At 41.8% G+C, this 115343-nt stretch carries 81 protein-coding genes, 1 tRNA gene and 1 pseudogene (2 of these 83 only partly in view); 39 read left to right on the forward strand and 44 right to left on the reverse strand.

Annotation, left to right across the window (positions count from 1 at the left end; all coding sequences use genetic code 11):
* On the forward strand, positions 1-126 hold the 3' end of the coding sequence (locus DWW52_RS08880) for a bifunctional 3-deoxy-7-phosphoheptulonate synthase/chorismate mutase type II (RefSeq protein ID WP_118715135.1). The gene continues 969 nt to the left of window position 1, outside the view; the window shows 126 of its 1095 coding nt (coding positions 970-1095); its start codon lies beyond the left edge, outside the window; its stop codon occupies positions 124-126.
* A 187-nt stretch (positions 127-313) separates the two neighbouring features.
* Here the strand turns inward: DWW52_RS08880 and DWW52_RS08885 are convergent, their stop codons facing one another.
* The 19 genes from DWW52_RS08885 to DWW52_RS08975 form a co-directional block, all read right to left on the reverse strand.
* Positions 314-1741, reverse strand: coding sequence for a TlpA disulfide reductase family protein (locus DWW52_RS08885; protein WP_118715136.1), 1428 nt, complete (start codon positions 1739-1741; stop codon positions 314-316).
* Between the two features lie 21 nt (positions 1742-1762).
* Positions 1763-3253: a RagB/SusD family nutrient uptake outer membrane protein gene (locus DWW52_RS08890; RefSeq protein ID WP_118715137.1), complete on the reverse strand. Its 1491-nt coding sequence runs from the start codon at positions 3251-3253 to the stop codon at positions 1763-1765.
* Positions 3254-3266: 13 nt separating this feature from the next.
* Positions 3267-6857 carry a SusC/RagA family TonB-linked outer membrane protein gene (locus DWW52_RS08895; RefSeq protein WP_118715138.1) on the reverse strand — a complete coding sequence of 1197 codons (3591 nt, stop codon included), beginning with the start codon at positions 6855-6857 and terminating at the stop codon, positions 3267-3269.
* A 103-nt stretch (positions 6858-6960) separates the two neighbouring features.
* Positions 6961-8103: a FecR family protein gene (locus DWW52_RS08900; RefSeq protein ID WP_158582533.1), complete on the reverse strand. Its 1143-nt coding sequence runs from the start codon at positions 8101-8103 to the stop codon at positions 6961-6963.
* A 65-nt stretch (positions 8104-8168) separates the two neighbouring features.
* Complete coding sequence (locus DWW52_RS08905) at positions 8169-8747, reverse strand: RNA polymerase sigma factor (protein ID WP_158582534.1); 579 nt, start codon at positions 8745-8747, stop codon at positions 8169-8171.
* Positions 8748-9179: 432 nt separating this feature from the next.
* Positions 9180-10985: an excinuclease ABC subunit UvrC gene (gene uvrC, locus DWW52_RS08910; RefSeq protein ID WP_199691976.1), complete on the reverse strand. Its 1806-nt coding sequence runs from the start codon at positions 10983-10985 to the stop codon at positions 9180-9182.
* Positions 10986-10989: 4 nt separating this feature from the next.
* Positions 10990-12606 (reverse strand): adenine deaminase, encoded by a 1617-nt coding sequence (gene ade / locus DWW52_RS08915; RefSeq protein WP_118715141.1) that lies wholly within the window; start codon positions 12604-12606, stop codon positions 10990-10992.
* 124 nt (positions 12607-12730) lie between these two features.
* Positions 12731-14614 carry a tRNA uridine-5-carboxymethylaminomethyl(34) synthesis enzyme MnmG gene (gene mnmG, locus DWW52_RS08920; protein ID WP_118715142.1) on the reverse strand — a complete coding sequence of 628 codons (1884 nt, stop codon included), beginning with the start codon at positions 14612-14614 and terminating at the stop codon, positions 12731-12733.
* A 2-nt stretch (positions 14615-14616) separates the two neighbouring features.
* Positions 14617-15045: an rRNA maturation RNase YbeY gene (gene ybeY / locus DWW52_RS08925; RefSeq protein WP_118715143.1), complete on the reverse strand. Its 429-nt coding sequence runs from the start codon at positions 15043-15045 to the stop codon at positions 14617-14619.
* Between the two features lie 6 nt (positions 15046-15051).
* Entirely contained in the window at positions 15052-15450 is a 399-nt protein-coding gene (locus DWW52_RS08930) for an ATP-binding protein (RefSeq protein WP_118715144.1), read from the reverse strand.
* A gap of 191 nt (positions 15451-15641) precedes the next feature.
* A complete protein-coding gene (locus DWW52_RS08935) occupies positions 15642-16832 on the reverse strand; it encodes a murein hydrolase activator EnvC (protein ID WP_118715145.1) in 1191 nt (396 codons plus the stop codon).
* A 1-nt stretch (position 16833) separates the two neighbouring features.
* A complete protein-coding gene (locus DWW52_RS08940) occupies positions 16834-17688 on the reverse strand; it encodes a DUF4292 domain-containing protein (RefSeq protein WP_118715146.1) in 855 nt (284 codons plus the stop codon).
* Positions 17678-19414: a tetratricopeptide repeat protein gene (locus DWW52_RS08945; RefSeq protein ID WP_233556790.1), complete on the reverse strand. Its 1737-nt coding sequence runs from the start codon at positions 19412-19414 to the stop codon at positions 17678-17680. The genes DWW52_RS08940 and DWW52_RS08945 overlap by 11 nt, the downstream gene beginning before the upstream one ends.
* A gap of 10 nt (positions 19415-19424) precedes the next feature.
* A complete protein-coding gene (gene dut / locus DWW52_RS08950) occupies positions 19425-19859 on the reverse strand; it encodes a dUTP diphosphatase (protein WP_118715148.1) in 435 nt (144 codons plus the stop codon).
* A 64-nt stretch (positions 19860-19923) separates the two neighbouring features.
* On the reverse strand, positions 19924-21405 hold the full coding sequence (locus DWW52_RS08955) for a lipopolysaccharide biosynthesis protein (RefSeq protein WP_118715149.1): 1482 nt from the start codon (positions 21403-21405) through the stop codon (positions 19924-19926).
* 565 nt (positions 21406-21970) lie between these two features.
* Positions 21971-22465: a D-glycero-beta-D-manno-heptose 1-phosphate adenylyltransferase gene (rfaE2, locus tag DWW52_RS08960; protein WP_233556792.1), complete on the reverse strand. Its 495-nt coding sequence runs from the start codon at positions 22463-22465 to the stop codon at positions 21971-21973.
* 1 nt (position 22466) lies between these two features.
* Positions 22467-22817 (reverse strand): aspartate 1-decarboxylase, encoded by a 351-nt coding sequence (panD, locus tag DWW52_RS08965; protein WP_118715150.1) that lies wholly within the window; start codon positions 22815-22817, stop codon positions 22467-22469.
* A 23-nt stretch (positions 22818-22840) separates the two neighbouring features.
* Positions 22841-23680 carry a pantoate--beta-alanine ligase gene (gene panC / locus DWW52_RS08970; protein ID WP_118715151.1) on the reverse strand — a complete coding sequence of 280 codons (840 nt, stop codon included), beginning with the start codon at positions 23678-23680 and terminating at the stop codon, positions 22841-22843.
* Between the two features lie 84 nt (positions 23681-23764).
* Positions 23765-24244, reverse strand: coding sequence for an arginine repressor (locus DWW52_RS08975; RefSeq protein WP_118715152.1), 480 nt, complete (start codon positions 24242-24244; stop codon positions 23765-23767).
* Between the two features lie 476 nt (positions 24245-24720).
* On the opposite strand from DWW52_RS08975, the gene carA reads away from it, so the two are divergent.
* Positions 24721-25809, forward strand: a complete 1089-nt coding sequence (gene carA / locus DWW52_RS08980; RefSeq protein ID WP_118715153.1) for a glutamine-hydrolyzing carbamoyl-phosphate synthase small subunit — start codon at positions 24721-24723, stop codon at positions 25807-25809.
* Positions 25810-25831: 22 nt separating this feature from the next.
* The gene (carB, locus tag DWW52_RS08985) at positions 25832-29041 is read left to right on the forward strand and encodes a carbamoyl-phosphate synthase (glutamine-hydrolyzing) large subunit (protein WP_118715154.1); all 3210 of its coding nucleotides are present in this window, start codon (positions 25832-25834) and stop codon (positions 29039-29041) included.
* A gap of 160 nt (positions 29042-29201) precedes the next feature.
* On the opposite strand, the gene DWW52_RS08990 is transcribed toward carB, so the two are convergent.
* Complete coding sequence (locus tag DWW52_RS08990; protein WP_118715155.1) at positions 29202-29969, reverse strand: RNA polymerase sigma factor; 768 nt, start codon at positions 29967-29969, stop codon at positions 29202-29204.
* Here DWW52_RS08990 and DWW52_RS08995 point away from each other — a divergent pair.
* The 24 genes from DWW52_RS08995 to DWW52_RS09110 all read left to right on the forward strand — a co-directional run bounded on the left by DWW52_RS08995 (position 29905) and on the right by DWW52_RS09110 (position 66921).
* A complete protein-coding gene (locus DWW52_RS08995; protein ID WP_118715156.1) occupies positions 29905-31068 on the forward strand; it encodes a FecR family protein in 1164 nt (387 codons plus the stop codon). The genes DWW52_RS08990 and DWW52_RS08995 overlap by 65 nt on opposite strands.
* Before the next feature lie 124 nt (positions 31069-31192).
* Entirely contained in the window at positions 31193-34621 is a 3429-nt protein-coding gene (locus DWW52_RS09000; RefSeq protein ID WP_118715157.1) for a TonB-dependent receptor, read from the forward strand.
* 16 nt (positions 34622-34637) lie between these two features.
* The gene (locus tag DWW52_RS09005; RefSeq protein WP_118715343.1) at positions 34638-36569 is read left to right on the forward strand and encodes a RagB/SusD family nutrient uptake outer membrane protein; all 1932 of its coding nucleotides are present in this window, start codon (positions 34638-34640) and stop codon (positions 36567-36569) included.
* Positions 36570-36590: 21 nt separating this feature from the next.
* Positions 36591-37880 carry a DUF4959 domain-containing protein gene (locus DWW52_RS09010; protein WP_118715158.1) on the forward strand — a complete coding sequence of 430 codons (1290 nt, stop codon included), beginning with the start codon at positions 36591-36593 and terminating at the stop codon, positions 37878-37880.
* Positions 37881-37883: 3 nt separating this feature from the next.
* On the forward strand, positions 37884-39368 hold the full coding sequence (locus DWW52_RS09015; protein ID WP_118715159.1) for a DUF4998 domain-containing protein: 1485 nt from the start codon (positions 37884-37886) through the stop codon (positions 39366-39368).
* 460 nt (positions 39369-39828) lie between these two features.
* A complete protein-coding gene (locus tag DWW52_RS09020; RefSeq protein WP_118715160.1) occupies positions 39829-40239 on the forward strand; it encodes a hypothetical protein in 411 nt (136 codons plus the stop codon).
* A gap of 55 nt (positions 40240-40294) precedes the next feature.
* The gene (locus tag DWW52_RS09025; protein WP_199691977.1) at positions 40295-42628 is read left to right on the forward strand and encodes a transglycosylase domain-containing protein; all 2334 of its coding nucleotides are present in this window, start codon (positions 40295-40297) and stop codon (positions 42626-42628) included.
* Between the two features lie 65 nt (positions 42629-42693).
* Complete coding sequence (gene radA, locus DWW52_RS09030; protein WP_118715162.1) at positions 42694-44058, forward strand: DNA repair protein RadA; 1365 nt, start codon at positions 42694-42696, stop codon at positions 44056-44058.
* A 165-nt stretch (positions 44059-44223) separates the two neighbouring features.
* The gene (locus DWW52_RS09035; protein ID WP_118715163.1) at positions 44224-44787 is read left to right on the forward strand and encodes an RNA polymerase sigma-70 factor; all 564 of its coding nucleotides are present in this window, start codon (positions 44224-44226) and stop codon (positions 44785-44787) included.
* A gap of 161 nt (positions 44788-44948) precedes the next feature.
* Positions 44949-46112 (forward strand): FecR domain-containing protein, encoded by a 1164-nt coding sequence (locus DWW52_RS09040; protein WP_118715164.1) that lies wholly within the window; start codon positions 44949-44951, stop codon positions 46110-46112.
* Between the two features lie 165 nt (positions 46113-46277).
* Positions 46278-49766 (forward strand): SusC/RagA family TonB-linked outer membrane protein, encoded by a 3489-nt coding sequence (locus DWW52_RS09045; protein ID WP_118715344.1) that lies wholly within the window; start codon positions 46278-46280, stop codon positions 49764-49766.
* 3 nt (positions 49767-49769) lie between these two features.
* Positions 49770-51326 (forward strand): RagB/SusD family nutrient uptake outer membrane protein, encoded by a 1557-nt coding sequence (locus tag DWW52_RS09050; protein ID WP_118715165.1) that lies wholly within the window; start codon positions 49770-49772, stop codon positions 51324-51326.
* A 25-nt stretch (positions 51327-51351) separates the two neighbouring features.
* Entirely contained in the window at positions 51352-51999 is a 648-nt protein-coding gene (locus DWW52_RS09055) for a membrane lipoprotein lipid attachment site-containing protein (protein WP_118715345.1), read from the forward strand.
* A gap of 11 nt (positions 52000-52010) precedes the next feature.
* On the forward strand, positions 52011-52553 hold the full coding sequence (locus DWW52_RS09060) for a hypothetical protein (protein ID WP_118715166.1): 543 nt from the start codon (positions 52011-52013) through the stop codon (positions 52551-52553).
* Between the two features lie 382 nt (positions 52554-52935).
* Positions 52936-53481 (forward strand): RNA polymerase sigma factor, encoded by a 546-nt coding sequence (locus tag DWW52_RS09065; RefSeq protein WP_118715167.1) that lies wholly within the window; start codon positions 52936-52938, stop codon positions 53479-53481.
* Between the two features lie 86 nt (positions 53482-53567).
* Positions 53568-54737, forward strand: coding sequence for a FecR family protein (locus DWW52_RS09070; protein WP_118715168.1), 1170 nt, complete (start codon positions 53568-53570; stop codon positions 54735-54737).
* Positions 54738-54885: 148 nt separating this feature from the next.
* The gene (locus DWW52_RS09075; protein WP_233556794.1) at positions 54886-58431 is read left to right on the forward strand and encodes a SusC/RagA family TonB-linked outer membrane protein; all 3546 of its coding nucleotides are present in this window, start codon (positions 54886-54888) and stop codon (positions 58429-58431) included.
* A 12-nt stretch (positions 58432-58443) separates the two neighbouring features.
* Entirely contained in the window at positions 58444-59985 is a 1542-nt protein-coding gene (locus tag DWW52_RS09080) for a RagB/SusD family nutrient uptake outer membrane protein (protein ID WP_118715169.1), read from the forward strand.
* Between the two features lie 11 nt (positions 59986-59996).
* Positions 59997-60971: a hypothetical protein gene (locus tag DWW52_RS09085; RefSeq protein WP_118715170.1), complete on the forward strand. Its 975-nt coding sequence runs from the start codon at positions 59997-59999 to the stop codon at positions 60969-60971.
* Positions 60972-60981: 10 nt separating this feature from the next.
* Positions 60982-62001: a TlpA disulfide reductase family protein gene (locus DWW52_RS09090; protein WP_118715171.1), complete on the forward strand. Its 1020-nt coding sequence runs from the start codon at positions 60982-60984 to the stop codon at positions 61999-62001.
* A 128-nt stretch (positions 62002-62129) separates the two neighbouring features.
* The gene (locus DWW52_RS09095; protein ID WP_370449495.1) at positions 62130-63857 is read left to right on the forward strand and encodes a S8 family serine peptidase; all 1728 of its coding nucleotides are present in this window, start codon (positions 62130-62132) and stop codon (positions 63855-63857) included.
* Between the two features lie 11 nt (positions 63858-63868).
* Positions 63869-64993: an aspartyl protease family protein gene (locus DWW52_RS09100; RefSeq protein WP_118715172.1), complete on the forward strand. Its 1125-nt coding sequence runs from the start codon at positions 63869-63871 to the stop codon at positions 64991-64993.
* Between the two features lie 15 nt (positions 64994-65008).
* Positions 65009-66277 carry a thioredoxin domain-containing protein gene (locus DWW52_RS09105; RefSeq protein WP_118715173.1) on the forward strand — a complete coding sequence of 423 codons (1269 nt, stop codon included), beginning with the start codon at positions 65009-65011 and terminating at the stop codon, positions 66275-66277.
* 383 nt (positions 66278-66660) lie between these two features.
* Positions 66661-66921, forward strand: coding sequence for a sigma factor-like helix-turn-helix DNA-binding protein (locus DWW52_RS09110; protein ID WP_158582536.1), 261 nt, complete (start codon positions 66661-66663; stop codon positions 66919-66921).
* A gap of 41 nt (positions 66922-66962) precedes the next feature.
* Here DWW52_RS09110 and DWW52_RS09115 read toward each other — a convergent pair whose 3' ends face one another.
* A complete protein-coding gene (locus DWW52_RS09115) occupies positions 66963-70193 on the reverse strand; it encodes a glycoside hydrolase family 2 TIM barrel-domain containing protein (RefSeq protein WP_118715175.1) in 3231 nt (1076 codons plus the stop codon).
* A gap of 111 nt (positions 70194-70304) precedes the next feature.
* Between DWW52_RS09115 and DWW52_RS09120 the strand changes: the two genes are divergently transcribed.
* From DWW52_RS09120 to DWW52_RS21250, 11 genes and pseudogenes are all read left to right on the forward strand, one after another.
* A complete protein-coding gene (locus tag DWW52_RS09120; protein WP_118715176.1) occupies positions 70305-70937 on the forward strand; it encodes a hypothetical protein in 633 nt (210 codons plus the stop codon).
* 242 nt (positions 70938-71179) lie between these two features.
* Positions 71180-72121: a DMT family transporter gene (locus tag DWW52_RS09125; RefSeq protein ID WP_118715177.1), complete on the forward strand. Its 942-nt coding sequence runs from the start codon at positions 71180-71182 to the stop codon at positions 72119-72121.
* A 62-nt stretch (positions 72122-72183) separates the two neighbouring features.
* Positions 72184-72747 (forward strand): RNA polymerase sigma factor, encoded by a 564-nt coding sequence (locus DWW52_RS09130; RefSeq protein WP_118715178.1) that lies wholly within the window; start codon positions 72184-72186, stop codon positions 72745-72747.
* Between the two features lie 50 nt (positions 72748-72797).
* A complete protein-coding gene (locus DWW52_RS09135; RefSeq protein WP_118715179.1) occupies positions 72798-73982 on the forward strand; it encodes a FecR domain-containing protein in 1185 nt (394 codons plus the stop codon).
* A gap of 123 nt (positions 73983-74105) precedes the next feature.
* On the forward strand, positions 74106-77438 hold the full coding sequence (locus tag DWW52_RS09140) for a SusC/RagA family TonB-linked outer membrane protein (RefSeq protein WP_233556796.1): 3333 nt from the start codon (positions 74106-74108) through the stop codon (positions 77436-77438).
* Positions 77439-77466: 28 nt separating this feature from the next.
* Positions 77467-78873 (forward strand): RagB/SusD family nutrient uptake outer membrane protein, encoded by a 1407-nt coding sequence (locus DWW52_RS09145; RefSeq protein WP_118715181.1) that lies wholly within the window; start codon positions 77467-77469, stop codon positions 78871-78873.
* Positions 78874-78882: 9 nt separating this feature from the next.
* Positions 78883-79593 carry a DUF4843 domain-containing protein gene (locus DWW52_RS09150; RefSeq protein WP_118715182.1) on the forward strand — a complete coding sequence of 237 codons (711 nt, stop codon included), beginning with the start codon at positions 78883-78885 and terminating at the stop codon, positions 79591-79593.
* Between the two features lie 34 nt (positions 79594-79627).
* Positions 79628-81103, forward strand: a complete 1476-nt coding sequence (locus tag DWW52_RS09155; protein WP_118715183.1) for a PKD-like family lipoprotein — start codon at positions 79628-79630, stop codon at positions 81101-81103.
* 11 nt (positions 81104-81114) lie between these two features.
* Positions 81115-83514 carry a TlpA family protein disulfide reductase gene (locus DWW52_RS09160; RefSeq protein WP_118715184.1) on the forward strand — a complete coding sequence of 800 codons (2400 nt, stop codon included), beginning with the start codon at positions 81115-81117 and terminating at the stop codon, positions 83512-83514.
* 66 nt (positions 83515-83580) lie between these two features.
* Positions 83581-83724, forward strand: coding sequence for a hypothetical protein (locus DWW52_RS20995; protein WP_158582537.1), 144 nt, complete (start codon positions 83581-83583; stop codon positions 83722-83724).
* Between the two features lie 370 nt (positions 83725-84094).
* A pseudogene (locus tag DWW52_RS21250) lies at positions 84095-84371 on the forward strand (BRO family protein); the annotation flags it as partial.
* On the opposite strand, the gene DWW52_RS21375 reads toward DWW52_RS21250, so the two are convergent.
* Genes DWW52_RS21375 through DWW52_RS09185 form a run of 4 tightly spaced genes read right to left on the reverse strand, consistent with a single transcriptional unit; the run spans position 84325 to position 90883 of the window.
* Complete coding sequence (locus DWW52_RS21375) at positions 84325-85209, reverse strand: TlpA disulfide reductase family protein (RefSeq protein ID WP_118715185.1); 885 nt, start codon at positions 85207-85209, stop codon at positions 84325-84327. The pseudogene DWW52_RS21250 and the gene DWW52_RS21375 sit on opposite strands and share 47 nt — an antisense overlap.
* 20 nt (positions 85210-85229) lie before the next feature.
* The gene (locus DWW52_RS09175) at positions 85230-86165 is read right to left on the reverse strand and encodes a hypothetical protein (RefSeq protein WP_148315344.1); all 936 of its coding nucleotides are present in this window, start codon (positions 86163-86165) and stop codon (positions 85230-85232) included.
* A gap of 9 nt (positions 86166-86174) precedes the next feature.
* Positions 86175-87584 carry a RagB/SusD family nutrient uptake outer membrane protein gene (locus tag DWW52_RS09180; RefSeq protein WP_158582538.1) on the reverse strand — a complete coding sequence of 470 codons (1410 nt, stop codon included), beginning with the start codon at positions 87582-87584 and terminating at the stop codon, positions 86175-86177.
* Between the two features lie 8 nt (positions 87585-87592).
* Entirely contained in the window at positions 87593-90883 is a 3291-nt protein-coding gene (locus DWW52_RS09185; protein ID WP_118715188.1) for a TonB-dependent receptor, read from the reverse strand.
* 539 nt (positions 90884-91422) lie between these two features.
* Here DWW52_RS09185 and DWW52_RS09190 point away from each other — a divergent pair.
* A complete protein-coding gene (locus DWW52_RS09190; RefSeq protein ID WP_118715189.1) occupies positions 91423-91833 on the forward strand; it encodes a helix-turn-helix domain-containing protein in 411 nt (136 codons plus the stop codon).
* 142 nt (positions 91834-91975) lie between these two features.
* Here the strand turns inward: DWW52_RS09190 and DWW52_RS09195 are convergent.
* The 19 genes from DWW52_RS09195 to DWW52_RS09285 all read right to left on the reverse strand — a co-directional run.
* Positions 91976-92048: transfer RNA gene (locus DWW52_RS09195), tRNA-Lys, on the reverse strand.
* A 73-nt stretch (positions 92049-92121) separates the two neighbouring features.
* On the reverse strand, positions 92122-92838 hold the full coding sequence (locus tag DWW52_RS09200; RefSeq protein ID WP_118715190.1) for a YebC/PmpR family DNA-binding transcriptional regulator: 717 nt from the start codon (positions 92836-92838) through the stop codon (positions 92122-92124).
* A gap of 102 nt (positions 92839-92940) precedes the next feature.
* The gene (locus DWW52_RS09205) at positions 92941-94212 is read right to left on the reverse strand and encodes a FimB/Mfa2 family fimbrial subunit (protein ID WP_118715191.1); all 1272 of its coding nucleotides are present in this window, start codon (positions 94210-94212) and stop codon (positions 92941-92943) included.
* Positions 94213-94325: 113 nt separating this feature from the next.
* Positions 94326-95240 carry a glutaminase gene (locus tag DWW52_RS09210; RefSeq protein WP_118715193.1) on the reverse strand — a complete coding sequence of 305 codons (915 nt, stop codon included), beginning with the start codon at positions 95238-95240 and terminating at the stop codon, positions 94326-94328.
* A gap of 47 nt (positions 95241-95287) precedes the next feature.
* The gene (locus tag DWW52_RS09215; protein WP_148315345.1) at positions 95288-96604 is read right to left on the reverse strand and encodes a hypothetical protein; all 1317 of its coding nucleotides are present in this window, start codon (positions 96602-96604) and stop codon (positions 95288-95290) included.
* Positions 96605-96903: 299 nt separating this feature from the next.
* Complete coding sequence (locus DWW52_RS09220) at positions 96904-97689, reverse strand: bifunctional 2-polyprenyl-6-hydroxyphenol methylase/3-demethylubiquinol 3-O-methyltransferase UbiG (protein WP_118715197.1); 786 nt, start codon at positions 97687-97689, stop codon at positions 96904-96906.
* A gap of 33 nt (positions 97690-97722) precedes the next feature.
* Positions 97723-98754 (reverse strand): AMP-binding protein, encoded by a 1032-nt coding sequence (locus DWW52_RS09225; RefSeq protein ID WP_118715198.1) that lies wholly within the window; start codon positions 98752-98754, stop codon positions 97723-97725.
* 3 nt (positions 98755-98757) lie between these two features.
* Complete coding sequence (locus DWW52_RS09230) at positions 98758-99804, reverse strand: o-succinylbenzoate synthase (RefSeq protein ID WP_118715200.1); 1047 nt, start codon at positions 99802-99804, stop codon at positions 98758-98760.
* An 86-nt stretch (positions 99805-99890) separates the two neighbouring features.
* Positions 99891-101252, reverse strand: a complete 1362-nt coding sequence (locus tag DWW52_RS09235; RefSeq protein WP_118715348.1) for a TlpA disulfide reductase family protein — start codon at positions 101250-101252, stop codon at positions 99891-99893.
* A gap of 16 nt (positions 101253-101268) precedes the next feature.
* Positions 101269-102408, reverse strand: coding sequence for a TlpA disulfide reductase family protein (locus DWW52_RS09240; RefSeq protein ID WP_118715201.1), 1140 nt, complete (start codon positions 102406-102408; stop codon positions 101269-101271).
* Positions 102409-102411: 3 nt separating this feature from the next.
* Entirely contained in the window at positions 102412-104061 is a 1650-nt protein-coding gene (locus DWW52_RS09245) for a PKD-like family lipoprotein (protein WP_118715202.1), read from the reverse strand.
* A 20-nt stretch (positions 104062-104081) separates the two neighbouring features.
* Positions 104082-104828, reverse strand: a complete 747-nt coding sequence (locus DWW52_RS09250) for a DUF4843 domain-containing protein (protein WP_118715204.1) — start codon at positions 104826-104828, stop codon at positions 104082-104084.
* Positions 104829-104838: 10 nt separating this feature from the next.
* A complete protein-coding gene (locus tag DWW52_RS09255; protein WP_118715206.1) occupies positions 104839-106299 on the reverse strand; it encodes a RagB/SusD family nutrient uptake outer membrane protein in 1461 nt (486 codons plus the stop codon).
* A gap of 11 nt (positions 106300-106310) precedes the next feature.
* The gene (locus DWW52_RS09260) at positions 106311-109667 is read right to left on the reverse strand and encodes a SusC/RagA family TonB-linked outer membrane protein (RefSeq protein ID WP_118715208.1); all 3357 of its coding nucleotides are present in this window, start codon (positions 109665-109667) and stop codon (positions 106311-106313) included.
* Positions 109668-110003: 336 nt separating this feature from the next.
* Complete coding sequence (locus tag DWW52_RS09265; protein WP_118715210.1) at positions 110004-111077, reverse strand: FecR family protein; 1074 nt, start codon at positions 111075-111077, stop codon at positions 110004-110006.
* A 61-nt stretch (positions 111078-111138) separates the two neighbouring features.
* Positions 111139-111693 (reverse strand): RNA polymerase sigma-70 factor, encoded by a 555-nt coding sequence (locus tag DWW52_RS09270; RefSeq protein WP_118715212.1) that lies wholly within the window; start codon positions 111691-111693, stop codon positions 111139-111141.
* 60 nt (positions 111694-111753) lie between these two features.
* Complete coding sequence (gene menB, locus DWW52_RS09275) at positions 111754-112575, reverse strand: 1,4-dihydroxy-2-naphthoyl-CoA synthase (RefSeq protein WP_118715214.1); 822 nt, start codon at positions 112573-112575, stop codon at positions 111754-111756.
* A 361-nt stretch (positions 112576-112936) separates the two neighbouring features.
* Positions 112937-114637 carry a 2-succinyl-5-enolpyruvyl-6-hydroxy-3-cyclohexene-1-carboxylic-acid synthase gene (gene menD, locus DWW52_RS09280; protein ID WP_118715216.1) on the reverse strand — a complete coding sequence of 567 codons (1701 nt, stop codon included), beginning with the start codon at positions 114635-114637 and terminating at the stop codon, positions 112937-112939.
* Positions 114618-115343: the 3' portion of an isochorismate synthase gene (locus DWW52_RS09285; RefSeq protein ID WP_158582539.1), read on the reverse strand. 417 nt of this gene lie beyond the right edge of the window; 726 of the gene's 1143 nt are visible here — the last part of the coding sequence; its start codon lies off the right edge, out of view; it ends in the stop codon at positions 114618-114620. The genes menD and DWW52_RS09285 overlap by 20 nt, the downstream gene beginning before the upstream one ends.

Genomic DNA, 115343 nt, shown 5'->3' on the forward strand with positions numbered 1-115343 from the left:
ATCCTTACCCGTGTTCTCGAAGAGGCGCGCAAAAACAACCTGAGTGAAGAACTTGTGGAACGGGTCTTTAAAGCCATCCACCAAGCCTCTATTGACAGGCAGACTGACATCATGAATAAACCATGATTTATTCTCTCGCCTTATCCAACAAACCGTGTTGCCGGATAGCCGAATAATTCTCCAACGCCCATTTCTGGCACTGCTCGATAGTGACCGTGTTCAACGAGTAATAGGACACGTCAAATACAAAACCGCCCCCTAATCGCTATATTCAACTTTTAGGGGACGGTTCTCAATGTGTAATAATCTCAGGTCATTTCAACTTGATCTTTTTCATACCGCTAAGACCTTGCACTTTTCTAGGTTTTGCCAACTGCTCTTCAATAAACGGTACTATCTTGCTATTGGAAGGCCGCATGGCATTGATCGTGATAATTCTACCATCTTGATCAAACATCATAAAACGAGGTATACCCACTACCATATATTCATTATACAGTTTATCTTTTAAAGCCCCGTCAACGATATATTGAGGCCACTCCGGCTTATCTTCATCAAGTTTCTTTTTCCATGCATCAACTTTACTATCGACAGAAACACTGACAAATAAAACTCGCGGATTATCCTTATACTGTTGGTATAGTTTCTCCATGTGAGGAATCTCTTCTACACACGGCCCACACCAGGTAGCCCAAATATCCATATAAACAAGCTTACCTCTCAAGTCTGAGAATTTTACCAGATTTCCATCCCGATCATGCATTTCAAAATCCTTAGCCAACGAACCCGCGGCAAGACTATTATCCTCTGATGGCAAGGGACGTGACTTTACGAAGGCCAAATGCGTCGGGTCTGTATTTATTCTATTGAAAATATCAACAAACTCTCTGGCATGCGCATTACCCCCACCCATATAGAACATCACGGCATAAAAATGAGAAACATTATTTTTAATCTCCTGATTTGTCACCAGTTCGTCCAAAATCAATAGCTTTCTAATAAATGATTTACTAGGGTCATCCCCAGCCTTGGCCCTGTTTTTTTCCTCCCAAGATATCCGTCTTTCCACCAGACCGGGGTATCCCAATGAAGCTTTTCGAGGGTCTTTCCTAAAAGTAACACTATCATTCAAATCAATTGATCTCATGAACTTGACATATCCGGGATCATCCAAGGTCAATTTTTTGTCACTTTTCCCGTATCCGATTTTACAAGAGATAACGTCTACATTCTTCTCAACCCGGTATTCTTCCACCAGATCCCGATCGCCTTTGATTTTATTCAGCATCCGGTCGAGTTCCTTATCCAGACGATCCAAAGAAGACGAAAATTCATCAAATGAATTAAATGTCTTTCCTTTAGCCCATCTGCGACCTGACAACTGATTTGCATGAGCGAATAAATAGGTATTAATATCTGTTCGGTCTCCGGCGAATTTTACTGTCGTCTCACCATTCTTATCTTTCGATACCTCCAATCGAACTTCCTCTCCTTTACCCACCAATACCGGAATCCGGATTTCATCAGGCATATTTATGGTAAACTTTTGGTTTTCATACCGGATCACCGGGTTAAAAACAAATGATCCGTCTTCCGCTATGCTAAGGGCCTCCCGGTCACAGCCTCCAATATTAATTTTTATTGTTTCGCCCTGATAATTATTAAATTTACCCTTGATTACCTGTGCGCTTATGGCAAATGCCCCAAGCAGCATAATACTTAACAATACTAACTTTTTCATACGTATTATAATTCTTCTTTATTATTTATTATCTAACCAATTTTCATTAAACACCAACACTTTCGGCGGAATCTGATAAACCAACCGGTCTTCTGTCAACGTGTAATTATTTACACCATCCGTGTGCGTGTAACCAGACTTCAAATCTTGAAAAAGCGGATCATTCCACAATCTCCTCATGTCAAACCAGCGAATTCCGGTCATCATATACTCCCGTAACCGTTCTTCCACAACAAAGCGAATCAATTTTTCCTGATTATCAATATCGTCAGGAATCACCGCCGTCTCTGCGGGCATCCGATGCCGACGAAAATATTCAAGATTCACACGTCCCTCGTTTTGTATAGAAAGATCGGTAGACCTGACCTGACATTCAATGAGCATCAAATACAGGTCAGTCATATCGGCCCCTAAACTAAAAGTTGTCCGACAAGGCAATCTTCTATATCCCTCCAAGGGAGTACCGGATGTAGCTTTATTCGAGAAAAACCTTCTTCGCAAATCATCCTCCCCGTATAAATCCATATACTCATCCTTCACAAAGAGCTTGGGTTGCCCTGTTGCGCTGGATATCGTACTGATCGCATACTGATAGTTGTAAATTACCTCTTTATTCGCACCGGTATTATTAGCAGGGAAACCGGAAGTCCAGGCATGGGGTTTAGAGGGATTATATCCCCATTGACTTATCATCTGATTGTAATCCCACAATTGAAGCCCGGTAGCATTAATTTCGGAGCATTTAAGTGCTTTCTCCAAAGCGATTCTCGCATTCTCGTAATCACCTTTCATCCAATAGGCTCTACCTAGAAAAAACCATCCCGCACATTGGTAAATCCGTAACGGATGATTCGTAGACTCAACGAGGTCGGGACAACTTTCTTCCAGTTCCTTGATGATAAAATCATAAACTTCTCGAACCGTATTCCTCTTCAGATTCTTCAAATTCATGTCTCCTTCTTCAATAATCGGAACACATAAATCTGAAGCTGACGTTGATTCATCATAAGGTTTTCCGAAATATTGTGCAAGAATCAAATACCTGAAAGCCCTGTTTACTCTAGCCTCAGCCTGAAGCTCCAACTTCCGTTTATCAGTCCCGCCCGTCGCATCCAACACGTCATTAATGATAACGTTGAAGGTATAAATTTGCTGATAAATCGAAGCCCATTCACAAGCATTATCTTCCTCGCTAAAAATCTTCCCCTCCCAACCGTAAGCCTGATTCATCTTGAAATCAAGGTAGGAGATCGAAGATTGTGTCGCGGTAAGTTCATCACTCATAAAGATATTGTAAAGAATATTCTCTCCCAACTTTGTTCCCAATTCAGTAACCAAAGAATAGGTAATCGAGGTTAACGTCGTGCTATTAAACATTCCATTGTAATGATCAATGGTTTCGGGAATATCTTTCCCCTTAGGTTTCAGATCCAGAAAATCTTTGCAACCTACAAGTAGCAGGATAGCACACGATATAACCACTAATCTGTAATGTACATGACTATATTTCATAGGCTTGCCTTATTTATTTAAAATTAACCGTAAGACCGAACGACCATGACGGGCCATACTTTGTTCCGCGCAATCCACTTCTGTATTGATGATATTCAGGATCAATCCCGTCATTATTAGCAGCAATCAACCATAAATTAGATGCTTGCGCCCGTAATGTAATCTTATCTGTATAAAGTTTATTACACAACCTTTTCGGTAACGAATACGACAAAGTAATATCACGTAATTTAACATAAGAAGCATCAAGTACGTTCACATCGGCAAACTCGTAAAAACTAATATTCCTTGACTTCGTTTGATTTTCAACCGATTTTGCAACATACTTCGGTACATCCGTAAATTCTTCATCCCCGGGTTCTCGCCAACGGTCCAGAAACTTTTTACTCACATTACGCGTCAGACGCCCGTACCAAAAATTATTTACATCACGACGCATCTTATGTCCGAAATTATACACGAACATAAACGACAAATCAAAACCTTTATAGGAGAAGTTATTCGTTAATGCTCCATACCATTTAGGTTGGGTGACACCAACAAATTTAACGGCTGCTTCGGTTAAGGATTCATCTTGATAATTAGAAATAATCTCTCCATCAGCATTGTAAACCTGAGGATTACCTTCATTACTCAAACCGGCCCACCGATATGCAAACAAACTATTACCCGCGTACCCTTCTGTATAGTCAAAATATACTTTCTTGCTTGCGGTCACTTTCCCGTCAATATTAAGCTTCAATACTTTATTGTAATTATTCGTCATGGTTAATGTTGTTCCCCAACTAAAATCTTGAGTAGTAATATTTCTCGTGTTAAGTGAAATTTCAAAACCCTGATTTTTCATATCACCGAAATTGGTATAAAAACTCTCCCATCCCAACGTTTGGTCTGTCGGTTTGGTAGCCAACAAATCAGTTGTCAACTTGTGGTACACATCAAGCGATAACGTTATCCGGTTATTGAATGCCACGACATCAATTCCACCGTTTATTGTCCTTGTTCGTTCCCAACGAATTTTATCATTTGCCGGGTACATGATCGCGTAACCAATCCCTAGCCCGGAAAACAGAGAACTCGTGTTTGATTCCAGAAGGTTATAGGGTCCTCCCTTGCCCGGTTTTGGAGAATTTCCACCTAGACCGTAACTAAACCGAAAATTCAAGCGACTCAGAAAATCAACCTGATCCATAAAACTTTCCTGTTTCAAATTCCAGGCAAACCCGACAGACCATATAGGCTTGAATTGAACACTGGGATCACTTCCGTACAAGTTCGACTGATCTACCCGGATACTTCCGTTAACCGTGTACTTACGGTCGTAAGTATATGCAACATTCGAATAGAATGAAACAAACCTCTTTTCGGTTTCACCTTGCGAGAATGTTTTCGTCTTCAATGTATTACGAGGAGTTCCGAAATTACTGTATACGGCACCCGAAATTCCATTCGTTTCAAGTTCCTTCTCATCGTAAGCCTGATAAGTTTGTGACTGCGGATCATATCCCCGTCGTGTACTTGAATTATTTGAAGAAAACGCCGATTGAATCTCCATTCCCGCGATAGCCGTTACCTGCGATTTATCCTGACCGAAAACATGATCGTAATTGAATTGATTTCTGATCGTCCAGTTTACCCCGTCAATATTAGACAACGTGTAAAGTCCCCCGGTCGTGGGAAGATAATACGTGGGCGCTGTTGTTGTCGGCGGGTTAGCCGGCTTGGTGAACCGTGCCAGCTCTATCCTGACTTTCGAAGAGTTTTGACTGTAAAATAACTCGCTCTTACTGTAATTCTGCTGGTATTGAAACCGACCTTCATACTTTAATCCTTGGGCTAGGTTCGCGACAATTCCCAAGTTTATCCGACCGTTGAACGATTTAGACTTATTAAATCCCTCTTTCATATCATCGAGCGGAACATAACTTAGGTCAAGAAGACTTTTCGTTTCAAGTTCTTCCTGATAATCCTTATAAAAAACAGTATGAGAATGATCAAGAGGATCACCCTGCTCGTCGGCTAACATCTCGTAAGGCAAAATAGAATTCACATTCGTATAGGACGGCATAATACCTATTTTCTTACTTTGCACGGAAAGATTTGTCGTCAGGTCAACTTTCAACCATTTTTTCAATTGAATATTATGTTTGAAATTAACCATGATCTTGTTGGTATTCGCCCGTTCTATATCCTGGTTATACTCGTAGCCGACCGATCCATAAATAGAATAAATATTGCTTGCCCCCGAAAAAGACAGGGTATGTTTCGTGAACAAGGCAGGTTGCATCAGGTATTTTTCAACCTGAGAACGATTATCCAACACCGCCAAAGCATTTAGTTGTCTGTCCCGTTCCGTCTCATCTATTTGGTTATTGGCACACATATACAGCGGCATTTCGTGAGGATAAACCAAAGCACCCCCGTTTTTGGTACTCACGCTCGACCAGGGATAACTGACCGGATCAAAAATTTCAACAGCCGACTTAATAATCTGAGCGCTATTCATAAGTCCCCTATAATCAAAATCAGGAAGACCTTTGTAAGTGAATGAACCGTCATAACTGATTCTAAGACGTCTATCTGCAAAATTCCCGGATTTAGTCGTAATCACGATTACCCCGTTAGCCGCTCTTGCTCCCCAAATAGAGGCGGATGTCGCATCTTTCAAGAATGTCACACTTTCAACATCATTACTATTTACAAGCTCTTCGATATTTCCCTCTTCCAACACAACCCCGTCAACAACAATAAGCGGTTCCCGCGAAGAATTAATTGAAGTAGTTCCCCTAATCAGAAACTTGTCTTCACCAATACCGTAATTTACACTGAGTCCTGGGGTAAGCCCTTCAAGAGTTTCAAGGATATTCCCCGTCAAGTTGGCCTTTCTTGACACCTCCTCACCCGAAACACGGGAAAACGAACCGGCACTTCTTTCCCTGGAAAGCGTCTGATAACCGGTAACCACAACATCCTCAAATTTCTGTATCTGCGCGGTCAAAATCACTTTATAGTTGTCTTTTTCTGAAACTTTCAGTTCTTGTGTTTGCATCCCTATAAATGAGAGAACAAATACCGGCTTTTCACCATTTTCCACGGGAATCTTAAACTCCCCGTTCAAATCTGTCGCGACACCTTTTTGTGAACCTTTAATCACGACATGAACTCCCGGCAACGGCAAACCACTTTCATCCGTCACCACACCCGTGATTAGTCGCACCGTTTTTACCGGTTGCTTAATTTCAGCCTTACGGATAATGACAACACTATCCTCAAAAACATAAGTCAACTTCAACGGGGCTAGAAACTCCTTCAAAACCTTGTCTAATTCCTTATTATCAGCCTTCAGAGACACTTTCCCTTTTGTTTCAATCAATTTATGATCATACAAGAAAACAACGCGAGCTTGTTTTCCTAATTCAGCGAAAATCTCCGAAAGCGGAGTATCCGTCAAATTAACCGAAACTTTAGTAGTCTGCGAAAAGGCAACCGAATGGACTGATAAAAGCGAAACCATCAGTAAAAAAAGCGATCGTTTCATCTTGATTAAAACTTTTCTAAAGGTCAATTCATCCCTCAACCTTTTTTTTCTTCGTTTTTTTTCCATAATTTTGTATTTGAGTATTATTACTTAGCAAATAACCTGAAGCGGCCAAGCAAAAAGGCTATTTTGCTGATTAAGCTTGCCGGGAAAATATTCCTTGGCAAGTTTATTTTTGTTTGACAATCAAATTTTTCCCATTCAAGTCAAATATTACATTGTTCGTATATTCAAATTTTTTAAGCAAACTCGTGAGACTATCATAACGAATAATCTTACCTGAACTTGTAAAACGCAACTCCTTGACAGATTCGTCCGCGTAAATCACATCCACATCATACCATAAAGATAACGTGGTTAATATATCCTCAAGCCTTGTATCGTTAAATTTATAGAAACCATTTTTCCAAGAAGCATATAATTCAGTATCCACATCCTCAATCTTTATCGACTTTGTCTCTTTTTCAAAAACAATTTGTTGTCCGGGCAAGACAATATGAGTATTACCAGAGCATTCCACTTCAATTTTCCCGTTAACAAGCGTTGTCCGGGTCGTTTTATAATCGGAATAAGCGTTGACATTGAAAGAAGTTCCCCGTACAACAATATTCATATCACTAGTCTTGACAATAAACGGTTTATCCGGATCGTGCGTTACCTCAAAATACGCTTCTCCTTCAAGAACAACCTGTCGGCTATCACCTGTAAAAGAGGTAGGATATTTCAAAGTCGATGAAGAATTCAGGTAAACTTTAGTTCCGTCTTCCAGCACAACGTTCCACTCCCCTCCTCTTTCCGTTTTTAGGGTGTTATATTCCACTCGTGAAGATTTACCTATATGTTGATATGTCAAAGTTTTATTACTAGATGAAACATTTATATGAGCTATTTCAGTCAAATTATTTTCTTTTACATCATCCAGATCCAACAAATTACCATCAGCCAGTTGTAACTGAACTTTCGGACACTCAACGCCATGATCCGAACCTACAGGCTCCGGACCATTCAAAAGCAAAGTAAAGAATGCAACGAGCATAAAAATAGCCGCAATCGAAGTTGATATCAGTATACGTCGGCGTATCATATTTTTACGTCTACGTCGTTTTAATCGTGATAATACAGTCACGTATTCCGATTTCCATTTTTCATATATTCCCTCGTCAAGGGAATATGAATCATAAGTTTTGATCTTTTGATACAACATTCTATGTTCATCCGATTCGGCCAACCATTCCGATAGCCTTTCCGCTTCCTGATCATTCAACGTTCCATCAAGACTTTTATTAATAATTATCCAATCTATCGAGTTCATCTTTGGGTTTGTTTGCATACATAATCCCAAAAACTCAAAAAGGTTTACAAATAGTAGCGATTTTTTTATTCCAAAAAATATTCCACGTATGCGCTAAATAAAACGAATAAAGCCGAGTCAGCGGCAAGTTGTTCTTTTATTTTCGATATAGCTCTATGTACCTGCACCTTAGCTGTATTTTCCGATATGGAAAGTTCTGAAGCAATTTCGCTAAATTTCATTTCTTTGATAAACCTCATTTTGGCTATCTGACGACACTTGTCCGGAAGATTTTCTATCGCAAGGTAAATTTTTTTCAACAACTCTTCATCGTCAATCCATTCAATCGACTCTGAATTCAATGTAGCCTCGACATAAAGAAGATTTCTACGATCCTCAACCTTCCGGTCCCGCAAATATTTCAAACAGGAATTACGAACAGATACAAATAACCAAGCTGAAAGATTACTCTGGGCAGACAATTTCCTGTTATTTTCGTATAAACTAATAAATACATCCTGAACAAGATCATGGGCAACTTCCGTATCAAAAACCATTCTCTCTGCAAAATGATGCAGCCGTTTGAAATAAATTTCAAACAACTGTTGATAGGCTGTCTCATCATTAGCCTTTAACCTTTCTATCAGAGTATTATTTTCATCCATGACATTGAAATACTCACAAAGATATAAAATTATCAAAAACGCACCACACAAAAAATCACACTTCTTATCCTTATTTTCACCTTTAACGACAAAAGTTGCATTATCTTGAACTACCACCCCTGTCCCCTCCTTACACAGGCAGGGAAACCGCTTGGTAATCATCCCTCCCTCTGTGTAAGAGGGAAATGGTAATTATTATTTATTTATTCAAAATCAACCGATTCTATCTTATTTCATCTTCGCTCTAACTCATGTTCAAAGCTTACATCTCTTCGTTATCTCTAGGATATACTTTCGATATACCTTCGTTCTATATAACAGTAATTTAAGAGTAGTATAACGAAAACATAACGAAGAGATGTAAGCTTATATAAATAGTAATTAATAAGTTACAACTACATTAAGAAAAAGAATATATGAAAACATGAATTTCTAGGAAGCAGGGGTATGAAAATAATTATACACGATCTTTGCTTTCGCCGGACCTATCGCTTTTACCAGTTCCTCCAGAGAAGCCTCTTTTATAGCATTCACCGTTTTAAAATATTGTAAAAGAGAGATTTCCGTCTTTTCTCCAATTCCTTTAATTTCGCTCAACACGCTGATTGTTTGCTTTTTCTCTCTTAACTTACGATGAAAAGTGATGCCGAAACGGTGCGCCTCGTCCCGGATATGCATCAATGTCTTTAATGCGACAGAAGTTTTTGCCAACAAATAAGGATCTTTATCTCCGGGATAATAAATCTCTTCCATTTGTTTAGCCAAACCGATGATAGGAACTCTTTCCAACAAATCCAACTTCCGCAAAGTTGCCACAGCCGAACTCAACTGCCCTTTTCCCCCGTCCACCACGATCAGATCCGGAAGCTCTCCTCCCTCCTCTAATACCCGGTGATAACGACGATACAGTATTTCTTCCATAGAAGCAAAATCGTTGGCTCCAATAACTGTTTTCACGTGGAAACGTCGATATTCCCGCTTGGCAGGTTTACCGTCAATAAACACAACACAAGAAGCTACCGGATTCGTTCCCTGTATATTAGAGTTATCAAAACACTCCATGCGATGCGGTAAACGAGGCAGCTTCAAGTCATTTTTTATCGTGTTTAACAGATCCAATTTCGTGTCTTGACGACGCAATCCGCGTTGACGTTCCCGATCCATTTTGAAGAATTTCACGTTCCGTTCAGACAATTCCAGTAATTGCTTTTTCTCTCCTCGCTGGGGAATAGCATAATTCATTCCTTCCATCAAAACGTCTGGATAGAATGGAACCAATACCTCTCTGGAATGACTATTCACCAACTGGCGAATCTCGATAATAGCGAAAGAAAGCAACGATTCCTTCGATTCGTCAAGTTTTTTCTCCAATTCAATAGTATGCACTTGATTTACAGCTCCATGTACAATTCGCAAATAATTCACGTAAGCATATTTCTCATCTTCCAAATAAGAAAATACGTCAATATCATTTATCGAAGTACTTACAATCGTGGATTTCGTCTGATGTGTCCGCAAAGCTTCAATCGCTTCTTTCATCTCTTGTGACTTTTCAAACTGAAGAGAAATAGCGTATTCTTTCATCTTCCGGGTCATGAAGTCAATCACAGAAGAAATATTTCCTTTCAAAATACTCCGGATTTGCGCTATATATTCCATGTATTCTTCTTCTTGGATATAGCCCACACAAGGACCTAAACAATTTCCTATATGATATTCCAGACATACTTTATATTTTCCACTATAAACAGCTGATTTATTGAGAGATAAATTACACGTTCTCAATTTATACAATGATTTAATCAAGGAAATCAAGGTGTTAGCGTATTTACCGGAAGTATATGGACCAAAATATTCGGAACCATTCCGGATAAATTTGCGGGTCGTAAAAACTCTTGGAAAAGTCTCTTTCGTGATACAAATCCAAGGATAGGTCTTGTCATCTTTCAGCAGGATATTATAGCGAGGCTTATATTTTTTTATCAGGTTATTCTCCAACAGCAGGGCATCTTCCTCGGTATTCACCACGATATATTTCAAATCTCGTATTTTCCGAACTAAAACCATAGTCTTGGAGGACTGGTTATTTTTCACAAAATAAGATGAAACCCTGTTTTTCAAATTTTTAGCCTTACCTATATATATAATTACTCCATTTGCATCAAAATATTGATACACTCCCGGACTTGTAGGTAATTTGCTGACCTTTTCTTTTAAACCAAATTCATCTTCTATCATAACATCACTTCACAAAATCAAACTTGTCAAAATCAAAGATTCCTTCCTCACCTATTTTTAATGACGGAATAACAATTAAAGCCATAAACGAAAGAGTCATGAACGGAGATTTCAAATCAGTTCCCATTTCTGCTAGAACTTCATTCAATTTCATATACTGGTCGGCCACTTCCCACCCGGATTTATTACTTATGATCCCTCCTATCGGTAAAGGTAGAGTATATAATTGATCTCCGTTATTCACTACCAACCCACCTTTCTCTTCAATTAATTCATTTATTGAACGCACTAAATCCGCATCTGTACAGCCTACTGCAATAATATTATGCGAGTCATGTGATATAGACGAAGCAAAAGCACCTCGCTTTAAACCTATACCCGAAATAAAACCCACCTGTGGTTTTGAATTAAAGTAACGGTTTAAGTAAACTATTTTCAATACATCCAAAGTTATATCCGACTGAAAATATTTAATACTATTTTCAATATGGAGTGTTTTTCGATCAGTCAGAATGCTATCAGGAATAATTTGAATACAGGGTATATCCCCACAAACATTCGTACAAATATCAATTTCGCTTATTTTGTCATGATGAAACACATTTAATAAAGGAACATCAACTATCTTACAATCCTTATTCATTCCTTTACTATACACTTCCTCCCCTTGAATAAAAGTAGAATCTATATCCAGAGAATCTATATCATTCAAAATAATAAAGTCTGCCGGATCACCAATATGCAATGTACCTATATCCAAATGATAAAAACGGACCGGATTGATACAAGCAATTTGCAATACATCAAAAATACCGAAGCCATCGGATAACGCTTTTTTTACTATTTTATTAATATGTCCCTTGTTCAATAAATCATCCGCATGTGAATCGTCCGTACAAAACATGACATAATCCGTGCTTGTTGCAATCAATGATTTGAGGGCTTCATAATTTTTTGCAGCACTTCCTTCCCGGATTATAACGTGCATTCCTTTCGATATTTTCTCTTCGGCTTCTTCTATTGTCGAAGATTCATGATCCGTTTCTATCCCGTGAACAATATATGAACTCAATGAATCACCTTTAAGTTCGGGAGCATGACCATCTATTTTCAAGTGATATTTCTTGGCAATTTCTATTTTTTCTATAATATCAGGATCATTATGAATCACTCCTGAAACATTCATCACTTCGGAAAGCATCGTGAACCGACCTGTACTTGCTAATTTTTCCGTGTCTTCTACCGATAAAATATGCCCCGGTTTATCAAATGAAGTAGCTGGAACGCATGACGGTATTCCCCAAAAGAACTTTAAAGGAGCCTTTTCTCCATTATCTATCATCAACTCCACCCCTTCAATACCCAAAACATTCGCAATTTCATGCGGATCGGCAACCACTCCTACCGTTCCATTCGGAATTACTAGTTGAGAAAATTCTGTGGGCATTAACATAGAACTCTCCACGTGAACATGAGCATCAATTAGTCCGGGAGATATATATTGATCATACGAATTAGAGTTTCTTTCTATAGCCACAATCTTTCCATCGGATATAGATATCGCACAAGGATAAAATTCCCTGTTATCTATGTCTATTAAATTTCCCTCTATAATTTTCATATCATTACTCGGTTTTATGTGACATTTTTTTACTCTACAAATCTCGCTTCGCAGCTATTTTCACTAGTATCATTTCAAAAGTGCCCTTCGCACCATTTTCAATGTTCCACGTGAAACATCTCCCCTATCGACCTAGTAAAATTAATAAAACATTAATATCAGAAGGCGATACTCCAGTAATACGTGAAGCCTGTCCAATTGTTTTCGGATTAATTTTTGTCAACTTCTGTCGAGCTTCATAAGAGAGAGAATTTATTTCCATGTAATTAAATTTATTCGCAATAACTAAATTTTCTAACCGATTCAATTTATCGGCAATCAATTTTTCTCTCTCAATATATCCGGAATATTTTATTAATACTTCAGCCGCTTCGATAATTTCTTCCCGCAAATTATTATCAAATACAAATTCTTTTAAAGAAGGAATCGCATCAACAATTTTAGGAATAGTCACCTGCGGTCTTGAAATAATATCGATCAATTTCAATTTTTGACGAATCGGTGAAGATTCCAGTTTTTCTAAAAGCGGATTAATCTCTTCAGGAGAAATACTAAAATTAGTAACAAAATCAATTAATCTATCTCTCTTTAAAATTTTATCTTCATACACCGCAAAGCGATTTTCTTTCACAAGTCCCAAAGAATACCCTAAAGGAGTTAATCGTGCATCCGCATCATCTTGTCGTAATAAAATTCGATATTCTGCACGAGAAGTAAACATACGATAAGGTTCATCCACCCCCTTTGTTACTAAATCGTCTATCAAAACTCCAATATATGCCTGATCGCGATTTAATACAAAATCTCTATTTTCATGAAGTGAAAGATGTGCATTTATACCGGCCATCAATCCTTGAGCAGCCGCTTCCTCATACCCGGTAGTTCCGTTAATCTGTCCAGCAAAATAAAGCCCCTTGATCAATTTCGTTTCTAAAGAGGGATATAATTGTGTCGGTTGAAAAAAGTCATATTCGATAGCATAACCCGGTCGGAAAATTTTTACATTTTCAAAACCTTCTACTTCACGCAAAGCCCGCAACTGAATATCCCAAGGCAAAGAAGAGGAAAAACCATTCAAATAATATTCAGTAGTTCTCTCCCCTTCCGGTTCCAAGAAAAGATGATGACTATCCCGATCCGAAAATGTATCCAACTTAGTTTCTATACTTGGACAATAACGCGGTCCAATACTTTTTATTGTACCGTTAAAAAGAGGACTATCATCAAAACCTTCTCTCAATATATCGTGAACGCATTTATTCGTGTAGGCAATATAACAAGGTCTTTTCTCAAGTGAATTCGTATACGCGAAGCTCAGAAAAGAGAATTTATGGAAATCATTATCTCCATCCTGACGTGTTAATTTTGAAAAATCAATACTCCGCCCGTCAATACGAACCGGAGTACCCGTTTTCATCCGACCTACCGTAAAACCGTATTCTCTCAATTGCTCGGATAAACCGTAAGTGGCAGGTTCTGAAATTCTCCCTCCGGGAAAACTTACCCGACCGATATGCATCAGACCATTTAAAAAAGTACCGTTAGTCAAAACAACCCGTTGTGCCGAAAAAGAGATTCCCAAACGAGTTTTCACCCCAACAACTTTATCTTTATCTAAAAGAAGTTCAAGAACATCATCCTGCCAAAGATCCAAATTATCGGTATGCTCTACCCTATCCCGCCATTCGGAAGAAAAAATCATCCGATCGCATTGAGCCCTGGGGCTCCACATAGCCGGCCCTTTAGAAAGGTTTAGCATCCGAAATTGAATCGTACTATGATCCGTCACGATACCGGAACCCCCACCCAGTGCATCTATTTCTCTGACAATCTGTCCTTTAGCTATACCACCCATAGCAGGATTACAAGACATTTGTGCAATCTTGTTCATATCCAAGGTGATAAGTAACGTCTTTGACCCCAAATTAGCGGCAGCGCAAGCCGCTTCACAACCCGCATGACCGGCTCCCACTACAATAACATCATATTCCGGCAGTAATTGTGACATAACTAGAGCGTTTTAAGCAATCCTAAGCAATAATTTTCATTCAAACGCATAACTCTCGCATCCTCGTCTGTTTTATCTTTATAACCTATTAAATGAAGCACCGAATGAACAATTACTCGATGTAATTCATCTTCATAAGTAGTATTAAATTCTAAAGCATTGGATTGAACTGTATCAAGACTAATAAAAACATCACCGGACAAAATTTTGCCCTCCCTGTAATCAAAAGTAATTACATCGGTATAATAATCATGATTCAAATACTTCCTGTTTACATCCAGTATATATTCATCATTACAAAAAATAAAAGAAATCGTGCCTAACCCAAATGAATAATCATCTGCAACAACTTGTAACCATTGTTTCACTCTTTCTTCATTAAAAAAATCAGGAATATCGCATTCCTCATTATAAAAAAGAAGTTCGCTCATTATATATTATAAATTGAAAACCATGGTCACCTGTGATCCTCCGTCTTCAAAAATCAAATCGTCAGAAAGCGTTTTCATTAAATAAAGACCACGCCCCGCATCTTTTTCTATATTATCCGGTAACGTAGGATCCGGGATATAAGAATAATCAAAACCCTCTCCCTGGTCCTTTACAGTCACAAACAAGCGCTTTTCTTCTTCATAAACCGAAAACTTAACATGCTTTGAAGAATCCAACTTATTTCCGTAAAGAATAGCATTATTAACGGCTTCAATAACACATAAACTAATCTTGCCGAACACATCCGGTTCAACATTGTAAACATCCGAGAAATAATCGATAAAGTTCTCAACTTTAACGATATTACCAATTTCTGAGGCAATCGAAAACTCTAATTTGTCCATCGCTTTTCAAATAATTTATATCGCACTTAGCAATCATGACCAAGTCTTTTTACTTATAAATATACTTACTATTTTCGCAGCTATAAAAAGCAGTACTCCCACAATTTACCGTCTAGCGAATGTAAGTAAAATATTTTTAAATACCAACCACCAATAAAGTATATTATTAATCTTGTAAAAATATTCATAATTTACCATGGCGTTAACCACAATTGTGGATTCAAATTGTCTTTATCCTTCCATACCTGAAAATTTAACGTACTATTATTACCACTACTTACAGCTAATCTACCAATTTTTTGTTTCACATTCACGGTGTCCCCCTTTTTAATAAAGATTTCCACCAAATTCGAATACACTGTCAGATAATTACCATGCCGCACAATTACAACGTTATTATCCCCTGGAATAAACATTATTTCCGTCACCACACCTTTAAACACCGCTCTAACATCGGCATTACGAGATGTAGTAATGGTAATTCCCGCATTATCTAACTTAACCTGTTTAAAAACCGGATGTACATTTACCCCGAATTTCTCCGAAACAAATCCCTGTTCCACAGGCCAAGGTAGCTTCCCTTTATTTTTAGCGAAATCATCGGAAATAAGTTTCTCTTCTGGTGTTAATTTATACGTAGAATTTTTACTTCCAGATTTTTTAGTCTGAGCAGCAATAAGTTTCTCTAATTCTTTTTTAAACCGTTCCCTGTTCTTTATTTCAATATTCAACTTACGAAGAAGTTCTTTTTCCTTTTTCTTTAAATCCGATATAGATTTATTTGCCTCGTTCTGCTCCTTGATCAACTGATTATTCTGGGACGTTATCTTAGACTGGGTGGCACTCTTTTGAGCCATCAACTTATTCAATTGATTATTAATGACAGTCAATGAATCATTAGTTTGCTCTATCAACTGAATTTGACGTTTGGAGTAATCCTGAACCTGTTCAAAATATTTATAACGGGCGTAAGCCTCGGCAAAACTAGAAGAAGAAAATATATAAATCAATTTATCCGACTCGTTTCTTTTTTTCCAAGTCTCGTAAACCATTTTAGAATAAAAATCCAACATACGTTGTTTATCCGACTCCAATCCTGATTTTATCACTTCATTTTCATTAATCTGACTCTCAATATACCTCACTTCATTCGTGAGAGATTCGATCATCTCTTTTCCCTTAACAATTTTTTGATTAATGATCGTGACTTTTTGTACGGTAGCCGATCTGTCATTACGGGCATTCTCTAGCAATTTATTCAAATAGGCAATTTCTTTCTCTGTCTTTTCATTCTTCTTTTTTATCGCATCAATCGATTGCGAATAAGAACATGCAAAAGAAAACAAGAAAATAAATACCAATATGTTGCGAAAAACACCCATGCTAATACATTCTTTTATATTTACTCGATATCTTGAAATTAGATGAAACTTCCACGTCAAATTCTAAACGATCGAAATTCAACTCCACTTCCCAATTAACCGTATCCGAAAAAGCTTTAAATACTATTTTTCCCGGAAATAGATGACCGTCAAAATCTTTTATTTTCTTGTATTGCACGCTCATTCCTACATTTTCTTCCAAATCTTCAATAGACACGGCATTTGGACGGAAACAATCCGGATTGATATGTATCTTTTGCAATACTAGAGAAAATTCTTTATTCTTTTTCCGTTTCTTATATAACTTCCTTAATTTTCTCCCTAAGGCTTTCTCCTCTAAAGTATACAAAACATAGTCACTATCTGTCTTGTCTAACTTATAGCGTCTACCTCTATCTACTTCCGTGGTACATGATTCAAAATCAAAGAACTGATTCGTAAGAATCCTTTGAAAACAATCAAAAGTTAGTCCTACATCAAAACGCTCTGCGAAATAACTATAATCCGAAATAAAATATTTCTTTTCCCTTGGACTTACAAATTTCACGCTATCGGGAGTCAATAACAACCTAGCCACATCCACTCCCAAAGGACCACTAACAGAAACCCAAATAAAACTATCTCGTTGTATTCTTAAAATAGCCTTCAAGTCATGGGAAGTTTTGTTATCCTTCAATGTTAAATCAACTTTCTTAGCGTATATTGTATTATATTCCAATTCATTGGAATTTATATTCTTGAATAATTTTCCTTCTGTTATATTCGGTAAATCCCTGTGATTTTCAACCACATGCTTCACAGACTTACACGACACCAAAGACAACAAAACCAATAAAACTACAAAACTACTTCTCATGATCTACCGATAAACCATTCTCTATCTTATTCTTTAAATCACCACAATCTTCATCACCCAACTCCAATGCTTTCTGCCACATTTTAACAGCTTCTTCCTTCTCACCATTCATATACAAAATATCGCCATAATGCTCGTATAAAACACCACTCGGATTCTTATCATTCTCTATCGCCGAACGAATATAAAATTTGGCCAGAGAATAATTCTTACGTTTAAATAATACCCAAGCGTAAGTATCCAGAAATGTCGAGTTATTCGGATCAGCACTAATCGCTATTGAAATCATTTTTTCAGCTTTATCCAAATGCTCGTCACGTAAAGAAAGATAATAACTATAATTATTCAACGTCATTATATCACCCGGATTTATCAATAAAGTGCTATCAAACATAGCGAAAGCCTCTTTTACATTCCCCTGTTTATAATAAGCCTCTCCCAAATAAGCAAATAACTGAGCTTTAATAGGTGAATTATCCGGAGCTAAAGCAAGTCCCTGTTTAAGATAATCCATTGCCTTAGTGTAATCGTTACGTATCAACAAAGGCAAACTGATCATGACATACGGCAACGGTTCGTTAGGAAAATAATTCAAACATTCCAACCCGCCATTATACATAGCAGCCGTGTCCTCCAACTGGTTATACATCATTAACAACTCTTCCCAAACCAGATAATTGTTCTTCTCTTTTGAAATAAGAAATTCCAATTCACCCCTACATTCTTCCAATCTATTCGTCCGTTTCAGAAAATCGGCATTCAAAGTTCTGACAGCTATATCATCGTGATATTTATCCAATAAAAGCTGAAGATAAGAGTAAATATGATCCAGTGAAAGATTCAATTCATTCTGGTTAACCAACAATTTCAACAAATATTGAACTTTCAACCCATTGTCTACCTTGTCATTCAATAAAGCTGAATGAATATATTTCTCGGTATTGAGCGTATCATTCTTCGTTCGATAATAATCAGCTAAATAAAGTTGAACAAAACCATTATTCGGATCTTGTTTTACAATCTTATTCAACAATTGAAGTCCCTTTTTCTCTTGATCATGTGATAAATACAATTCAGCCAATAAACCTAAATAATCCGTCTTTTCCGGGTATTTTTTCACGAGTTTCATAATCTCGGCCGAAGCATTCTTCACATTATCCAGTTTAGAATATAATTTAGCTTTCTCTATAATAACAGGTTCACTCACTCCAAACTGCTTCTCATAACGATTCAACACGTCTATCGCTTTCTCCCACTTCTCAACTGAAGAATACAAATCAGTTTCAATGATATAGAAATCTTCCCTGTCAGGATGCAACTTAATCAGATTGTCATATATTTTACAGGCCTCTTCAACCATTGATTTTTTCTGTAAAATATTAGCCAATAATAAATTATACCATATATTCATCGGTTCCAATTCCACCGCTTCCCGCATGAGTTGTAAAGGAAGATTATAATCATTACCAAGTGCTAGAATACTGGATAACTCGTAACGTACCGCCGCACTCTGGTTGTAAATCTTCATACATTGGTCAAAGTAAGCGATAGCCGACTTCAAATCCCCCAATATTTTACAACGAACACCTTCCATGAAAGCATAATCGAATTGTACTTTAGCTTCTCCTTCCAAAGTAGATACTACTGCTTTCTTCTTATCAGCAAAGACCTCAACGGTACATAAAAGCAATAAAATAATAAATAATGATCGACCTAGTTTAGTCATTATAAACGATTTATTGTTTACCCGTGTGACCGAAACCTCCTCCCCCTCTTTCAGTTTCATTCAACGTTTCAACCTCTATTAATTCCGCTTGTTCCACTTTATTTATCACCATTTGGCATATTCTATCCCCGTCATTGATCTGGGTTACTTCATGAGATAAATTCACCAGAATCACCCCGATCTCTCCCCTATAATCTGCATCAATCGTTCCCGGAGTATTCAGTAAAGTAATACCCTCGTTTAAAGCCAAACCACTTCTCGGACGCATCTGGGCCTCGTAACCATCAGGCAGTTCTATAAATAACCCTGTCGGAACAAGTTTTCTTTCCAACGATTTCAACATGATAGGTTCATCAATATTTGCCCGTATATCCATACCAGCAGACGATTTTGTCTTATATTCCGGAAGCGCATGCTTCGACTTGTTCACGATTTTAATCTTCATTTTTACTCTAAATTTGTGTGTTAATCACGCCATTACCTGCGTTTCATAAATTGCGCTAAGATAGCTATTTTTTATGAATTAACCCGTACATGAAACCTTTTGTCAATAAAAAACTCATCTCTCTTCTCACAAAAATATACACGAAGAGTACAAATAACGGTAAACGTGCTAAACAAGTTACCAAATTGTTATCAAATTTTATGTATCGACCGACAAAATAGAATAATAAACAAATCACAAAATAGAAAATGATCTTCGGTATATCGTAATTGATCTTATAAAAATGTCTTCCGAGGATAAATGATATAATTGTCATCACCAAAAAACAAGCGAATACTGAATAAGCGGAAGCCATGAAACCGATCTTCGGCAAGAATATGACATTTCCCGCAATCGTGATCACGCAGCCGATAATAGCCATATAAGCCCCGTATATCGTTTTATCCGTCAATTTATACCACAAGGATAAAGAATAATAAATTCCCTGGAACAAATTAGCCATAAGCACCCAAGGTAATATAACTAATCCGCTAAAGAATTCTTTATCCAGAAAATATTTCAACAGGTCCAGAAAATACATCACCCCTAGAAAAATCATTAATCCAAACCCAGTAAAATAAAGTAAAACATCCTCATATACTTTCTTTGAATCATTATTTTTGGCATAATTGAAAAAGAATGGTTCAAAAGCAAAACGAAAACCTTGCGTAAAAATATACATGATTAAAGCCAACTTATAACTAGCTCCATAAATACCAGTAATTGCCAAAGATGCTTCTCCTTCTCCCAATATTTTAGGCATCAATATTTTATCTCCTTGCAAATTTATAATACCAGCGACACTCACAATCAATATCGGATAAGAATAGTTCAGGATTTCTTTCAACAAAGAGAATGAGAAAATAAATTTAAACCTAAAGATATAGGGTAATAACATTAAAAACGTAAAAGTAGAAGCTATTAAATAGGAAACAAATATATAAACAACTCCCCCGTCAACCTGGTAAAAAGGAACTGAAATTCCTCTCTTTTCCAAAAAAGGACAGAGTAAATAGAAAAATAGATTCAGTCCTACATTAATCAATATATTCACAAACTTAATTACTCCAAAACGAAGTGCTTTACCCTCCATTCTCAATAAAGCGAATGGCAAAGTACTAATCACGTCTATAAAGATCGTTACAATCAATAAAACGAAGTAAATCGGGTGGTTTCCTATTTCAAGAAAATTGACTATTTGAGGAAGAAAAGAAAAAGAGAGTATTAAAAATATTGTAGACGTAAAAAGTAACGAACTAAGTAAGGTAGAAAAAACTTTATCTTTATTCTCTTTAGTTGCAAAGCGGAAGAACCCCGTTTCTGTTCCATAAGTCAACAATACAACTAATAAAGCAACATATCCCATTAAATTAGTAGATATCCCATTATCAACAGGTGAAAGTACCCTAGTATATAGTGGCACTAGCAACCAATTAATAAATCGTCCAAGTATCGTTGAAAAACCATAAATCACGGTTTCTCCCATAAGTTTCTTCAAAGGATTCATATATGCTCTCTTTTTATTACATGTGATTTATCTGACAAAAGTAACAAGTTCCAAACAACAATATCATATATATATTATCTTTTATTTTTTTAAAAAGAAATATGAGTATAATGATAGGCTGTGAGTTCTTGGTATAAAAATAATAGGATTCGTTTGTTTTAATCGTTATTCTATATAAAGAGAGGGGTTATTCACAAGTTATAAAGTTATTAATTATTGATAATGAGATTCTTTTTTTAGTTATCCACAATTGTTAGTAAAATGGACTTTGAAAAAGTATCCTGTGAAATTCATGAGAATTGATGTTAGTATTTTGTAGAAATGAATTGGAATAATTTGAACAACTATTCTTGCATTTTTTAATTCAATTATTACTTGAATTTGAAATTGAGAAATCAAAATAAAGTTATTCTTTTTAGTTCTTTTTTAATTCACAATGATTACACGAGATACTAACAGTTACTAACAATTGAAAATGGAGAATTGATAATTGAAAATTATTTGGGTATGGATAAAAAAAATAGGGAACTTTTGTTCCCTATTTATCTATTATATAAGGTTTTCCTTATTTCATTTTTTCTATGGTGGAAGTGGTTGAATAACCTTCTATAAAGTCAATCGTGACTACCTCTCCCCCTTTGTTTTTGACGATGTTATAACCGACAATATCCTCAGGTTTATAATCACCTCCTTTTACTAACACGTCCGGTTGAATGAATTCAATCAGATCACGAGGAGTATCCGTATCAAAAAGAATTACTTCATCCACAAATATCAGAGAAGCTAACAATAACGCACGGGCTTTTTCATCATTCACGGGTCTGGAATCACCTTTTAACCGTTTTACAGAAGCATCCGTGTTTAACCCGATGATTAATTTGGTACCTAGGGATCGGGCTTTTGCCAGGTATTCGATATGTCCTTTATGAAGAATATCAAAACAACCGTTCGTGAAAACAATTTTGTCATTCTTAAATTTCCACAAGTTTAAGATATTTGATGCTTCTTCTGCCGAGTAGGCGATTTTTTTCTCGATAAATGGTAAATAGTCCATGTTCATGTCAGATAAGTTTGTTAGTAGCTGTGTCTGGGAAAACGAGTGTTGGTTTGTGTGATTTAGCTTCCTCGAAATCCATGGAAGCATACGAGATGATAATAACAACATCACCCACGGCACATTTGCGTGCTGCCGGACCGTTCAAGCAAATAATACCTGAATTTCGTTCACCTTTGATGATATAGGTTTCGAATCTCTCACCATTATTAATATTCACGATCTGAACTTTTTCGTTTTCGATCATATTTGCCGCTTCTAACAAAGCTTCATCAATGGTGATACTACCTACATACTGAAGATTGGCTTCAGTAACGGTTACTTTATGAAGTTTAGATTTTACTACTTCTATAAACATCTTTGCGTTAGTTTGATATACGTTTAAAATACAATATTATCAATTAATCGGATTTTTCCGGCATGAACCGCTATACATCCGACCTTTACGTTGTTCTCTTTCCAATCCTGAATGGGCTTTAATTCCGTGTCATCCACGATTTCAAAGTATTCGGTTTCCAAATAGGGGTTTTTATTGATTTCGTCTACTACCCATTTTTTCAATTCTTCCACGTTCATTTGGAAAGTCAAGCGGGTAGCCTCGTCCAGTACTTTATGGATATGCGGGGCATTTTTCCGGTATTCCGGTTCGAGTAAGGTATTCCGGGAACTCATCGCAAGTCCGTCACTTTCGCGAATAATAGGACAGGGAACGATTTCCAGGTTGTAATGCAATTGTTTTACCATATTTTTGATGACGGCCACCTGCTGAAAATCTTTCATACCGAAATAGGCCCGGTGTGGTTGAACTGCATCAAATAATTTGCTTACTATTTGTCCTACCCCGTTGAAATGTCCCGGGCGTTTTGCTCCTTCCATAACGCTTTCCACGTATCCGAAATTAAAGACACGAGTATCTTCTTCCGGATACATTTCTTCCACACTGGGAGCAAATACGTAGTCGCATCCATTTTTTTCGAGTAAAGCGACATCTTTATCCAGAGTACGGGGATAACGTTTCAGATCTTCTTTATCATTAAACTGCGTCGGGTTGACAAATACGCTGACAACAGCTATATCATTTTCTTGCTTACATGCTTTCACGAGGGATATATGTCCTTCGTGCAGTGCACCCATCGTAGGTACTAAACCCACCGTTTTCCCTTCACTTTTCAACTTCTCGACAACGGTGCTTAATTCCGTTTTCTTAGTTATAATATTCATGCTTATATTCTTGAAAATACGGGGTGCAAGTTTACAAACTATTTTCGATATAACGCAAAATTGAAAGTTGAAAATTCAAAATGATTATTTAAATAGTGAATGAATATTGGCGTGTATAGACGAGAGAGCGTCCAGCAACTCGTTGTGGGAAACGCCTTCGCGCATCACTATAAGAACCGTATCATCTCCCCCGATAGTACCCAATACTTCAAAATAATTTTCATTATCAATAAGTACAGTCACAGCTTTTGCGTATCCCGGAAGAGTTTTCATTACAGCGATATTACCGGAGAAATCGATGCTTGATATAGCGTCTGTCACTATGGTAGAAGCTTTTTCATCGGCTTGCTCGTTCTGAATACTGTCCGGAATGATATATATGTAGCCTTTATCTTTATGAGGTATTTTAGCCACTCTCATAAATTTGAGGTCGCGTGATAATGTACTTTGTGTCGCTTCTACGTTTAACTCTTTCAGTCTGAATAATAATTCTTCCTGCGAACATATTTGTTCGTTTTCAATAAGCTTTCGAATGGCCAACAGGCGTTTCGTTTTATTTCTCATAGATGTTTATATTACACCTCACAAAGTTAGGGAAAATTGTTCTATATTCAATGAGGCTATAAAATATAAATGTTGACCGTTTTATGTCTGGCCTTCTATTATTATTCGAGAGTAATCGAGCCGTGGCCTATGGTTGGGCTATCCTTTCTCTTGATCAAGAACGTAACAACTACACATCACCAACATAGCATAGACACACATTTGGGTTTATGTTACGTTGGTGTCGTGTAGGGATTTCCTTATTGTTCCAGTGAAGCGATTGAGAAGAGATAGCCGAGGTAGATCTTATCTCAAAGAATATTTCATATAAACTTGGGTTTGGATGAAATTTAGACAGGCTCTTAAAGGATTAATTATCTTTGGGAAAACCTTAGTATTACTTTTAATATATTTTTCTCATAAATATGCTTTGTAAATTCATATATTCGCCATATTTTTGCATAAAATTTAATTTATAGTTGACTGATTGAATAAATATGCATGAATTAAAGAAAGCCCGTTTGGTTTTAGAGGACGGGACAGTTTACGAGGGAACTTCCTTTGGTTACGAGAAATCGGTGTCCGGGGAAGTTGTTTTTTATACGGCAATGACCGGTTATCCGGAGAGTCTTACAGATCCTTCCTATAAGGGACAGATATTGGTCCCGACCTATCCCATGATCGGGAATTACGGAGTCCCGGTAGATGACGAGCGAGACGGGATATCGAAGTTCTTCGAATCGGACAAAATCCACTGTAAGGCACTGGTCATTTCGGATTACTCTTCCCAGTATAGTCATTGGAATTCACAAAAAAGTCTCGGAGATTGGTTAAAAGAACAACAGATTCCGGGGCTTTTTGGTATAGATACCCGGGCATTAACTCAGAAATTGAGGGATAGTGGTGCTATGTTAGGTAAGATTCTGTTTGACGAGGAAGACGTGCCTTTTTATGACCCGAATAAAGATAACATTGTTGCCGAGGTTTCCACTAAGAGAGTTATGGAATATGGAAACGGGAAGTATAAAGTTGTCCTTGTAGACTGCGGTGTGAAGAATAATATCTTGCGATGCTTGTTAAAACGGGATGTGACGGTGAAACGGGTACCTTGGAATTATGATTTCACGAAGGAAAAATTTGATGGAATTTTCCTTTCGAACGGGCCGGGTGATCCTTCTCTTTGTGTGGAAACAATAGAACATATCCGGAAGGCATTGAAGGGAAACACGCCTATCATGGGTATTTGTTTGGGCAATCAACTAATGGCACGAGCAGCCGGAGCTTCGACCTACAAGCTTAAATACGGGCATAGAAGCCATAATCAACCCGTGATGAATCCGGGAGGAACCCGTTGTTATATCACCTCTCAAAATCATGGATTTGCGATTGATGAAAATACACTTCCTGCTGATTGGGAGCCGCTTTTCGTGAATGTGAATGACGGTACGAATGAAGGTATTCGCCATAAAAAGAAACCTTTCTTTTCAGCTCAGTTTCACCCAGAAGCGTCAAGTGGTCCGGTAGACACGGAGTTTTTGTTCGATAATTTTATTGAAGCGATGAAATTATCCAATAAATCAGTTTAGAATTTAAAATTTAGAATTTGAAATGAAGATAAAAAAGGTTTTGCTATTAGGGTCAGGGGCATTAAAGATAGGGGAAGCCGGGGAATTTGATTATTCCGGTTCGCAAGCATTAAAGGCTCTTCGGGAAGAGGGGATTTATAGTGTGTTGATAAACCCGAATATTGCCACGGTACAAACATCCGAGGGGGTAGCTGATAAGATATATTATTTGCCTGTCACGCCGGAATTCGTGGAGCAAGTAATCGAAAAAGAACGTCCTGAAGGAATTTTACTCTCTTTCGGGGGACAGACAGCGTTGAATTGTGGGGTGGCTCTATATAAATCGGGAGTATTGAAAAAATATAATGTACAGGTGTTAGGTACGCCTGTACAAGCGATTATCGACACGGAAGACCGGGAGATATTCGCGGGTAAATTGGCCGAAATAGATGTCAAAACGCCAAGAAGTATTGCGGCCAGTAATATGGAAGAAGCGTTTGCCGCAGTCGATAAACTGGGATTTCCGGTAATTATTCGAGCAGCATATACTTTGGGAGGTTTGGGTTCCGGTTTCTGTTCTAACAAAGAGGAATTGGAAAGATTGGCTGGTAGTGCTTTTTCTTACTCTCCTCAGGTTTTGGTAGAAGAATCGTTGAAAGGCTGGAAAGAAGTTGAATATGAAGTAGTAAGAGATAAGTATGATAATTGCATCACGGTTTGCAACATGGAAAACTTCGATCCGCTGGGGATTCATACCGGAGAAAGTATCGTCGTGGCTCCTTCACAGACATTAAGTAATAGCGAGTATCATAAATTGAGATCAATAGCCATAAAGATTATCCGTCATATCGGGATCGTGGGAGAGTGTAACGTGCAATATGCCTTGGACCCGAATTCAGAGGATTACCGGGTGATCGAGGTGAATGCCCGTCTCTCTCGTTCCAGCGCGTTGGCATCCAAGGCAACTGGCTATCCATTGGCTTTTGTTGCCGCGAAGTTAGGTATGGGATATGGTCTACACGAGATCAAGAATTCGGTAACTAAGGTAACGACAGCTTGTTTTGAACCGGCACTGGATTATGTGGTATGTAAAATACCGCGTTGGGATTTGAATAAATTCGAGGGGGTTTCCAAGGTGATCGGTTCTTCCATGAAGAGTGTGGGAGAGATTATGGCGATCGGGCGTTCTTTCGAGGAAGCGATTCAGAAAGGTATCCGGATGATCGGGCAGGGAATGCACGGGTTCGTGGGGAATATTCTAAAAGCGAAAGATATTGACGAGGAACTGGAGAACCCAACGGATGCCCGGATATTTGCCATAGCGGATGCTTTTGATAAGGGGTATAGCGTGGAGAAAATTCATGACTTGACTAAAATAGACCTTTGGTTCTTACAGCGTTTGGAGAATATCCACTTGTTGAAAGAAGAATTACTGAAATTCGATAAAGAAACGGATGTAAGCGAGTGCCTCTTACGGAAGGCAAAACAATATGGATTTTCGGATTTTCAGATCGGACGGTTGACCGTGAAAAATGCTTCGTTGTCACATCACGAGAAGATGTTGCGAATACGGGAATATCGGAAAAAATTGGGAATACTTCCTTGTGTGAAACAGATTGATACGTTGGCAGGTGAATATCCGGCCATGACGAATTATTTGTATGTTACATACAACGGGACAGAAAATGACGTGAAATACGAGCATGACGGACGTTCCGTGATCGTGTTGGGTTCCGGGGCTTATCGTATCGGTAGTAGCGTGGAATTTGATTGGTGTGGAGTAAGTGCTTTGAATACGATTCGAAAAGCCGGTTATCGTTCAGTCATGATCAATTATAATCCTGAAACGGTGAGTACGGATTATGATACTTGTGACCGTCTCTATTTTGATGAACTATCTTTCGAGCGGGTAATGGATATTGTTGAATTGGAGGAACCGAAAGGAGTGATTGTTTCCACGGGAGGACAGATCCCGAATAACTTGGCCATGCGGTTGTACGGACAGCATGTGAATATACTGGGAACTTCTCCCGAATCTATTGACCGAGCAGAAGATCGTCAGAAATTTTCTACCATGTGTGACGAGTTGGGTATTGATCAGCCACGCTGGAGTGAATTAACAAGTATAGAGGACATTTATCGTTTCGTGGATACCGTGGGCTTCCCCGTGTTAATTCGTCCTTCTTACGTGCTCTCAGGGGCTGCAATGAATGTGGTATCGAATAAAGATGAATTGTTGCATTTTCTGGAACTGGCAGCAGAGGTTTCGAAGGATCATCCGGTTGTCGTGTCCGAGTTTATCGAGCAGGCCAAAGAGGTGGAGATTGATGCCGTGGCGCAGGAAGGCGAAATTAAGGCTTACGCGATCAGCGAACACGTTGAATTCGCTGGAGTTCATTCGGGGGATGCCACGATTGTGTTTCCAGCACAGAAACTTTATGTGGAGACGATTCGCCGGATCAAGAAGATTGCCCGTTCTATTGCGAAAGAGTTGAATATATCGGGTCCTTTCAACATGCAATTCTTGGCAAAAGATAACGATATTAAGGTGATCGAGTGTAATTTACGGGCTTCGAGAAGTTTTCCTTTCGTGTCAAAAGTATTAAAATATAATTTTATTGACATGGCTACCCGGATTATGCTGGGTGAAAAGGTGGAGGCTTTGAATAAGTCGGTATTCGATTTGGATTACGTGGGAGTAAAGGCTTCACAATTCTCTTTCGCCCGGCTTTTAAAGGCCGATCCGGTGTTGGGTGTGGATATGGCGTCTACGGGGGAAGTGGGTTGTATCGGGGAAAATTATTACGAGGCGATACTGAAGAGTATGCTTTCTGTGGGACATCGTATCCCGAAGAAAAATATACTGATCTCTTCTGGTCCGACTCGCTCTAAAGTGGAATTAATCAATTCAACCCGGATGTTGATAGAAAAGGGATATAACATTTACTGCACGGAAGGAACGGCCAAGTTCTTTAAAGAGAATAATATTGATACTAAAATTCTTTACTGGCCGGATGAAGATAAGGAACCGAATATCATGGAATATTTGCATGACCGGAAAATTGATCTGGTTATCAATATCCCGAAAAACCACACGAAAAGGGAGTTGGATAATGGTTATAAAATCCGTCGTGCTGCCGTGGACTATAACATCCCGCTGATCACGAATGCCCGTTTGGCTAGTGCCTTTATTTACGCTATTTGTAAAGTTGATCCCACGGAGATTGCGATCAAGAGTTGGGATGAATACTAGAAAGTTAAAAGTTTAACAACAGTGTAAAGTTGTTTCTGTGTAGTTAAGAATCTCATGAGTGTTTTTAGTATGAAAAGGGACTGTCTGTCAGGAGAGTCCCTTTTCATGATTAAAATTGTCTTTTGGGATTTTATAGTTATTGAATCATGTGATTTTAGGACTACTGCATCATGTAAAAATCTATGAGAAGGTAAAAGAAAAGGAGATCGGTCGGGACATGAAGTGTTTTGTCCATGTCGGATCTGATTTTGGTATAGGCTTTTTTGATGTTTTTATGAATTTGGGAATAAGTTACGTTTAATTCGTCGGATATTTCCGAATATTCTTTTCCTTCCAATTTCATTTTTATAATCTGTTTTTGCAAATCCGATAAGTTTTCCATGCTTAGGTTCAATCGTATCAACAGATCGTCGTATGTTGTGTCGTATTCAGATGTCGTACTGAAAATCAAGGATTCAAAGTATTTCAAATTGTTACGGTCGATTACGTTTTTATGCCTGAGAAAACTGATACAACGGTTTTTCGTCATGGCTAAAAGATAATGTTTCGTGTTTGTTTCTTCCGGCAGCGTTTTATATTTCTCGAAAAAATTGATAAAAACATCCTGAACCAGATCTTGCGCTTCATCTGAGTCCATAATATAGTGGTAAGCAAAGTTATATATATCACTATAATAGCATTTGAAAATGTTTTCAAATTCTCTTTCGGACATTTTTAATGTTATTAAATTCCTTATTTTCTGACAATATGAGCAGAACAAATATATGAGATTATATTTTAAATGGAAAAAAATAAAAAAAAAATGACAGAAGGGGGACCCATTTTTCGAGATATGCGTCTTTTGTATAAAAAGATATAATTTTATGCAGGTAGATTGGAGTAAATTATTTTCGTATATAAACAAGGGTGCGGATAGGGACACGATCATAGAGGTCGAGAATTGGAGGAAGAAAGATGTTCGAAATGAAGATTTTTACCGGCGGGTATGTGACTATTATAAGAATAGTCCGACTCACAACGAGTCTTTTTCCGAGGAACAGTTAACGGAATTCTACTCGAAGATGCAGAAGAGTAGAAAACGTAAAAATCAGCGTGTTTTATGGCGTCGGATGACAGTTGCGGCATCAGTGATATTGTTGCTTTCGTTGGGTACCTGGTTGTATTATGATACGAATATTTTTGAAGAAAAGAAGATGCAGGTTGCCATGTCCGGTTATAATAATACTGAATCGGTGATTGTGGTAACTGGTGACGGGAATAAATTTACCATGGGACAATTGAATCCGAAAGTAGCTCGGCAGGTTTCCGAAAATAAGTTAGCTTATTCGGTATCTGATTCTGTCGAGACATTGGATACGGCGAAAATAGAAAAACAAATTCAGTATCACACGATTATTGTACCGAGAGGAAAAACTTTTGAAGTTGTTCTGTCGGACGGGACTTTTGTATTGCTTAGTCCATCAAGTGAATTGACCTATCCGGTGCAATTTGATGCTTCTTTTACACGTGAAGTGACTCTTCAGGGAGAAGCTTATTTTGAAGTAACAAAATCTTCTAATCGTTTCGTGGTAAACACGAATCATATGAAATTGCAGGTATACGGAACTACCTTCAATGTCCTTTCGCGGAATGATTCACCCGATGAGGCTGTTTTGTTGGAGGGAGTTGTTGGAATCACTCCTACAAACTCGTTAAACGGGAAAGAGACGGTGCTTCGTCCCGGAGACAAATCTTCCGTGGATCAATCGGGACTGGTTTCGGTCGTGCAATCGGATTTGGCGGAATATATTGCGAAACGCAACGGTTATATTCTTTTTAACGGGAAGACAATAAAGGAAATTATTCACACCCTTGAATTGTACTACGATGTTGATTTTATAACCAAAAATACAGTTTTGGATAAAAAGGAATATGTGTTTTCTGTGAAACAGGATGTATCGCTTCGTGATGCATTAAATATGATAGAGGGCGTTTCGGATGTCAAATTTGTAATTGACGGGAAGGAGGTGAAAATAACGTCAAGATAAAGTAATCCTTTAAAAATAAACAAGATGCCCATGTATTTATGAGCATCCTGGAGTTAAATTAATGGTTCAGATATTTTCGACACATATGAACCGATTAATTACATTAAATATTTAAAACAAAGTTATGAAAAAAAATTTACTATTTCACAATGGTGGTGGTTCTTTCTGTAAGTTGTGCCTTGTGGTATGTTTGCTGTTAGGATTTACGAATGTCCATGCTCAAGATGTTACTTCTAAAAGAGTTACGCTTGATCAGAGGAATACTCCATTAATTGATGTATTATTAGAGATTCAGAAACAAACGGGAGTTAACTTTGCCTATGAGAAGGCACAATTGGAACAATTTAAGCCGGTAACAATCAAAGTTCAACAAACAACCTTAAAAGAGGTGTTGGATGTAATTTTTAAAGATTCGGGTTTTACTTACAAGATCACGGGGAATAATATAGCTATTGTCCGGCAACAAGAAGTAAAGAGTACACCGATGAGTACAATTAGTGGTAAGGTTACTGATGATAAGGGAAATCCTATTCCTGGGGCAACTGTAATTATTCATGGAACGACTCAAGGTGTTGCTACTGATATAGATGGTAAATACACGCTTACCGTGAGGCCGGATGATATATTACAAATTTCTTTCATCGGTTATAAAACGGAAACAGTGCCGGTTAAAGGGAAAACACGGCTAAATATAGCGTTAAACCCCACGGCGGAAAATATAGAAGAAGTGACTGTCGTGGCTTTCGGAACACAGAAGAAAGAAAGCGTAGTATCAGCGATCTCTACCGTTCGCCCGATGGATTTGAAATCTTCAAGCAGTGATTTGACAACGAGTTTTGCCGGTCGAATCCCCGGTATGATTGCTTGGCAGACAGGAGGTATCCCGGGAGCGTTGACGGAAGAGGAGATGAACACGAAATTTTATATCCGTGGTATTACTTCTTTTCAAACGGGAGCGAATATAGATCCGTTGATATTGATTGACGGGGTAGAATCTTCCAAACTGGATTTGTCGCGTATAGCTCCAGAAGATATTGAAACTTTTTCCGTGTTGAAGGATGCATCAGCCACGGCCATGTACGGTGCGCGTGGTGCGAATGGCGTAATTATGGTGACCACGAAGAAAGGAGAAGAAGGAAGTGTTTATGCTTCAGCTCGCTACGAGGCTGTTTTTTCTATGCCAACGAAAGAGATTGACGTGGTAGATCCGATTACGTATATGAGAATGTATAATCAGGCTGGAGTCGGACGTGGTCAGTTATCAACACCCAAGTATAGCGAGGAAGTCATTAATCGTACGGCTTCCGGTAAATATCCTTCCTGGGTTTACCCGGCGAATGACTGGTATAATCTCATGTTTAAAAATTATAATGTGAATCACCACGCTGGGATTAGTATTCGCGGAGGATCAAAAGTGATTCAGTATTATACTTCCGTGAATTACGTCCGGGATATGGGTATGCTGAAGACGGATAAATTGAATGATTTTGATTGTAATATTTCGAATAATCAAACATCATTCCGTGCGAATTTAAATATTGACTTGAAAGCCGGTATTAAATTATTGATCAATTCATCGGCAACGTTAGATAAATACCATGGTCCATTAACCAATATGACTGCAGCCTATGGTTTGGCTTTTGCGGCTTCTCCAGTGGATTTCGCTCCTCTCTATCCGGGGGATAGTTATTATAATTGGCCGCATTTACGCTTCGGAACAACGGAAGCTAGTGCAACCAATCCATACATGTTGTTGCACCAAGGATATACGGAAAGAACGCGTTATTCGACAAGTAACCGGGCTGAATATATTCATAATTTGTCATCGTTGCTTAAAGGGCTTGAATTGCGGGCAAGCGTATCCTGGGTTCAATCCGGTTATTATACTACCTCTTTCGCGACTAGTCCTTACAAATACAGTTTGCTGAATTATGATTTTGAAAAAGGAACGCATACCTTGCGTGCCATAAATCCTGAATACTCTGTTCGTACTTTGTCGGTCAGTGATAACTCTTCAACAACACAAACGCAGGTAACTTATGAAGCTCGTCTCTTGCATACGGCCGCTTGGAAAGATCACCAGACTTCATTGACCGGGGTATTTCAAATGCAGGAGAAGACGTTCACCCCGATTCAAAGTGTTCTGAACGGTATGCCTCAACGAAATTTGACATTCTCTATGCGTGGTAGTTACGGATACAAAGACCGTTATTTTATTGAAGGTAGCTTCGGGTATAACGGATCGGAGCGTTTTGCCGAAGATAATCGAATGGGATTTTTCCCGGCTGGGGGGGTGGCTTGGGTGGCTTCGAGTGAGCCTTTCATGCAATCCATTTCAAAATGGCTTTCCTATTTGAAATTCAGGGCATCTTATGGTCAGGTCGGTAATGACGGTATCGTGTCAACCCCGCGTTTCGTATTCTTACCGACAATAGAAAGAGCGTCAACCAAATATCAAGATCCACAACCGGGCGGTGGAATGAATTATTACCGTTATCTTATTTCCGCTTACACCAACAATGACATTCAATGGGAAATTGCCGAGCAGCTTAATTTCGGAGTGGAGACCAAAATGTTCGGTGGAATTTTGGAATTTACGTTGGATGCATTTCAGGAAATACGCCATAATGTGATCGGTACGAGAACTACGCTTCCTTCTTCAGCCGGAGTGGAGATTGCTCCTTTGGATAATATCGGAAAGTCTCGTATGAGAGGAATCGATTTTTCAGGAAAAATACAACATGCTTTTTCAAAAGATCTTTGGATGATTTTGAATGGGACATTAACGTATAGTAAATCGGTTTACAAAGAAATCGAAGAGGCTACGGGTAAACCCGATTGGCAACGCATGAAAGGACAGGAAATATCCCAACAAATCGGTTATATCGCCGAGGGGTTGTTTCGTGATCAGGCAGAGATTGATAACTCCCCGACCCAGGGTGGGGACGTGATGCCCGGAGATATACGTTACCGGGATTTGAACGGAGATGGAGTGATTAACGTGGAGGATGCCACCCATATCGGTTTTCCGGAAACTCCACGATTGATTTACGGGTTCCAAGGATTTTTCAACTACAAAAATTTGGAATTTAATATCGCCTTCCAAGGATCGGGTAAACGTTCGTTCTTCATAGATCCCAAAAAAATCTCTCCATTTTCCGGGAATAATGCCATGTTACAAAAAATTTGTGATTCGCATTGGTCAGAAGATAACATGAGTAGCAGACCTTTTTGGCCGCGCCTTTCAACAAAGAATATTATAGCACATAATCCTCAAGAGGATTGGTATAATTCCAATAATGCGGAAGTACGCAAGAGTACTTATTTCATGCGGGAATGTTCGTTTTTGCGTTGCACGCAAATGGAACTGGCATATAACCTGCCCCAGACGTTGATGAATAAGTGGAAATTGCAATACGTGAAACTTTTTGTTCGGGCTAACAATCCGTTTATGATTTCAAATTTCAAAGTTTGGGATGTGGAGCTAGGAGAGAATGGATTTAATTATCCGATACAAAAGAGTTATACAGCTGGTTTAACATTTAGTTTCTGATATTATGAATATAAAAATGAAATATTTGAATTTTGCGACAATCCTTTCATTACTAATCTTAAACGGTTGTAATTACTTGAATGTCGTACCCGAAAACGATATTGAAACGATAGAGACAATATTCGAGAAACGTGAACAGGCAGAAGATTGGATGAAAACATGCCATGTGTTTTTAACGGCACCTGTGACTTCGGTTATGTCTAGTCCTGCTTTTACGGGAGCCGATGAGGTGGTTGCCGGAGAATATGTTAGGAATCAGTATCCTGCCTTTGAAGGATTCTTTATAGGGGATGGTCTGCAAATGTCACAGGAGCCTTATGGCAATGTATGGAAGAACACTCAGTTTTATGCTGCTATCCGTTATTGCAATGTCTTTTTTGAGAATATCGGCCACGTTTATAATATGGAACAGGTTGAAAAAAATATCTGGACGGCAGAGATTAAAGCGTTAAAGGCTCATTATTATTTTGAACTGATGCGTCGTTATGGACCGATTATTTTGGTTCCGGAAAATATAGATGTTAATGCTGACGTGGAGAAAATGCAATTGCCGAGATCTCCTATCGACAGTTGCGTGAATACTATCGTGCGTTTGCTGGATGAGGCCATACCTGTTTTGCCTCCTTTTAATCAAAAAGACATGTCGCACAAGGGGTACTATTGTAAAGAAGGTGCGGCAGCTTTAAAGGCTCAGACGTTGTTGCTTGCTGCTTCCCCCATGTTTAACGGGAATAAGAACTATGCGAATTTTGTCAATAAAGCGGGAGAACATCTTTTTAATTCCGAGTATGACCCGGAAAAATGGAAGAAGGCGGCAGAAGCAACCGAGGAGGCTATCGATATCGCTTTACAGAACGGGAAAAAATTAGTGGAAGGAAATATAAAAGCAACCACGTTGCTTAGTAAAATGGCAGATATTGAATATTCCGTATTGGCGAGAAATTTCGAACATGACGAGGCTTTGCAAATGTTTATGCCGCAAATGTCTAGCACTTCTACATTCTGGTCTTTTAAAACTTTGCCTTATTTCCGAAGTACGGATCCCGACTATGCAACTTCAAATCAAGGGTGTTTCGCACCCAGCATGAAAATGGTGGAATTTTATTACACGAATCATGGATTACCCATAGAGTCGGATAAAGAATGGTCTTATGGTGCCCGTTACCAGATGGGGAAAGAAATTGCTCCGGATTATAGGGATGTAGTTCCTTTGAATATGGATGTATTGAATTTGCATTTAAGACGGGAACCCCGTTTTTATGCTCATATCGCTGCGGACCGTTGTTACTGGCAGATGGGACCGAGTACCACGGATTTAACATTGGTTATGGCCTATCAAGGGGAAAGATTCGGTACTCAGTCTACTGTAATCAATAATTCCGTGCCGCAGAATTTGACCGGTTATTGGATGAAAAAAGGTACCTACACAAACGTAAAGCCGGCTCGTTATGGTGCAGATGGATTAAACGGGAATGTTGCCATTGTATGGCGTTTGGCGGAGCTTTACTTGATGAAAGCCGAGGCTTGGAATGAATATTTGGAAATTCCTGATTATGAACATGTTTATGCGCCATTAAATGAAATACGCAAACGTGCAGGTATCCCGGATCTCGAAACTTCTTGGATAAGTTATTCCAATGAGCCGAATAAAATAAAAACGAAGGCAGGAATGCGGGAAATTATTCGCCGGGAATGGAACATCGAGTTTGCATTTGAAGGAAGACGCTTTTGGAATTTACGCCGTTGGTTGACTGCCGAGCAGGAATTGAACGAACCTCTATACGGTTGGAATATTTTAGGAAATAGTGCCGAGGTATTTTATAACCATTATAGTGAACCTGTTCCTGTATGGAAAAAACGCGCTTTTGCAGCTCCGAGAGATTATTTGTTCCCTCTTCGGGCCGAAGAAGTTTTGAAAACGAATTGTGTACAGAATCCCAATTGGTAATGATCAAGTTAATACGTAATTATGAGAAAATATATTTATTTATTATGCATATTCGCATTGTTTTGCTCATGCGAAAAGAGCGATAACGTATTCAAGGTTAATATTTCACAAGAGAATATACGCCAGATTCGTCCGGTTCCGGGAGGGGCAGTTATGTACTATACTTTGCCTTCCGATCTGGACGTCATGGCGATCCGGGTGCGTTATAAGGATGATTTCAAACAGGAAATCATGCGGGAAGGAAGTTATGCGTGCGATTCATTGCTTTTGCACGGATTTAACGAGGGACGTCAAGGTGTAGAGGCTGTTGTAACGCTTTGCGATCGGAATGGAATTGAATCAGAACCGCTTAAAATTACTTTTGATACGCAGGATTCAGGGCCGTTTGCTTTTTTCAATGAGCTTAAGGTAAAATCGGGTTGGAACGGTTTTTCGATTTCATACAACGTACCGGCAGGAGGGAAGGGAATGGCACACGTGTTTTATGTGGGAGAAAATCCATTGACCCAAGAACCGGACACGTTACTAGTGAAGAGTTTTTCTTTTAAGGCCGGGAAGGATAGCTTGAATTTGAAAACACAACAGGAGGCTTTGGCTCATACCGTGATTGTGCGGACGGAAGATTTCCGGGGATACACGGTAAAACAGCAAATATGGCAAGATGTGAAATCATACAATACGATGAAATTGGATACGGCATTATTTGTGTATTCAGATCCTGAGGGGCTTGGTATAGAAGATAAGACAAACGCCATAAGTAAGAATTATCTGTTTGACGGTGATTTAAAAGGTTTTACGAGTATGGGGGGAACCTCAAATTATATGGGAACTTATATTGCCGGTCCTAACTGTTTTGGAAAAACGTTGTTTGAACTCGATTTGAAAGAGGCAAAACAATTGGCGGGAGTGCGATTTTATACCATATTGAATTTGAGTCGTCCTTTCTTTGGAATTTTTGCTAATGCCTATGAAAACAGAGTACCTTGCGACATCACAATTTATGCCTCGAATGATCGAATTGATTGGGATGAGGTAGGACATTATGACGAACCGAGTGATTTGGATTTCGATTTAAGATGGGCTGCACGTTGCAAAAATAGTAAGTATTTGGATATGGCTTATTCTACTGAGTTGGAAGTGCAACGGGCTGATCCCTGCTATTTATCCATTGATTTCCCGATTATGGAAAAACATTATCAATACGTGAAAGTTGTTGTCAACAAAACTTTTTTTGCCGCAAATGATAATGATTATAATACGGCCCAACATGTGACGTTTCATGAGTTTGAACTTTATGTAGGAAAGGAGTAAATTATGAAATTCAAGATACATTTATTTTTACTATTTGCTGCTTGCTTGGCAATCGGCTGTGAGGATTTGGAAGATACGTATAAGGATTATGCCGGAGACGGGGCGATTCGTTATTTAGGGAAAGCGACGGGTGTATCCGTGCATCCCGGATGGAAACGCCTGTTAGTGAAATGGACGAACAGCGTGGATCCCGCGATTGTCAATGTAAAAGTGCAATGGAATTTGAACGGGGTACGTAAGGATACGTTGCTTGCAAAAGATGTTTCGGAATGTAATATTAAAAATCTGGAAGATGGGAATTATGAAATATCGGTTTTCGGTGTTGATAAGAATGGCAATACTTCCTTGTCTTTGCCCTCGTACGCGAGACCATATACGGAGGAACATGAGGTGATTCGTTCTTTTACACGAGTGGTATCGAAACACGCATATATAAAGGATCGTTTGATCTTGTTTTTTTCAGATTGGCAGAATAATGTTGATTCGGCTTCGTTGAATTATTACACACCGGAAGGAGAATTGGAGCATATCGAGTTAACGGCTGATTTTGTAAAAAATAATAAATACTATTTGTTGCCGAATGCCATTGATCCGACGAAAGAGATTTCGGTTTACAGGAGAGGTCGTGTGGAGGGGTGTGAGGATTTAATTACATTTGATCCGTATATTCTTTTGCATGAAAAATTTTACACAAGTGATTTTAAACAATGGGCAAAAGAGAAATACGGACAAAGCGAGATCACGGATGAGTGGATCAATTCGTTGGATGAATTCGAATTCGATTATAATCTGAATTCTTTTGAAGATTTGTTGAATATGCCTCAATTAAAAACTCTTATCTTGGGGAAAGGGCGATATATGAATGTCGTGCAACAAGATACGGCTTATTCTAAGTTACTCGATATGGAACGTTCTTTATTCACGCTTGATGTCTTGCATGAATTGAATCAGTTGACCGTACACCGTTACAGTAAACATTATTTTCCAAAAGAAGTTCCCGCTTACCTACAAGAAGAGGGTAATAAAAATACCCCTCCTACCGTGGAATTTATGGATGAAAAAGATTGGACGTACCGATGTTTAGAAGATGAGGATAGTAGTTTAGGAGACCTGTTCGATGGTGATGCTGAAACGTTTTGGTATCCGGGAATGAAATCTACGGCACCAGGAACCTATACGATAGAGGTGGATATGCAAGAGGTTAAAAGAATTTCCGGGGTACGGGTTCTGCAAAATTTATTTACCCCTAGAGACCAATTAAGCCGGAGTTTTATGCCCGATGTAATAAAAATTGAATACTCTTTGGATAAATTGCAATGGAGAAGTGCAACTCACGTGGAAACAAACACGATAGGCGTTAGCAATGGAGAAGCAACTTACTTGGATTTCAAAGAGGTTACTGAAGCTCAGTATTTGAGATTTACGCTTTATGATCAAACTTACAGAACTTTTTTTGGCATAAAATTGGCAGGATTAGATGCATATTAATCATGCATCAAGCTATTTTTATGGGTTAATAATCAGAGATTTGATATGAAGAGATGAAAAATAACATTGTTGGATGCGTGTAAAGTGGAGGGAGGCAAGGAATTTTCTTGCCTCCCTGTCTATTGTTCAACTAGTATGGGTATAATAATGTAGGATAGCTCCATCCATATGAGTTCCTTCGTGTGCGAAACAGTCATCCCTTAGCTGAAGTTGAATTTGTCTAGATCATGTCCGGATGGTAAATGTGCGGTGAAAATTGTCTTCTATTGGGTATCTTCAATATAAAATTAACAGAATACAGAGGGGAAAATTGAAGTTTTCTACTCCCCCAAAAGAATTCTTTAAAAGCATTTTATAAATTTGTGCTTGCTTGTTGACTCTACATTATAACGTCATACAGTATTTTCTATTACTTTTGTTTTGAATGCGGTACAAAAAATGAATAGATAAATTGACAAATATGAAGAATAAGAATTTACGAAAGATTCTCTACGTGTGCGCTGTTTTAGTTTTATTGGTGCTCGGAATATATGTCTGGATGAGATCGTCGGGGGGTGGTATTGTTGAGGAGCAGACGTTTACGATCCACGGAAAACAGACGGAGACTTTCGTGTATAATACGAAAACGGAAACACCGAGAATGCTTCACGTGAAGGTGGAGGGAGAATTGGATTGCGATGCGATATTGGTTATAAAAGAGGACGGGGAAGGTAACAGCGTGCGCTTCCGTCGTTCTTTTCCTTTAAAAGCGGGAGAATTGAAGGATCGGGATTTTCAGACATCGTGGACACATTCTGGGATGATTATTGAATTCAAGGCCAATGACTGCGTGGTAAATAATATAAAGATTGTCATAGGGGTGGAGAAGTAATCCCGGATATAGATTTATTTTCTAACTTTGCAAGTTGAAATTAAAACGAATGCAGATGCTAAAAAAATATTGGAAAGACTTTGCCATTTTCTGGGGGCTGTTTATTGTTTTTGTCTTGGGAATATTTTTCTTTTTTTACTTGGTTTCGGCCGGTAAATTAGGTTTTATGCCCACGTTCGAGGAGTTGGAAAACCCAAACAATAAATTTGCCACGGAGATTTATTCTGAAGACGGGAAGATTATAGGAAAGTATTTCGAGGGGAGTGAAAACCGTCGATATATGGATTATCATGATATTCCACAAAGTGTTATTGATGCTTTGATTGCCACGGAGGATGTGCGTTTCTATGATCATAGCGGTATTGACGTGCGCGGGCTGTTCCGCGTGGCTAAAGGAATGGTGACCGGGAATTCTGCGGCCGGAGGGGGGAGTACGATTACTCAGCAGTTGGCAAAGATGCTATTTCCGCGGGAGGCCAATCAGGATTTCGTGGAATTAGCGATGCGTAAATTCCGGGAGTGGGTGATTGCCGTGAAATTGGAAAAAAGTTACACGAAGGAAGAGATCATCACGATGTATCTTAATAAGTTTGACTTTTTGAATTTGGCTGTGGGGATCAATTCTGCGGCTAATATTTATTTTTCGACAACTCCTGACTCGTTACGGGTAGAACAAGCCGCGATGTTGGTGGGAATGGCGAAGAATCCTTCTCTCTTTAATCCGGTACGTCGCCCGGACAAGACTTTGGGACGTCGGAACGTGGTGTTGAGTCAGATGTTGAAATATGATAAGATTTCTCAGGCTGAATTCGATTCTTTGAAAGTATTGCCTTTGGGATTGGATTTCCATAAGGAAGATCATAAGGAAGGTATTGCGACTTATTTCCGTGAATATCTGCGTTTGTATATGACTGCTTCAAAGCCGGAGAAAAAGAATTATAGTCGGTGGAGTAAAGATCAATACGCGGTAGATTCATTGGCTTGGGAAACGAACCCGCTTTATGGGTGGTGTAATAAGAATCTAAAATCGGACGGTTCACATTATAATATTTATGCAGATGGGTTAAAGATTTACACGACATTGGATTCTCGGATGCAGAAATACGCGGAAGAGGCTGTAACAGAACATTTGGGTGGTACTTTGCAACCGACTTTTATGGCCGAGAGAAGTAAAAAAGCTCATCCGCCTTTTTCAAATGATTTAACGGTGGCCGAAATTGATGAAATCTTGAATACTTCTATCAAGCGAACAGAGCGTTATCGTTCCATGAATAAGGCTGGTAAGAGTTTTCAGGAGATAAAGAAAGAATTCCAGAAACCGGTTCCCATGTCTGTTTTCACGTGGAAAGGTGTACGGGATACGACCATGACTCCATTGGATTCGTTGAAACATTATAAATCATTCTTCCGTGCCGGATTTATGGCGATGGAGCCTTCAACGGGGCATATCAAGGCTTACGTGGGTGGCCCCGATTACCGTTATTTCCAGTATGATATGGTAAGTACCGGAAAGCGTCAGATCGGATCGACCATTAAACCGATTCTCTACACGTTGGCCATGCAGGAGGGGCTGGGGCCCTGTGATAAGGTGTTGAACGTGCAGCAAACTTTTGTTTTGCCGGATGGAACAACTTGGACTCCTCGAAATTCTACCGATAAACGGGAAGGGGAGATGGTGACCTTGAAGTGGGGATTAGCGAATTCGGTGAATAATATTTCCGGTTGGGTGTTGAAACAATTTACCCCGGAAGCTGTCGTGCAGATGGCTCATCGGATGGGTATAAGTAGTTTTATAGACCCTGTACCTGCTATTTTCTTGGGTTCCTCGGAGGTTTCCGTGAAAGAAATGGTCGGGGCCTTCTCGATATATGCCAATAAGGGAGTTTATAATGCACCGACGATGGTAACGAAGATCGAAGATAAATATGGAAACGTGTTAGCTAATTTCTACCCGGAATCTCATGAGGTAATTACCGAAAATACAGCTTTCTTGATGGCAAATTTGTTGCAGGGAGTCGTGAATGAAGGTACGGGTATTCGTTTACGCTATCGCTATAAGTTTACTAACCAGATAGGAGGAAAGACGGGTACAACTCAGAATCACTCGGATGGTTGGTTTATCGGTATTACTCCCGATCTCGCCGGAGGAGTATGGGTGGGTGCGGAAGATCGTTCTATTCATTTTCAAAATTTAGCAAATGGTCAGGGGGCTAGCATGGCTCTCCCGATTTGGGCTTTGTTCATGCAAAAAGTGTATGCCGATAAATCCCTTGCCGTTCCGCAGCGTGATTTCGAAAAACCTAATGGTGTGAATAAAGTTCTTGATTGTGCCGACGACCGAGAAGGCGTGGTCACTGAATCCGATTTCGCAGATGAAATTTTTGATTAAAAACAACCAAATTGAATATTGAGAATTAATCATTTTCAATTTTCAGTTTTCAATTTTCAATTGTTATGGCCAAGTCGAAAACGATATATGTTTGTCAAAATTGTGGGGCAAAAGAATCAAAGTGGGTAGGAAAATGTTCCACTTGCGGGGAATGGAATAGTTTTGTGGAGGAGGTGGAAGTTTCCGTGAAGGGAAACCGGACGGCATCTATCGTGGGGGGAAATTCTTCAAGACCCTTGCGGTTATCGGAGGTGAAAACCAATGCTGACGAGCGTATGGATACTGGTGACGGGGAGTTAAACCGGGTGTTAGGAGGAGGTATCGTGCCGGGTTCTATGATCCTGTTGGGAGGGGAACCGGGTATCGGTAAATCGACCTTGGTCTTGCAGTTTGCTTTACACAATCGTTGTGGGAAAGTACTTTACGTGTCAGGAGAGGAAAGTGTATCGCAGATCAAAATGCGGGCGCAGCGTTTGGGAGCCGAGAATGACGATTGTTTGTTCCTTTCGGGGAATTCACTGGAAACCGTGTTGGAACATTCCCGTGCGTTAGAACCTAAATTGTTGATTATTGATTCTATACAAACCTTGGCGACGGAGAGCGTGGATGCTATTCCGGGTAGTTTGTCGCAAATCCGGGAGTGTACGAATGTATTATTACGTTATTCCAAAGAAAATACGATTACCACGATTCTGATCGGGCATATCACGAAAGACGGTCAACTGGCAGGTCCCAAGATTCTGGAACACATGGTGGATACTGTGTTGCAGTTTGAGGGGGATCAACAACACATGTACCGTATTTTGCGATCCATGAAAAACCGTTTCGGATCAACATCCGAAATCGGTATATATGAAATGTTACAGTCCGGGTTGCGTCAGGTGGCTAACCCCTCCGAATTATTATTATCCAACCATGATCAGGATTTAAGTGGCGTGGCCGTTTCTGCTACTATGGAAGGCGTTAGAACTATTTTATTGGAAGTGCAGGCATTGGTAAGCACGGCGGCTTACGGAACGCCCCAACGGTCGGCAACGGGCTTTGATACGCGACGATTGAATATGTTACTGGCGGTACTGGAAAAACGGGTTGGATTCCGCTTGGCGGCGAAGGACGTATTTCTGAACATAGCCGGGGGAATCCGGGTGAGTGATCCGGCTTTGGATCTGGGGGTTGTTATGGCGGTACTCTCTTCAAATATTGATGCCTCGATACCCACAAGCACGGTGTTTGCCGGAGAAGTAGGTTTGTCCGGAGAGATTCGTGCGGTCAGCCGTATAGAGCAACGTATCTTAGAGGCTGAAAAACTGGGTTTCCAACAAATATTCGTTCCGTCAGGAAATAAAAAAGCTTTGACCAAAGTTCCCGCTCATATAAAAGTAAAGTTTGTTTCTCGTGTAGGAGATATTTGCAGGGAATTATTCAGTTAAAAATTTTATTAGATTTTTCGATATACCGACAACGTATTTTGTAATTTCTTAATTGTTTCGTTGGTAATTTTTTTATTGGTATGAGTTTGATTGTTGGTATGAATTTGTATTTTGTTTCTTGATAACAATACTTTATATTTGTCGGAGATCCAATGAAAGAGTAGTATGGATATTTCAGAAGACAAATTTATCCGGCAAATTAATGCAAAAGAGGTTGATGCGTTTCGGATTTTATTCGAGCGTTTTCATAATTATCTGGTGTTGTATGCCATGAGGCGTGTTCATTTACGGGAAGTGGCCGAGGATATGGTGCAGGAAGTATTCGTGGCGATCTGGGAGAGTCCGAAGAAATATAATTCTTTCCATGGATTCCGGGCTTTTCTGTATGATTCCGTGCAGAATCGGTGCTTGGACTACCTGAAACATAAAGCTGTAGAAAATCGCTATGTCGCTTATAGCTTGGCAAATCGGGATGACGAAAGCGAACGGGAATATAATCTGATGCGAGAAGAAATTTACCGGGAATTGTACATTGCAGTTAAAGAGTTGCCCGATCGCTGTCGGCAAGTTTTTGAATTGCACTTACAAGGTAAAAAGAATGAAGAAATAGCCGAGTTACTATCTCTTTCCGTGGAGACTGTCAAGACACATAAAAAGAATGCCGTTCGTTTTTTAAAAGAACGATTGGGTAATTTATTTTTTTTACTGGTTATGGTGAAGGTCATTTAAGAGCCTGTTTAGATTTTTTGTCAGACATACCCTTGTCTGAATTTCATTCAAGTTCATTATTGCGACTATTGAGTGAAAATGGAATAGACTCTAAAATTTTTCATTTTCGTTTACCCCTTTTTCAGGGTCTTGTCGTATGTGGTGCAAAATGAAGAAGCACTATGAATATTTTTGATGAAAGAATAGTTCGATTAATTCGGCTTTATTTGTCGGGAGCCTTGTCCGAAGGGGAACGGCAGGAGTTGGAGCTATGGATTGATCAGAATGATGGAAATCGTCGGTTTTTCGAGGATATGAAACAGGGTAATCGATTTGCAGAGGAGTTCCCGGAGTTTTGTCAGATTGATATGGAAAGAGGTTGGGTGCGGTTTGAACAGCACATCCGGCAAGAGCGTCGTAATTCGTGGAGGCGAGTTTTGAAGTATGTGGCAGCGATTGTTGTTCCCGTGGCGATCGGATTTTCTATTTGGTTATTGAATCGGGAAGAAAAGAATAGTATACTACCAATAAGTGAAATGATCGAACCGGGACAAGTAAAAGCGACTTTGGAACTTCCGGGAGGAAAAACATTAGCTTTAAAAGATATGAAACAAGGGGAGATAGAGGTGGATAAGGGATTGAAAGCCATGCAAACGACCCAAGGGTTGGTGTACGATAGTACGGTTGTCTTGAACGTGGAAGAATTGAAATTCAATACGTTGAAAATTCCCCGGGGAGGAGAGTTCCGGTTAACCTTAGCCGATGGAACCCGGGTAATATTGAATTCTGCCACGCGCCTCAAATATCCCGTGGCATTCGGGCAACGGGAACGAAAAGTCTATTTGGACGGGGAGGCTTATTTCGAGGTCGAAACGGATACTACCCGGCCTTTTTACGTGGTGATGGATAGGATACAAGTACGGGTTTACGGTACATCATTTAACGTGAACACACATCAGGAGAAAGGGATCGAGACGGTTTTGGTGGAAGGGAAAGTTGGAATTAAAACATTTGCTGCCGGGGAGTACGTGTTGAAACCGGGAGAATTGGCCTGCTTCGATAGGAAGAGCGGGACGGTCGAGATTCGGGATGTGGATGCCCGGCAGTACACGGCTTGGACAAGAGGAATTTTCACGTTTGAGGAGGAGACATTGGAACAAATTATGGCAACGCTTTCTTTGTGGTATGACGTGGATGTATTCTACCAGGTGGAGGCCGTCAAGGAACTTCATTTCTCCGGACACTTGGAGCGGTACAAGGAAATTCGGAATATTCTGGATGCGATTACCGAAGCTACGGGGGTGAAATTCTCGATAAAAGAACGAACGATTATCGTTTCACAATAAAAAACGGAAGGTGTTGTAGCACCCTCCGTAAGTTTAACCACCCATAAGTCTTATTGGAGTGAGACTGATGGATAAATAATTTAAACTCTCAATTACAAAAGTATGGAAAAAAATCGAATTTGCTTTCGATCCCCTTTGGGATGGAAGCACAAATTTTGGATGATTATGAGATTATTTCTCTTTTTAATGTGTTTTTTCACGTTCTCACTTTCGGCGAACACGTTTGCTCAACAAGAGCGTGTCAGTCTGAATATGACGGGAGTTACCGTGAAAATGTTGTTGGATGAGATTCAGCGACAAACAGATTTGCATTTTATTTTTAATACCGAACAGACAAATCAATTAGGAAAAGTATCTGTCGATGTAAAAAATGAAACCGTTGAAAATGTGTTGAAACGTCTTTTTGAAGGTACGGATTTGACGTATAGTTTCCGGGATAACATTATCGTGGTGAAACGTCGGGTAGAGTCAGCCGTGCGGCAAGATATGTTTCAGATAGTGGGAAAAGTGACCGACGAAAAGAAACAACCTATGCCGGGAGTGACGGTCAGGTTGGAAGGTTCAACTGTTGGAACGGCAACCAATAGCAAGGGTATATTCACGTTAATGTTACCCGTTCGAAAAGGAGTGTTGGAGTTTTCTTTCGTGGGCTATAAAACTCAAAAAGTGAGTTTTACGGAAATCACGAAGGATACGATCCGGGTGATGATGAAGGAGGATATACAGTCATTGGATGAGGCCGTGGTTGTGGCTTACGGAACAACCAACAAGAGGGAAATGACGGGAGCTGTTTCGGTAATCAAAGCGGATGAAATAAAAGGCATTCCCTCTCCCAGTATAGCGAATTTGCTACAAGGGCGTGTTGCGGGTATGGATATTACGAATATGTCAGGGGCCCCCGGTGGAGGAGGTACGGCCATCGTTATTCGAGGCTATAATTCTTTGGATGTGGAACAGAATAGGAGATATTCCAATCCTTTGTGGGTTGTGGATGGTGTTCCTTTGAATTCGTTTACTTCTCCCATTACCGGAACAAATCTTTTGGCAGATATCAATCCGGATATGATCGAATCAATTCAAGTGTTGAAAGATGCTTCTTCCGCGGCAATATACGGGTCTCGGGCTGCGAATGGAGTTATTATCGTGACAACCAAAAAAGGGCGTCAAAATCAGAATGCAACGTTTTCTGTAAATATTTCGCAGTCTTGGAATATATTACCGGAGTTGCCCACCGTAACTATCGGAAAAGGGGAACGGGATTTCAGGTTAAAGGCTTTAAGAAGTGGGCCTTCAAAGGCTTATCTTGATCCGGAAACGAATCGTTATAAATATCCGACTTCCAACCGGGAAGTATTTGATACGAAAAGAGGTTCTTATGATTATTTTTTCACTCCAACAAGCTATAATAGTAATGGACTCGTGCTACAAGACAGTTTGAATTCGTTTTACAATAACGCGACAAATTTCTTCCCGATCTATTATGAAAAGGGAAAAATTACAAACGCGAATATCCAGACTTATGGTGGTAGCGATAGAATGTATTATGGAATGGGGTTAGGCTATTATGATGAGTCGGGGGTATTACGAGGGACAGGGTTCAATAGAATTGATTTGAACGCGAATATGAATGTTATCCCCGTCCGGAAATTGAATGTCGATTTACGCTTAAATGCCACGTTAACGAACCGAAAGCGGGGGGAGAAAACACAAGGAATGGGATCTGCGCCTATCGTGGAGACGGTGCCGGGTGATCCTTACGAGTTAAGTTCGCTCAATCCCGGGGAAGGCTCCGCGGTTTGGAATGATGTTTTAGAAAAATTGAAAGGAACGAAAGAAAAGAATCGTTCCGTTCGTATCCGAACGAATTTCAAAATAGGATATGATGTTCTTGACGGTTTAAATCTATCGACTTCGTTAGCCGCTGATTATTCGATTCATCGTAGAAATTATTTTCAACCTTCCTATCTGGATGAGCATGGTTTTTCACAAACGGTTGGAGAAACAGGAATAAATCTGATGGTTTTAAACGAGAATTTATTGACTTATCAAAAGACGATCAAGGAAAATCACAACATTAATGTGGTAGCTGGTTTTTCTTATCAGTATGATCAAGTGGAATATAATGGCGGAAGTGCTCAAAATTCTCCTAGTGACAAAATTTATTATTCTCGTCCGGGTTTTCCTGTTTTGGGTGAATTGAATTATGGATATTACTCGGAAACAGTGGCTTTCCAACGTTATATTTCTGATATGGAAGAAAAAACTCTTATTTCTTATTTCGGACGTTTGGAATATAATTACAAGAAGAAATATCTGCTTTCTGCCAGCTTCCGTCGGGATGGAAGTTCTGTTTTTGGGAAAAACAACAAATGGGGAACTTTCCCTTCTGTCGCTGCCGGGTGGACTTTTACCGAGGAGAGTTTTATGAATCGTTTTACGGATTGGCTTTCTTTTGGAAAATTTCGGGCAAGTTGGGGACGATCCGGGCAACATTTCGAGCAATCGTTTCTAGCTTTAGGCTTGATGGAGTCCGGTAATGCACATCAAGGGAATTCAACCTTGGAACCCGTGTGGGAAGGAGGTTTGTATAATGATGATTTGTCTTGGGAAGAGACCGATCAGTATGATTTCGGGTTAGATTTGGATTTGTTCAATTACAGGTTAGGAATCACGTTCGATTACTATTATCGCTACACCGATAAATTACTTTGGGCTGTCGATTTACCCGGGAACTATAATGGGTATACGGGTCAATGGCGGAATGCCGCGGCGATATCCAACGAGGGAATCGAGCTGTTGATAAAATACGAGATATTGCGAACTCCCAATTTCTATTGGAAAGTATCTGTAAACGGGGCAAGAAACTGGAATCGTTTCGAGAAATCGTATAACGGGAAAGATATTTCCGTGGGAATTATCGGTAAGCCGTTGAATGATATACACGCATTCCCGACAGCGGGTTTTATCAATAAACAGGATGAAATGCCGTTGTATTTCAATACGCAAGGGGTAGGACAATATTTGTATTTTGATATTCGTACGGACAATTTCTATCAACCGGGAGACTATAAATTTATAGATACGAATGGTGATGGCAAAATATTCTTTGATGACATGGTTTACATGGGTAGCGCCCTCCCGACAATAAGCGGGGGGATTGTCAGTGAATTCAGGTGGAAAAATTTTGATTTGAATTTGTCCATGAGCTACCAGATCGGGCGGCACATGGTTAATACCACTTGTAAAAATTCTTTGGCAACGAATGATAATACCAATTTATTACATCCTTTATTGTTGAACCTGAATAAAATTACATTTTGGAAAAACCCTGGGGATAATCATGCCGATTATGCACGGTTACAAATAGATAATAACACGATGATTTATTCCGGAATGGTAATAGATCGTGAAGTCGAAAAGGTCAATTTGTTAAAACTGAAAACGTTGACCATCGGGTATAACCTGCCTGATGTTGTCATCCGTAAATTAAAGCTGGGACAGGTACGTTTGTTTGTTAGTGGTGAGAATTTATTGACATTCTCGAATTATTCCGGTATTGATCCGGAAACGGTTGATATAAGTACGGGGATGGATTACGGGAAGAATTATCCTTTGGCTAGAAAATACACGCTAGGTCTAACTGTAAAATTTTAAGTTATGAAATATAAGATACTCGTTTTTATTTCGTTCCTGATCATCCAAATCGGATGTAAAGAAGCGTTAGATATTGAACCGGAGAGTTCTTTGACGTTTAAAAATGCGCTGAACACGCCCAAAGATTTTGAGTCGGCTCTTAACGCGACGGATCATGCCGTGAAATACATGATTTGTAATTTCACGGGTGAAGATCCGGGGAATCAAGTGCAAAAAGGTTGGTATGTAGATGAAGTTATGAAAGGAACGTATTTGGAAATACTTCAAAATAACAGTCCGGAATATATACTTAATTTGAATTGGAAGCCGTTTTATGAAACAATAGCCTTTGCCAATGTTGTTCTGCACAATGCGGATGGAAGTGGTATTTCAAAAGAACGACGTGACATTTATAAAGGACAGGCTTACTTTTATAAAGCGTTGGCCTATCTTGAATTATTGCATATCTGGGGAGATTGTATATTAATTCGGGATGACGTGGAATTTTTGCCAATCCCTAAATCTGATTGGACGGAAGTAGCAGATTATGCCATTGAACAAGCGCAGAATGCGGTAGACTTGTTGCCTGAATTCGAGAAGGTAACAGATTGGCAAGGAAATGCTCCTCGTTTTAAATCAACTCCCTGTAAAGGTGCGGCAAATGCTCTTCTTGCCCATCTTTGCGCGTGGAAGGCAGGAGGGAAGTATTATTCAAAGAATCAAGACTATGACGAGAGATTATTATGGGAACGTGCAGAACAAGCCTGTAGCCAGGTGATCGGTTCCGGGACATATCATCTTGTCCCCAACGCGGAAGCTATATGCACGGATGCTTTAGTCGCTAATAGTCAGGAAAGTGTATACGAGACGGTATTCAAGGATTTCTGGAATGAAAAAGAGGGATACATGAACGGGGCGGCTGACATGCTCTCGATACCCGGTTATTTTTATCATTGCTATCCTTTGCGGGCTGAATTCCCGGCTTCTTTCATAAAATATATAGGAGTTTGGATATACAACTCCACGGTAAGAGAGATGTATTCGGGTACGGATGAAAGGAAAAATGCTTTTTTCTATAAATTGGATGAAATGGATAAACCGGAATATGGGGGATACGCTTTCCCGAATAAATGGCGATTACCGATGGTTGAAACTTCCGGGCCGAATAAAGGAATGACGTTGAATATTAATCAAAATAGAGTTTGGTGGCGTTTAGCCGATATTTATTTGTTGAGAGCGGAATGCCGTTCCCGGCTTGGAGGTGAATACATTGCTGGTGCTATTGATGATTTGAATGAAATTCGAGAGCGTTCGAAAGCAAAACTATACGATGCAAGTGAGTATGCCGGGGATCTGAGGTACGCTATCTTTAAAGAACGGGAAAAAGAGTTGATCATGGAAGGACAACGCTATTATGATATTATCCGGAATGGCTACGTGCGTACGGAATTAGAAGGTGGGTTCAGAACGCTAACGGATCAGGATCTTATAGATGGAGCCCTTTTTTGTATGATTTCTAAAAAGGCATTCAGCCAGAATCCCTTGTTACGGCAAAACACGTATTGGCATAATCGTAAATAATTCATGAATGTATAAAGATTTGAACATGAAAAATATATTGTTATTTATTGGGATCATGCTTGTTCTTGCTGCATGTGACACGAAGCAGACGGTAATTGATACAGGAGTTTCAAGCCCGTATTTTGATGGAACGATGATGGAATATTTGCGTTCGGACAAGTATAATTGGGAGTTAACGGTTGAAATGATAGAACATGCCGGATTGACAGACCTTTTTGAAGGAACCGTGGATACGTTGCCCGAGATTACTTTTTTCGCACCTCCGAGTTATTCTATCCTTCGCTTTCTGTGGGAATCTCAGGAGAAGGGGGATGCCGAGAGTTATTATGAAAAAGTAGAAGATATTCCCGTTAAATTATGCCGGGAATTTATATTGAAACACGTGGTGAAAGGAAAACACCTTAAAGAAAGCATCGGGTTTAGGAATATGTCCTACTATATCAACGAGGAAGAACAAGACGGAGGAACAAACTTCACTTGTTTGAACGGGAATCGTGTTATTGCTTATCTGCAAAGAGAATCTTATGCTGGTGTTGCAGATGCCGGGGCGATAACAATGTATCTTTTTTCATGGACAGCAGATACTTACGTTCCGCTCGCTTCTCCTGATATTCAACCGTCTAATGGTGTTGTCCATGCGTTGAATTATGGCTATGATTTTGGTAATATTTAAGTAAAAAGATTATGAAAGTGAAGATTATATCGCTATATCTCGTCTGTTTTTTGAGCATAGTAATGATGAATTGTCAGGATATAACAGTGGGTTATCTGATCACGGAATATGCAAGTTATAGCATTGACACGATGGTCGTGAAAAAAGACCTTGACGTGACTCCTCCCCACGAAGTCCCTAACCCTAGGTATGAAATGTATATAAGTATGGGATTAACTCCTGAACAGATCGCCGACAGGTATAATATTTTTCCTACTATGCTGGGAGGAGAAGGAGAGGATTATGAAAGGGTGTTACGTGATCAACCGTGGGTTAGTTCTGCCATCGAGGGGATCGAAGGAACTCCCCCGATTATTGTTACTATAAAATCAATAACTTCGGAACAAGGTGACGTGGAAAAACTCAAAGCGTGTCTTTCTGTCCGGGGGAACGGGATGTTTCAGGTTCCTGTAAAAAATGAAGTTCCTGTGGGACGTTATAAAATTTCGCTAACCTTTACAAATGAAGGGCGATCTCACGACGTGAACGATTGCTTCACGATCATCGTGAAGTGATTATATAATGGCCAACAACCGGTGTGTCGTTAGAAGGAGAGGCGGTTCGTGTAAAACTGCCTCTCTTGTTTTGATTTTTCATCCCGAACGAAAGGTGGTCGGGAAAAAATAAAGTGTTCCCGAGAGTACGCAACCACGATAACAATCGTTCCGCAACCGTCCTGTCCGGAGGTAGTCCGTACTTATTCGGGAGTTGTACTGGACTTGTTACCTGTCTTGTGCCTCACTTCTATTTGTTTGCTTCTTGTTTTTACTAAGAATTTTTTATTTTTCTGAAACGTGTTTATTAAGTAATTATAAATCGAAATTGTTATTACCTTTGGCATAATTCGCTACTTGGTTTGTGATTTTTTCCTTATAATTGCAAGGTAAAATGTAACGTGTGAATTGGAAAACGCAGATATTAACAGATTTTCAACGAGGAAAATTGAAATCCTTCTACCGGGATGTATACCCGGGATTGATTTTGTATGCCTTGAAATATCTGGGGGAGGAGAACGAGTTTTTGGCCGAGGATTGCGTGCAGAACGCTGTTTTTAGTGCCTGGGAACGGAGGGATAAGTTCGAGTCAATTTACACGTTTAAATCTTTTCTTTATACTTCAATTAAAAACGAAATTGTCAGTATCCACCGGAAAAATTCAGCCCGGGAACGTTATGTGCAACAATTGGAAAACGACTCTTTTTTCCGTGATTCTGTTATTGATCAGGAAGCTCAAACGTTGTTGTATAGTGCGATTGAGAAACTACCTGAAAAAGCGAGAGTCGTTTTCGAAATGAGTTTCATAGAGGGATTGAAGAACACGGAGATTGCTGAAAAGTTGGAATTATCGGATAGCTCCGTGAAGAAATATAAGGCAACAGCCTTGGATTTTTTACGGGAACGTTTGGATCCGTCTTTATTTATGTTCTTGTTTTCAGGGCTCTAGTATTTTTCTTGAAAAAAGTTCACTTTTTAATTACCCCTTTTTGACGGGATTGCGTTATAGGGGAAATTTTGAAAAATGACCGTATTATGACACATGAAATGAAGGAATGGTATCGAATAGCCGGATTGTTAGTCCGACAACGGGTAGGACAGATTACCGGGGATGAACTTCGGGAGTTGGAAGCATGGAAGGAGGCAAGTCCGGAAAATCAAGTGTTGTATGATCGTTGGCAAAATGAGGATTTTTTGGAAGTGGGTTATGAGAAATTCAAGAGTGTTGATCGTGAGAGTGCTTTGCAGGAAATGGAAAAGCGGATAGCGTATAAACATCGAAAAGGATTGAGATTACGTGTATTGCGTTGGAGTGTTGCGGCTGCCGTGGTGGTCGTGGCCGCACTAAGTAGTTTGTATTTATTTGAGAGATCGAATGAACGGATTGTTCCGGCACAAGAATCGATCGCCTTGATGAAACCTCAACGGCCTGTGTTAAAACTAGATAATGGAAAGACGATGTTGTTGGATACCCTGGAAGGAAATTTTGAGGAGGCCGGGGTTTTGGTGAAGAAAGCCGGAGGATCGACCCTTTCTTACATGGCTGAAAATACGGGTGCGGAAATGAAATTGGCTTATAACACGATCGTGGTTCCCAAGGGGGCCGAGTTTGATCTGGTGCTGGCTGACGGAACGCAGGTTTGGTTGAATGCCGATTCTAAATTGAAGTATCCGGTAGCTTTCGGGAAGGATCAACGAGAAGTGGAACTGGAAGGAGAAGGATATTTTAAGGTCGTGAGAGATGAAAAGAGACCTTTCCGGGTAGTTGCGAAGGGGCAGACGGTAGAGGTATTAGGCACAGAATTTAACGTGGATGCCTATCCGGGAGAGGTAAATGTTTATACAACTTTAGTAAACGGGAAAGTCAAAGTTGATGTCGAGGGGAAAATCGTAGTGCTTGACCCGGGAATGCAATCCGTGGTCAGTGACAAGAATGTGTATACTCGTAAAGTGAACGTGGATGAGGTGGTAAGTTGGCGAAACGGGATGTTCGTGTTGGAGGATCATACTTTGGAAGAGATCATGTCGAAGTTGGCTCGTTGGTATGACTTTACGGTTTTCTATCAGAACATATCGTTGAGAGGGGCTACTTTTAAGGGGAAAATTCCCCGTTACGCTTCTTTCGAGTCGATTTTAAATATATTGGAAAAAACGGGGGACGTGAAATTTAATGTTAAAAATAAAATTATAACTGTTTATCAATAAATAAAAAAGGGGAATTTGGTCGATTCCCCCTTTACAAACATCTGTTGGTCGCAGATGCATGTTTAATGTAATACTTTACAAATGTATGAAAAAAAAGAGTATGAAGGGTAATCTTCGTGGGAGAAGATTGCGAAAAATTCTGTTAGTTATGACATTAAAAATCTTTATTCTGTTGTGTGCTTTCGGTTCTGTAAGTGCGATGGGATATTCACAGGATCAGAAGATGAGTGTAAATTTCCATGACGAGATGCTTGGAAACGTGCTGGAATTCCTGAAAAGTAATTCGGATTATGAATTCGTTTACCGGACGGAGATTTTAGGAGATACGAGGGTGAAGAACTTGGAATTGACGAATGTAACATTGAAAGAAATTCTGGATATTGTGTTACGCCAGAATGGATTTGATTACGAGATTGTTGATAAGGTCGTGGCGATTCGTAAATTGGCGATGACTCAACAAAAAAAAGAAATCAAGATTTCAGGAAAAGTGACGGATGAACGAAAACAACCGATGCCGGGTGTGACCGTTATGGTTAAAGGATTAACCGTCGGAACGGCAACGGATAAAAACGGGAACTACGTGTTGAGATTACCGGAAATGAAGGAGCTTATCCTGATATATTCTTTCGTGGGAATGGAAGCCCGTCAGGTGAAGTATACGGGACAGGACACGATTAACGTGGTACTGAGAGAAACGGTGAACGAAATGGACGAGGTGACCGTGGTGAGTACCGGGTATCAGAGCGTGAATCGTAGGGATATGGTGGGGTCCTACACGACGGTAAAGGCGGAAGATATCATGATGCCCGCCTATGCCAATATCGACCAGATGTTACAGGGACAGGTGCCGGGAATGATCGTGTTGAATTCCAGTGCTCGTGCGGGTTCCAGTCCGAAGATTCAGATTCGGGGAACTTCCACGTTACTAGGTAATCAAGATCCTATTTGGGTGGTGGATGGAATTATTCAGGATGATCCGATTTCCATTAATGCCAGTTCTAACATGGCGCAGGATATGCGGGAGATTATTGGGAATCAGGTTTCTTGGTTAAATCCGAATGATATTGAGACGATTACTGTGTTGAAAGATGCTTCTGCCACGGCAATATACGGTTCCCGGGCTTCAAACGGTGTTATCGTGGTTACGACGAAAAAAGGGAAAATGGGACGTATGTCTATTAATTATTCCGGTAATTTTTCGATCGCTCCTCGTCCGAGGTACAAGGATTTTAACTTGATGAATTCGCAGGAACGAGTCAAATTCAGCGAGGATGCATTTGCTGCGGGGATGAGGTATAAATTTGATCCGATAAAACAAGTTACTACTTATGAGGGGGCTTTGAAGATGTTTCAGGATGGTGAAATCACTGCAGACGAATTTATCCAGACGCATAATCACCTGGAGACGGTGAATACGGATTGGTTGGATTTATTAACCCAAACTTCTTTTGGACACAATCATAACGTGAGTGTTACCGGGGCGTCGGATAGGATAAATTACGCCCTTTCCGTGGGGTATAATTCAAATGATGGTCAGGAGAAGGGAAATAGTTCCGAGCGTTTGACCGGTCGGGCTGCCATAACATTGAATTTGCGTGATAATATTCGAGCAAATTTTACGATAAATGGGACTACCGGAACGAATAAAGGATTTAATGGTGTTAATCCTTTGAACTATGCTTTGACGACAAGCCGTTCTATTGCGGCATTCAATGAAGACGGAAGTTATTCTTATTATCGGAAAAAACTCGATTACAAATATAATAAAGAAGTGGAGTCTATAGGTTATAACGTGTTGAACGAGTTGGAGAACACGGGTTCAGAGGTGAACACGGGTAGTTTAAGATTGAGTTTTGATTTTCAATGGAAAATATGGAGTTGGCTGACTTATCAGTTTACCGGAGGGTACTCGTACAATACCACGAATAGCGAGTCTTGGGCATTGGAGCGTTCTACTGCTATTGCAGAACAATACCGGGGATATGATTACGGTTCCGTGGATGCCGAGGATCCGTGGTTTAGCGCAGCACTTCTTCCGTTCGGGGGAACTTTGTTCAGTTCTGCCGCCACGGTGTCCTCGTATAATGTTCAGAATAAATTGATGTTCTCGAAGTCGTTTAACGAGAATCATCGGTTGAATGCTATGGTGGCAATAGAAACCCGTTCAACTAAAAACAAGAATGACCAAAACATGCGTTATGGATACGTACCCGACCGAGGTAATTTGGTTGTTCGTCCTACACTACCAGATGATTTTGTTCCCGTGGGTGGTGGTGCGGTTATGAATGGTTTCGGGGTATTTGAAGATTTGTATAATGGTAGAAGTGCCTTAAGTGAAAAGACGGATAATTTCTTCTCTGTTTTTGCAACATTGGCTTATTCATTGAAAAACAGGTATGTTTTTAATTTCAATGTGCGTAACGATGCATCCAATCGTTTCGGGCAGAACACGAATAAACGTTTCGACCCGACTTATTCTTTTGGGATATCCTGGCGGATGAGTGAGGAGGCATTTATGCGGAATCAATTAGTGTTGACAAACGTCAATTTGAAAGCCACGTGGGGTATTCAAGGAAATGCTTTGACGAACCTCAGCCCGGATTTGATTTTGAATCAAAAGGGTGTGCTGGGTATGTTCAACGAGTATTATTCGACCATTAATTCTATTCCTAACCCGAATCTTTCTTGGGAACGTACGCATTCGTGGAATTTCGGTTTGGATTTGCAATTCTTTAATAAGGTGAATGCCAATGTTGATTATTATATCCGACGTTCCAATGCTATTATTTCCAAGGATATTCCTTATGAAAATGGGAAGAACACGATGTCTGTCAATGGCGGTATTATCTATAACAAAGGTATCGAGTTCACGATTTCTTTTACCCCAGTAAACACGAAGAATTTCGGAATCAATATGAGTGTGAATTCTTCCAAGAACTGGAATTCTGGAGGGAAGGTAGATAAAGAAGTAGCAAGTTTGGGCTCGTTTCTGAATGGAGATAGTGAACGGATTTTGAAAAAGGGGTATCCGTTGGGAAGTATGTGGTCATTTGATTTTGCCGGTTTGAATCCTGAGAATGGTCGTCCGATGTTCAATCGTATTATGTCGAAAGAGGAGTACAATGGGGATATGACCAGTTTCTTGAAATATTCCGGGCAGAAAGATCCCTATTTTACAGGAGGGGTGAATTTGAATATCCGTTATCGTTCTTTTACGTTGGGGACGTCATTTTCTTTATTGCTAGGAGGAGTTGCTCGGTTGAAGTCTCCGTATAGTGATTTGGAGCATGGGATTTATATGCCGGATGCGGATAAGAACCTTAATCGGGATTTATTGAAACGATGGCAACAGCCGGGGGATGAGGCTCACACGAGTATTCCGGGATTCGTGATCGGGGGACAGGATTACACGATGGCTATACCGATAGATGCTAGTTACAAGCTTTTTAACGCTTATGCTAACTCGGATGCGTTGACTGTTCCACGGTCATTCCTGCGTTGTCGGGGGGTGAACCTGAGTTGGAGGTTGAATAATGAAATGGCGAAAAAGGCCGGGTTAAATAGTTTAACGCTAACGGCATCTGTGAATAACTTGTTTGTTATCGCTTCCAAACGATATAACGGATTTGATCCGGAGATGCCGGATCGGGTGATGCCGAAGACTTATTCGATAGGAATTAATGTTGGTTTTTAAATACTTCGATGTATGAAAAAGATATTATTTAATATGATTTTGCTCACGAGTTTATGTGCCTGTTCGAGTTTTCTGGAGCCGAATTCACCGAGTGAATATGTACCGGAAAGTGTCGATGCATTGAACGAGATGTTATTGGGGGATGCTTATCCACTAGCAACTTCCAGTTGTTTGTTCAATCTTCACAATGCTTTTGATGATGATATTGAGATGAGTGAGGATTTTATTTTGCAAACTTCTTCTTATGGTATTATCGGTTTGCAGTATATTTATTCATGGGATCCTCAAATGTTTGATTTGTATCCAGGACAATCTGCTGTTTTGCAATGGAGCACCTATTATCAACATATTTTGGGGACGAATGCCGCATTGGATTATTTAGATGATGTGAAGGGTTCTATCGAGGACAAAGCCTACGTGGCAGCCCAAGCTTATGCATTGCGTGCTTTCTTCTATTTTAATTTAGTGAATCTTTTCGGTGAACCGTACAATTATAATAAAGATGCTGATGGAGTTCCTTTGAAGTTAACAAGTAGCTTATCGAGTAGTTCCGAGAAACGGGAGACAGTTGCCAAGGTGTACGAGCAGATCGTTAAGGATTTGAATGCGGCGGAAGAGAATTTTCTAGCTTTATCGGCTGATCGGCAGGGTAAAGTCGGTTATCGGATTAATTTACCTGCCGTGCAATTGCTTCATGCTCGCGTGTGTTTGTACATGGAAGATATGGAAGGAGCTGCCAAATATGCGAAAAAGGTAATTGATAACTGGGGATACGAGTTATATGATTTAACATCATTCAAGAAGGATACGACAATTGTTGTCGGAAAGAATGCTTCTTATCCTAGCTATGTCTCGTTGGATAATCCGGAAACCATCTGGGTATACGGGAATGCGGCTGATTTTAATGGAATTATTGGTGCTCAGGACAAAATGGAGAACGGAACCACGTATGCCTATTTTGTAAATGCTTCCCGGGATTTAATTACTTGTTACGAAGATGAGGAGGATTTGCGGAAAACGTTGTATCTCGTGGAAGAGTTACGGGGACCCCTAGGCGCAAAACCTGAAGAACTTAAGTTTGCCGAGGGACATTATCTCCCGTGGAGTAAATGTGTTATGCAATATAATAACAAGGTAAAATCTGGTACGGAATACGGAATGTCTTTTCGTCTATCCGAGGCTTACCTGATTTTGGCGGAGGCCGTGTATGCCACGGATGAAGTGTTGGCGTTAAAGATGATAAATGAGTTGCGTGAGAAACGATATGCAGAAGGTGCGGATTATGAGGTACACTATTCTGGTGAAAGTTTGTTGAACTTTATTCGAGAAGAACGTCGCCGAGAACTTTGTTTCGAGGGGCAACGATGGTTCGATTTACGCCGTTACGGGATGCCGAGTTTCGAGCATCGCTGGGTTGAGTATGGTGACAATTTGGGAAGTTACGTGATCGAGGAAAAGGATGCCGCATATACATTGCCAATCCCTACCGAGGTGATAAATCGTAATTCGGCATTGAACCAGAATAAATTGACAACAACGAAGACATTACAATAAAACGAAGGATTATGAAATACAGGTATATTTTTAGTTTGATATTTTTGCTCGCAATTCTTGTTGCTTGTGACGATGAAAAGAAATTATATCCCCGGAGCGAAGATGCTTCTAGTATCAGTCGTTTTGAATTTCCGCAAGGAAATAATCCTTGGGATCAGGATTTGGAGGAAATTGCGAATACTTTTGGAACAATTCCTATATACACGGCTTTCGATACCTTGGATTTGAACCAAGCATGGTCGGGGACATATACGATAAAATATCGCGGAGAAGCGTTGAATGACGAGTATGCGGTGTTTTACACGGATTTTTTCAAGAATCATGTATTCGGTTTCCTAAAACCGGAATTATGTAAGGGGGTGTTACCTAATTACATTTATTTGGTGGATGATCTTCGTCAGTTGGGTTCTTATACTGGTGGTTTTGTTCCTTTAACTTGTTATTGGGACGGATTGGATTTTTGGGCATTTTCTTTTCGGGCAAAGGAAGAAAATCTTGCCTATTTGGATTATGGAAATGGTTTGATCATAAGGCCATTCAAACCTTATGATTTGCCGAAAACTCCGTGGGAGTACAAAATGCGACGTACTGTTATTTTGCAAAATATCATGGTAAAGATCGTTAATAAAAATAAGGTCGTGGTCCCGGCAGAATTTCAATCGGGAGGGGATTTCGATTACTCGAAAAAATACAGTACCGTTTCCTCTGCTGACAATTATTTCATGAAACTTGGGTATCCCGGGAATATGATAAAGACGGCTTATAATTTATCAAATCCTTCGGGCACATTGACTGCTAAGTCTACTTTTATCAATTACCTGCAATTGGGTTTGCGTTATACGCGGGATTCCGTGTTGATTAAATACCCGCAGGATAAATATCCGTTGATTATCAAGTATTATGATATTACGGTGAAATATATGCAAAGTAAGTACGATTGGGATATAACCAAAATGGCCGAGTGGCCTGTAATAAAAGAAGATTAAAAGGGTGTTTATGAAATTGTTCGTATTAAGTTTATTCATGTTGTTGACGTTAAGCGTTTCAGCGCAGTTTTCCCTTGAAGGGAAACTGCGGACGCTACGTCCGTTGACAATAAAGGTGAGTGATCTTGCCGGGAATGTGATCGTAGCATGTCCGGTAAAGAGTGGTAAAGAGTTTAAAACAAAACCGATACATATTAAAAATGATCTGTATGTTGTTCATTTCGGAGATTATACGGAAAGAATTATTCTTTCGGATACTCCGGTGAAGATCAATGGCTTCTTGGATGATCTACAGCCTGATAATAGTACCTTGGAATTTGAGGGGATCGATCAACACCTGAAATATCTGGAGATTGAGGGGGCATGTTGGGAGGATGGAAAAAGGTTTAGACGAGATATATTTAAAAGTTATGCCGAGAATGATGCCACGTTGAATCCGGTTGTACGTGCTACTTTAGTACACGAGAAAAAGTCACTTCTAGGATTGGATTACGAGACTTACAAAGGGATTTTAGATCGAATTCCGGAGGATAAACGGGAAGCTGAGGTCGTGAAATTCTTGGTGCGAGAGGTCGCTAATCGGGCGAAGTATGCGTTAGGTCAGGAAGCTTATAATTTTACTTTCGTGGATATGGATGGAAAGAATGTGAGCTTGACTGATTTCCGGGGAAAATTCGTGTTGCTTGATTTTTCTGCTTCTTGGTGTGGAGGCTGTCGGGCGGAAGCGAAAAAGCTGGTATCAATTTATGATGAATTAAAAGGGGATGATCTGCTGATTATCACCGTATCATTAGATAACCGGGAAAAGGATTGGCGAAGAATGGTCGAGGAGGATAAACTGCCTTGGATTTCTTTGTGGAATAGCGAGGGATTCACGAAAGGAAATAAACAAAATGTAATACAATCTGCCTACGGTTTCTACCAGATTCCTTTTATCGTTCTGATTGGTAAAGACGGTAAACTTATTGCCCGTGATTTAAGAGGTGAGGAAATAAAAGAAGCAATAGAAAAAGCCAGAAAAACAAATTGATTTTAAATTTCTGTCGCACAAGACGATTGAAATTATTTAAAAGTTTTGGGTTTAGGGGATTTTCAATTCTTTATTTTCAATTTTCAATTGAAATAGAGTTCGTTTTGTATAAAAAATAATAAACTGTAATGATGAAAAAGTATTTTACAATCTTGATGATTAGCGTGTTTGTCGTTATCGGCGGTATGGCAAAGGCTCAATTAGTGAAGCAAAAAGCGAAAGTTGAAGAGAAAAAACAGTCAGATCGGGACTGGGTTAATAGTTCTTTTGAAAAGGATGGAGTGTACGGAGCTTGTGTGAATGATGCTTACGAGTTTTTGAAGGGGAAAAAAGCAAAAGTAAGACCGATAGTTGCGCTTATTGGAACCGGCGTGGACCTCGAACACGAGGCATTAAAAGCAAATGTATGGAAGAATCCAAAAGAAAAACCGGACGGAAAGGATAATGATAAAAATGGATACGTGGACGACGTGAATGGTTGGAATTTTATCGGGGGAAAAGATGGAAGAGTAATGTCATTGGTGAATCGGGAGGGGGAACGCGAGTTTCTCCGGTTGAAAGATAAATATGGGGACATTATGAAAGATGGGGATAAATACTATACCTATACCGAGGGCGAGAGAAAAGAGTGTGCCGCTCCTGAAAACATGGATGAGTTTAATTATTTTAATACCATGGTCCGGGAGGAATCTCGTTTGTTACAGGCTAATGGAGCCGTGAATTCGGGATACAATTCTCAATATTATATGAGATTGTTTGATCAAGAGGTTCGGGCAGCTTTTCCCGATAAGAAAAAGTTCTCCATTATGGATATTATGGAAGCGTGTCGACCTAAAACATCCCCGGATTTGACAAGTCGTTCCGTATTATTGGCCGCATTGCAAATGAGAGCAGGGATGATAAAGGATAGCACTTGGGAATCGAATCGGAATGCTTTTTTAGCCGAGAGCTATATAACGGATTTGAAAAAGAAATATGACCGGGCTTTGGAAAGGTACGGGGTTGACGGACGTCAAGAGATTGTCGGGGACAATTATTTGGATATAAATGATAATAAATACGGGAATAACGTGTTGTTGACGGCAGATGCTAAAATCGGGACCATGATCGCTGGTGTTATTGCCGGACAACGCGGTGTGGAAGGACGCAATAACCCGATTGCAGACAAAGCGGAAATCATGACATTGGTGGTAGAAGCCGGGGGAGGAGAACCTTATTTGAAAGATATGGCTTTGGCGATCCGTTATGCTGTGGATCACGGGGCTTCTGTCGTGGTGTTGCCGCAGCAAAATTCGTTTTATCCGGAGAGCCAGAAGGTATGGATGAGCGAGGCGATTCGTTATGCTGAAGAGAAGGGGGTATTAGTTATTGTTCCGGTTCACGAGATGTCCCGTGATTTGAGTGAGAGTACGTTTTTCCCGAATCGTTGGATGGACGGGGGAAAAGAGTTTACCAACCTGATGACGGTAGGGATGTCCGATAAAAACGGAATGCCGTCCGTGAATTCAAACTTCGGGGCAAAGGAATTGGATATTTACGCACCAGGGATGCAGGTGTTTTCAACTTGCACCGGAGATACCTATCAACTCGGAAATGGAGTTCCAATGGCTTCGGCTACGGTAGCCGGGGTTGCAGCGTTAATTAAAACCTATTACCCGAAATTGACCGGTAGTCAGATTCGTAATATCCTGTTGGAAACAGTAACTTCCAGGAAAGGCGTGGAATTGGAGAAAAATATTTCGAGGAATGGAAAAAACGTCGTGGATATGTATCTTTTTGAGCAATTGTGTTTGTCCGGTGGTATCGTGAATGCCTTGGAAGCGATTAAGGCTGCGGATAAACTGAATAGTAAATAAATCAGGGAGATATGAGATATTGGGTAATCATCGTATTATTCTGCGTGATGACATTTCCGGCTATGGCCCAGCAACATCAGGCTGAACTGCCGTATCGGTTAGTCGGGGGAAAGATGATCGTGGAAATGAAATTGAATGGAACACTTCGTTCTTTCATTTTCGATACGGGGGCTTCTCGCACCACGTTGACTAGTGAACTTTGCCGGGAGTTAGGATTGAAGGTAAGGGATTCGTTGTCAGTCACGGATGCGAATGGTCACAAGGCTTCCTATCCGTTGGTTTGGATTGATGAAATACAAACTCCCGATGATGTGTTTAGATTCAAGAGTGTGGCTGCAATGACGTTACCGGAGCCGTCACCTTTGGCTTGTTTTCCCGTTGACGGGTTGATCGGAAGCGATTTATTTAAACAACTGATCGTGGTTATTGACGGCAAGAAAAAGACGGTAACAATCACCACGGCGGAGAAAGAATCAGCGATATCACTTCGGAAAATGGCTAATTTCACGCAGGCAGGAATGCCAATCATATCGATTCAAGCGGGAAGTGGACATAATATTGTTTGTCTGTTTGACACGGGGTGTCCGAGATTCCTTTCATTAAAAAAGAGTGATTTCGAAGCATTGAAATCCGGTTCGGCTTTCGAATTCCAGTCTGAGGGAAGCACCGTGGGGTCTATCAGCGTGGGGGGGGCCTCTGCAACGAAAGTTGCACAACGGGTAAGTTTCCCTTTGTTGTCGATCGGGGGAACGAAGTTCAGGAATGTTATTGCGGAGACTGCCACACCACCTTACACGTTATTAGGGGTGAAATTATTGGATTATGGTAAGGTGACACTTGATTATCCCCGTGCCCGCTTTTATTTCGAGCCGTATAAGCCGGAGAATGATTTCATGGAGAGATCTCATGACGTGGGGTTACAGGTGAAGGACGGAGATCTTGTGGTTGCTGCCGTGTGGGGAGCAATGAAAGATGTGGTGGAGATGGGTGATAAGGTGATTAAAATCAACGGGAAACCTGTTGGGAGATATGATTTTTGCGAGAGTATCCTGAACGGAATACCGGAGTTGAAAGCAAAAAAGAAAACAAGATTAACGATTCAAACCCGGCTGGGAGAGAAAGTGATTGTTTATTAAAATTTAAACGAAAAAATGAAGACAAGATTATTTGTATGGCTCTTGGTGACGTTAATGCCTTTGATGTCATGGGCTCAGACCAAAAATACCGTTTCCGAAGTAAGGGATTATCGGGAAATAGACGGAAAAATAATTATAACTTGTATTGCCAATGGTGTAGAGGCTGATTTCGTGTTGGATCTGGCCGGACAAACGGCAGTTCTTCCCGAGTACGTGGAAAAATTAGGTATTGATCCGGAGAGTGAAGGTAAGCTTCCCTATTCTGACTTTCAATTTAAGAAAGTGCCGACTTCTAAAGTAGTGTCTATAAATTCTCTTTCTTTCGGGAATAGTGCTTTTGGTAATGGAGTTGCCACTTTTGTATTGAATGATGAACCCTATTTGCGAGAGTTGGGAGTTGCCGGGATCGTGGGAGGCTCTCTTTTCAAGGGGGTGGTTTTGACGATTGATTCCCGTCGGAAAAAGATTACGATGTCTCAACCTTATCGCCCCGCTTACATGAAACTCGATCATCGTGCCAATGCCAAATTGTTACAAGGAGTGGGGATGGAATGTCCGGTGACGATTGACGGGATGACTTTTTCCTGTATGTTGGATACGTGGAATCGGGGTTTGGTGGAGTTGTGTGAAGTTGATTTTGCTGGGTTAAACGGGAAGGACAGCGAAGCCGTGTCGGTTTATAACGGTTATGATAAAATCTTGGTATCAAGCCCGGTGAAAGTAGTAGGGCAATGTGATTTTGCGAAGAAGTCTTTCAAAGAAGTAAAAATCCCGATGAATAGTTCTCTTGTACGCTCTGTTGTGGGTACTGATTTGTTAAAACATGGAATTCTTTCTGTTGATTACCTGCGTCAAACGATCTATTTTCAACCCTTTGATCTTGTGGAAGTGAAAGATGATGCCATCGAGAGTCAGGTGGTTGTGGAACCCGGTAAATTAAACGAGATTACGGGCGTTTATTTCCGAGAGAATATCCATGATTACAAGAAGGGGACGGATTTTATTTTCAAAGGAGATAAGCCGGTAGTCATTGATTTTTGGGCTTCCTGGTGTGGCCCTTGCAAGAAATTACTTCCCGTGATGGAACAATTTGCTGAAAAATATAAAGATCAGGTAATCTTTCTGAAAGTAAATGCTGACAAGGAAAAAGAATTGTGTAATATGTTTCATATAAATGCTCTACCGACCCTATTCTTTTTACCCGTGAACGGGAAACCGATTGTTGAAATTGGTGCAGACCCAGTGAAATACGAGCAAATCATAAAGGAACGGTTATTGAAATAATATTGAGGATATGTAAGTGAAAATGTGTGGATGTTAAAATTTATAAGACATTGAAAAATAAAGAAGTATTGTTTTAATTGTTTATGAAGAGAGTGTGGTAAAAGAATTTCGGGCTTTTAACACACTCTCTTTAGTTTGTAGCGTGATGTGTTTGTGATCTAAAATTCATGAAATCAATGAAGTTATCTCACGATCATTTTCTTGTTTCTTGGAATTTATTGTTTCCCGGAGTGATAAAATCTATTATCCGGGATGTGTGACTCCTAGTATTTCCCTATTTTGAATCTTGGATAGAATGTTTTATATTTGTCATCAAACCGATATAGGGGTAGACAAAGAGATTTTATCGCCAACCAGAAGAAGAGAAAGAAAGGACATTTATTTTGATACGGGAAGAAATCTACCGGGAATTATATGTAGCTATACAAGAATTACCAGAACGTAACCGGGAAATATTTGCGTTATACGTGTTAGGTAAGAATGACGATGAAATTGCTGAATCGTTATCTCTTGACGAGCATGTCGTGCATGAGTATAAAAAAGAGGCTATTCATTTTTTGAAAAATAGATTGGGGAATCAATTTTATTGGTTTCTATGGATGAAAAATATACAAATTGCTCGTTTGTTACTCAATGACGTGTAAAAAATATGCTGGGATTACTTGATTAATCCCAGCATATTTTTCTATTGTAGATATTGATAAGCCAGATGATTATAAATTTCTAGGTTATTCTTGATCGGAATAACCGTGAAATTCCAATCGTAATCTCGATCTGCCGGAAGTCTGTATTGCGGGTAGGGTTGTGATCCCCAACTATCATCTCCGGCAACACCCATCATCCGGTGATCCACGCATACTTCCACGAAATTCCGGGGATAGATGTCGTTGATATGTGTCTGTTTGGGTTTACGATTTTTGGCTTTATCCGGATCGTGAGACTCGTCTTTCGTGAAATTTTGCCATTGATACGCCCGGTTGGATTCTTCCGAATCGAAATCTTCAACCCGGTTACGGGAAACGTTGAACTCCATGAAGTTCGAGTCGGCAACGAGTAATAACCCTTTTCCGGTTTTATCCATGAGTGCTAACCAGCGCACGTCCGTCTTGTGCCCGTTCTCTTGTGGACGCACGTAAGGCACGTACTGCTGTTCGGCCGTACTCTTGTAGTACCCGACCAGTGTTCCGTTCTTGCGGTCACAATAATTCTCCTCTGGGCCTCGTCCGAAATACTCGAGTTGGTTCATGTCAGCCGGGATTCTGAAGCGGGCTCCGATACGGGGAAGTTCCGGGGCGTTCGGCTGTGCTTCCAGGTGACAGGCAATGTGAAGCATTCCTGACGGGTAAAGCGTGTACGATACATGATATCTGCTTCCCGTCTCCTGCAATCTGTAAGTAATTGTCAGGTTCGTGCTGGTCGTGGAAGCGGATGTTCTGATGCCTGCAATCTTGAAATTCTTGCTTGCCTGTTTCCAGCCTTGCATGCGATTGGGCATACCGTTCCCGTAATCGTTATCCGTTGGGCCTCGCCAGAAATTGGGTTGGAAACCGAAATCTTCGGCTATGTATTGGATGCCGTTCACCTGGTATGAGGTTACGTACCCTTTTTGCTTGTTGAAAACAAAATCTACTGCCGGGCCGGAGATGTGAATATCCGATCCCTTCTCTTCCATGGAGAGTGTTTTCTCCGGGGTAGCCCGGAACACCGGGTTCGGCGTGTATTCCGGGAGTTTGAATTGTTCGGAGGCCACGATATACCCTGCCGGGATAGAAACGGTGGCTTGTTTGGTTTTCACGTGAATATTCAGGAAATACTCGGTCCCGGGTTTATTCCTTATATTCCGCAGGGGAATCGTGAGTTGCCTGTTTTCCCCGGGGGCCAGATTCACCGTGGGTAGTGTTCCGGTGTGTACGGTTTCCGTGTTGGCCAGTATGACATATTCGATCGTGTATTGATTCAGGTTCGTGAAATCGTACCGGTTATCCACCCGGAGGATTCCCTTCTTCAAATCGACAGGTTGGAACCACACGTATTGGTACGCTTTTTTCACTTCGGTAAGGCCGGGATGCGGTTCCCGATCGGGACCTACTAATCCGTTGCACAAGAAATTCCCGTCCGAGGGAGCGTCTTTTCCGAAATCTCCGCCATAAGCCCAGAAGGGAACACCGTTCTCGTCTTTTATCAATAACCCTTGATCGATCCAGTCCCAGATAAAACCACCTTGCAGGTTGGGATAGCGATAGATCGCATCCCAGAGATCCATGAAATTACCCGTGCTATTTCCCATGGCATGAGCGTATTCTGACATGATGTAAGGTCGATCCGTTTGCGAGTTTCCCCATCTTTCGAGTGCGTCCAGCCCCGGGTATTGCGGGCAATAAATATCCGTGTTCCATTCGAGCAAAGCTCTTTCGTATTGCACGGGGCGGGTGGTATCTTGCGATTTCAACCAGTTGTAAGTCATGTAAAAATTGTACCCGTTTCCGGCCTCGTTTCCTAGTGACCAGAACGTGATACAAGGATAATTTTTCGAGGTTTCGTACATGTTCATAGTTCGATCCATGTGAGCGTTCAGCCACGTGGGATTATTTCCTAGCGTGCGGCCTTTGCGAAGGTCGTATCCCATGCCGTGAGATTCGATATTCGCCTCGTTGCATACATAAAATCCGTACTCGTCGCAAAGTTCATAGAACCGCCTTTGTTGCGGGTAGTGACAACAACGTATGGCGTTGATATTATGTCGTTTCATGTTGTCGAAATCTTTACGCATATCCGCTTCGCTAAGCACGTGTCCTGTCTGTTCGTTATGTTCGTGGTAATTAGTTCCCTTGATCAGTACGGCACGACCGTTTACCAGGAATTGATTACCTCGGATTTCCAGTTTGCGGAAGCCTACCCGGAAAGGAATAATTTCGGCCGTTTTTCCCGGTTGCTCAATACGGATAAAAAGTTGATACAAGTTTGGGGTTTCGGCCGTCCATGCTACAACTTGAGGTATTTCTGCGTCGAAATGAACGGTTCTTGTCGAATCTATTTTAATCGTGCGATTCCCTTCCGCCACGCGTGTGCCCGAGGGATTTTCCAGTTGATAGGATACAGTGACCTGTCCCGGTTGCTGTGGATTGGCGTTTGTTAGACATAAATCCAGCCCGAAAATCCCGTTTTTATACGTGTTGTCCAAGTCTTGACGGATTGCGAAATCCCGAAGATACACGGGCGACTGGGCGAACAGGTAAACGTCTCGTTCGATCCCGCTGATCCGCCAGAAGTCTTGGCATTCCAAGTAGCTTCCCGTAGTCCAGCGGTATACTTCGAGGGCAATCAAGTTGCGTCCCGGTTTCAGGTAGCGGGTAATATTGTACTCGACTGCAGCTTTTGAATCTTCGCCATACCCGACTTTTTTTCCGTTCACGTAGAGATAACAACCGGATTTTACTGCCCCGATATGCAGGAAAATTTCCTTCCCGTTCCATTGTTCTGGGATCTCGATATATCTCCGGTAAGAACCCACGGGGTTCTCTTCCGGCAAAAGGGGAGGTTGCGGGTTACGGGGACAAAATTCATAAGGGTGGTTCGTGTAGAGCGCGACCCCGTAACCGTTGGTTTCCCAGTTGGCCGGAACCTCGATTTCTCCCCAAGAAGAATCGTCAAAATCTGTTGTATAAAAATTTACTGGGCGCTTTTTGTATGTGGGTACCCAGTTGAATTTCCATTTCCCGTTTAAAGATTTGTAATTGGCTGATGTACTAAAGTCGTTGTTCCGGGCTTTACTGACATCGCTGTAAGTCATGAATGCCGTTCTCGGATACTCTTTCCCGACAAAGGGTGTGGTCTCATCTTGCCATTCCGGCTTTACTTGCATGAAAGCTGTGGAACAGATTAAACAACAAATAATCGTGGAAAATAGTTTTTTCATTTTGTATGAGATTTGATATTTTGTGGTCTAAAGATAGTAGTTTTTTGTTAAAATAGTAAAAAGTACTAATGATTTTTTCAACACGTGTGTTATGTCTATAAAATATCAGAAATGGAAAAGAGACTATTGGAGTTATTGGCATTGGCATTTCAAGACGAATTGTCTGAAAATGAACGGGAAGAGCTGGATTTGTTGTTGCGTGAGTTTCCAGAATACCGCGATATGGCCAAGAAGTTACAATTCTCTCGTGAGCATGTGGACGAGTTGGAACTGGTCGGAACGATCCGGGTTGAAGAGAAATGGCAGGAATTGCGGAAGAAAAATAAGCGATCACGGAGTCGAAAAATGCTTTTTTTCTCCATTGCCAGTGTTGCTGCCATGTTATTATTTGCGGTAGGAATATCGTTCCTGCTTTTTCCTTCTTCTGAAATGGAAGTTATTCCGGTCGCCCGGAAACAGGAACCGAAAAAAGTCACCCTTGAATATGCCGATGGAAAAACGTTGACCCTGGATGTAAAATCTTTAATCGTGGAAGGAAAAGGGAGAACTACGGATAGTATCATTACGGGCGAGCTTGAAAACATGGCAGCGAAAGAAATTCGGTTAAATAGATTGTTTGTCCCGAAAGGATGCGATTTTTCCTTGATTTTGACGGATGTGGCTGATGAATTGAATGTTTCCGTGAACACGGTTCGGTCACACATGTATATGGCTATCGCCACGTTGAAGAAGTCGTTGAAATAACTCGAATCAATACATGGTTTTGAATCAGTTTTATTTCGGGATGAATCCCGAAATACTTGTCACGTGGTAATATAATGGCATTGCCCTGTAGATGAAAGTTATAAATTCAAATAGTGTGACTGTCGTTACACTTACCCGTGACCGGTATCGAGTTGTCAAGTCTGGTGCGGTTGTAAATTTACTTGAATCCACGAATCAGGTAAGAATAAATGGTTTACCTTTGACGGCCAAATGTGATAATTATGAATACAAAAACGACAGGATATGTTTTGGGAGTAATCGCGGCAGCGACTTACGGGATGAATCCTTTGTTTGCCCTTCCCTTGTACGAGGCGGGTATGAATCCGGATTCGGTTTTATTTTTGAGATATTTATTCGCTATCCCGGTATTGGGGATCATGATCAAGGCGAGGGGACGTGATTTTAAATTGAAGCGCAAGGAGATTCTCCCGTTGATGATCATGGGATTACTGGTGGCACTCTCTTCGTTGACCCTGTTCCAGAGTTATAATTACATGGAGGCCGGAATTGCGTCTACGTTGCTGTTCGTTTACCCGATCATGGTGGCTGTGATCATGGCGCTCTTTTTCAAGGAGAAACTGACGATGCAAACGATTTTGTGTATTTTGTTGGCGTTGGGGGGGATAGGTTTGCTTTATAAGGGAGAGGACGGATCAACGTTGAGTTTGACGGGAATACTTCTGGTTGTGGTTTCGGCCCTTTCTTACGCGATTTATATTGTAAGTGTGAATCGTCCCGTTCTGAAGGATATTGCGACGCTTAAGCTGACGTTCTACGTGTTGGTTTTCGGTGTGATGCTGTTTTTTGTCCGGGTGGATTTCGGGGCAAGCCTGCACGTGGTCGATACTTGGTATTTGTGGGGTAATATCATTGCTCTTGCGGTCTTCCCGACGGCCGTGTCGTTTCTTTGTACCACGCAGGCCATTCAATACATCGGTTCGACTCCCACGGCTATCCTCGGAGCCTTGGAACCTTTAACGGCTGTTTTCTTCGGGGTAACGGTTTTCGGGGAATCTTTGACTCTCCGGTTAATTTGCGGGATCGCCATGATCATTTCGGCGGTAACTCTTATTATCGCGGGAAGTAATGTCACGATCTATCTGGTTCGTTTCAGAAAACTTTTCCCGAGGTTGCCGATCAAGAGGAAAGGAAAACGTGAGTAGTGTGATATCGGTTTTCTGGATTAATTTTTATCTTTGTATCATTAAATGGAAAATAGGATGAAATGAGTGTGTCCGATTCGGAGATATTAATTGCCTTTCAAAGGGATATGAACGAGGGGGGGAAATTGCTATTCCAACGCTATTATAAACCGTTGGTGCTGTTTTCCGGCTCGATGCTTGATGATTGCAGTTTCCCGGAGGATATCGTGCAGGAGGTGTTTTACCATTTTATCAAGAATAACGCTTATCGACAGTTGACACCGGAGGCTTTGAGTACTTATTTGTTCCGATGCGTGAAAAACGCTTGTTTAAACAAGATTCGGGACCAGAAGGAATTTGCGCAAGCTGAATTTCTGAGGTATGATGCCGTGGAGGAGGAGGCGATGACCGTTTCCCAGGAATTAATCAAGGCTATTCGGCAAGCGATTGAGGAGTTGCCGCGGAAGACTCGGATGGTGGTAGAGGCTATTGTTGTTGAAGGAAAAAAATACAAGGAGACGGCCGAAGAATTGGGCGTCTCCGTGAATACCGTGAAGACTCTGTTAAACGGTGGTTTAAAACAATTGCGTCAACAATTCCCTGATTCCCTTTTACTGTTTTTTTTCGTGGAGAGAAATAATTTTTGAAAAAACTTTCAAGAGTTATTCACCCATTTTTCAATTCCCGTGTTTGTCTTATGAAATATGAAGACAGATATGACATGATGGATAAAAATGAAAAAGAAATACGAATCCGGGAGTATCTTTCGGGAGAATTAAGCAAAGCGGAGGAACGGGAGTTCAACGAGTGGCTTGATGGGGATGCGGATGCTCAACGGATTTTCAAGGAGCGGGTGAAGCAGTATCATTTGATCCGTTGGACGGAACGATGGGAAGCAATAGATGACGAGATGGCTCGAAAACGGGTTGTGGACCGGGTGCGTCGTCATCGCTGGCGGGTTGGATTTATGAGGTATGCAGCCGTGATTGCCGTGATCGTGGTGACCGGGTTAACGATTTGGAACTGGCCGTATCGGTCGACGGGGTCTGCCGCTTTGACTCTTGTTTCTGTTCCTGCGGCAAACGTGCCGATTCTGAAATTGGCTGATGGGAAGGAGATCCCGGTTTCCCCTCGAAACATGGAGATCATTCGTTCCACGCAAAGGGTTGATATTCAACTGGCTGATTCCGGGAGATTGGAATACGTGGCAAAGTCTGACCCGGAGGCCGGGCAAGTGGAGTACAATACTCTTGTTGTTCCGCGGGGATGCGAGTTCAATCTTGTCTTGGCGGATGGGAGCCGGGTGTGGTTGAACGCGGGGAGTTCGTTGAAATATCCTGAAACTTTTTCGGGGGATGAACGACGAGTTTACTTGGAGGGGGAGGCTTATTTCGAGGTAGAACATGATGAACGTGCTCCTTTCATCGTGAACACGGAGGCGATGGATTTGCGGGTTCTCGGAACGAGTTTTAATATAAAGGCTTACAATGACGAGAATATGGTTGTCTCCACGCTTGTTACGGGAAAAATCAGGCAGGAATTTCCGGAAGTGGGTAAGAATATCACGTTGACGCCCTCACGTCAATCTATATTCGATCGTGTTTCCGGGAAGCTGGAAACGCATCAAGCCGATGTTCAGGCGGTTCTCGCTTGGAAAGAAGGTAAAATTATCGCGAATGACGAGCGGCTGGAAGATATTTTCCGGCAATTGTCTCGTTGGTATGATTTTAAGGTGGTGTACACTCAGCCCTCACTGAAAGATGTCCGCTTTTATCTTCATTCCAACCGGTACGCGGAAGTACGTACGATACTGGAACATCTCCAGACGACGAAAGGAATTCATTTCACTTATGCGGAGAATACAATTTACGTGAGTCAATAAAATAAGGAGATGCCCTCACATCCCCTTACCTGTTAGCCCCTCAGCTAACACTTGTATTAATTTAATAATAAGCTAAACAAAGTTATGAGAAAAAAACGGAAATTTCAACAAACGTTGAGAAAAATGAAACTACTTGCGTTATTTATGCTTTTGGGTTTTTGTACCTGTCATGCTACTATTAGTGCTCAGGAGGCTCGTATCGATTTGAAAATGTCTGATGCGGCGTTAAGTCAGGTGTTTCGAAGTATAGAACAGTTGACGGAATATATGTTTATCTATAAATCCGAGGACGTGAAAGCTGTCTTGCATATCAACGTGGATGTGAGGCAAACCATGGTGCGAGATGTTTTGGATCAATGTCTGGAAAATACGGGGTTGTCGTACCAGTTTAAGGATAAGGTGATTATTATTCAAAGGAGTACGACCGAGCCGGAAAAGAAAGGGGTACGGATCACGGGAAAGGTGACGGATGAAAAGAAGGAGCCGTTGCCGGGAGTGACGGTGATGATCAAGGGTACGAAGCTGGGGACCGTGACGGACGTGGACGGGAAGTATGCCTTGACGGTTCCGGAGGGTAATAATACCCTGGTGTTTTCGATGGTCGGGATGAAAGATAGAGAAGAGGTGATCGGGAAACGGACACAGATTGACGTGGTGTTGGAGGAGGCGGTAAGTGAGCTGGAGGATGTCGTGGTAACGGGGTACTACACGCGGGCGAAAAATAGTTTCACCGGTGCCGCCCGGACGATCACGGCAGAGGAATTGCAGATGGGGGGAAATCAGAATATCTTGACCGCTTTGCAGAATGTCGATCCTTCGTTCATGAAAATAGAGAATAATTTGGCCGGTTCGAATCCGAACGTGGTTCCCGAATTCCAGATCCGGGGAGCCGGGAGTATTGCAGGGATGAAGGGTGAATACGAGGGTAACCCGAACACGCCGGTATTCATCGTTGACGGGTTCGAGACGACGGCCGAGAAAGTGTATGATATGGATCCTTACCGGGTGGCTTCTATTACCTTGCTAAAGGATGCGGCGGCAACGGCAATTTATGGCTCGAGAGCCTCTAACGGGGTGGTGGTTATCACGACGAATGCTCCGGCTAGCGGTAAGATGCAGGTAAGTTATAATGCGGATGCCTCGTTTTATATTGCCGACCTGAGTGATTATAACGTGTGTAATGCGGAAGAGAAATTGGCTATAGAGAAAGCGGCAGGGATGTACACGTCTACGGCAGTGAATTCTCAACTTACGTTGAATAAATGGTATAACGAGAAACTGGCGAATATAAAAAGGGGGTATGACACGTACTGGCTGGATAAGCCATTGGATGCCGTTGCCGTTGCTCACAAGCATTCGTTGCGTTTGGATGGTGGTAACGAGAATATCCGGTACGGTATCGAGTTGGGATATAGCAACACGCCGGGGGTGATGAAAGAATCCGGGCGTCGTCGTTTAGCTCTGGGAATGGAGTTGCAGTATATTTACAAGAATTTGACTTTCAGGAATAATTTGACTTATTCGAACGTGAAGGCGATAAATTCTCCTTACGGGTCTTTCAGCGTTTACACGAAACGTAATCCTTACGTGCGGTATAAAGATGATGACGGTAATTATATTTATAAGGTGGATAAGTATATCCCGATCGGTGGTGGCGGGTTAGGAAAGGATTATTATAATCCGTTGTATAATACGACGTTGAATACGAGGGATGAGGAGAAATATAATGACGTGACGAATAATTTCGGGATCGACTGGACGGTCATGGATGGATTGCGTTTGAAAGGTAGTTTTTCGTTTACGCACCAGAATACTTACGAGGACAATTTCAAGCCTGCCAAACATACGGATTTTGCTACTTACGACGATGATAATTTCGATCGTCGGGGAGCTTATATCGGAACACGTGGAGAGAAGTATAGTTATGATGCCAGTTTGGTAATGACTTATTTCTACCAGATGGAGAAACATGTGCTTAATGCTAATTTGGGTTGGAATCTTCAGGAGAGCGTGACGAGGCAATTCACGGTGAAGACGGAAGGATTCCCGAACGAGAATCTGGATTATATCAGTTTTGCGACGCAGTACGAGAAAGCCGGTTCGCCTTCCGGGGATGAGTATACTTCGCGTTTGGTGGGTTTCTTGGGAAATTTGAATTACAGCTATGATGAGCGTTATTTGCTGGATCTTTCTTTTCGTGAGGATGCGTCTTCCCGTTTCGGTTCGGACAAGCGATGGGCACCGTTCTGGTCTGTGGGTTTAGGATGGAATTTGCAAAACGAGGGTTTCCTGAAAGATGTAACTTTTATCAATCAGTTGAAGATACGCGGGTCGTACGGTTTGACGGGTAGCCAGAATTACAATCCTTATCAAGCGATGACGACTTACAAGTATTTAACGGGTGAGCGTTATCATCATACTGTGGGTGCCGAGGTAATGGCCTTGGGAAACGAGAAGTTAGGATGGCAGCGCACGTTGCAGCAAAACTATGGATTGGATATTGATTTGTGGGATGAGCGGATCAATTTTACGGGGAACTACTACGTGAAGTTATCCAAGGATGTATTGACTGCCGTGACTTTACCGCCCTCTTTGGGATTTGGTTCCTATATGGATAATTTGGGTGAGGTGAAGAATTACGGGTACGAGTTGAGTTTACGTGTGGCATTGTTGAAGAATCCTTCGAAGCAATTGTATTGGAGCGTGAACGCGACGGCTTTGCATAACAAGAATAAATTAATGAAGATTTCCAATGCTTTGCGTGCTTATAATGATGATCAGGATGAGGATACGATGTCCGGCTCCAAGAGTAAAGAGTCTAATCGGCCTAAAGTGCGTTATATCGAGGGGAAATCGATGAATTCTATTTGGGTGAATCAGTCATTGGGGGTAGATCCCGCTACCGGGTACGAGTTGTTTCAGGCTGTAAACGGGGATATTGTGACGACCTGGAGCACGGATAATTACGTGATTGGTGGATGCACGGATTCGGATTTGGAAGGTACGTTCGGGACTAATTTGGCCTGGAAAGGATTTCAGTTGAACGCGATTTTCCGTTACAATTACGGGGGGCAGGTTTACAACCAGACATTGGTGGACAAGGTGCAGGATGCGGATTTACGGGAGAATGTCGATCGCCGGGTATTCGAGGATCGTTGGCAAAAACCGGGAGATAAGGTGATGTTCACGCGACTTATCGGTGGAGCTACCGCAAATGTGACGAGTGTAACGAAGCCAACGTCTCGTTTCGTCGAGGATAATAATTGGTTGGAACTGTCAACCTTGAACGTGTCGTATGAATTCAAGATGGACTGGATGAAAAAAGTGGGGTTAAAGCGGTTGAAAGCCTTGTTTTATATGAATGATGTATTCCGGGTTTCGACGGTGAAGCAGGAAAGGGGTATTGATTACCCGTTTGCCCGTAATTTTAGTATCGGTTTACAAGCCCGGTTTTAGTTGTTTACGAAATTAATAGGTCTGAATTATGAAATATAGAATAGTAAAATATATTGGGTTGGCAGGTACCCTTTTGTTGGGTGGTTGCAGTGATTGGCTGGATGTGGATCCGAAGTCGCAGATAAAACAGGAGGTTTTGTTCGAGTCGGAATCAGGTTTTCGGGATGCGTTAACCGGTATATACACGGTTATGGCAAGAACGCAAATGTATGGAGGGACCGAGACGATGGGTTTTCTGGATATGGTGGGGCAGGTGTACACGGAGGTTTCGATTGATTATGCGGATGCTCTAAACTATGATTATGAGGCAACAAAGATTGAAAAATGTATTGATACTATTTGGCGGGGAAATTATAATGCGATAGCAAATTGTAATCATATTCTTGCTAATATTGATGGGCGGAAAGATGTTTTCAGTAGCGGCGTGTACGAGGCTGTGAAAGCGGAGGCTATGGCGTTACGGGGATTCTTGCATTTTGACTTGTTGCGGGGATTTGCCCCGTCGTATTTAAGAGGGGCGAATCAGGCAGCAATTCCTTACGTGGAAGAAGTGACTAATAAACCGGTGGCTCAATTGACGGTCGCGGAGGTGATTGATAAGGTGATCGGTGACGTGGAGACGGCACGGAAACTGATCCGAGAGGTGGATCCGATCGGACCGACACGCGATTCGTACACGGAATCGGGCTACGAGACGGAGGATTATATCCAGGGTGACGGTTTCTGGTTGTACCGGAAGTCCCGTTTGAATTATTACGGTATGACAGCGTTACTGGCACGTGTGTATTTGTATAAAGGGGATAAGACGAAAGCTTTGGAATGTGCAAAGGAGGTTATCGATTCGAAAAAGTTTGCTTTGTTGGAGGAATCACAATTGCTACAGGATAAGACGTGGGGGTATTTATGTAGTGAAAACGAGTATATATCTTCCTTGTACGTGTATAATATGGAAGAGGGGCGGTCGGACGTGTATTTTGGCGAAGAAAGTTCCGTGAAGTGTCATATATCCGATACTCGTCGGACCAGCGTGTTCGGAACACCCGGTGTGGATATAGATTGGCGGAACCAGAATATGTTTTTCTTGAAGACCGGGGAGGCCAAATCATATATCGGTAAATACAGGGGTGTGAACAGGATTCCTTTACTGAAATTGTCGGAGATGTACTTGATAGCCGCGGAAGCTTCGGGGGATAAGAGTTATTTGCAAACGTTACGTGATCACCGGGGATACGTGAATTACCCGTTGGAGGAGAATTGTGATCTGGCCGCGGAGATCGAGGCGGAGTACCGGAAAGAGTTTATGGCGGAAGGACAGTTGTTCTATTATTATAAGCGGCTTGATTACATGACTTTACCGGATATGGGAGTTGTGATGACCGGCAATTACGTGTTCCCGATGCCGGATGATGAAATTGAGTTTGGTGATATTAAATAAAGCGGAGTTATGAAAAAATTATATTATATTTTCTTATTGTTGATTGCCTTTGGAAGTTGTAAGGATAACGCGGACTATCCTTTCACGGGGAAGGATGCGGTTTATTTCCAGTTGCAGGCGGAAAGTTATTATTGGACAAAGACTTTGGACAGTATCGTTTATTCTTTTGCCGGTAAGGGGGTTGATCAGGATACCTTGTGGGTGCGGGTGAATTTGGCCGGGGAAGCCGCACGGGAAGGCCGTCCGGTGATCGTGGTGGTGGATGAGGAAAAGACGACAGCGGAAGTGGGTTTACATTACGAGGCTTTGAAAGCGGAGTACGAGTTGCCCGGTGATTCGGTATACGTGAATATTCCCGTGATTATTTATAATAAGGACGAGGCATTGGAAAACAAACAGGTGGTCATCACGCTTAGCTTGAAACCTTCGGAGGCGCTGGAATTGGGGATTACCGAGCGTTTGAGTTGCCGGTTGCTTGTTTCCAACATGTTGGGTAAGCCGACTTACTGGGAACAGACCATCAAGTATGATTTCGGGGTTTATTCCCGGCGGAAACACGAGTTGTGCATGATTGAATTGAAACGGGATTTCCCGGTGGAATCGAGCGAGTATTCCGATCAGCGTTCGATGTGGCAAGTGTACGGGGCTTATATGAGTGATTATTTTAAGGATAATTATCCGGTAAAAGATGAGAATAACGCTGTTATAGAGCCTTGGTGATTTATTGTGTAACTTAGTAAATATGAAAGTATAAATGAAAAGAATATATTGTTTGTTAGGGTTTATTGCCTGTGTCTTTTACGCTTGCCTGGAGGATAAAGGGAATGATATATATAGGGAATTGAACGATGTTACTATCGAGAGGATCAGGGATACGACGGTAGAACAATTCACGCGCTTGCAGGTTACACCGAAGATTACGGTGCGTGACGGAGATTTTAACCCGGAGAATTACACTTATTTGTGGCACATGTATATTACTTATGGTGCCGGTAATCCCACGAGTTCTGATACACTCTCTTTCGAGAAGGATTTGGATGTGGAAGTCACGAGTATACCGGGGGAATATTCGCTTATTTTCGAGATGACGGATAAGAAAACGGGAATACAGTATGTTTCTGACAGATGGGCGCAGGTTACGGTGGTTAATTCTTATTCAAAGGGGATGATGGCCTTGAGTAACGTGAACGGGGAGGCTAACGTGACCTTCGTGAATGTTGTCGGTTCGGTGGTAGAGGATGCCTATCGGAAAGTGAATGGGGAAGTCGCCGGAAAGAATCCGACGGGGGTCCGTTATATAACAAGTATGATCTCGGGAGCGGAAAAGATGGTGGTGATCATGACGGATGACGAGCGGGGCGGAGTTGTGGTAAAACCGTTGGATATGTCGTATGTGATGGATTTTAAAGATATGTTTTATTTCCAGCCGGCGGTTGTGAAGCCACAGTCTTTCGGTACGCATAGTATTACTCTTTATGAGTACGTGAATAATAATGGAATCATTTACCGGAGAGGGAATCGGGAAAACGGTTATCCGAAATACGGGGTTGCCGTGAAGGGAGATTACGAGAAGATCGCCCCGTTTGATTTCTTTTTTTCAATGGTTAATTACAGGGCTTATTTTTATGATCAGGGGAAAGAGCGTTTTATTTCCATGAAATGCCCCTTGCAGTATGATGAAATTATTACTTTGCCGGATGACCTGACCGGGGAGTTTAATCCGAATAGTGTGGGTATGCAGATGGTGTGGGGTGGATTGTTCGGTAACGAGTATTCTATGAGTAACGGACGAGCCGTGATGATTGACGACGCGGGCGAGCATTACATGCTCTCTTTCGAGGTGGGTAAGGATAAGGACGACAACCCGCAGTTTTCTCCCAAGAGGAAGAGACAGTTGTCTCACCCGGGAGGTAAGGAAGCACGTACTTTCACGACCTCCCAGAAGGCTAATTTCCTGTATTACGGTTATGCCGGGAAGATTGCTTGCGTTAGTTTCGACACGGGAAATTTGTTGATGGAATATGAAGTAGGGGGAGGAAATGTCGATTATATCGAATGCGACCAGGTCGGGAATACCAACCAGATGTGGGTTGGTGTCAGTGACGGTTCGGGAGCCAAAAACTCGGGTTCTATCGTGGTGTTGGAGATGAGCACGGATGGTTCGCTGAAGGAGGTTGCCCGGTACAAGAATGTATGTGGGAAAGTGGTCGATTTCGAGTATAAAAAATAATCATTAAAGAGATGAAATATAAATTGATATTATGGGCCGCACTGTTGTGCGGTTCCTTATTTCGGGTGAATGCCCAAGGGGTGGATTTTCGCGATCTGACATTCCAACAAGCGTTGGAACAAGCCCGGAAGGAGAATAAACTGGTGTTTATGGATTGCTATACCAGTTGGTGCGGGCCTTGTAAGAATATGTTGAATAACGTGTTTACTTTGCCCGAGGCAGGAGAGTTTATGAACGCGGCTTTTGTCTGCGTGAAGTTCGATATGGAAAAAGGGGAGGGGATAGAGTTGCGAAAACAATTTCAGGTGCGGGCTTACCCGACATTTTTTATGATTCGTCCGGACGGAACCGTACAACATCGGTTGGTTGGAGGTAGTCCGTGGGAACGTTTCCGAGAACGGCTGGCGAGAGGATTGAATGAAAAGACTTCTTATTATTATCTGGATGAGTGTTATCGGAAGGGGAAACTTTCACCCAAACAATATTCGCAGTACGTGCAGGCCTTGAAAGATGCCGGTGACGGTAAGCGGGTTGAAGGTGTTTGTCTGGAAATTTTCGGGAAATTAAGCGATAAAGCAAAATGTCGTGAAGAGAACTGGTTTTTATTCGAGCAGGATATGAAGCCGGCAGATATTCGTTTCGAATATTTGATTGATCACAAGGATGATTTCGATCGGAACGTGGGGAGAGAGGTCGTGGATGGGAAAATTAATTCGGTTTATTCGGAAGAGTTGGCCCGTTTGAACAGTTCCAAAGAAAAAGAGTGGCCAGAGAGAATCGGGGGAATCGCTGTTCAGTTGAAAAAGATTGATTTTGAGGGAAAACAAAAGATCGAGAATTTACTGGATTACGAGGTCGCCTATTTGAGTAAGGATGTTGAAGGGGTGTTGAAGAGTTTAGAGGAACATGGGCGTGATTTTCCCCAATATGTTGTGATGGATTTGGTTTTCCAGTTCGGTTTTGTCCTTCGGGAAGGTACAAATGAGCAATTGGCCCGGTATATCCGGCTGGGACGTCAGAGTGAAGAACGGGCTCTTTCTCCTCAGATGGCACAGTTAACACGAGAATACATGGATCGTTATGAAAGTGAATTGAACGATCGGTTGACTTACGCGGGAATATGTGGTAAAGTGACACGGGAGAGAATGGACGAAGTGCATTTGTATAAGGTGGAGGACGGGAAGGAAAGCCTGATCGCGACCTCGAAAGTGAGCCGGGACGGTTGGTACGGGTTTACTTTCCAGCCGGAGCGGAAAGGATTCTACACGGTCGGTGGAAAAGAGAGTCTGAACCGGATACGTCTGTACATGAAACCGGGAGACCGGGGGGAAGTGAATTTCCCGGAAGATACGATCGTGATCACGGCTCGTAATACTCCCGAGAATTTGTTGTTGGCTCGTTGGGAATCCCTGATGATTCCGGTGCGTGAAAGGACAGATAATCTTAAATACGCGTTGTTCGATTACCGAGATTTTTTCCCTTATTTTATGGATTTTCTTCCCCGGGCACGGGAGTTTCAAGAAAAGATTACTTTTCAGGATGAAAATTTCAGTCGTTTAGTCCGGCAGACGGTGGATTTCGATTTGGATTATTATGCTTTCCGTATTCTGAATGCCCTGAAGGCGGGTAAAGATACTTATAAGCCGAGCCGTCCGACTCCTGCCGATTATCCGGTGTATTACAAGACGATTGTGTCCAAAAATAAGTTATCGGATGCTTCGGTATTGGAACAACCGTACGGGTATGATTATTTACAGCGGTACACGACGTTCGCGTTGGGGGGTGAACGGGTGAAAACGACTTTGCCGGAACGTTTGGAATGGTTGTCTGACGGGGCGTTGAAAGCCGAAATTATACTTTGGTATGCAGAACGTTGCAAGACTTATGACGAGTATATGGCTATTGTTCGGGAATACGGCGATTACTTGACGACGGTGAACCATCGTGAGCGAATGAATGCGGTATCGGCCAAATTATACCAGGGGAAACAAGGAGAAAAGGCGGCTGATTTCACCTATCCCGACCGGAATGGTAAAATGGTTTCTTTGTCCGATTTTCACGGGAAAGTAGTGGTGGTGGATGTTTGGGCTACTTGGTGCGGACCTTGCAGGAAAGAGGTGCCCTATTTGGTGAAACTGGAAAAGGAAATGGAAGGAAAAGATGTCGTCTTTATCGGGGTTTCCGTGGATGAGAAAAAAGACTACCAAAAGTGGCTCGACGTGCTGGATCAGGAAGGTCTGGCGGGAGTACAATTGTTTGCCGGAGGTTGGGCTCAGATCGTGAAAGATTATAAAATTAAGGGAATCCCTCGTTTCATGGTATTCGATCGGGAAGGGAAAGTGGTGACCATTAATGCTCCTCGTCCCTCGGACCCGGAATTGAAAAAGTTGCTGTTGAAGTTGTTGAAATAAGAAAACAAGGCCGCTAAAAGTCGGTTTTGTGAGAAATAACTACCCCCTCCCGCATCCCCCCTTTACATGGAAGAAGTGTTGATTGCCATGTGGTTCTTCTGCCTGCGAGAGGAGGAGGCAGGGGGTAGTTATTCAAAAAGTTATTTGTCCAATTTTCTGGGTTCTCTTCAGCAGGGGAATGTGCCTGTAAATCAGTATAAAAACAGGTGATTGTCATGGAGAGTTACTATTTTATTAGATCATTAATAGTTAATCACTACTTATTAAATACCGTCATGAACCCTATACGAACCCTATAGTAACCTTATATGAACCCTATTATAATAAGGTTTATAAAAGATTCATATTAGATTTCTAAAAGATTATTATCGCTATTAATCAGTAACTCATCAAGTATTCACGATGCAATCATGTATTATATCAATAGGAAATTTCCTGTAATGATGTATGTGCAATCAATAAATTATCAATTAGTTAACATCAGTTTGATGATTTTTTTGCATAAAGTAAGTTATCTGCACCTACGAGCTTTGAAGATGCAAAAGTCCGGGTGGCGTGAGATCGTGAAGCTGAGAAATAGTATATATCGGTTATTGACGTGATTCAAGTTTTAACAGGTAATGAACGTCCCCGGAAGTATTGGGATGATTTAAAACGTAAGCTGAAAAAGGAGGGGAGTCAACTGTCCGAAAAAATCGGACAGTTGAAAATGCTGGCAGAGGATGGGAAGATGAGGTTGACGGATGTCCGCTGATATTGAGCAATTATTCCGTTTGATTCAATCCAACCCCTCCCCCAAAGCTGAACCGTTTAAAATGTGGTTGGCGGAAGTAGCTTCGTGTAGAATGTCAAGTGTTTAGTTTTGTGAGAATGAAGATATTTATCAATTTCCTGTTCTAAACTGCCTAGTTGGTGAAAACCGCTATTAATGATGATTCCATTCCGGTCAATCAACACTTTGTGCGGAATTCCCCGGATAGCGTACCAAAGGGCAACAGGGTCTTTCCAGCCTAATAGATTACTCCCGTCTATCCAAGGAATTTTTTCTTCCTCGTAGGCTTTCTCCCAAGCTTTTTCATTATCATCCAGCGATATACTGACAACTTCGAGGCCTTTTTCGTGATAGTCTGTATATATCTTTTTAATAGAGGGCATGGTTGCCCGGCAGGCTCCACACCAAGAAGCCCAAAAGTCGATAAGAACGAGTTTGTGTTTTTTGTACACATCTGATAATTTGATCGTTTTACCATCGTGTCCTTTTATCTCGAAATCAATACATTTTTGGCCGGGAACATTCATTCTTGCGTATTTGATAAATTCGAAATTACGTTGACAAGCTTCTGTTTGCTGTACTCGGGGAGAAAATAGCTTCAACTCGGCTTCAAATTCGTCCAAGGATAAGAAATTACGTACGTAAATATCCAGTACTTTCAAGAATCGTTCGTCATCTCTATTGTTCCGGAGGGCAGTTTTGGCAAACTCGACCTTTTCTTTTACCAGTACCTGATGTTTTTTATAAACGCTATCTTTGTACTCTTGGGTAAAATCATTCTTACCCCATATCACTTTTCGATACTCGTTTTCTTGTTTCTCGATCAGGGACATTTCTTTCTTGAACTCCTCGTATCTATCCTGTGCGAATAAGCTGATGCAAGGGCAAAATAAGAGAATAATGACTATAAATATGTTTCTCATGATGTTATATGATCAAATCGTTATTGTTTTTTAGCTACTGCCTGGAACTTACACTGAATTGTCGGGTAGATTAAAGATGATATTTTCACGTTCAAGATACCCCGTCTTCCATCCTGATTCTCGAAACCGATGACACTTCCCGTTGTTACCTCTACTTTGTCCAGTGGATTTGAGAAATCCATTCGTTCCAGTTCTGTATCCCCGACAAGGTTAAAATTAACATCGTCTAATTGTATGAATTTCGTGGTTCTCATGGTTGAGGCGTCATAATCCATGCCGTCCGCTACAAATAATACTTGTGTTTCTTTGTTGGCCGGGTTTAAGAAATAATGTTTCCCGTCGCTCGCTGTGTAGGCTGCGACATCTATTTCATCTTTGTTTTTCACGTAACTACTGTTCGAATAAGCCTTGTATTTTGCGGGATTAAAAAACATGCTTCCCTGTGTTTTCCCGGCAAGCTTGTACAGCCATAACCAACTCGTGTTCCGAACATAATTCACGATTTTAAAACAGGATTTTATACTTCCGGATTTTCCCTTGTCATTATACGCTTTGAAAGTCATGCTGAGTACTTCGCCCACGATGTTCTTATCATTGGGGACGATGACGGGATAAATCAACATCACGGAGGAAACGGGACGGGACAGTTTTCCCTCTTCGTCTAGCGTCAATGCTAACGTCTCGTCAACTAAGGCAAACCGGATAGAATCTTTTAGCTCGTTGAAATCATGACTTTTCTCCACTATTTCAATGCGGCGTAGAGCGGCCCCGTTGGTTGAGGCTATAAATTTGAAACTTATCGTGTCTCCCGGTAAGGCGACCACGGTGTCTACCGTTTCCATTAACGCCATATTTACCCCATCGGAGGGTTCCAGCACATCGTTGAGGGAACAGGCCGCAAACAAGGATATTATAACTGATACCCACAATCCATTTTTCAATATATTCGTTTTCATCATATTTAATTATAAAGGTTTTTGCTCTACTACAAAATTGTGTTCCAGTTCAGCCTTGGGAATGGGGAAACACAACTGATCATCGTTCTCGAAGTTCGGATTCATCTCCTTTAATTTCCGGTTACCTCCGTCCGCGTATCTCACGGTAAGGTAAAATATAGCCCCGTTTTCCATCCCGATTTCCCGTATATTCTCCCGGAATATTTCTTCCAGTACTTCCGAATGAGAATTGTAGTTGGCAACATCAAATGTTGTATTACCGGAACGATTCCGCAAGACGTTCAACACGTCCAGACAATCTTTCAGGGGTGCGTTCGTGCGAGCCATGGCTTCTGCCTTGATCAGGTACATCTGGGCTACCCGCATGTAGTACATCGGGCAATCGCCGGAAGTAACGTAATGCTTTTTCCATACCAGCGTCTTTCGTGCCGCCGTTCCGTTGCCGAGCATGACGGAGTCGAAGGTCTCCTCGTAACGTTTATCTTCTTTCGTCAGAATCTCGAAATACATGTCTGTCGGTTTATAGGTTGCACCGCCGAACATCTTGAAGAGGCTCCCCACGTTATCATCCATTGTAGGAGGTGTCTTGATATGTCTCGTGAACATCAACTCTTTTGAATCGTACCCTTTGGTAAAGATATCACCATATTTGTCTTCCAGCCCGAATTCATCACTACCGATCACCTCGTTTGCCAACTGAATCGCTTCCGTGTAATCTCCTTCCTCCCCGCGGTTCATCAATATATCTGCTTTGAAAGCTTTGGCGGTTGTTGCGCAGGTGCGATATTTGGAATAAAACCGGGGACCGTATTTGATGGCGTAATCCAAGTCTTCGAATATCTTCTCGTAACTCTCCTTCACGGAACTACGCCCCATGCTATTATTCGAAATCGAGGAGGGTTCCAGACGAATAATGGGGCCTAGAGGGCTATTTATATCCCAGAAATAACCGTATCTCCTTAGCAGGAAAGCGTGTCCGAACGCACGGGCGAACTTTGCTTCTGCTAGCATTTCTGTCTTCCGGTTTTCTCCAAACAGGTTTTCGGATAATTTTTCCACGTAGTAAATGAAGTTATTAGCCGCGTTTACCATTTTGTAAGCTGTTTCCCAAGGTTCGGCAACGTACGAGTATTCTTCTGTCAATTTGAAGCCTAACAGGCCGTCTGTCTCGAATGTTCCCCGGTAAGTCCCGTTTAACAGGCCTGTGCGGTATTCGTTATCACAGATGTAATACGCGCTCATCGTTCCGTATCCTTGTAAATTCGAGAAGATGCCATTTAATGCCGTTTCTGCGGATGTCTCGTTCGTGATTGCGTTTTCCCCGACCAGATCATGAGGGGGAAGTTCGTCGTCGAACATGCTGTCACATCCTGTTATTGAAAAAAGAAACAATAAGCTGTATATAAATATCTTGTTCATAATCAAAATCATTTAATGGTTACTTTCACTCCGAAATTGAATGTTCTGGTTTTGGGATAAGCTTCCGTGTCGATAGAGGCTCCTTGAATCGCGTCACTACTCCACGATTCGGGAGAAGGGCCGGGGTAAGACGTGAAAGTACACACGTTGTTTGCGGAAGCGAAAACGCTGATGTTGCCGAATATCTTTGTCTTGTCCACGATATGCTTGGGGAACCTGTATTCCAGATTGACATTTTGTATTTTCAGGTACGAGGCGTTATAAACGGAGAAGTCTGTAAAATCGTTGTTGTAGAAATCCAGACGCACGCACGGGTAGTTACTGTCCGGGTTTTCCGGGGTCCAGCGTTTTAGCGCGACATCCAACACGTTCGCCGTTCCCGTGGAAGCGAAATTGAATTGATTGGCTTCTGCCGTCCAGGCTTTTTGAGCCCCATAACTAAATGTACCTTGCATGCTTAGAGTGAGACCTTTCCAACTTAAACGGGTATTGAACCCGCCCTCGAAATCCGGGCGGGAACATCCTAGCACGATTTTGTCTTCATGGTTACCATATACTTTATTAACCCTGCCGTCACCATCCTGATCGACAAATTTTAAATCCCCGGGTATGGTTTTGCGGTAAGAATATTGTTCCTGATACTGGTAGTCCGGGTTCAGGGATTCGTAGTAATCAATTTCCTCCTGAGAACGGAAAACACCATCTGTTTCAAAACCGTAGATCAGTCCTAGTGATTCGCCTTCTCGGATAACCGTGTTTGTCAGGTAGGTCTGTCCCGGGGCCGAGATATATTCCGCATCAAGCCCGGTAATTTTATTCTTGTTTTTCCCGATATTAAAACCGAAAGACCAGTTCCAGTCTTTGTTCTGGATGATCGTGGCAGAGATATCGAATTCGATTCCTTTGTTCTCGATGTTGGCGAAATTCACGCTGGTTGATCCCATTCCTGTACTCAATGCCATGGTGAAAGGATATAACAATCCTTTCGTGGTTTTCTTGTAAACGCCCAAAGAACCTCTTATCCTCTGATTTTTCAGGAAGCCGAAATCCAATCCCAGATCATATTGTTGGGTGGATTCCCATTTCAATTCGTTGTTACCGATCTGACTCGGTATCGTTGCCGGCATGTTTTGATAATCTGTCGATGAATACAGGGTTCTCCACCCGTATTCGCCAACCCACCCGTTACCGGTTTTTCCCCATCCTGCACGGATTTTCAGGAAAGATAGCCACCGGGAATTTTTCATGAAGTTTTCTTCGGAAACGATCCAGGCCGCGGCAAATGACGGGAATGTACCCCACCTGTATTTCGGGGAGAATTTGGAGGAACCGTCCGAACGTATTGTCCCGGTCAGTAAATAACGATCCATGAATTTATACTCGATCCTTCCCACGAAAGATAGTAATACCGATCCGCTGGCACTACCGGACACGGCCCCGTATTTGTACGGGTTAGCTCCCTGCCATATTGCATTCTGCACGTAGTCGTCCGGAAAATCGGTCATTGACAATGTGTAGTATTCCGACTCTTCATCATTATAGTTTCCTGCCAAGACGGCTGTTAACCTGTGATTTTCACCGAAACTCTTCATGTATGACAAACGAGCTTCGAATTCCTTGCTGTCTGTTTTGCTATGCGTTTTTCTCCCGTAACCTTTTTGATCTCCCCAGTAGCCACTACCTGCCTGTGTACGGCTGGACTGGTACGCGTAACGCTCTCCTTTTCGTGTTTGATACGTGTATTGGGTTATCAGGGTTAATTCAGGCAAAATCCGGAATTCCAGGTTTCCCGTGAGTCGTACATTATGATCTTCGCTTTCCGTCGTGTTTTCTTCCATTTCTATGATTGGATTCACGACATAATAGGTCCGTCCGGAATAAAGGTATGAATGTAAATACAGGGAACCGTCGTCATTGTAAGCTTTTATATCGGGGCGGGCTTTCGCCGCGGAGGACAGGCCCGCGTTATTACTTAACCGGTCGGACAGGGTCCCGGAAACTTTCACGGAAGCTTTTATCCATTTGTTAATGTCCGCGTTAAAACCGATATCATACGTATACCTCTCGTAATTTGTCCCTTTAACTTGCCCTAATTCATCCGTGTAGCCTAAAGAAGCATTATATCCGAAAGAGCTACCCCCACCGCGGACAGAAATTTTATGTTGCTGTTTGGAGCCGTCCCGCATGATATATTTCATCCACGGGGTGTTTGCCTCCCCGAAGAAATCCGATGCGGCAAAAGTCGAGTATTTAGAGTATTTGGTGATATCGTCATACCCCTCCGCTTTCGCCCCGTTGCGAACGGCTTCCATGACCAACATTTTGAATTCATCCGTGGTCAATGTATTTACATCCGAAACAAGGCTCGTTATACTGTAATCATAGCTATAATTGATTACCGGTTTTTGATTACGTCCTCCTCCTTTCGTCATGATCATGATGACTCCAGCTGCTGCTCTCGAACCGTATATTGCCGCTGAAGAAGCTCCTTTCAAAATGTCAATACTCTGGATATCATCGGGATTCAACTCGTTGATGTCGAAATCACTTGTCATCGGGACGTTATCAACCACGATTAGAGGAGAGGTAGCCCCGCTTAAGGAAGGAACACCCCGAATTTCTAACCGGGCAGGGCTACCGGGAGCCCCGTCTCCCGCCAAGATGCTCAGACCGGGAATCTGTCCCTGCATCATGTGGGCCACGCTTGTTGCTGTTGATTCTTCGATAATGCGGGAATCAAAGCTTGCCACGGAGCCGGTTAGATCTTTTTTCGTCGTTGTTCCGTACCCGATAACGACTACTTCCTCCACCTCGCTCACGTCTTCTTCCAGCACAACATTCAACGTTTGTTGGCCTGTCCATTTTATTTCTTTCGTTTTCATTCCTATGAATGAAAATTGTAGCACTAGGGAATCTTGTTTTTCCACGTTCATCGTGTATTCGCCTTTTACATCCGTGGATACACCAATTGTAGTACCCTTGATCAAGATCGTAACTCCCGGTAGAGGGGTTCCCTTCTTGTCTTTCACGTTACCCCGGATGACAATCATCTCTTTTTCCGTGTCATTCACCGACGTTTCAGACATGGAAAATCTTTTCTCGTTGGTTACCTCGCTTTTCGTGACATGCTCTTTCATTTCCACGTGGTGTTTCGTGGGAGCGGCATTCGACAATAAAGGTAAACAACATAAGAATGGTAATACGATAAGTCCCCATGCCTTTTGTCTCTGGGGTGATTTCGTTTTCACGGATGCGAGTACTCTCTTTTTCCTCGCTTTTGTTTGTGGATTTTTTTTCATACTTTTGATTGTTGATTGATTAATAGGAATGTGAATTAATTAACGTCAGGGAGTGTATTCTTAGTGTCTGAAGCCAGAATGCACTTCCGTTTTTATTTTTCCTTGTTTTATACACGAAATCGGGAATCCTAGACTCAATTGTATGTATAACTTCGATTATATTGATGCAATTGCAAAATGATTTAGATATTTTATTTGGGAACAGGTTTCAGGATATCCGCTATAATCTGATGAGGCTTATTTCTTGATAAGGGTAATACATTCTGTTTCATAATTGTTTCGTTAAATGGTTAAAGAAAATACATTTTATTCCACTCTTATTCACAATATTAGCAATACAGGTGCCTTTTTAAAAGGCATAACTTCCCTTCTGGCATTTCTGCCTCTCCATAAAATTTTCGTTTGTTTTTTGCACGTGCGAACGTGATTAACTGGACGATCCCCTCTACATAATTCAATAATGCAAATATAGGGTACAGTTATTACTATTCCAAGTTTTAAGTGAAAAATCTTTTCTTTATCATTAAAATCTTTTCAAAATGATAGCTACAAAGGAACCTAAAAAGACTGAAATCGAGTTGTTTATAATTAAGAAAGTAAGGGAGTTAAGGGAAGCAAGGAATGTTGGTCAAAAGAAATTGTCGCTTGAATTGAAATTATCAATCTCTTACGTGGGACAAGCAGAAGATATTTATAATGACGTAAAATATAATCTTAATCATCTGAATGAGATAGCTAGATATTTTAATGTTCCTTTTTCCTATTTCTTTCCCGAAACTCATCTTGAAAAAGATTGCATCGAGGAGTATTTGGAAAAACATCCTAAAGTAAAAGCTAGGTACGAGCAGACAATGAAAAGGTATGAAGAGAAAGCACTAAAGAAAGCAGAAGAACAAGAAAAAATGAAAAAGGGGAGAACTGCGACAAAAGGAAAAACTAAAAAGAAGTAATTTTCTTGCAGCCTCCATAAGATACGAATGTTTCCTGTTATTTAGGAGAGAGATTTGCGATGATTTTTTTCCTATTTTAGGAAATATTCTATTTTTACCCCAAAAAGAAAGCCACCTACTTTCGTAAGTGGCTCATTTTAGGTGACCTCGGTGGGACTCGAACCCACGGCCCATTGATTAAGAGTCAATTGCTCTACCAGCTGAGCTACGAAGTCTTCCTTGTTGCAAGTGGTTTTAACCGTTTTGCGGGTGCAAATATGCAACAATATTTTTTAATCTGCAAGAAAATTATTCTTTAATGTTGTGATAAACGTTAGTTACGTCATCATCTTCTTCTAATTTTTCCAGCAGTTTGTCGACAGTTTCTCTCTGTTCCTCGGTTAACTCTTTTGTATCAAGAGGGATACGCTCGAATTCTCCACTTACCATTTCGTAGTGGTTATCTTCGAGATATTTTTGGATGGCTCCGAATGATTCAAATGCCCCGTAAATGATCACGTGGTTTTCTTCGTCCTCGAAGATTTCGTCAGCCCCGTAATCAATCATTTCCAATTCGAATTCTTCCAAGTCAAAATTTTCCGGTCGGGTAATTTTGAACACGCATTTCCGTTCGAAAAGGAAATCCAAGCTACCCGTGGTACCGAGCGAGCCACCATATTTGGAGAAACAATGGCGTACATTGGCAACAGTCCGGGTATTGTTGTCGGTAGCAGCCTCTACAACGACAGCGATTCCGAAAGGAGCGTATCCCTCGTACACGATTTCTTTATAGTCTGAAGTATCTTTTGAAACGGCACGTTTGATCGCCCGTTCTACGTTTTCCTTCGGCATGTTTTCGGCCTTGGCATTCTGGATGAGGATACGTAGACGCGTGTTGTTTGCTGGATCCGGACCCCCGGCTTTTACGGCAATATCAATTTCTTTTCCTATTCTGGTAAACGTACGGGCCATGTTGCCCCATCTTTTTAGCTTCCGCGCTTTGCGGTATTCGAACGCTCTTCCCATATGGTGTGAATATTATATTATATATACAGTTTTGAAACGCGAATTTAGTTTTTATACTGAAAACAAAAAAGGAATTCAGTGATTTTGTGGTTGGAATGAAACTCATTCCACGAGTTCCACGCTGAAATCATCAATGTAAATTCCTTCTTCGGGGGTGATTTCTTTCCCGTATGTACGGATTTCTATTCGTAAAAGTTTGGCATCTTCCGGGGCGGTATAGATTCCGTGAAATTTGGTTTCCCAGCCGTTTGTTTGTTTTAGATAACTTTGTGCCTGGATGGCTTTATTGTTTTCGGCCGGGAGGGCGGTGCTTTTGCTTTTTCGCCAATAACAGTAGTATTTCCAGGGGAAGGAGGAGGAAGGGGCATTCACGTGCATTTTTATTTCGTAGCGTTTGCCGGGTTTGATGTCGACATCCTGGTACAAGTAGGTTTTGCCTTGCAAGAAAACAGCTTGGTTTTTGGAATGAACTTTTTCGCCCGTGATTTTTATGGCGGTACTGTCTTTCCCGTCTTTGTAAAAATGCCAGTTGTCGGGTTCTTGCTCCGGGTTGTTCCATGATTCAAAGTCTCCGTTTTGCAAGAGGTTTATCCCGTTTCCTTGGATTCCTCCTTCCGGTAGTTCCGGAAAGTTGCAATTTATTCGGGTGCTTTTGTTCGTGTCGATTGCTTCCGTGAAGGGGATAATTTTCCGTTTCGTGGTGTTTTCTGTGTGATAGGTTATGGAAAGGAGGACTTCTCCTTTTTTCGTCGGGAATGTTAGTAGTTCCGCCTGTCCTGTTTTGTTTATCGGCTTGATGATCGTGCCGGAGGAGGTCGTGTTACCTGTAAAATTGATTGCCACGGGGACGAATGATAGTTCTAAATTTACATCAGTAATGTCTTCGGGGATGGAGTTCACGGTGACTTGTAATTTTCCTACTCTTCTGAAGAGGCGGATCGGGGGAATTGTTGTTTTACTTTCGGTGATGCTGACACTTTGGAAAGCGGTTTGGAGATCGTTGGCTTCGTGGTAGGTGTTTCCATCTTGGGGTAAATGAAGGAATAGGTTTTCCAAGGATTCTCCGATTTCTGATGTGAGTGGGGTTTCGTCGGAACTATGGGTGACGAGAGCAAGTCTGTATCTGCCTAACGGAAGAAGCGCGTTGATTGAGCGCTCGTGGATGTCCTGTGAAGAGTAGGTCTCGTGACGGATAATCTGGTTGTCCCGGTCGATGGCGAATAGGTGCAGGCTAGAAATTTCGTTTGCTTCGAGAGAGTCTTGCCAAGTGTCGCTTTGGAGAGTGATCCGAACTCCCTGTCCCTCTATTGTTTTGTCTTTATGGCACGAAAAAAGAACAAGTAGTAGAACAGGCAAGAAAAAGGTCATTTTCATAGCCGTTTATTTTGTTAGTTTATACAAACGCTCTCACGCTGAAAACGGGCGTGTTTTCTCCACACTTAACAAAGTTAAGCAATAAGGTGATGAATAGCAAGAGATTTTGTCTCTTAAAAAATAGAAATCCCGATGTTTGTCGTGAAACGTTCGAGAGTTTCTATGCCCATGAACGAATTTCCGTGTTCGTTCAGTTCGGGGCTCCACACGGCGATACTGAGTTTACCCGGAATGATGGCAACGACTCCGCCACCGACACCGCTTTTCCCCGGCATCCCGACGCGGAAGGCAAATTCTCCCGATTCATCGTAGAATCCGCAGGTAAGCATCAGGGCACTGAGGCGTTTGGAACGACTCACGGTGAGGATGTCCTCGTTGTTATGCGGGTTCGTGCCGTGGTTGGCAAGGAACAGGAAAGATTTTGCCAGATCCTCGCAGGTCATGGCGATGCTGCATTGGTTACAATAGACGTCGATCAGGGAATCCACGTCGTTCTCGATGTTGCCGAAACTTTTCATGAAATGTCCCAGGGCTTGGTTGCGGCTGGCATGTTCCATTTCGGATTGGGCGACGAGTTTGTCAAAATAGATATCATCGTTACCGGCAACGCCCCGCACGAATTGCAGGATGGCTTCTTTCGGGCGGTGGTAGAGGTTCATTAATTTATCGGTGACCACGAGAGCTCCGGCGTTGATGAAGGGATTCCGCGGGATTCCGTGTTCGTGTTCCAACTGTATGAGCGAGTTGAAGGGAGTACCTGACGGTTCTCTACCCACGTATTTCCACAGTTCGCCCCCCATGTGGCGTACGACCATGGCAAGGGTGAAGACTTTCGATATACTTTGTATCGAGAATTTGGTCTGGTAATCTCCGGTACCGATGAGTTGGCCGTCTAGGGTGGCGATGGCTATTCCGTATTGTTGGGGATTAACGTTAGCCAAGGCCGGGATATAATCAGCTACTTTCCCTTTCCCGAAAAGAGGTTTAACTTCTTGATATATATTGTCAATAACTTCCTGATAATTCATCGCAATCGTTTGTTTAACGTTGCAAAGATAAAAAAGATTTTTACTATTTATTCTTTCGGTGTTTTTGTAAGTTTGTTGATAAGTTTATTTACCTGTTTTCGGGCTTTTAATCTTTTTGTGATGAGTAGTAGAAGTATGAGTAATAGAAATATTGTAATAGGGCTTATCGAGTAGTATATGGCATACCACATGTGTTGTAGGAAGGTGGTTTCTTCTATACTGGGTGTTGCGTGAATTTTATCTTGATTAAGGATTGTTTCGTTTACGATGGCTAGTAAACTAATTCCTGCCGTGATATAAGTCAGGTATTTTATCAAGTTGTCGTTATTTTCTTGATAGGAGAAGGAGAGATCTTCGGTACGTAAATCTAATTGGAATTTGATTTCTTCGAATGAACGTAATACTCCATTTTGTTGGCATACGAGAGAGAAAAGGTCATCCATCTCGGCAATCATGAGGTGGGATTCGTTTAACAAGTGGATAATTTGTTGCCGTTTCCGGTGTAGTTTGGAGATCATGTGTAATTGTTGAGAATCCGTTTTGATGGATAGTAATGAATAGGCGTAAGCTAATTCAAAATAAAGTATTTTACTTTTTTCTACACATGAAAGAATCCCGTGATCTAAACCGGCAATGCATGGATTCATGCAGAAGTAGGTGGAGTTTATTTCCGTGCAATTGGTACGGCTTTGTTGCATGCGGATGTACTGTCGACCGGCTTCACAACTATTTTTTAAATTTAATAACAAGGCATTGGAGCCGAATGCGAAGCAACTTGTGAAATTTCTGGATCCCCACCGGTTGCTCAGGCGTTGTGTAACCACTTCTGAAGGGACGTATTCAAAACCTTCATCAGAGGTTAACAAGCCGTAAAGATTGTTCCCGTATTGTTTGATTACACGATCTAAAGGACGCGTAAGGTTCTCCCCGTATATAGGTCCTATATCTTGTATTTCAATAATGGCGTAGTTAAATAAACTTGGACAAGAAAGTTTTAATTCATCAATGATAGCCATGCGCTCTTTGTCGTTGTTTATTTTCTTCTTGATTGGGAGATTGTGTTTGATCTCCATGATAAGTTCGAAGCAAAGATCTTTTAAGATTCCCCGGTAGTCATCGAGAACGATTTTGTTTTCCGGGTGGGACAATAGATAGTCTGTATCGGGATGTGGCCATTTATTGAAATTCTTGGTTTCTGGTTCGTAAAAGCGATGTTTTAAAAAAATGAGATCTTTATCTTCAATATTTTGTACGGGAATGTTAAAAACGAGATGGGCAATATTGAGATTCTTGAATATAGATAGAAATACATCTACTTCTAGTGGCGATTGGTTGTCTGCGCGTTTAATAATAAAACTTTTCACGTGATAACGTTCACAATAATAGCTGTGATCTGGTCCCGTACCGTTGTGAAATTGGTCCCCGCTTTGACAACAGGTACATAGTTCCGGTTTATTTCCTTTGGTTGTGGGAACAGGCTTCCCAAGGCAATGGGGGACGATGTCGGCAAGAGATTGGTACGAGGGTGAAGGTTGAGCGGGATGTAGGGCTTTAAGGATTTTTTGTGTGGTAATATCTTCTAATTCGGATGCGAATGTAGAAAGAAAAGAAAGAGCCCCTTTCTTTATTGTGAGTACGTTCCTGTGAAAGTCCATGAGATTTGCTAATTAATTTTGCGGAATAAAAGATACATGTCTCTACCGTGTTGAGCTTGCATTTCAGGTGATGCGTTTAGGAGGTCATCCGTGTCTGTTAGGGGGTGAATATCCGGAATATTTGCATGGAATACCTGAAAATCCAAGCGTTCCATGCCTAGTGTATTTATCGTTTTGGTAAAAGTTTCTGATTCAAAAAAATGGGCGGGGAGAATACCCGTTTGATCAATACAGCGATTAAACTCTTCTTTGGAAATAGCGATCTCTTGCAGTTGACCATTTTCCAAATAGCTTTTCGTGTAGACATCATGAGGAGCAATGGAATGACAAGTCGTGACGGCAAGTAATCCATTAGGATTTAGCAAGTTTATAAGATGTTCCAGTATGGGGAATACACTATTTGTCGGTAGATGTTGTAGAATGTGACTTGAAAGAATAAAATCAAAATTTTGTTGATCTTTTAATTCTTCTGTTTTGCAATTAAATAAAGAGGTTTTTTCCGTAAGGTTATTTTTATTAATAATGTCTTTTGCCATGTTTAGGCGATTGTTGTCGGGATCTAGTGCTATAATTTCCCTAAAATAGGGAGCGAATACCGGTAATAAGCGTCCTCCTCCACATCCGGCATCTAAAAAACGTTGCCTTCCTTTTTCCGGTAATGAACGAAGGTGATCAATAAGACGGTTTAAAATGCGATCTTCACTTTTTTGCCAGTATTGAGGATATGGCTCATGATGTTTTATGTATTGATTCGTGATTACATCATGAGTATCCGGATATTGATATGCTTTCATAACAAGAATATTAAGTTATGCAAATATAGAAAATTATATAATTTTTCGTATAATTTTCCCCGAATAGGTTTCTTGAAAGTGGTCCATGAAATAGATTCGTTTGGGAACTTCATAAGGAGCAAGATGTTTTCGGGCTTCATCCAATAGTTCTTGTTGGGAATTTGCGGGCCAAGGGGTGTCCTCTATAACAATTACAGCCATTTGTCCTAGGTATTCATCGGGTACGGACGTGATAAAAAAACGTCGGGAGATGAGTGGGGAGAGACGGTGTTCTATGTTCTCGGGGAAAAGTTTTACTCCTCCGGAATTGATCACGTTATCTACCCGGCCGAGCCATTCGAATTGGGTTTGCGTGTGAAGGATGACAAGATCGTTGGTTATGAATTGTTGTTCGTGTAAATGTGGGGCATGGATGATGAGGCAACCGCGTTTGTCTTGCGAGAAATGAACGTCTCCCAAGGCAAAGTAGAATGAGTTTTGCCGGGGTCCGTTGATGGGGCGCAGGGCCACGTGGGAAACTGTTTCTGTCATACCGTAGGTGGCGTAACAGTTTGTCGAGAAGGATTGTAGTTGTTTTTCCAGTTTTGAGGATATAGCCGCGCCACCGATAAGAATTTGCCGGAGACGAGTGAAATGTTGTCTCGTGCTTGGGGATTTCAGGGTTGTTTCTACTTGCATGGGAACCATTGCTGCGAGGTCGAAAGGCATGTCTAATGTCGCGAGGGGGGAAGAGGAGGGGGGTACCGTGTGTAGATTTGCCCCGGAAAGAATGGCCCGGACAATCATCATTTTCCCGGCGATGTAGGAAGGCGAGAGACATAGTAAAAGGTTCGAGCCCGTCCCGATGTGGAAAAAGCGATTTGTCAATTCGGCAGAAGCGATCATGTCCCTTTTTAAAAGGTGAAGTTCTTTGGGGGTTCCCGTGGAACCCGAGGTATGACCGGTAACGTAGTCTTCGTTATTATACCATTCTTTTAGAAAGTTTGTCACGGTTTCATCTTCTTGGCCTTCAATCTCGTTGGCGGATGTGTATCGTTTCCCGTTTAATCGAATATTCCAAAGCATGGTTTAAAATTTTAACGATGTAAGATCCCAATTTTTCCCCGGGTTGTAACAAAGTACGGAACCGGATTGTTCTAAGGGGGAAGGGATATTATTGGTGTATAATTGCCCGGTTCCCAATCCTTGGGGTATCTGTACGTTTAGAAGTGCGGTCCATTGGGCGATGGCGTTGAGCCCCACGTTTGATTCGAGGGCGGACGTGATCCACCATCCGATTTGATGTTTGTCGGCTAGTCGAATCCATTCTTCCGAACCGAGAAAGCCGCCAACGAGTGCGGGTTTTAAGATGATATACTGGGGGTGAATAGTTTCCAGCATGTCTATTTTTTCTCGCGTGTCGTTGATCCCGATCAGTTCTTCGTCCAAGGCGATCGGGACGGGAGTATTCCGGCATAATTTACTCATTTTTTCCCATTGTCCCTGGCGGATAGGTTGTTCAATGGAATGCAGGCCATAGCGGGATAATTGTTCCAGTTTGCGAGGGGCTTCGTCGGGGTGGAATGCACCGTTTGCATCTACTCGAAGTTCGATGGTCTCTTTGCTGAACGAGGAACGTATGGCATGTAGTAAATCGAGTTCTGCCTGGAAGTCAATGGCCCCGATTTTTAGTTTGATGCAATGAAAGCCTGCTTCCAGTTTCTCGATGATGCGTTGTCGCATGGTTTCCTTGTCGCCCATCCAGATGAGGCCGTTGATCTCTATGGTGGTTGTTCCTTCAGGAAACGGGGAGGGATAGATGATGCGTTTGCCCTTGTTGGACAAATCGGCTAGGGCGGTTTCTATGCCGAAACGGATGGAACTCCATGTTTGAAGTTCTTGGGGGGAAAAGGTGTTAATATGTTGGCATATTTCCTTTAATTTCTCTTCGTAACCGGGAACGTCATCTGCGCTTAATCCCCGGAATAGGGCACATTCCCCCAGCCCGTATATTTCGGGTTGTTCCGAATCCCATATTTTGATGAACCAAGTTTCCTTCTCCGTGAGAATTCCCCGGGAGGTCCCGGCTGGTTGTTTAAATTTCAACAGGTATTTTGAATACGTTGCTTGTAGCATAATTCGTTTTTTAGTACAAGCAAAAGTAAAGTATTCTGTAGACGAAATCAAGGAGTTTTATTTTAAAACTCCTTGGTTTTCGTATTTTAGATGCCGGGTAAGGCGTTCAATACTTTTTCGATATCCGGTGAAGACGGGCGCACCATACTGGCGTTAACGATTTTCCCTTCCGGGTCAAGCAGTATAAAGTGAGGTATTCCAGTTATGTTGTAGTCTTTCTGGAATTGGCTGTCTCGTCCGATCAGGAGTTGAGTCCCGGAAAGTTCTCCGGATTTGACCATGTTTTCCCAGTCTGCTTTATTCTGATCGGTAGAAAGACTTAGGAACGTGATATTTTTCCCTTCGAATTTTTTCTCCAGTTCTTTCAGAAACGGGATTTCTCTTTTGCAGGGACCGCACCAAGTTGCCCAAATGTCGATGTACAGGTATTTCCCTTTGAAGTCTTTCAGCGAGAAGGTTTTCCCGTTGATATCCTGTCCCTTGAAATCAGGAGACGGGCGTCCGACCGATGTGAGGTTCCATTGATCACGAACCTCTTTATACGCGGCTCGTAGAGCGGGATCGGTGACGTAAGCATTGTAGATGTTTTCCAGATCGGTAATGTTGCGAATACCATTTTTCTTCACGTAGTTTACGGCAATACCGTTCAAGATGATTTGTTTTACGTTCTCATTCTGAATGTTTTCGGCGAGATATTTCATCTGGCTGATGCATCTGTCGTAAAGGTTGGGAATTCTTTTTCCCGGTGAAGCGAGGATGATTGCGGCTTCCGAAACAAATTCCCGATATAACGGGAGGTGTGCAAGCTGTTCGTCTCCTTGTATAAGTTGTTTCAACATATCGTAATATTCCTGCCCCGGCTGGTAGCTTGTGTCTTGTGTAAAATAAGCATATCCCATGGGATGCATGAGTATATTGAAGGCGTACATATATTTGATGCGTCCCTTTTCCCATGCCACGAAATCGGGGTTTACGGTTTCCAGTTTCCTAGCTTGTAATAATTTGGTTGCCTCGTCTGTTTTCTGTTGAACAAGAGTGATTAGTTCTTCTAGCGGACGGGCATATTCGTTCGGGGTGATTTCCGTGTAAGTGATTGCGTTGAGGTAGTCGTTTATCGGGGCGTTTTTACCCTCGAATTGAATATCGTCCTTGAATTTTCCGGCATCGAAGGAGATGGTAAGTTGGTCCCCTTTCTGGAAAAATACATTCTTGAACTCCTCGCCATAGAACAAGCGGGCGTATATCAAATCGCCTTGTAAGGTACATGTGGCCTTGCCGTTCTTGTCCAGTTCGATTTCGTCAATTAATTCCGGGCTTTGAACGATTGCGACCTTGGAATAAGTTGGGTTTTGAACTTTGAAATTGACAACAATATCGTCCTTGTTTTTTTGAGAATTTGAACAAGAGTAAGCGATAAAAAATAAGATAATGAATAAAAAACTTTTCATTTTCGTGATATTAATATTAGTCGTATATTTCTTGCATTGCCGCATCCAGCCATCCGCCCCGTGCGTTTACGCTAAGAATATTTCCTTGGGCATCCACGAGAATGGAGGAAGGAACACCTGTCAGGTTATAGGCTTTGAATGCTGATTCTTCCGGGGATGTTCTCCGGTCGAGTAATTGGCCCCAGGATAAGTTTTCTTCCTTTAAGGCCGTGAGCCAGTTTTCCCGCTTCGAGTCGATGGATATACTCACGATATTAAATCCTTTCGGGTGATATTTTTCGTATGTTTTCCGGATGTGGGGGAATTCTGCCCGGCAGGGGTTACACCAAGAAGCCCAGAATTCGATCAGGGTAACGTGTCCCGGCTCTACAAAGTCGGAGATTTTTTTGCTGCTTCCGTCGGGAGCGGTGAGTTCTTTATCGAGGAAAGGTTGTCCGATGAATACTTGTTTACGTTGAATCGTTTCCCGGAGTGATTTCCCCATTTCGGATTCTTGTAAACGGGGAGATAATGTCGTGAACAGTTGCTCAATCTCTTTCAGGGAAAGCGATGAATTGCCTTTACAGAGTTCTTGAGCGACGTGTAAGCTAATCACGGATTCGGGATGATCTTTGATATATTGTATTTGGGCTTTTTGTATCTTTTGCGCTTTCGCTGTTGTTTGTTTGGCCAGGTCTATCGCTTTGGCCAGATCTTTACCGTCGTAGTAGGCTTGTGTGTAAGCGGTGAATGTTTTTTTGCGATCGGCCTGAAGCGGTTGAATCTGGTCCATATAGTTCTGGAAAGCATCTTGCGTGTTGCTTCCCGAGATGTTGAACACGGGTGTTTTGCCTGAATTGTCACAAACCGCTTTCACGGCTGTACTGTCAAGGAAGAGCGAGAAATTGACCAACTTGCCCCGATCCGAGCGATTATTGGGATCAAGGTAAATGAGCACGCTGCAATAACGGGGTATATCGAATTTCCCTTCCAGGAGGAATTTGCCATTCGATATTTTGGTACTGTCAATGGCGTAAGGTTGATTTATGTCATTAAGCATCAGGAATACAGGCTTGCCTTCCCAAGCTTCGGGTACCTCCCCCGAAAGGGAGTACCCGTTGTGTTGTGTACAACTGACTATGGATAGAATGAGCGTGATAAATAAAATGTATTTCATTTTTTATTCTTGAGTTATAGGTTCTTTATAGATAATATCCACGATTCTGCCGAAACCGGAATGGTATTCTTTGTAATCGGTTATTTGCGCGAGGTTATCAACGGCCTCGTATACCCTGAGTTCGCCTCCGTCAGTACCGCCCTTGTCGCTACCCACGATTAGATCGTAAGAACGTCTGGCATTTTCTGCATTCCTGTATAAATAGAATTTCAGGCATGTAATTTCTCCCGGAACTTCGAATTGAAATTCGGCAGAAGGAGTACTCGTGTCGAGATTCACCCGGTAAACCTTTCCATCCACGGCATAAAACATTTGATCGTTTAAAGGACTGAATGCAAAATGTTCTGCTCGCGTGATATCGGTACAGTTGGAGAGGTTCGCGTAGTGAGTTTTTGTGTATGCCGGCATACCCATCAGTGCCATATAATAATCGTCTAATGCAATTCCGTAGAGATGATAAATCCCGTTATTCTCCAAGATTGTAAACGTGATGTTGTTGAAGAAACCGAAGCCGGGCATCATGGCGGATTCGGAGTATTTACGTCCGCTATTTTCCATGTAAACATAGTTGTACCCTATCGGGAATGAAAAAGCGTTGCCTCCGGCTTCATCGTCGCTCATGTTCAAGCAACCGACGGTTTGATCTCCGGTTAATCCCCCATACATACCTCCCGGGTGATAAACAAATTGTTTGTGGTCTAAATCATAGAACATGAATACCGGAGCATATTGCATCGGGTTCGTGATGTTACATCCCACGTATGGTGCGATTTGTATATATTCTTTCGTGTTATCGTCATTACGAAGATAATTTAATCTTGATTCCCATAACGCCTCGGTTCCGTAACTGAAATTGCTACTGTATATTCCGTCGGATGTTACCATCATGCGGAAATAAGTTGCTGATGTGATATGAGTCGGTTTGGCATCGCTCATATCCCCCATTTCGTATTTCATGAGGTATTCTTCTTTCCATTCGAAAGCATCTTTATGCAACCGGGTAGTTCCTTCTTCGGTAAGTAAATAGAACGGGGAGGTTGGATCTACTTGTTGTACGGCACTCATGTCTTCTTTGCTTTCTGGACTAAGAGCGATAAGTGCTAACGGTCCTTTCTTGAAAGGTATATCCGAATCGGCGAGCATATCTTTCGAATGCACTTCTTCTCCTAATACGGTAGAGATCATGTCTAAGCGGACATTACCATTTTCGGAGCATAGAAGAACCCATCCCTCGGAAGTTGTCGTGACAACGGAGAGATTCGCCTGCTGTTGGTAAAATACGTCCAGTTGTTTGTCCTTTACCGTGTAAATCAATTTATAAGGACCGGGGCGTAAAGATATAATATCGTTAAATTCTTTTGTGGTTGCCAACACTTCTCTTGCGGTGTCTGTTTCGTCTTCCGCTTCAAATTGACGGATTACCAGCCACTCGTATTCATAGCGATTCTCGTCGGCTTGTAAACCGTCTAACTGCACGGGAATAGATAAATTTTGATAGGCCAGAGCCGTGATGGAATTGCTGATGCCTTCAATTTTTACTTCCGGGATATCGTGGTAATTGTAATTACCTTTATCGTCCGCGCAAGCACTGATTCCACTCGCTATTACAATGAGTAAAAAAAGCGATTTTATCTTGTATAATATCTGTTTCATAATCAGTCTTTTTGTTGTAGTTAAAAGATGGGAGTTCCGTTCTCGTCAAAGATTTCCGGATCGGGATTCTCTAGTAACAATTGTTCCGCTACATATTTTACCATTTCAGACATTAAATACTGGAACCGGAAAGATGAAATTTTTGACGCATCATTAAAGTCCGAACGCGGGATGTCCATTACCCGGCAGGTCAGGAAGAAACGTTGAGGGGTAAATGGGTATATATAAGTGTACCAAGCGGCCGGAGCCTCGGTGAATAGCTCCGAGAACTCGATTTTATGACGCATGGTAGAGACATCCGTACCGCTTTGAATATCCGTGATCTCGTGCGTGATGATTGGTCTGAAATACTCGTTCTCTTCAATGGCGATTTCGATTGTTTTGGCTTCTTCCTGCAGAGCGGTCGAACGCTTCAATGTAATTTCATAATTGAATGAACTGGCTCCCGCAGGCAATACCGGGTTGGCGGGTAACACGAAATCATCGCCTTCCTTGGCACTTCCCCCGACAACCTTGATGTTTACGGGACGAGGCTCATCGGTAGCCTTCCCGACTAGTTGAACCGGGATGGATACAATGGCTTCGTTTTGCGATTCCTCGATGTACACGAACGTGAAATTCGTGCTGTCTGTCAGTATATTTCCTACTCTTATACGTTGGTTGAAATAGATTCCTTCATCGGCACTATAGGTATTAATCTCTTCTTCAGAGCAAGCGGTTAATCCTATAATGAGCATAATCCATATAAATATATTTCTTGTTTTCATGATTTGCGTATTATTGTCTGTTATTGATTTCCGTGTCGGGTAAAGGCACCACGAAAACTTGGGTTGATGCCGATTGTCCCATAGGTCTACTTCCGCTACTATTCGTTCTATTTAAGATTGTTGTAAACGTTCGTTTGTAGAAATAGAACAATTGTCCTTCACCATACAATTCGCGCATGTATTCGTAGGTCAACTCGGTTACGGTTAGTGAACCCAGATTCGAAATGCCTCGTTTATTTCTCAACGTGTTGATGTATGGAAGTCCGTCATTCAAAGTTTCCGGTTCGCTTTCCGCGGCGATCAAATACATTTCTCCTAGTCTTAACATGGGAATCATCGTATTCTGTATCAGCCCGGTGGTGCTCATGTCATTGTATTTATAGAAGTATCGGGCACCGCTTGTCAATCCGGGAAGCGTAGCCTGTTCCCAGTTGGCTTCAAAACGAGTGTCGCTTGTGGTAGAGGAACCCGGTGCCGAATACAAGAAGTTCAATAATTTCTCATCCATGGTAAATATAAATGACGGATTGCGGGACGGGTCGTGATAATTTTTGAATAACAGAACCCGATTCGTGTTCGTTAGGGCAAATAAGACCTCTGACGAGAAAATCCGGTCACTCTTTGCATCCGTTCTTTCCGTAAATGGGAATGTCCCTGCTTCTGCTGCCGTGATCACCTTCTTGGCGTAGGTGGAAGCATTGGTTTTATCCCCGGCATAGAGATAAACCCGTGCCATGAGGCCTTGTACCGCATAGTAATTTAGGCGTAATGCCCGGTAACGCAGGAAATTGGATTCATTCCCAGCCGCTTCCATTAAAGTGCCTTTCGTGATGATGGGGTCGTTTGCCAATGCTTTTTCCGCTTCTTGTAAATCACTGATGATATATTCCATTACTTTGTTTGCGGGTAATAAATCATTTACATCCGGTGATTGGTGTAAATAGTAGGGAATACACACGTTTTCCGGGTTGTTCATGTAAATCGGTCCAAACAGGCGTAACATATCGAAGTGCAACATGGCGCGCAAAGCCAAGGCTTCTCCTCGGATAATGTCGTAATTGATCCCCGTGAAGAGTGATTCCCGGTTTTCAATGTTATCGAGAATTTTGTTACAGTTCATGATCAGTGCGTAAGCCTTTTCCCACACTTTATCCAAGCGTCCCCGCCAGTATTCCGTGCTGTAAGTATAATTGTTCAAATCAATATAATTTCCCCATTTTCCTTGGTCATCGCCGATCTTGTAGGCTCCGCCCATGAGTTCGAGCATCTCTACCGTGAGGGTACTTCCGTAAAGGTTCTCGTCGTTCAACTCGATGTACACGCCGTTCAGTAATTTCTGGAAACCGGTTTCCGAGTTCAATAGGTCTTCTTCCGCTATCTGGTCGTAAGGTTTCACGTCCAACCAATTGTCGCAAGCCCCGAAAACAAGGGAGCAACATATAAGCGTGATTAATTGTATTTTTCTTTTCATAATTCTTCCGTTTAAAAAGTTGCAGATATAGAGAACGACATCGTGCGTGCGAAAGGATAGTCTATGCCTCGCTCGCTCTTTACCGACGAAACTCTGAAAATATCGTTCATGTTGGCTTGTACGGTTAGTGTAGATAACCCGACATGCTTGATGAAAGGTTGGGTGAACTCGTAACCGATGTTGAAAGATTCTCCGCTCAGCGTGTTTTCATCCATCACGAAACGGGAAGAGGTTTCGGTTGTTTGGAAAAGAGAAATTCTTTTGAATTTGGCCTCTTGTCCCGGTGTACTCCAACGGTCGTACAAAGCCCGTTTATCTTGATTATAATTGATACTTTCTCTGTCGATATTTTCTACCTTTTCGTAAAGAGCGCTATTGAAAACTTGACCTCCTAACTGGTAACGCAGGTAACATCCGAACGAGAAACCTTTGTAGTAAAGGGTTGTGCCGAGTACTCCTTCGAGTTTCGGTTCCGTGTTTCCGACCACGACCTCATCATTTTTGTCATACGTGAAGGTGTAAGTACCGTCTTTCTTGATAAACAAATCCTGACCTGTCGCCGGATCTATACCTGCCGATCTTACCGCCCAAATATCGGTAGGGCTACCGCCGTCATAGTATCTGGTCGTGTTCAAATTGTTTTGATTCTGTTCGTTCATCGACTGCAAACTGTTCCCAATCTTAGAATATTTTGATTTGGCATGCGTCCCGTTGAGGCTGATATTCCATACAAAACGTTCTTGCGGGCGGTAAATGGGAGAAACTTTTAATGTTACCTCGATACCGTCTGTTTTCAGTTGCCCCATGTTCATCATAACACTCTTCACCCCGATAGAGCTTGGTGTCGTGATCGCTGCTACCAGCGGGTCGGTCTTTTTCCGGTATAAATCCAAGGTGACATTCACACGCTCGTTGAACATCGTGATATCGGTTCCCAAGCTGTAATTGATGGTTTCCTGCCATGCCAGATCGGGATTACCTAATCCTTCAAGAATAACTCCGGTTCCGAAAATATTGCTCATCCAGTGCGTGAATGCGTAGGTCGAGAATGCTTGATAAGAAGCGAAATTCTGATTTCCGGGGTTTCCGACGGAACCTCTGAGTTTTAATAGCTGGAAGAAATCGCAATTCTCCATGAATTTTTCGGAGTGGATATTCCAACCTAAACCGATAGACCACGTGTTCCTGAAGCGGTTGTTTGTCCCGAACACGGAAGTTCCGTCACTGCGGTAGTTGAAGTCAAAGAGGTAACGGTTGTCGTAAGCGTATCCCCCGTTGATGTAGAAACTGGCGGCACGTGTTTTGCTTTCCGTGTAAGTCGGTTTAGATCCTGCCGGATAGCTGTTGGCGAAAGACGGGGCGTCAAATTCATCTTCTGTAAACCCGATTGCCTTATAACCGTTTCGGGTATTTTCCTTGGTGCTGAAATTGAATCCTGCCACGGCATTTACCATGTGTTTCCCGGCGAATAGATGTCCGTAAGTGACGGAAATGTCTCCTTCGTAATTCAGGTTTTTCGATTGAGTATTCGTGTAAAGTCCTTTTTCCGTGTCGCTCATCTCGTCAAAATCACTGTGTTGAGGAGAAAGACGTACTTCGGCTGTCGAACTATTTTTGGTAATTCCGAACTTGGCCCTTGCACGCAGGTCGTTCGTGGCAAACCATTCGAGGATAAAATTATTCGTGAACCCGAATTGATCTTGCACGTCGTAATTATTCAAGTGTGCATTCCACAAGGGATTGGGTACGGAATATTCTTCCGGATCTTCCGTGTAATATAAATATTTGTCTATACCGCCTTCGCTATTGTATTTTCTGAAATAAGGATTAGCTTTAGCGTATTCCGAGAAAAGAACAGCCGGGTTATTCGTTTTCATGTAATCCAGTATAAATTTATTGCTGAATTGGAATTTTCCCGTGCGGTAAACCAAGTCGATATTTCCGCTTATCGTTTGACGGTCGGAACCTTTCATGACTCCTTGCGTGTTGCCGTAACTTAACCCGAGACCGTATCTGATGCGTTCCTCGCCTCCTTCGGCATAGAGGTTGTGTTTCTGAACGAAACCCGTGCGAATCGGTTCGCTGAGCCAGTAGGTATTAACGCCGCGTTCGATCTCTTGTAAACGTTGATTTCTGAGGTTATCCAATTCGATTTGATCCATCGGATTGCTCCTCGTGCTGGTGTACCTTCCCGCTCTGGTTTCGAACTCCAGTTTCTCCCGTGCGTTCATCAGATTGTAGTCCGACAGGTCAGCCATGGTGATGCTGAAATCTCCCTTGTATGAGAGTGAAAGTACGCCTTTTTCCGGGACTTTCGTTTCAATCACTAATACGCCGTTGGCGGCTCTCGAACCGTAGATTGCCGTGGAGGCGGCATCCTTCAAAAGTGTTACGGATGCTACCCGGTTCATGTTCAAGTCCATGACGGTCTGTAAATCTGTTTCGAAACCATCTAGGATAAACAGCGGCTGGTTCGGGTCTGTACCGTACTCTTCTTTCAATCCCATAACACTACTCTTGCCACGTATCTCCACGTCTGGCAGTCGGTTTGGGTCTGATCCGAATTGATTGTTGACATTAATTTTGAAAGAGGGATCGAGTGTTCTGATACTTTGGAGTACATTTTGCGTACCGGCAGCTTTCAGGTCTTCCACTTTATACGTGCTTGCCGATCCCGTGAAGCTTTCCTTTTTTCTCCGGTAGATTCCGGTTACAACCACGTCTTCGATGGCTTCCACAGCCGGGGCGAGTTGGATTTTCTGGAATTCGGTGATGTTATTTCCGTTGAATTTCTTTACTAATCTTTCGTAACCGATGAAGGAGAATATAATGTTGTAGTTTCCCGAATCAATAGGGAAAGTGAATTCTCCGTTACCGTTAGTGGCAGTACCTTGCTGGGTTCCTTCGATCATGACGGTTACGCCGGGAAGAGGTTCCTGGGTATCCTTGTCGAATACAACTCCTTTTAGCTCGATCAGTTTTAGTTGCGGCTTGTTGGTTTGTGCCGGGCGTTGTACGATAACGATGGTTTTATCTTCCAGTTTGTACGTGAAGGGTGTTTTGTCTAACACGAATTCCAGTACTTGTGCTAACGGGGTATTCGTGAATTCTTTGGAAATGCGTTTGTCACACGCATTGACTTGTCCGGCATTATAGAAGAATTCCATACCCGTGGCGGTGCTGATTTTCTTGATCGCATCCAAGAGGGAAGAATTTTCCAGTTTAAGATTGAGTCGCGTGTCCTGAGCATGAGAATTGTATGTCATACTGCAAAATGCAATGATCAGGAAAAGAGGCAAGATCATTTTTCCCAAGAACTGAGTCCAGGGAATTACTTGTCTAAGATTTGATGAAGTGTCTTCTTTCATGATATTTGTTTTACTGTTATTAGTTGATTTTTAGTTCTTTATTTGTTTTCTGAACCCTTTTGTTAAGGGCTACAAATCTTAGGGCTTTATCCGTGATAAAGTCTGTCCTTTTTTGTAATGAGTTATTATTTACATTTTATGCCTTTCGCCAATAGTTTAAAATTATTCTTTGTACTACAGCTTTCAAGGTATCCTGTCCGGTATTGTTCTTTTTTTCATGTCGTTTGATAGTTAGGTATTTATATTTGGTTTCCTTTTTTTTTGAGTATACAATTCCCCTAGGCATTATATTTCAATAATGTCCTCGGTCTGATGTTCAATATGCTATTTTCTTTTTTACTTCAGATAAATAATGCCGTTTTCTATGCTACACGTTATATTACTTGTTGTTGTTAATAATTTCGTGATATAGTCTATGCCTCTTTCATACCGGATCATACCGGAGAAACAAGCATCGTTGTACTTGTCTGCAACTCTTATTTCTATGCCGTACATGCGGGCAAGCTGTTTGGCCAGCACGGGCAGTTTTTCATCATTAAAATAAAGAACCCCTTCTTTCCACATGGCGAATTCGGATGTGTTTACCTCGTTCTTCGTGACGCCTTTCGTCGTTTTGTTTACCCGTACCTGTTCATTGGGTAGAAGGGCAATGGCTTCGGTTCGCATGGGAATAGAGTATTCAATTTTTCCGGTAACTAATGTCGTGATATTTTCCTCGTTATCCGAGTAAGCCGAAACGTTGAAGCTGGTTCCCAATACCCGGATGGATTCTCCTCCCGGAACTTCTACGTGGAAGGGTTTGGTGGCATCCGGTTTGACGTCAAAAAATCCTTCTCCCTCGATCTTCACTCTTCGCTCGTTGGCGGAGGCAAAGGTTGTCGGGTATTCGAGCCACGTGTCCGAATTCAGCCACACGTGGGTACCGTCCGCTAGTTCCAGATCGAAGCGTTTTCCCGCGGGAACGTATATCTTGAGCGGTTTTCCCTCTTTCAGGATAATTTTCTCTCCCGTGGCGGATTGTAAGGCCATCTTTGCGTTTTGATCGACATTCATTTTGGCCGATGTATTTAGGTTGGCCACGATGGAATCTCCTATCATGAATTGAACTTTTTGTTCGCAGATGGATACACCCATGTCATTTAATTGTGCGAATACAGGTGATTTTTCGGGTGCTTCGGGACGGAATAGCAAAAGTATGAACAGGCATACCACCGCGGCACTACTTGAGATGTAGATAACACGGCGTCTGAGGGTATGCCGATGTATTCTCTGTTTCACGTTCCGATAGTTTTCATCCAATATTTGATCCTCGTTTTCCACGGGGGGAAGGGAGTTCCATATTTCATCCAGTAACTCTTCCTCGTTTTCCCCTATGGGGCGGTTCAAATATTTTCCTGCATTTGTTTCCATGCGTATTTTTCTCTAATCTATATATAATACCTGACTTTTCGAAACTACGTATTCGAAAATGTTATTTTTTTGCTTTTTCCCGAAGTTTTTTCATGGCTTGATAGAGAATTGTCTCTACGGTCCGGATGGAAATGCCCAGTTCTTTGGCTATCTCGGCGCTTTTTTTATTTTCAATATGGCTCATGATGACCACCTGTCTGCTTCTTTCCGGTAGCTCGTTGAGGATGATTGCCAGTCGGGTTTCGGGATCTGCTGTTTCCTCACGATTGATAATATTTTCTTGTTCTTCCTCGCTTGTCTCCTGTTTTATTTGTTCGTGATGGAGTTGATGGAGAGTGTGGGCTTTGAGGTAGCGTAGCGAATTATTATGTGTTCCCCGGAGAAGATAGTTTCGAAGGGATTTTTCTCGGTCTAATTTTTTCCGGTTTTCCCACAAGGTGACAAAGAGATTCTGAACAATTTCATAAGCGGTTTCTTGGTCGGTGACAATGGATGTAGCATAATTAATCAAGGGGGTGAAGTAACTTTTGTAGACCGTGGCAAAAGTCGCTTCATCTCCTTTTATGAGGGCATCAACGATTTCCTCGTTGTTTGTTATGTCGAAATTATGTTGCATCGTGTTTTATGCAAGTCCCTTGCGATAACAAAGATAATAAAAAAGAGGCTGATTTCCTTGTCACGGGAATTTCGGGAATTTTTTGAAATCCGGGTCACGTTTCTCCAGAAAAGCATTTTTCCCTTCCTGGGCTTCCTCCATGAGGTAATACATGAGGGTGGCATCCCCGGCAAATTCCATTAAGCCGTGTTGACCATCAAGTTCGGCATTCAACGCCCGTTTGATCATGCGAATGGCCATGGGACTACGTTGCATGATGGTTTTGCACCATTCCACGGTTTCGTCTTCCAGTTGATCGAAGGGTACAACTTTATTCACCATTCCCATCTCTTCGGCCTCTTTAGCCGTGTATTGACGACATAGGAACCAGATTTCCCGTGCTTTTTTCTGCCCCACGTGGCGGGCGAGGTAAGAGGAACCGAATCCCCCGTCGAAACTGCCGACTTTGGGACCTGTCTGCCCAAAACGAGCGTTCTCGGAGGCGATCGTGAGATCACATACAACGTGTAGAACGTGTCCTCCGCCGATGGCGTAGCCATTTACCATGGCAATAACGGGCTTCGGGAGAGAGCGGATCGCCTTGTGCAAGTCGAGCACATTCAAGCGGGGAACGCCATTTTCGTCGATGTATCCGCCGATGCCTTTCACTTTCTGGTCGCCTCCCGAACAAAATGCTTTGTCCCCGGCCCCGGTAAGGATGATAACACCGATGTCTCCGCGTTCACGGCAGATATTTACCGCATCCAACATTTCAAAATTAGTTTGCGGGCGAAACGCATTATAAACTTCCTGACGATCAATGGTGATTTTGGCAATACCTTCGAAAAATTCAAACCGGATGTCTTCGTATTCTTTAATTGTGGTCCATTCCCTTTTTGCCATATTAGGTATATTGTTTTAGGTTTAACAAAGTGTAATGACAAATGTACGTGATAATTTTTAATTAAGATTCTCCGATAAGGATAAATCTTGAGTTCACGTTGTTCTTAAAGCGTGGAAAAAGCATGGGTTTCCCCGGGATTGGTCAGACCGAAAGGGTTTGATTAACCTGAATCGTGTGTTTTTATTGCTGCGGGAGAAGAGTTTTTTGATCGTGTTAAAAAAGCTGATTGCCCGTTAATATGGCGGTTAGGTGGCGGTTAAGTGGCGGCTAGATGGCGGCTAAGTCGCCTGGAACTCTGGTAAAAGTCACTTAAAAGGGATGGTTTGTCCTTTTGTATCCTTTGAGTATCAGCATGTATTTTCAGGCTTTTAAGGCCTGAAAATATGCTTTTAATATTTCTCCGTTTATTTTTCCGGGAGTGTGAATGACGAGAATCGCCGGATACTGTCCCGGCTTGTAGAAATCGGGCAATACGGCCAGTAGCGAAGTTTCGTCAGTTGCTTGATACACGTTGAACGGGTGGTTCTTGGCTAGTTGTTCGATGTTTACTTCATGGGGCGTTTCAAAATACTCTTCCATTTCTTCCAAGGCAGACGGGCCGGCTAGAAATCTGAAAATTCCGCCACCCCCGTTTTGGATAACAATGATCCGTAGTGACGGGTTAATATTTTTGATCCAGAGTGCATTGGAGTCGTACAGGAAACTATTGTCACCGACAATCAACGTGGTTATCCCGTCAAAAACCGAAGCAGCCCCGACGGCTGTCGACATACAGCCGTCAATACCACTCGTACCCCGGTTGGCGTCCGTCCGGGCAACTTGCGTGTAGTTGAAAAGTTGGGCGTAACGTACGGGTGTACTGTTGCCTAATTGTAAACGGCTTCCGGCGGGGAGTGAGGGGATTAACATGGAGAATGCTTTCAGGTCGCTCCACGGGATTTGTTTTAAATAATTCTCGTGTTTCGATGTCGCTTTTTCCTCTTTCTGGTGCCATTGATGAGCATAGCTGGAAGGTAGGCTGTTTGCTTTTATTTCGGCAGGTTGTAACTGGTCGAAGAATGTTCGGGCATCCATCGGGATGTGCAGGGTCATTGATTTATACGTGTCGGGAGGTAGTTGGCGCTTGTCAATGTGCCAATGTGCCGAGGGAGCATGCTCCCGTATAAATGCTTTGATCATGCGGGAAATAACAGCTCCCCCGAACGTAATTAATAATTCGGGGGCATATGTATTCGCCTCCTCCGGCTGTATTGTCGATATAACCCGGTCAATAGTGGGGATGATCAAGGGAGCGGATAGATTTGTCACGCTTTCCGTCAGGACAATCACGTTGGGCAGGCTTGCCAATAATTCGATGTGTTGTTGCAAGATCGGGTCGGGAGCATGAAATCCCGCGATAATCATCACTTTGGGACAGAGAAAGAATTCCTCTCGTAGGCCTTGGGATGTCTCCGGGGATAAAGAAGGATTATCTTTAAGAGTTTTGATGACTCGTTGCGAGGGCGAGAATTCCTGTTGAAATTCGTACAGGGGTTCTCTAAGTGGTATATTGATATGTACGGGGCCTTTACGATTGTTTAGAGATAGGTTGATGGCCTCGTTTACGAGGCGGTTTGCATGCCAGCGATCTTCTTCACCGGTGATCGCGGTCGGGAGCTGGAAACTTCCTTTCACGAAATTATCAAGTGCGTTTTGTTGGCGTATGGTTTGACTGTCATCCTGATCAATCCATTCCGTGGGACGGTCAGCCGAGATAACGATGAGAGGAATTCCTTGGTAAAAGGCTTCGGCCACGGCCGGGGAATAATTCAGTAGGGCGGTGCCCGAAGTACAGATGAGGGCAACGGGACGGTCGGTTTGTTGAGCTATCCCGAGGGCGAAGAAGGCGGCGGAACGTTCGTCCACGATCACGTGGTGTTTTAGCCGTTTTTCGCGGGCAATCGAGACGAGCAAGGGAGCGTTACGGGAACCCGGTGATAGGATGACTTCTTTAATTCCTTTTTGTACGAGTAGACTTGTTAAGATACGAACATGTTCAATATCAGAATGTAACTTTTCCATAGTTAATTTGACGTATGAGGTTTAGTAACGTGTCTGCTTTCTGGCAAGTTTCTTGCCATTCGGTTTCCGGGTCGGAGAGTGGGGTGATACCTCCTCCGACGTAAAGCCGTAAGGCATCGTCGAATACTTCCATTGTGCGCAAATTTACAAATAAATCAAAGGCCCCGGAGGCCTGTAACGGTCCTAAAAATCCGGCGTAATATCCCCGCTCTTGTTTTTCGATCTCGGAAATGATCTGCATGGCTCTCTTTTTGGGAAGGCCGCAAACGGCCGGAGTCGGGTGAAGTTGTGTCACCAGTTCGTCGATTTGATCGGCGGGAAGCTGTTCGTCGCTTCTGAAAAAGGTGCAGAGGTGAAAGACGTTTCCGGCTTGTAGGGTGATGGGGCCTTCGATGTCAAGGTGACGGGTGAAGTAATGTCTTAACGTGTCGTGAATGTAATCGGTCACGATTTGTTGTTCTTCTATATCTTTGTCGCTCCATTCGGGCGGGGTTTTGGCGGTTGCCACGGATTGAGTCCCGGCGAGTGACATGGTGAAGAAGCCGTTCCTGTCGTATTTGAGAAATGTCTCGGGCGAGGCTCCCATCCAGGCGCATTTGCCCGGTATCGCGGCAAAGAACAGGAAGGCATGATGATATTGCTTCATTTGCTCGAATATCACCGGGGCCAACCGGAGCGAGTCGCAGGGGAGCGTGATTGTTCTTGA

It is taken from the genome of Odoribacter sp. AF15-53, assembly GCF_003479425.1.
GTDB lineage: Bacteria > Bacteroidota > Bacteroidia > Bacteroidales > Marinifilaceae > Butyricimonas.

What these genes read in the sequence shown, in the direction of transcription:
- DWW52_RS09060 (WP_118715166.1), top strand. Translation starts at nt 52,011, where the DNA reads ATGAAAGTGAAGATTATATCGCTATATCTCGTCTGTTTTTTGAGCATA.
- DWW52_RS09225 (WP_118715198.1), bottom strand. Translation starts at nt 98,754, where the DNA reads ATGCTTTGGAATATTCGATTAAACGGGAAACGATACACATCCGCCAAC.
- DWW52_RS09255 (WP_118715206.1), bottom strand. Translation starts at nt 106,299, where the DNA reads ATGAAAAGAAAAATACAATTAATCACGCTTATATGTTGCTCCCTTGTT.
- DWW52_RS08890 (WP_118715137.1), bottom strand. Translation starts at nt 3,253, where the DNA reads ATGAAATATAGTCATGTACATTACAGATTAGTGGTTATATCGTGTGCT.
- DWW52_RS09075 (WP_233556794.1), top strand. Translation starts at nt 54,886, where the DNA reads ATGACATTAAAAATCTTTATTCTGTTGTGTGCTTTCGGTTCTGTAAGT.
- DWW52_RS08975 (WP_118715152.1), bottom strand. Translation starts at nt 24,244, where the DNA reads ATGAGAAATAAAACGAAACGCCTGTTGGCCATTCGAAAGCTTATTGAA.
- DWW52_RS09160 (WP_118715184.1), top strand. Translation starts at nt 81,115, where the DNA reads ATGAAATATAAATTGATATTATGGGCCGCACTGTTGTGCGGTTCCTTA.
- DWW52_RS09265 (WP_118715210.1), bottom strand. Translation starts at nt 111,077, where the DNA reads ATGGAAACAAATGCAGGAAAATATTTGAACCGCCCCATAGGGGAAAAC.
- dut (WP_118715148.1), bottom strand. Translation starts at nt 19,859, where the DNA reads ATGAAGATTAAAATCGTGAACAAGTCGAAGCATGCGCTTCCGGAATAT.
- uvrC (WP_199691976.1), bottom strand. Translation starts at nt 10,985, where the DNA reads ATGATAGAAGATGAATTTGGTTTAAAAGAAAAGGTCAGCAAATTACCT.
- DWW52_RS08930 (WP_118715144.1), bottom strand. Translation starts at nt 15,450, where the DNA reads ATGGACAAATTAGAGTTTTCGATTGCCTCAGAAATTGGTAATATCGTT.
- DWW52_RS09245 (WP_118715202.1), bottom strand. Translation starts at nt 104,061, where the DNA reads ATGAAACAGATATTATACAAGATAAAATCGCTTTTTTTACTCATTGTA.
- DWW52_RS08900 (WP_158582533.1), bottom strand. Translation starts at nt 8,103, where the DNA reads ATGAACTCGATAGATTGGATAATTATTAATAAAAGTCTTGATGGAACG.
- DWW52_RS09040 (WP_118715164.1), top strand. Translation starts at nt 44,949, where the DNA reads ATGAATATTTTTGATGAAAGAATAGTTCGATTAATTCGGCTTTATTTG.
- DWW52_RS09230 (WP_118715200.1), bottom strand. Translation starts at nt 99,804, where the DNA reads ATGCTACAAGCAACGTATTCAAAATACCTGTTGAAATTTAAACAACCA.
- DWW52_RS08990 (WP_118715155.1), bottom strand. Translation starts at nt 29,969, where the DNA reads ATGATCGTGTCCCTATCCGCACCCTTGTTTATATACGAAAATAATTTA.
- DWW52_RS08955 (WP_118715149.1), bottom strand. Translation starts at nt 21,405, where the DNA reads ATGAATCCTTTGAAGAAACTTATGGGAGAAACCGTGATTTATGGTTTT.
- DWW52_RS09100 (WP_118715172.1), top strand. Translation starts at nt 63,869, where the DNA reads ATGAGATATTGGGTAATCATCGTATTATTCTGCGTGATGACATTTCCG.
- DWW52_RS09015 (WP_118715159.1), top strand. Translation starts at nt 37,884, where the DNA reads ATGAAATTCAAGATACATTTATTTTTACTATTTGCTGCTTGCTTGGCA.
- DWW52_RS09205 (WP_118715191.1), bottom strand. Translation starts at nt 94,212, where the DNA reads ATGAAAATGACCTTTTTCTTGCCTGTTCTACTACTTGTTCTTTTTTCG.
- DWW52_RS09055 (WP_118715345.1), top strand. Translation starts at nt 51,352, where the DNA reads ATGAAAAATATATTGTTATTTATTGGGATCATGCTTGTTCTTGCTGCA.
- DWW52_RS09210 (WP_118715193.1), bottom strand. Translation starts at nt 95,240, where the DNA reads ATGAATTATCAGGAAGTTATTGACAATATATATCAAGAAGTTAAACCT.
- DWW52_RS09240 (WP_118715201.1), bottom strand. Translation starts at nt 102,408, where the DNA reads ATGAAATACATTTTATTTATCACGCTCATTCTATCCATAGTCAGTTGT.
- DWW52_RS08935 (WP_118715145.1), bottom strand. Translation starts at nt 16,832, where the DNA reads ATGGGTGTTTTTCGCAACATATTGGTATTTATTTTCTTGTTTTCTTTT.
- DWW52_RS08905 (WP_158582534.1), bottom strand. Translation starts at nt 8,747, where the DNA reads ATGGATGAAAATAATACTCTGATAGAAAGGTTAAAGGCTAATGATGAG.
- DWW52_RS09185 (WP_118715188.1), bottom strand. Translation starts at nt 90,883, where the DNA reads ATGAAAAAAAATCCACAAACAAAAGCGAGGAAAAAGAGAGTACTCGCA.
- DWW52_RS09220 (WP_118715197.1), bottom strand. Translation starts at nt 97,689, where the DNA reads ATGAAAGCATATCAATATCCGGATACTCATGATGTAATCACGAATCAA.
- ade (WP_118715141.1), bottom strand. Translation starts at nt 12,606, where the DNA reads ATGAAAATTATAGAGGGAAATTTAATAGACATAGATAACAGGGAATTT.
- DWW52_RS09080 (WP_118715169.1), top strand. Translation starts at nt 58,444, where the DNA reads ATGAAAAAGATATTATTTAATATGATTTTGCTCACGAGTTTATGTGCC.
- DWW52_RS09050 (WP_118715165.1), top strand. Translation starts at nt 49,770, where the DNA reads ATGAAATATAAGATACTCGTTTTTATTTCGTTCCTGATCATCCAAATC.
- DWW52_RS09095 (WP_370449495.1), top strand. Translation starts at nt 62,130, where the DNA reads ATGATGAAAAAGTATTTTACAATCTTGATGATTAGCGTGTTTGTCGTT.
- panC (WP_118715151.1), bottom strand. Translation starts at nt 23,680, where the DNA reads ATGAATATTATAACTAAGAAAACGGAATTAAGCACCGTTGTCGAGAAG.
- DWW52_RS09140 (WP_233556796.1), top strand. Translation starts at nt 74,106, where the DNA reads ATGAAACTACTTGCGTTATTTATGCTTTTGGGTTTTTGTACCTGTCAT.
- DWW52_RS09135 (WP_118715179.1), top strand. Translation starts at nt 72,798, where the DNA reads ATGAAATATGAAGACAGATATGACATGATGGATAAAAATGAAAAAGAA.
- DWW52_RS09005 (WP_118715343.1), top strand. Translation starts at nt 34,638, where the DNA reads ATGAAATATTTGAATTTTGCGACAATCCTTTCATTACTAATCTTAAAC.
- DWW52_RS09125 (WP_118715177.1), top strand. Translation starts at nt 71,180, where the DNA reads ATGAATACAAAAACGACAGGATATGTTTTGGGAGTAATCGCGGCAGCG.
- DWW52_RS08885 (WP_118715136.1), bottom strand. Translation starts at nt 1,741, where the DNA reads ATGAAAAAGTTAGTATTGTTAAGTATTATGCTGCTTGGGGCATTTGCC.
- DWW52_RS09020 (WP_118715160.1), top strand. Translation starts at nt 39,829, where the DNA reads ATGAAGAATAAGAATTTACGAAAGATTCTCTACGTGTGCGCTGTTTTA.
- DWW52_RS08945 (WP_233556790.1), bottom strand. Translation starts at nt 19,414, where the DNA reads ATGACTAAACTAGGTCGATCATTATTTATTATTTTATTGCTTTTATGT.
- DWW52_RS09190 (WP_118715189.1), top strand. Translation starts at nt 91,423, where the DNA reads ATGATAGCTACAAAGGAACCTAAAAAGACTGAAATCGAGTTGTTTATA.
- DWW52_RS09105 (WP_118715173.1), top strand. Translation starts at nt 65,009, where the DNA reads ATGAAGACAAGATTATTTGTATGGCTCTTGGTGACGTTAATGCCTTTG.
- DWW52_RS21375 (WP_118715185.1), bottom strand. Translation starts at nt 85,209, where the DNA reads ATGAGAAACATATTTATAGTCATTATTCTCTTATTTTGCCCTTGCATC.
- DWW52_RS09150 (WP_118715182.1), top strand. Translation starts at nt 78,883, where the DNA reads ATGAAAAAATTATATTATATTTTCTTATTGTTGATTGCCTTTGGAAGT.
- DWW52_RS09070 (WP_118715168.1), top strand. Translation starts at nt 53,568, where the DNA reads ATGACACATGAAATGAAGGAATGGTATCGAATAGCCGGATTGTTAGTC.
- DWW52_RS09025 (WP_199691977.1), top strand. Translation starts at nt 40,295, where the DNA reads ATGCTAAAAAAATATTGGAAAGACTTTGCCATTTTCTGGGGGCTGTTT.
- DWW52_RS09035 (WP_118715163.1), top strand. Translation starts at nt 44,224, where the DNA reads ATGGATATTTCAGAAGACAAATTTATCCGGCAAATTAATGCAAAAGAG.
- panD (WP_118715150.1), bottom strand. Translation starts at nt 22,817, where the DNA reads ATGTTTATAGAAGTAGTAAAATCTAAACTTCATAAAGTAACCGTTACT.
- DWW52_RS09000 (WP_118715157.1), top strand. Translation starts at nt 31,193, where the DNA reads ATGAAAAAAAATTTACTATTTCACAATGGTGGTGGTTCTTTCTGTAAG.
- carA (WP_118715153.1), top strand. Translation starts at nt 24,721, where the DNA reads ATGCATGAATTAAAGAAAGCCCGTTTGGTTTTAGAGGACGGGACAGTT.
- carB (WP_118715154.1), top strand. Translation starts at nt 25,832, where the DNA reads ATGAAGATAAAAAAGGTTTTGCTATTAGGGTCAGGGGCATTAAAGATA.
- DWW52_RS09130 (WP_118715178.1), top strand. Translation starts at nt 72,184, where the DNA reads ATGAGTGTGTCCGATTCGGAGATATTAATTGCCTTTCAAAGGGATATG.
- DWW52_RS09120 (WP_118715176.1), top strand. Translation starts at nt 70,305, where the DNA reads ATGGAAAAGAGACTATTGGAGTTATTGGCATTGGCATTTCAAGACGAA.
- DWW52_RS09145 (WP_118715181.1), top strand. Translation starts at nt 77,467, where the DNA reads ATGAAATATAGAATAGTAAAATATATTGGGTTGGCAGGTACCCTTTTG.
- DWW52_RS20995 (WP_158582537.1), top strand. Translation starts at nt 83,581, where the DNA reads ATGGAAGAAGTGTTGATTGCCATGTGGTTCTTCTGCCTGCGAGAGGAG.
- DWW52_RS09180 (WP_158582538.1), bottom strand. Translation starts at nt 87,584, where the DNA reads ATGAACAAGATATTTATATACAGCTTATTGTTTCTTTTTTCAATAACA.
- mnmG (WP_118715142.1), bottom strand. Translation starts at nt 14,614, where the DNA reads ATGTCACAATTACTGCCGGAATATGATGTTATTGTAGTGGGAGCCGGT.
- ybeY (WP_118715143.1), bottom strand. Translation starts at nt 15,045, where the DNA reads ATGAGCGAACTTCTTTTTTATAATGAGGAATGCGATATTCCTGATTTT.
- DWW52_RS09045 (WP_118715344.1), top strand. Translation starts at nt 46,278, where the DNA reads ATGAGATTATTTCTCTTTTTAATGTGTTTTTTCACGTTCTCACTTTCG.
- DWW52_RS09085 (WP_118715170.1), top strand. Translation starts at nt 59,997, where the DNA reads ATGAAATACAGGTATATTTTTAGTTTGATATTTTTGCTCGCAATTCTT.
- DWW52_RS09235 (WP_118715348.1), bottom strand. Translation starts at nt 101,252, where the DNA reads ATGAAAAGTTTTTTATTCATTATCTTATTTTTTATCGCTTACTCTTGT.
- DWW52_RS09200 (WP_118715190.1), bottom strand. Translation starts at nt 92,838, where the DNA reads ATGGGAAGAGCGTTCGAATACCGCAAAGCGCGGAAGCTAAAAAGATGG.
- radA (WP_118715162.1), top strand. Translation starts at nt 42,694, where the DNA reads ATGGCCAAGTCGAAAACGATATATGTTTGTCAAAATTGTGGGGCAAAA.
- DWW52_RS08895 (WP_118715138.1), bottom strand. Translation starts at nt 6,857, where the DNA reads ATGGAAAAAAAACGAAGAAAAAAAAGGTTGAGGGATGAATTGACCTTT.
- DWW52_RS09115 (WP_118715175.1), bottom strand. Translation starts at nt 70,193, where the DNA reads ATGAAAAAACTATTTTCCACGATTATTTGTTGTTTAATCTGTTCCACA.
- DWW52_RS09175 (WP_148315344.1), bottom strand. Translation starts at nt 86,165, where the DNA reads ATGAAAACGAATATATTGAAAAATGGATTGTGGGTATCAGTTATAATA.
- DWW52_RS09250 (WP_118715204.1), bottom strand. Translation starts at nt 104,828, where the DNA reads ATGAAAACAAGAAATATATTTATATGGATTATGCTCATTATAGGATTA.
- DWW52_RS09090 (WP_118715171.1), top strand. Translation starts at nt 60,982, where the DNA reads ATGAAATTGTTCGTATTAAGTTTATTCATGTTGTTGACGTTAAGCGTT.
- DWW52_RS09010 (WP_118715158.1), top strand. Translation starts at nt 36,591, where the DNA reads ATGAGAAAATATATTTATTTATTATGCATATTCGCATTGTTTTGCTCA.
- rfaE2 (WP_233556792.1), bottom strand. Translation starts at nt 22,465, where the DNA reads ATGAACATGGACTATTTACCATTTATCGAGAAAAAAATCGCCTACTCG.
- DWW52_RS08995 (WP_118715156.1), top strand. Translation starts at nt 29,905, where the DNA reads ATGCAGGTAGATTGGAGTAAATTATTTTCGTATATAAACAAGGGTGCG.
- DWW52_RS09155 (WP_118715183.1), top strand. Translation starts at nt 79,628, where the DNA reads ATGAAAAGAATATATTGTTTGTTAGGGTTTATTGCCTGTGTCTTTTAC.
- DWW52_RS09270 (WP_118715212.1), bottom strand. Translation starts at nt 111,693, where the DNA reads ATGCAACATAATTTCGACATAACAAACAACGAGGAAATCGTTGATGCC.
- menD (WP_118715216.1), bottom strand. Translation starts at nt 114,637, where the DNA reads ATGGAAAAGTTACATTCTGATATTGAACATGTTCGTATCTTAACAAGT.
- menB (WP_118715214.1), bottom strand. Translation starts at nt 112,575, where the DNA reads ATGGCAAAAAGGGAATGGACCACAATTAAAGAATACGAAGACATCCGG.
- DWW52_RS08940 (WP_118715146.1), bottom strand. Translation starts at nt 17,688, where the DNA reads ATGAGAAGTAGTTTTGTAGTTTTATTGGTTTTGTTGTCTTTGGTGTCG.
- DWW52_RS09260 (WP_118715208.1), bottom strand. Translation starts at nt 109,667, where the DNA reads ATGAAAGAAGACACTTCATCAAATCTTAGACAAGTAATTCCCTGGACT.